At 42.2% G+C, this 115,343-nt stretch carries 125 protein-coding genes and 1 tRNA gene (1 of these 126 running past the window's edge); 52 read left to right on the top strand and 74 right to left on the bottom strand.

The window, feature by feature from the left end; translation table 11 throughout:
- Window positions 1–2,686, bottom strand: partial view of an isoleucine--tRNA ligase gene (gene ileS, locus VMUT_RS10920; RefSeq protein WP_013605471.1) — the 5' portion only. The gene continues 329 nt to the left of window position 1, outside the view; only the first 2,686 of its 3,015 coding nucleotides appear in the window; it begins with the start codon at window positions 2,684–2,686; its stop codon lies off the left edge, out of view.
- A gap of 88 nt (window positions 2,687–2,774) precedes the next feature.
- Window positions 2,775–3,599 (bottom strand): 5'/3'-nucleotidase SurE, encoded by an 825-nt coding sequence (surE, locus tag VMUT_RS10915; RefSeq protein WP_013605470.1) that lies wholly within the window; start codon window positions 3,597–3,599, stop codon window positions 2,775–2,777.
- A gap of 82 nt (window positions 3,600–3,681) precedes the next feature.
- Here surE and VMUT_RS10910 point away from each other — a divergent pair, with 82 nt between their 5' ends.
- The 3 genes from VMUT_RS10910 to VMUT_RS10900 all read left to right on the top strand — a co-directional run bounded on the left by VMUT_RS10910 (window position 3,682) and on the right by VMUT_RS10900 (window position 5,821).
- On the top strand, window positions 3,682–4,251 hold the full coding sequence (locus VMUT_RS10910; protein ID WP_013605469.1) for an exosome complex RNA-binding protein Csl4: 570 nt from the start codon (window positions 3,682–3,684) through the stop codon (window positions 4,249–4,251).
- Window positions 4,252–4,456: 205 nt separating this feature from the next.
- Window positions 4,457–5,155 (top strand): B3/B4 domain-containing protein, encoded by a 699-nt coding sequence (locus tag VMUT_RS10905; RefSeq protein ID WP_013605468.1) that lies wholly within the window; start codon window positions 4,457–4,459, stop codon window positions 5,153–5,155.
- Between the two features lie 33 nt (window positions 5,156–5,188).
- On the top strand, window positions 5,189–5,821 hold the full coding sequence (locus VMUT_RS10900) for a pyridoxamine 5'-phosphate oxidase family protein (protein ID WP_013605467.1): 633 nt from the start codon (window positions 5,189–5,191) through the stop codon (window positions 5,819–5,821).
- Here VMUT_RS10900 and VMUT_RS10895 read toward each other — a convergent pair.
- The 7 genes from VMUT_RS10895 to VMUT_RS10865 form a co-directional block, all read right to left on the bottom strand.
- On the bottom strand, window positions 5,814–7,139 hold the full coding sequence (locus tag VMUT_RS10895; protein ID WP_048057047.1) for a cyclic 2,3-diphosphoglycerate synthase: 1,326 nt from the start codon (window positions 7,137–7,139) through the stop codon (window positions 5,814–5,816). The genes VMUT_RS10900 and VMUT_RS10895 overlap by 8 nt on opposite strands.
- Before the next feature lie 45 nt (window positions 7,140–7,184).
- Window positions 7,185–7,586 (bottom strand): hypothetical protein, encoded by a 402-nt coding sequence (locus VMUT_RS10890; RefSeq protein WP_148224760.1) that lies wholly within the window; start codon window positions 7,584–7,586, stop codon window positions 7,185–7,187.
- Window positions 7,587–7,645: 59 nt separating this feature from the next.
- Window positions 7,646–8,842: a DNA double-strand break repair nuclease NurA gene (locus tag VMUT_RS10885; protein ID WP_013605464.1), complete on the bottom strand. Its 1,197-nt coding sequence runs from the start codon at window positions 8,840–8,842 to the stop codon at window positions 7,646–7,648.
- A gap of 169 nt (window positions 8,843–9,011) precedes the next feature.
- Window positions 9,012–10,289, bottom strand: a complete 1,278-nt coding sequence (locus VMUT_RS10880; RefSeq protein WP_013605463.1) for an NADH-quinone oxidoreductase subunit D — start codon at window positions 10,287–10,289, stop codon at window positions 9,012–9,014.
- Window positions 10,289–11,548: an NADH-quinone oxidoreductase subunit NuoB gene (nuoB, locus tag VMUT_RS10875; RefSeq protein WP_013605462.1), complete on the bottom strand. Its 1,260-nt coding sequence runs from the start codon at window positions 11,546–11,548 to the stop codon at window positions 10,289–10,291. The genes VMUT_RS10880 and nuoB overlap by 1 nt, the downstream gene beginning before the upstream one ends.
- A 5-nt stretch (window positions 11,549–11,553) precedes the next feature.
- Window positions 11,554–11,997: an NADH dehydrogenase subunit 3 gene (locus VMUT_RS10870; RefSeq protein WP_013605461.1), complete on the bottom strand. Its 444-nt coding sequence runs from the start codon at window positions 11,995–11,997 to the stop codon at window positions 11,554–11,556.
- A complete protein-coding gene (locus tag VMUT_RS10865; protein ID WP_048057305.1) occupies window positions 11,994–12,443 on the bottom strand; it encodes a RecB-family nuclease in 450 nt (149 codons plus the stop codon). Before VMUT_RS10865 ends, VMUT_RS10870 begins: the two co-directional genes overlap by 4 nt.
- 78 nt (window positions 12,444–12,521) lie before the next feature.
- On the opposite strand from VMUT_RS10865, the gene VMUT_RS10860 reads away from it, so the two are divergent.
- Window positions 12,522–13,679 (top strand): CBS domain-containing protein, encoded by a 1,158-nt coding sequence (locus VMUT_RS10860; RefSeq protein WP_013605459.1) that lies wholly within the window; start codon window positions 12,522–12,524, stop codon window positions 13,677–13,679.
- Between the two features lie 114 nt (window positions 13,680–13,793).
- Here the strand turns inward: VMUT_RS10860 and VMUT_RS10855 are convergent, their stop codons facing one another.
- The gene (locus VMUT_RS10855; protein WP_048057046.1) at window positions 13,794–14,717 is read right to left on the bottom strand and encodes a hypothetical protein; all 924 of its coding nucleotides are present in this window, start codon (window positions 14,715–14,717) and stop codon (window positions 13,794–13,796) included.
- A gap of 322 nt (window positions 14,718–15,039) precedes the next feature.
- Here VMUT_RS10855 and VMUT_RS10850 point away from each other — a divergent pair, with 322 nt between their 5' ends.
- The gene (locus VMUT_RS10850) at window positions 15,040–15,315 is read left to right on the top strand and encodes an RpoL/Rpb11 RNA polymerase subunit family protein (protein WP_013605457.1); all 276 of its coding nucleotides are present in this window, start codon (window positions 15,040–15,042) and stop codon (window positions 15,313–15,315) included.
- 43 nt (window positions 15,316–15,358) lie between these two features.
- On the top strand, window positions 15,359–15,940 hold the full coding sequence (locus tag VMUT_RS10845) for a hypothetical protein (protein WP_013605456.1): 582 nt from the start codon (window positions 15,359–15,361) through the stop codon (window positions 15,938–15,940).
- Here VMUT_RS10845 and VMUT_RS10840 read toward each other — a convergent pair.
- A complete protein-coding gene (locus VMUT_RS10840; protein WP_052298545.1) occupies window positions 15,890–16,141 on the bottom strand; it encodes a hypothetical protein in 252 nt (83 codons plus the stop codon). The genes VMUT_RS10845 and VMUT_RS10840 overlap by 51 nt on opposite strands.
- A gap of 94 nt (window positions 16,142–16,235) precedes the next feature.
- Between VMUT_RS10840 and VMUT_RS10835 the strand changes: the two genes are divergently transcribed.
- The gene (locus VMUT_RS10835; RefSeq protein WP_013605455.1) at window positions 16,236–17,222 is read left to right on the top strand and encodes a winged helix-turn-helix transcriptional regulator; all 987 of its coding nucleotides are present in this window, start codon (window positions 16,236–16,238) and stop codon (window positions 17,220–17,222) included.
- Here the strand turns inward: VMUT_RS10835 and VMUT_RS10830 are convergent.
- Window positions 17,209–17,394 (bottom strand): hypothetical protein, encoded by a 186-nt coding sequence (locus VMUT_RS10830; protein ID WP_148224756.1) that lies wholly within the window; start codon window positions 17,392–17,394, stop codon window positions 17,209–17,211. The two genes, VMUT_RS10835 and VMUT_RS10830, sit on opposite strands and share 14 nt — an antisense overlap.
- Window positions 17,395–17,523: 129 nt before the next feature.
- On the opposite strand from VMUT_RS10830, the gene VMUT_RS10825 reads away from it, so the two are divergent.
- From VMUT_RS10825 to acnA, 3 genes are read left to right on the top strand one after another with little or no spacing between them, the layout of a single operon-like run.
- The gene (locus tag VMUT_RS10825; RefSeq protein WP_148224754.1) at window positions 17,524–18,177 is read left to right on the top strand and encodes a hypothetical protein; all 654 of its coding nucleotides are present in this window, start codon (window positions 17,524–17,526) and stop codon (window positions 18,175–18,177) included.
- A gap of 40 nt (window positions 18,178–18,217) precedes the next feature.
- Window positions 18,218–19,660, top strand: coding sequence for a hypothetical protein (locus VMUT_RS10820; protein ID WP_148224753.1), 1,443 nt, complete (start codon window positions 18,218–18,220; stop codon window positions 19,658–19,660).
- Between the two features lie 53 nt (window positions 19,661–19,713).
- Complete coding sequence (gene acnA, locus VMUT_RS10815) at window positions 19,714–22,428, top strand: aconitate hydratase AcnA (RefSeq protein WP_013605451.1); 2,715 nt, start codon at window positions 19,714–19,716, stop codon at window positions 22,426–22,428.
- A 139-nt stretch (window positions 22,429–22,567) separates the two neighbouring features.
- On the opposite strand, the gene tpiA is transcribed toward acnA, so the two are convergent.
- The 4 genes from tpiA to VMUT_RS10795 form a co-directional block, all read right to left on the bottom strand.
- Complete coding sequence (gene tpiA, locus VMUT_RS10810) at window positions 22,568–23,239, bottom strand: triose-phosphate isomerase (RefSeq protein WP_013605450.1); 672 nt, start codon at window positions 23,237–23,239, stop codon at window positions 22,568–22,570.
- A gap of 130 nt (window positions 23,240–23,369) precedes the next feature.
- Window positions 23,370–25,046, bottom strand: coding sequence for a hypothetical protein (locus VMUT_RS10805; RefSeq protein ID WP_048057045.1), 1,677 nt, complete (start codon window positions 25,044–25,046; stop codon window positions 23,370–23,372).
- Window positions 25,047–25,188: 142 nt separating this feature from the next.
- Entirely contained in the window at window positions 25,189–26,043 is an 855-nt protein-coding gene (locus tag VMUT_RS10800; protein ID WP_013605448.1) for a metallophosphoesterase, read from the bottom strand.
- A 51-nt stretch (window positions 26,044–26,094) separates the two neighbouring features.
- Window positions 26,095–26,817, bottom strand: coding sequence for a ParA family protein (locus VMUT_RS10795; RefSeq protein WP_013605447.1), 723 nt, complete (start codon window positions 26,815–26,817; stop codon window positions 26,095–26,097).
- Between the two features lie 83 nt (window positions 26,818–26,900).
- On the opposite strand from VMUT_RS10795, the gene VMUT_RS10790 reads away from it, so the two are divergent.
- The 3 genes from VMUT_RS10790 to VMUT_RS10780 are packed head-to-tail and all read left to right on the top strand — an operon-like array spanning window position 26,901 to window position 29,311.
- A complete protein-coding gene (locus VMUT_RS10790) occupies window positions 26,901–27,380 on the top strand; it encodes a PaREP1 family protein (RefSeq protein WP_013605446.1) in 480 nt (159 codons plus the stop codon).
- Window positions 27,381–27,420: 40 nt separating this feature from the next.
- A complete protein-coding gene (locus tag VMUT_RS10785) occupies window positions 27,421–27,810 on the top strand; it encodes a hypothetical protein (protein WP_013605445.1) in 390 nt (129 codons plus the stop codon).
- 46 nt (window positions 27,811–27,856) lie between these two features.
- Complete coding sequence (locus VMUT_RS10780; protein WP_013605444.1) at window positions 27,857–29,311, top strand: ribonuclease FAU-1 family protein; 1,455 nt, start codon at window positions 27,857–27,859, stop codon at window positions 29,309–29,311.
- Window positions 29,312–29,319: 8 nt separating this feature from the next.
- Here VMUT_RS10780 and VMUT_RS10775 read toward each other — a convergent pair whose 3' ends face one another.
- The 12 genes from VMUT_RS10775 to VMUT_RS10720 all read right to left on the bottom strand — a co-directional run bounded on the left by VMUT_RS10775 (window position 29,320) and on the right by VMUT_RS10720 (window position 40,630).
- Window positions 29,320–30,000, bottom strand: a complete 681-nt coding sequence (locus tag VMUT_RS10775) for a translation initiation factor IF-6 (RefSeq protein WP_013605443.1) — start codon at window positions 29,998–30,000, stop codon at window positions 29,320–29,322.
- Window positions 30,001–30,034: 34 nt separating this feature from the next.
- The gene (locus VMUT_RS10770) at window positions 30,035–31,078 is read right to left on the bottom strand and encodes an energy-coupling factor transporter transmembrane component T family protein (protein ID WP_013605442.1); all 1,044 of its coding nucleotides are present in this window, start codon (window positions 31,076–31,078) and stop codon (window positions 30,035–30,037) included.
- Complete coding sequence (locus VMUT_RS10765) at window positions 31,068–32,729, bottom strand: ABC transporter ATP-binding protein (RefSeq protein ID WP_013605441.1); 1,662 nt, start codon at window positions 32,727–32,729, stop codon at window positions 31,068–31,070. The genes VMUT_RS10770 and VMUT_RS10765 overlap by 11 nt, the downstream gene beginning before the upstream one ends.
- A gap of 8 nt (window positions 32,730–32,737) precedes the next feature.
- Window positions 32,738–33,511, bottom strand: coding sequence for a hypothetical protein (locus VMUT_RS10760; RefSeq protein ID WP_013605440.1), 774 nt, complete (start codon window positions 33,509–33,511; stop codon window positions 32,738–32,740).
- A gap of 157 nt (window positions 33,512–33,668) precedes the next feature.
- On the bottom strand, window positions 33,669–35,219 hold the full coding sequence (locus VMUT_RS10755; RefSeq protein WP_148224752.1) for a radical SAM protein: 1,551 nt from the start codon (window positions 35,217–35,219) through the stop codon (window positions 33,669–33,671).
- 5 nt (window positions 35,220–35,224) lie between these two features.
- Window positions 35,225–35,905 (bottom strand): hypothetical protein, encoded by a 681-nt coding sequence (locus tag VMUT_RS10750; RefSeq protein WP_083805501.1) that lies wholly within the window; start codon window positions 35,903–35,905, stop codon window positions 35,225–35,227.
- Window positions 35,906–35,962: 57 nt separating this feature from the next.
- Window positions 35,963–36,781 (bottom strand): tRNA pseudouridine synthase A, encoded by an 819-nt coding sequence (locus tag VMUT_RS10745; RefSeq protein ID WP_013605437.1) that lies wholly within the window; start codon window positions 36,779–36,781, stop codon window positions 35,963–35,965.
- Between the two features lie 46 nt (window positions 36,782–36,827).
- Entirely contained in the window at window positions 36,828–37,067 is a 240-nt protein-coding gene (locus tag VMUT_RS10740) for a sulfurtransferase TusA family protein (RefSeq protein ID WP_048057044.1), read from the bottom strand.
- A gap of 113 nt (window positions 37,068–37,180) precedes the next feature.
- The gene (locus VMUT_RS10735) at window positions 37,181–38,917 is read right to left on the bottom strand and encodes a SelD-related putative sulfur metabolism protein (RefSeq protein ID WP_048057302.1); all 1,737 of its coding nucleotides are present in this window, start codon (window positions 38,915–38,917) and stop codon (window positions 37,181–37,183) included.
- A gap of 5 nt (window positions 38,918–38,922) precedes the next feature.
- Window positions 38,923–39,159 (bottom strand): sulfurtransferase TusA family protein, encoded by a 237-nt coding sequence (locus VMUT_RS10730; RefSeq protein ID WP_048057301.1) that lies wholly within the window; start codon window positions 39,157–39,159, stop codon window positions 38,923–38,925.
- 104 nt (window positions 39,160–39,263) lie between these two features.
- Entirely contained in the window at window positions 39,264–39,698 is a 435-nt protein-coding gene (locus VMUT_RS10725) for a DsrE family protein (RefSeq protein WP_013605433.1), read from the bottom strand.
- Between the two features lie 92 nt (window positions 39,699–39,790).
- A complete protein-coding gene (locus tag VMUT_RS10720; protein ID WP_013605432.1) occupies window positions 39,791–40,630 on the bottom strand; it encodes an aldo/keto reductase in 840 nt (279 codons plus the stop codon).
- 190 nt (window positions 40,631–40,820) lie between these two features.
- Here VMUT_RS10720 and VMUT_RS10715 point away from each other — a divergent pair, with 190 nt between their 5' ends.
- Window positions 40,821–41,222 carry an Sjogren's syndrome/scleroderma autoantigen 1 family protein gene (locus VMUT_RS10715; RefSeq protein WP_013605431.1) on the top strand — a complete coding sequence of 134 codons (402 nt, stop codon included), beginning with the start codon at window positions 40,821–40,823 and terminating at the stop codon, window positions 41,220–41,222.
- Here the strand turns inward: VMUT_RS10715 and VMUT_RS10710 are convergent.
- Window positions 41,203–42,255, bottom strand: coding sequence for a pelota family protein (locus VMUT_RS10710; protein WP_013605430.1), 1,053 nt, complete (start codon window positions 42,253–42,255; stop codon window positions 41,203–41,205). The genes VMUT_RS10715 and VMUT_RS10710 overlap by 20 nt on opposite strands.
- Window positions 42,256–42,558: 303 nt before the next feature.
- Between VMUT_RS10710 and VMUT_RS10705 the strand changes: the two genes are divergently transcribed.
- The 3 genes from VMUT_RS10705 to VMUT_RS10695 all read left to right on the top strand — a co-directional run bounded on the left by VMUT_RS10705 (window position 42,559) and on the right by VMUT_RS10695 (window position 45,053).
- Entirely contained in the window at window positions 42,559–43,806 is a 1,248-nt protein-coding gene (locus VMUT_RS10705) for an MFS transporter (protein WP_237699653.1), read from the top strand.
- Window positions 43,754–44,698 (top strand): carbohydrate kinase family protein, encoded by a 945-nt coding sequence (locus VMUT_RS10700; RefSeq protein ID WP_237699652.1) that lies wholly within the window; start codon window positions 43,754–43,756, stop codon window positions 44,696–44,698. The genes VMUT_RS10705 and VMUT_RS10700 overlap by 53 nt, the downstream gene beginning before the upstream one ends.
- 127 nt (window positions 44,699–44,825) lie before the next feature.
- Entirely contained in the window at window positions 44,826–45,053 is a 228-nt protein-coding gene (locus VMUT_RS10695; RefSeq protein WP_048057042.1) for a CDGSH iron-sulfur domain-containing protein, read from the top strand.
- 32 nt (window positions 45,054–45,085) lie between these two features.
- Here the strand turns inward: VMUT_RS10695 and VMUT_RS10690 are convergent, their stop codons facing one another.
- Window positions 45,086–45,418, bottom strand: a complete 333-nt coding sequence (locus VMUT_RS10690) for a hypothetical protein (protein ID WP_013605426.1) — start codon at window positions 45,416–45,418, stop codon at window positions 45,086–45,088.
- A 125-nt stretch (window positions 45,419–45,543) separates the two neighbouring features.
- Between VMUT_RS10690 and VMUT_RS10685 the strand changes: the two genes are divergently transcribed.
- A complete protein-coding gene (locus tag VMUT_RS10685) occupies window positions 45,544–46,797 on the top strand; it encodes an MFS transporter (protein WP_013605425.1) in 1,254 nt (417 codons plus the stop codon).
- 7 nt (window positions 46,798–46,804) lie between these two features.
- Here the strand turns inward: VMUT_RS10685 and VMUT_RS10680 are convergent, their stop codons facing one another.
- Complete coding sequence (locus VMUT_RS10680) at window positions 46,805–47,884, bottom strand: AAA family ATPase (RefSeq protein WP_013605424.1); 1,080 nt, start codon at window positions 47,882–47,884, stop codon at window positions 46,805–46,807.
- 92 nt (window positions 47,885–47,976) lie between these two features.
- On the opposite strand from VMUT_RS10680, the gene VMUT_RS10675 reads away from it, so the two are divergent.
- Window positions 47,977–48,534 (top strand): ADP-ribose-binding protein, encoded by a 558-nt coding sequence (locus tag VMUT_RS10675; RefSeq protein ID WP_013605423.1) that lies wholly within the window; start codon window positions 47,977–47,979, stop codon window positions 48,532–48,534.
- A gap of 138 nt (window positions 48,535–48,672) precedes the next feature.
- Complete coding sequence (locus VMUT_RS10670) at window positions 48,673–49,203, top strand: hypothetical protein (protein ID WP_013605422.1); 531 nt, start codon at window positions 48,673–48,675, stop codon at window positions 49,201–49,203.
- 28 nt (window positions 49,204–49,231) lie between these two features.
- Here VMUT_RS10670 and VMUT_RS10665 read toward each other — a convergent pair whose 3' ends face one another.
- From VMUT_RS10665 to VMUT_RS10635, 7 genes are all read right to left on the bottom strand, one after another.
- Window positions 49,232–49,675 carry a 30S ribosomal protein S12 gene (locus VMUT_RS10665; protein WP_048057299.1) on the bottom strand — a complete coding sequence of 148 codons (444 nt, stop codon included), beginning with the start codon at window positions 49,673–49,675 and terminating at the stop codon, window positions 49,232–49,234.
- 44 nt (window positions 49,676–49,719) lie between these two features.
- Window positions 49,720–50,172, bottom strand: a complete 453-nt coding sequence (locus VMUT_RS10660; protein WP_013605420.1) for a NusA-like transcription termination signal-binding factor — start codon at window positions 50,170–50,172, stop codon at window positions 49,720–49,722.
- A gap of 5 nt (window positions 50,173–50,177) precedes the next feature.
- Window positions 50,178–50,489: a 50S ribosomal protein L30e gene (locus tag VMUT_RS10655; RefSeq protein WP_013605419.1), complete on the bottom strand. Its 312-nt coding sequence runs from the start codon at window positions 50,487–50,489 to the stop codon at window positions 50,178–50,180.
- A 62-nt stretch (window positions 50,490–50,551) separates the two neighbouring features.
- Entirely contained in the window at window positions 50,552–51,709 is a 1,158-nt protein-coding gene (gene rpoA2, locus VMUT_RS10650; protein WP_048057298.1) for a DNA-directed RNA polymerase subunit A'', read from the bottom strand.
- A gap of 24 nt (window positions 51,710–51,733) precedes the next feature.
- Window positions 51,734–54,409 carry a DNA-directed RNA polymerase subunit A' gene (rpoA1, locus tag VMUT_RS10645; protein WP_013605417.1) on the bottom strand — a complete coding sequence of 892 codons (2,676 nt, stop codon included), beginning with the start codon at window positions 54,407–54,409 and terminating at the stop codon, window positions 51,734–51,736.
- Between the two features lie 39 nt (window positions 54,410–54,448).
- Window positions 54,449–57,838, bottom strand: coding sequence for a DNA-directed RNA polymerase subunit B (locus tag VMUT_RS10640; RefSeq protein WP_048057297.1), 3,390 nt, complete (start codon window positions 57,836–57,838; stop codon window positions 54,449–54,451).
- A gap of 155 nt (window positions 57,839–57,993) precedes the next feature.
- Window positions 57,994–58,266 carry a DNA-directed RNA polymerase subunit H gene (locus VMUT_RS10635; protein WP_013605415.1) on the bottom strand — a complete coding sequence of 91 codons (273 nt, stop codon included), beginning with the start codon at window positions 58,264–58,266 and terminating at the stop codon, window positions 57,994–57,996.
- 137 nt (window positions 58,267–58,403) lie between these two features.
- On the opposite strand from VMUT_RS10635, the gene VMUT_RS10630 reads away from it, so the two are divergent.
- Complete coding sequence (locus VMUT_RS10630; RefSeq protein WP_013605414.1) at window positions 58,404–60,335, top strand: arginine--tRNA ligase; 1,932 nt, start codon at window positions 58,404–58,406, stop codon at window positions 60,333–60,335.
- 8 nt (window positions 60,336–60,343) lie between these two features.
- Here VMUT_RS10630 and VMUT_RS10625 read toward each other — a convergent pair whose 3' ends face one another.
- From VMUT_RS10625 to VMUT_RS10610, 4 genes are all read right to left on the bottom strand, one after another.
- Window positions 60,344–61,561 carry a redox-regulated ATPase YchF gene (locus VMUT_RS10625; protein WP_013605413.1) on the bottom strand — a complete coding sequence of 406 codons (1,218 nt, stop codon included), beginning with the start codon at window positions 61,559–61,561 and terminating at the stop codon, window positions 60,344–60,346.
- Window positions 61,562–61,623: 62 nt separating this feature from the next.
- A complete protein-coding gene (locus VMUT_RS10620) occupies window positions 61,624–62,253 on the bottom strand; it encodes a mechanosensitive ion channel domain-containing protein (protein WP_013605412.1) in 630 nt (209 codons plus the stop codon).
- A gap of 120 nt (window positions 62,254–62,373) precedes the next feature.
- Complete coding sequence (gene thiE / locus VMUT_RS10615; RefSeq protein WP_013605411.1) at window positions 62,374–62,991, bottom strand: thiamine phosphate synthase; 618 nt, start codon at window positions 62,989–62,991, stop codon at window positions 62,374–62,376.
- 56 nt (window positions 62,992–63,047) lie between these two features.
- Window positions 63,048–63,995: an aldo/keto reductase gene (locus tag VMUT_RS10610; RefSeq protein WP_013605410.1), complete on the bottom strand. Its 948-nt coding sequence runs from the start codon at window positions 63,993–63,995 to the stop codon at window positions 63,048–63,050.
- A gap of 120 nt (window positions 63,996–64,115) precedes the next feature.
- Between VMUT_RS10610 and cutA the strand changes: the two genes are divergently transcribed.
- Window positions 64,116–64,445, top strand: coding sequence for a divalent-cation tolerance protein CutA (gene cutA, locus VMUT_RS10605; protein WP_013605409.1), 330 nt, complete (start codon window positions 64,116–64,118; stop codon window positions 64,443–64,445).
- Window positions 64,446–64,494: 49 nt separating this feature from the next.
- Window positions 64,495–65,739 carry a 2,3-bisphosphoglycerate-independent phosphoglycerate mutase gene (locus VMUT_RS10600; protein WP_013605408.1) on the top strand — a complete coding sequence of 415 codons (1,245 nt, stop codon included), beginning with the start codon at window positions 64,495–64,497 and terminating at the stop codon, window positions 65,737–65,739.
- 23 nt (window positions 65,740–65,762) lie between these two features.
- Here the strand turns inward: VMUT_RS10600 and VMUT_RS10595 are convergent, their stop codons facing one another.
- Both VMUT_RS10595 and VMUT_RS10590 read right to left on the bottom strand, forming a co-directional pair.
- Complete coding sequence (locus VMUT_RS10595; RefSeq protein WP_013605407.1) at window positions 65,763–66,314, bottom strand: GNAT family N-acetyltransferase; 552 nt, start codon at window positions 66,312–66,314, stop codon at window positions 65,763–65,765.
- Between the two features lie 50 nt (window positions 66,315–66,364).
- Window positions 66,365–66,799 (bottom strand): signal peptidase I, encoded by a 435-nt coding sequence (locus VMUT_RS10590; protein WP_013605406.1) that lies wholly within the window; start codon window positions 66,797–66,799, stop codon window positions 66,365–66,367.
- Between the two features lie 87 nt (window positions 66,800–66,886).
- On the opposite strand from VMUT_RS10590, the gene thsA reads away from it, so the two are divergent.
- A complete protein-coding gene (gene thsA / locus VMUT_RS10585) occupies window positions 66,887–68,548 on the top strand; it encodes a thermosome subunit alpha (protein ID WP_013605405.1) in 1,662 nt (553 codons plus the stop codon).
- A gap of 57 nt (window positions 68,549–68,605) precedes the next feature.
- Window positions 68,606–68,959: a DNA-directed RNA polymerase subunit K gene (locus tag VMUT_RS10580; protein WP_013605404.1), complete on the top strand. Its 354-nt coding sequence runs from the start codon at window positions 68,606–68,608 to the stop codon at window positions 68,957–68,959.
- A 5-nt stretch (window positions 68,960–68,964) separates the two neighbouring features.
- Here the strand turns inward: VMUT_RS10580 and VMUT_RS10575 are convergent, their stop codons facing one another.
- Window positions 68,965–69,309, bottom strand: coding sequence for an arcadin 1 (locus VMUT_RS10575; protein WP_013605403.1), 345 nt, complete (start codon window positions 69,307–69,309; stop codon window positions 68,965–68,967).
- A 138-nt stretch (window positions 69,310–69,447) separates the two neighbouring features.
- On the opposite strand from VMUT_RS10575, the gene VMUT_RS10570 reads away from it, so the two are divergent.
- Together VMUT_RS10570 and VMUT_RS10565 are read left to right on the top strand one after the other, a co-directional pair.
- Window positions 69,448–69,945 carry a roadblock/LC7 domain-containing protein gene (locus VMUT_RS10570; protein ID WP_013605402.1) on the top strand — a complete coding sequence of 166 codons (498 nt, stop codon included), beginning with the start codon at window positions 69,448–69,450 and terminating at the stop codon, window positions 69,943–69,945.
- A gap of 10 nt (window positions 69,946–69,955) precedes the next feature.
- A complete protein-coding gene (locus VMUT_RS10565; RefSeq protein ID WP_052298569.1) occupies window positions 69,956–70,510 on the top strand; it encodes a GTP-binding protein in 555 nt (184 codons plus the stop codon).
- Between the two features lie 54 nt (window positions 70,511–70,564).
- Here VMUT_RS10565 and albA read toward each other — a convergent pair whose 3' ends face one another.
- Entirely contained in the window at window positions 70,565–70,846 is a 282-nt protein-coding gene (gene albA / locus VMUT_RS10560; RefSeq protein WP_013605400.1) for a DNA-binding protein Alba, read from the bottom strand.
- A gap of 53 nt (window positions 70,847–70,899) precedes the next feature.
- Window positions 70,900–71,259 (bottom strand): hypothetical protein, encoded by a 360-nt coding sequence (locus VMUT_RS10555; protein WP_013605399.1) that lies wholly within the window; start codon window positions 71,257–71,259, stop codon window positions 70,900–70,902.
- A gap of 72 nt (window positions 71,260–71,331) precedes the next feature.
- On the opposite strand from VMUT_RS10555, the gene VMUT_RS10550 reads away from it, so the two are divergent.
- The 9 genes from VMUT_RS10550 to VMUT_RS10515 all read left to right on the top strand — a co-directional run bounded on the left by VMUT_RS10550 (window position 71,332) and on the right by VMUT_RS10515 (window position 81,604).
- A complete protein-coding gene (locus VMUT_RS10550; RefSeq protein WP_013605398.1) occupies window positions 71,332–71,664 on the top strand; it encodes a hypothetical protein in 333 nt (110 codons plus the stop codon).
- 6 nt (window positions 71,665–71,670) lie between these two features.
- On the top strand, window positions 71,671–72,981 hold the full coding sequence (locus VMUT_RS10545) for a crenactin (protein WP_013605397.1): 1,311 nt from the start codon (window positions 71,671–71,673) through the stop codon (window positions 72,979–72,981).
- A 72-nt stretch (window positions 72,982–73,053) separates the two neighbouring features.
- On the top strand, window positions 73,054–73,740 hold the full coding sequence (locus VMUT_RS10540; protein ID WP_048057294.1) for a hypothetical protein: 687 nt from the start codon (window positions 73,054–73,056) through the stop codon (window positions 73,738–73,740).
- Complete coding sequence (locus tag VMUT_RS12715; protein ID WP_148224751.1) at window positions 73,727–73,909, top strand: hypothetical protein; 183 nt, start codon at window positions 73,727–73,729, stop codon at window positions 73,907–73,909. The genes VMUT_RS10540 and VMUT_RS12715 overlap by 14 nt, the downstream gene beginning before the upstream one ends.
- Window positions 73,899–76,382, top strand: a complete 2,484-nt coding sequence (gene rkd4 / locus VMUT_RS10535; RefSeq protein ID WP_013605394.1) for an arcadin-4 — start codon at window positions 73,899–73,901, stop codon at window positions 76,380–76,382. The genes VMUT_RS12715 and rkd4 overlap by 11 nt, the downstream gene beginning before the upstream one ends.
- Window positions 76,383–76,423: 41 nt before the next feature.
- Window positions 76,424–77,293 carry a dihydrodipicolinate synthase family protein gene (locus VMUT_RS10530; protein ID WP_013605393.1) on the top strand — a complete coding sequence of 290 codons (870 nt, stop codon included), beginning with the start codon at window positions 76,424–76,426 and terminating at the stop codon, window positions 77,291–77,293.
- A 139-nt stretch (window positions 77,294–77,432) separates the two neighbouring features.
- Entirely contained in the window at window positions 77,433–79,175 is a 1,743-nt protein-coding gene (locus VMUT_RS10525) for a hypothetical protein (protein ID WP_083805500.1), read from the top strand.
- Window positions 79,176–79,273: 98 nt separating this feature from the next.
- Window positions 79,274–80,929, top strand: coding sequence for a hypothetical protein (locus VMUT_RS10520; RefSeq protein ID WP_013605391.1), 1,656 nt, complete (start codon window positions 79,274–79,276; stop codon window positions 80,927–80,929).
- 87 nt (window positions 80,930–81,016) lie between these two features.
- Window positions 81,017–81,604, top strand: coding sequence for an endonuclease dU (locus VMUT_RS10515; protein ID WP_048057293.1), 588 nt, complete (start codon window positions 81,017–81,019; stop codon window positions 81,602–81,604).
- Here VMUT_RS10515 and VMUT_RS10510 read toward each other — a convergent pair.
- From VMUT_RS10510 to VMUT_RS10475, 9 genes are all read right to left on the bottom strand, one after another.
- Complete coding sequence (locus VMUT_RS10510) at window positions 81,591–82,649, bottom strand: hypothetical protein (RefSeq protein WP_013605389.1); 1,059 nt, start codon at window positions 82,647–82,649, stop codon at window positions 81,591–81,593. The genes VMUT_RS10515 and VMUT_RS10510 overlap by 14 nt on opposite strands.
- 2 nt (window positions 82,650–82,651) lie before the next feature.
- Complete coding sequence (locus VMUT_RS10505) at window positions 82,652–83,017, bottom strand: hypothetical protein (protein WP_013605388.1); 366 nt, start codon at window positions 83,015–83,017, stop codon at window positions 82,652–82,654.
- Between the two features lie 221 nt (window positions 83,018–83,238).
- The gene (locus VMUT_RS10500) at window positions 83,239–84,162 is read right to left on the bottom strand and encodes a DNA double-strand break repair nuclease NurA (protein WP_013605387.1); all 924 of its coding nucleotides are present in this window, start codon (window positions 84,160–84,162) and stop codon (window positions 83,239–83,241) included.
- Between the two features lies 1 nt (window position 84,163).
- The gene (locus VMUT_RS10495; protein ID WP_013605386.1) at window positions 84,164–84,820 is read right to left on the bottom strand and encodes a hypothetical protein; all 657 of its coding nucleotides are present in this window, start codon (window positions 84,818–84,820) and stop codon (window positions 84,164–84,166) included.
- Window positions 84,821–84,831: 11 nt separating this feature from the next.
- On the bottom strand, window positions 84,832–88,257 hold the full coding sequence (locus VMUT_RS10490) for a hypothetical protein (RefSeq protein ID WP_013605385.1): 3,426 nt from the start codon (window positions 88,255–88,257) through the stop codon (window positions 84,832–84,834).
- Between the two features lie 166 nt (window positions 88,258–88,423).
- The gene (locus VMUT_RS10485; RefSeq protein WP_237699650.1) at window positions 88,424–88,729 is read right to left on the bottom strand and encodes a nucleotidyltransferase domain-containing protein; all 306 of its coding nucleotides are present in this window, start codon (window positions 88,727–88,729) and stop codon (window positions 88,424–88,426) included.
- A gap of 105 nt (window positions 88,730–88,834) precedes the next feature.
- Window positions 88,835–88,945 carry a hypothetical protein gene (locus VMUT_RS13155; protein ID WP_237699649.1) on the bottom strand — a complete coding sequence of 37 codons (111 nt, stop codon included), beginning with the start codon at window positions 88,943–88,945 and terminating at the stop codon, window positions 88,835–88,837.
- Window positions 88,942–89,076 carry a hypothetical protein gene (locus tag VMUT_RS13280; RefSeq protein WP_258167460.1) on the bottom strand — a complete coding sequence of 45 codons (135 nt, stop codon included), beginning with the start codon at window positions 89,074–89,076 and terminating at the stop codon, window positions 88,942–88,944. Before VMUT_RS13280 ends, VMUT_RS13155 begins: the two co-directional genes overlap by 4 nt.
- Window positions 89,077–89,113: 37 nt before the next feature.
- Window positions 89,114–90,673, bottom strand: coding sequence for a hydantoinase B/oxoprolinase family protein (locus tag VMUT_RS10475; protein ID WP_013605383.1), 1,560 nt, complete (start codon window positions 90,671–90,673; stop codon window positions 89,114–89,116).
- Window positions 90,674–90,753: 80 nt separating this feature from the next.
- On the opposite strand from VMUT_RS10475, the gene VMUT_RS13150 reads away from it, so the two are divergent.
- Window positions 90,754–91,083: a hypothetical protein gene (locus VMUT_RS13150; RefSeq protein ID WP_237699648.1), complete on the top strand. Its 330-nt coding sequence runs from the start codon at window positions 90,754–90,756 to the stop codon at window positions 91,081–91,083.
- 6 nt (window positions 91,084–91,089) lie between these two features.
- Window positions 91,090–91,488 (top strand): DUF3782 domain-containing protein, encoded by a 399-nt coding sequence (locus VMUT_RS13145; RefSeq protein WP_258167493.1) that lies wholly within the window; start codon window positions 91,090–91,092, stop codon window positions 91,486–91,488.
- 4 nt (window positions 91,489–91,492) lie between these two features.
- On the opposite strand, the gene VMUT_RS10465 is transcribed toward VMUT_RS13145, so the two are convergent.
- The 7 genes from VMUT_RS10465 to VMUT_RS10440 form a co-directional block, all read right to left on the bottom strand.
- Window positions 91,493–92,713: an MFS transporter gene (locus VMUT_RS10465; protein WP_237699646.1), complete on the bottom strand. Its 1,221-nt coding sequence runs from the start codon at window positions 92,711–92,713 to the stop codon at window positions 91,493–91,495.
- 150 nt (window positions 92,714–92,863) lie between these two features.
- On the bottom strand, window positions 92,864–93,511 hold the full coding sequence (locus VMUT_RS10460) for a hypothetical protein (RefSeq protein WP_013605381.1): 648 nt from the start codon (window positions 93,509–93,511) through the stop codon (window positions 92,864–92,866).
- A 150-nt stretch (window positions 93,512–93,661) separates the two neighbouring features.
- On the bottom strand, window positions 93,662–94,306 hold the full coding sequence (locus VMUT_RS10455; RefSeq protein WP_013605380.1) for a hypothetical protein: 645 nt from the start codon (window positions 94,304–94,306) through the stop codon (window positions 93,662–93,664).
- 4 nt (window positions 94,307–94,310) lie between these two features.
- Window positions 94,311–94,961, bottom strand: a complete 651-nt coding sequence (locus tag VMUT_RS10450; RefSeq protein ID WP_048057039.1) for a hypothetical protein — start codon at window positions 94,959–94,961, stop codon at window positions 94,311–94,313.
- Between the two features lie 264 nt (window positions 94,962–95,225).
- Window positions 95,226–95,378, bottom strand: coding sequence for a PaREP1 family protein (locus VMUT_RS13355; RefSeq protein ID WP_308507373.1), 153 nt, complete (start codon window positions 95,376–95,378; stop codon window positions 95,226–95,228).
- Window position 95,379: 1 nt separating this feature from the next.
- Window positions 95,380–95,628 (bottom strand): PaREP1 family protein, encoded by a 249-nt coding sequence (locus VMUT_RS13350; RefSeq protein WP_308507374.1) that lies wholly within the window; start codon window positions 95,626–95,628, stop codon window positions 95,380–95,382.
- A 51-nt stretch (window positions 95,629–95,679) separates the two neighbouring features.
- A complete protein-coding gene (locus tag VMUT_RS10440; protein WP_148224745.1) occupies window positions 95,680–96,021 on the bottom strand; it encodes a hypothetical protein in 342 nt (113 codons plus the stop codon).
- Between the two features lie 239 nt (window positions 96,022–96,260).
- Between VMUT_RS10440 and VMUT_RS10435 the strand changes: the two genes are divergently transcribed.
- Complete coding sequence (locus VMUT_RS10435) at window positions 96,261–96,986, top strand: 5-formyltetrahydrofolate cyclo-ligase (RefSeq protein WP_013605378.1); 726 nt, start codon at window positions 96,261–96,263, stop codon at window positions 96,984–96,986.
- On the opposite strand, the gene VMUT_RS10430 is transcribed toward VMUT_RS10435, so the two are convergent.
- Window positions 96,978–97,322, bottom strand: coding sequence for a type II toxin-antitoxin system VapC family toxin (locus VMUT_RS10430; RefSeq protein ID WP_308507381.1), 345 nt, complete (start codon window positions 97,320–97,322; stop codon window positions 96,978–96,980). The genes VMUT_RS10435 and VMUT_RS10430 overlap by 9 nt on opposite strands.
- A gap of 480 nt (window positions 97,323–97,802) precedes the next feature.
- Here VMUT_RS10430 and VMUT_RS10425 point away from each other — a divergent pair, with 480 nt between their 5' ends.
- On the top strand, window positions 97,803–98,117 hold the full coding sequence (locus VMUT_RS10425; protein ID WP_013605376.1) for a hypothetical protein: 315 nt from the start codon (window positions 97,803–97,805) through the stop codon (window positions 98,115–98,117).
- Between the two features lie 41 nt (window positions 98,118–98,158).
- Window positions 98,159–98,614: a hypothetical protein gene (locus tag VMUT_RS10420; RefSeq protein ID WP_013605375.1), complete on the top strand. Its 456-nt coding sequence runs from the start codon at window positions 98,159–98,161 to the stop codon at window positions 98,612–98,614.
- Window positions 98,615–98,620: 6 nt separating this feature from the next.
- Here the strand turns inward: VMUT_RS10420 and VMUT_RS10415 are convergent, their stop codons facing one another.
- Window positions 98,621–99,445, bottom strand: a complete 825-nt coding sequence (locus VMUT_RS10415) for a DMT family transporter (RefSeq protein WP_013605374.1) — start codon at window positions 99,443–99,445, stop codon at window positions 98,621–98,623.
- Window positions 99,446–99,543: 98 nt separating this feature from the next.
- Between VMUT_RS10415 and VMUT_RS10410 the strand changes: the two genes are divergently transcribed.
- Entirely contained in the window at window positions 99,544–100,119 is a 576-nt protein-coding gene (locus VMUT_RS10410) for a hypothetical protein (RefSeq protein WP_013605373.1), read from the top strand.
- Window positions 100,120–100,149: 30 nt separating this feature from the next.
- On the opposite strand, the gene VMUT_RS12955 is transcribed toward VMUT_RS10410, so the two are convergent.
- Window positions 100,150–100,335: a hypothetical protein gene (locus VMUT_RS12955; protein WP_193387194.1), complete on the bottom strand. Its 186-nt coding sequence runs from the start codon at window positions 100,333–100,335 to the stop codon at window positions 100,150–100,152.
- Between the two features lie 463 nt (window positions 100,336–100,798).
- Here VMUT_RS12955 and VMUT_RS10405 point away from each other — a divergent pair, with 463 nt between their 5' ends.
- The 4 genes from VMUT_RS10405 (at window position 100,799) to VMUT_RS10390 (ending at window position 104,323) form a co-directional block, all read left to right on the top strand.
- A complete protein-coding gene (locus VMUT_RS10405; protein ID WP_148224748.1) occupies window positions 100,799–102,538 on the top strand; it encodes a hypothetical protein in 1,740 nt (579 codons plus the stop codon).
- A 193-nt stretch (window positions 102,539–102,731) separates the two neighbouring features.
- Complete coding sequence (locus VMUT_RS10400; RefSeq protein WP_013605371.1) at window positions 102,732–103,145, top strand: nucleotidyltransferase family protein; 414 nt, start codon at window positions 102,732–102,734, stop codon at window positions 103,143–103,145.
- Window positions 103,133–103,549 carry a DUF86 domain-containing protein gene (locus VMUT_RS10395; RefSeq protein ID WP_013605370.1) on the top strand — a complete coding sequence of 139 codons (417 nt, stop codon included), beginning with the start codon at window positions 103,133–103,135 and terminating at the stop codon, window positions 103,547–103,549. Before VMUT_RS10400 ends, VMUT_RS10395 begins: the two co-directional genes overlap by 13 nt.
- 36 nt (window positions 103,550–103,585) lie before the next feature.
- On the top strand, window positions 103,586–104,323 hold the full coding sequence (locus VMUT_RS10390) for a creatininase family protein (protein ID WP_013605369.1): 738 nt from the start codon (window positions 103,586–103,588) through the stop codon (window positions 104,321–104,323).
- Between the two features lie 131 nt (window positions 104,324–104,454).
- Here the strand turns inward: VMUT_RS10390 and VMUT_RS10385 are convergent, their stop codons facing one another.
- The 3 genes from VMUT_RS10385 to VMUT_RS10375 form a co-directional block, all read right to left on the bottom strand.
- Window positions 104,455–104,937 (bottom strand): peroxiredoxin, encoded by a 483-nt coding sequence (locus VMUT_RS10385; RefSeq protein WP_013605368.1) that lies wholly within the window; start codon window positions 104,935–104,937, stop codon window positions 104,455–104,457.
- Between the two features lie 78 nt (window positions 104,938–105,015).
- A complete protein-coding gene (locus VMUT_RS10380) occupies window positions 105,016–105,321 on the bottom strand; it encodes a 4Fe-4S dicluster domain-containing protein (protein ID WP_013605367.1) in 306 nt (101 codons plus the stop codon).
- A gap of 256 nt (window positions 105,322–105,577) precedes the next feature.
- A tRNA-Phe gene (locus VMUT_RS10375) sits at window positions 105,578–105,654 on the bottom strand.
- Between the two features lie 253 nt (window positions 105,655–105,907).
- Between VMUT_RS10375 and VMUT_RS10370 the strand changes: the two genes are divergently transcribed.
- Window positions 105,908–107,437: a hypothetical protein gene (locus tag VMUT_RS10370; RefSeq protein ID WP_013605366.1), complete on the top strand. Its 1,530-nt coding sequence runs from the start codon at window positions 105,908–105,910 to the stop codon at window positions 107,435–107,437.
- A 22-nt stretch (window positions 107,438–107,459) separates the two neighbouring features.
- Here the strand turns inward: VMUT_RS10370 and VMUT_RS10365 are convergent, their stop codons facing one another.
- The 3 genes from VMUT_RS10365 to VMUT_RS10355 form a co-directional block, all read right to left on the bottom strand.
- Entirely contained in the window at window positions 107,460–107,969 is a 510-nt protein-coding gene (locus VMUT_RS10365) for a PaREP1 family protein (protein WP_013605365.1), read from the bottom strand.
- A gap of 67 nt (window positions 107,970–108,036) precedes the next feature.
- Window positions 108,037–109,725, bottom strand: coding sequence for a hypothetical protein (locus tag VMUT_RS10360; protein ID WP_148224747.1), 1,689 nt, complete (start codon window positions 109,723–109,725; stop codon window positions 108,037–108,039).
- A gap of 125 nt (window positions 109,726–109,850) precedes the next feature.
- Window positions 109,851–111,239 carry a hypothetical protein gene (locus VMUT_RS10355; protein WP_148224746.1) on the bottom strand — a complete coding sequence of 463 codons (1,389 nt, stop codon included), beginning with the start codon at window positions 111,237–111,239 and terminating at the stop codon, window positions 109,851–109,853.
- A 156-nt stretch (window positions 111,240–111,395) separates the two neighbouring features.
- Between VMUT_RS10355 and VMUT_RS10350 the strand changes: the two genes are divergently transcribed.
- Window positions 111,396–111,908, top strand: coding sequence for a hypothetical protein (locus VMUT_RS10350; protein ID WP_013605362.1), 513 nt, complete (start codon window positions 111,396–111,398; stop codon window positions 111,906–111,908).
- Between the two features lie 178 nt (window positions 111,909–112,086).
- Here the strand turns inward: VMUT_RS10350 and VMUT_RS10345 are convergent, their stop codons facing one another.
- Window positions 112,087–112,806 (bottom strand): queuosine precursor transporter, encoded by a 720-nt coding sequence (locus VMUT_RS10345; protein WP_013605361.1) that lies wholly within the window; start codon window positions 112,804–112,806, stop codon window positions 112,087–112,089.
- Between the two features lie 177 nt (window positions 112,807–112,983).
- Between VMUT_RS10345 and VMUT_RS10340 the strand changes: the two genes are divergently transcribed.
- Window positions 112,984–113,511 carry a hypothetical protein gene (locus VMUT_RS10340; RefSeq protein WP_013605360.1) on the top strand — a complete coding sequence of 176 codons (528 nt, stop codon included), beginning with the start codon at window positions 112,984–112,986 and terminating at the stop codon, window positions 113,509–113,511.
- 30 nt (window positions 113,512–113,541) lie between these two features.
- Here VMUT_RS10340 and VMUT_RS10335 read toward each other — a convergent pair whose 3' ends face one another.
- Window positions 113,542–114,279, bottom strand: coding sequence for a 5-formyltetrahydrofolate cyclo-ligase (locus tag VMUT_RS10335; protein ID WP_013605359.1), 738 nt, complete (start codon window positions 114,277–114,279; stop codon window positions 113,542–113,544).
- A gap of 239 nt (window positions 114,280–114,518) precedes the next feature.
- On the opposite strand from VMUT_RS10335, the gene VMUT_RS10330 reads away from it, so the two are divergent.
- Genes VMUT_RS10330 through VMUT_RS13340 form a run of 3 tightly spaced genes read left to right on the top strand, consistent with a single transcriptional unit; the run spans window position 114,519 to window position 115,314 of the window.
- Window positions 114,519–114,860: a hypothetical protein gene (locus VMUT_RS10330; RefSeq protein WP_148224745.1), complete on the top strand. Its 342-nt coding sequence runs from the start codon at window positions 114,519–114,521 to the stop codon at window positions 114,858–114,860.
- Window positions 114,861–114,911: 51 nt separating this feature from the next.
- Entirely contained in the window at window positions 114,912–115,160 is a 249-nt protein-coding gene (locus tag VMUT_RS13345) for a PaREP1 family protein (protein ID WP_308507374.1), read from the top strand.
- 49 nt (window positions 115,161–115,209) lie between these two features.
- Window positions 115,210–115,314, top strand: a complete 105-nt coding sequence (locus VMUT_RS13340; protein ID WP_373419223.1) for a hypothetical protein — start codon at window positions 115,210–115,212, stop codon at window positions 115,312–115,314.
- Window positions 115,315–115,343 lie beyond the last annotated feature (29 nt).

The raw sequence follows: 115,343 nt of genomic DNA, 5'->3' as shown, positions 1-115,343 counted from the left end.
CATACTCGCTCTCATTACACTGACCTAACTCACTTACAAATTCTACCTCTTTAACATTAGCCAGATACTCAAGTAAATGCTTTATCTGCCTAAGCATGTCTAGATTACTGCCATCAACTTTAATTACTGCTCTAGCGAGGGGCCACCTTAACTTCACCTTTATTCTATTTCTCATTTCTGCAATATCTGAGAATATCATAAATAATGAATCAAAGGCACTCTCTAGTTTCTCATTTATGTATTTCTCATTTACCTGAGGCATTAATGTCAGGTGTACACTATCTACTTCATTTTTCTCAAACCTCCTTATGAATGAATTCCATAGGTATTCTGTTATGTGCGGTACCAATGCCGATCCCATTATTAATGCTCCCTTAATTACGTAATAAAGAATTGAATATGCAGCGTACTTATCCTCCCTACTCTCCTCAATCCAGACCCTACGCCTAATTAACCTAATATAGCCATGGCTTAAATCATCAACCACTAGACCAATCCATTCTCTAGCAGCCATGTGAAGCTCCATATTATCCATGTAATTGATGAATCTACGTAACCTACTATAGAACCTACTAAGTATCCATTTATCCTCGATCAATCCCTTATCAATCAACTCCTCAAGTCTATGCATGGCTGGGTCAAACTTATCAAGGGTCATGTAAGTATCTGCGAATTTAACAATATTCCATAGTATTGACAATGCACTCCTAGTTTCCATAATTTCATCTGGATCTACTGACATGGTATCCCAAGGAGAAGACTTAATTAGTAGGTATAGCCTTGTTGGGTCGGCACCCCACTTATTGAATAAATCCTCAGCCCAAACCACGTTGCCCTTGGACTTACTCATCTTCTGACCGTACTTATCGACCACATGACCGCTAATTAATATTGATTTATATGGAGCCTTATTCATCCAAAGAACCGAAGTTACTAATAATGAATAGAACCAACCCCTGGTCTGGTCTATCGCCTCTGTTACCCAGTCATAGGGGTATAACCTATTGAATAATTCCTTATTTCTAAGACCATCAACGCTGGCTATCCAGGCAACACCACTATCCATCCAAACATCAACAACAAAGGATTCCCTAACCCACTCCTTACAGTCCTCAGTCTCTATCCTTACCATGTCAATCCAAGGCCTGTGAACAAGCATCTCACTGGGCACATTAGGTATGAACTTGGCGTACTTCCTTAATTCATCCAGTGATCCTATGACCAAGACCTTACTTGGGTCATCCTTACAACGCCAGACAGGTAATGGCGTACCCCAGACCCTACTTCTCGATATTGTCCAATCCCTGGCGTTCGCAACCCAATTATCGAACCTATCCCTCAGGAAGTCTGGGTATATCTTCACCTTCCTAAGCTCCTCAACAAGCCTATCCCTATAAGCGGATACCCTAATGAACCATTGCCTATCGGACCTGTAAATCAGTGGTGTGCCACACCTCCAACAATGTGGGTATGCGTGAGTTATCGTACCATAATGAAGAAGTAAACCTCTCTCCTTCAAATCTCTAATCACTTCCTGGGAAACATCAAGCCAATATTTACCGCGGAATTCACCACCAGTCTCATTAAATATCCCATTAATTTCCACAGAATTTGTGATTGGCAAACCATACTTCTTAGCAACCTCAAAATCCTCAGGTCCATGAGCAGGAGCTATGTGTACAAGTCCAGTACCGTCCTCGAGAGTTACGAAATCAGCTAAAACAACATAGTGCGCCTTCTCAATGTGACCTGCATGTATTGGTACCTTATCCATATAAATGTGCCTATACCTAATCCCTGCTAATTCTGAACCCTTAACAACCCTGACAATTTCGTAATCCTTAATGCCGAACTTCTCCATCAACCTAGGTACAAGGGGCTCCGCAAGCCATAGGTACTCCGTATTATTATTGATAATAACCCTAACCAGCGCATAGTTGAAGTTTGGGTTAACTGCGACAGCCTCATTATCAACTAAGGTCCAGGGCGTCGTAGTCCAAATAACTAGGTAGGTATTGTTAGTGCCCTCCACTGGGAATTTAACAAATATCGATGGATCCTCTCTATCCTCATAACCCTGGTCAACCTCAGCATCACTGAGCGCAGTCTCACACCTTGGACAGAAGGGCAATACCCTATAATCCTCAAACAAAAGCCCCTTCTCCCAGGCATTCTTTAGGAAGGACCAAACATGCTCTATGTAGTAAGGCCTCCTAGTTTCATAGGCCCTATCAAGGTCGAGCCATAGACCAAGCCTCCTCGTACCAACCTCCCTCCACTTCTCAAGGTAGTAATCAACCAGTGAGTTACACTCAAGACTGAACTTCTCGTAACCAACCTTCTCAATATCCTTCTTAGTACTGAGCCCTAACTTCTTCTCAACCTCAATCTCCACGGGCAAGCCCTGCTCATCCCAGCCACCCTGAGCCCAAACCCTATAGCCAAGCAATCTGTGATATCTGAGAACAACGTCCTTATACGTCCTACCCCTAATATGACCAACGTGTGGAAAGCCATTAGTTGTTGGTGGGCCTTCAAGGAACGTGAACCATTTATCAGTATTTCCAGGACCTTCACGCCATCTTCCCTCGATATTTATATCATGCCAATACTGCCTAACTACTTCCTCAATCCTTTTTACATCGAACTGAACCTCCAGTGTGAATCGTGAATCAATAATGGACACCCACCACAAACTATGTTGAGTATTTAAAAATTTCACGCAATATTATTAATGTTAATGCGCCATTGATATTGCGGTCCATAGCACCACGTTATTTTCCATTTAAACTATTTTTAATGGCATTATTGAGATCATCAATAAGACCATTAAGCACCTTAAGGTCGGTATATGTATGCGGCCCCAGAGCATTCATATCAAGTGTTAATGGAGTCAATGCTATGTTGTTCTCCTTATGAACAACATACGTATCACTGTCAGGTTCAGGCTCTATTAGTGAACCAAAAAGCCAATAATACTTGTTTCCCCTGGGATCAATCCTTACATCAACCTTCTCAGAGAATTTTAACTTTGAAGCCCTAACAAGTTTAACCTTAACGTCCTTACTTACGGCCCTTGGAAAGTTTATGCTTATTACATCAACACCCCTGGGCATGCCATTTCTCAATATGAACATTGTTGATTCTCTAACTACAGCCCTCAAAATCGGTACTAACTCCTCATTGTTTTCAAGCTCATCACTACTTTCAACATCAACAGAATACGCTATTGCTGGAATACCAAGCAATGCTGCTTGGAATGCAGCGCCCAATGTACCTGAAGATAGTATGACTTGCATTGATGTATTATCACCAACATTTATACCGGAGAGAACAAGGTCAACATTACCTGTTATCTCAAGCGCCGCTAAATATATTGTATCTGATGGAGTACCCGATGTTGCATAAACCTCAAAACCACATAAATCCACTCTAGAAACCCTGAGAGGCTTATGCAGCGTTATGCCAAGTCCTGAGGCGGACTTTGGCGTTTCAGGGGCAACAACATAGACATCACCCAAATCCTTAACGTATTCATAAAGCATCCTAAGTCCTGGGCTGTATATACCATCATCGTTTGTTACGAGTATCCTAACCACAAGGTCCTTGATTTTAAAGGTTTATAAAGGGTTTCGTGCTCAGTAATCAAGGACTATAATAGGACTAAGTGGTGAATAAACCATGGATAAAGAAATAGTTGCACCGGGAGATGTTATAGGTGTCGCTGAGGAATATTTGCCTGGGGAGAATGTTGAAGTTGATACGGATGGTAAGTTGAGGGCTCAGGTTATGGGTATTGTAGTTAGGAATGAGCGGGACCATGTAGTTAGCGTTAAACCCTTAAGAAGCAGTAATTCATTATTAAGGGTAAATGATGTCGTTTATGGCAGAGTCATAGCAATACCAAATGATAGGGTTGTTATTGTGAAGATAATTGGTGTTGAGAATAATGGCGGCAAGATGGCGTTGAAGGATGATGTGACGGGCATAATACCGCCATCCCAATTACTAAATGGTAAGTCAAGTAACGCCAGTGAAATACTTGGAATTGGTGATATAATTAGAGCTAGAGTAATATCTAGGGATCCGCCATATACGTTAACCCTAAGGGATGCGCAACTTGGTGTTGTTTATGCAAGATGCCCTAGATGCGGTCATGAATTGAAATTAAAGGGCAATGATTTGTTGCAATGCCCCAATTGTGGTGCTGTGGTTAGGCGTAAGGTTAGCCTTATTGAATACTGGATATGAGATCAGCCGTAATACCACTCCTCATAATGTCAGGGGTCGAGGTGCTCATCATTAACACGCGAACATAATTAAGGTAGGTATTAAAAATTTCTTTAAACAACGATGAAGCAGAGTGATGAAGACTGGTATTTCTGAATAATGAGGAGTGGCACCAGAGCTGATTTATTGGTAAAAATTTAATATCAAAATATTGTTATGTAATCGCGTGAAACTCTCAATAGATACTAAGCTCAGGGGTAAGGTCTTTGTTGGTGTAGGCATAGTCAGTAATGTAATTAATAATGATTACCCAAGCGAATTACTGGCTACCATTAACAATACTATTGAGGATGTTAGGGCTAAGTACAGTCTTGATAAGCTTAAGGATGACCCTATAATCAGGTTTTATAGGGATTTTTATTGGCATGAACTTGGTATAGACCCAACGAAGCAACGACCAGCCCAGGAGGCACTGCTTAGAAGGATTCTCAGGGGTGAGGACTTGCCAAGGATTAATCCAGTGGTTGATATTGGGAATGCAGCAAGCATAAAGTACTTAGTACCAATTGGGCTTTATGATATTGATAGTTTTAGTGGTAAGGATCTCATCATACGATATGCACGGGATGGAGAGACCTTTAATCCAATTGGTTCACCTAAAAGGACCCTAAGCAATAATCAAATTATACTATCGACAATAGATGGCTTAATACTACATGTTTATCCATATAGGGATTCTGAAATTACGAAGATAAGGACTGAAACAAAAAATGTATTAATAATTACCGCAGGTGTACCTGGCATTGATGATGAGAGACTCCTTGACTCCGTGCAATTCATAATCGACCTGACGACCAGGTATTTAGGAGGAGTTATCCATGCTAGACCTGTCGTAGTTAGGGATGAGGGGAATTTATCATTATGATAATCCTTAATTAGTAAATAGTTTTAACATTGTGTGGACATCCGTAAGGTTAAAGTCGTTAGATACAGCGAGAGGGCTTCTTATGATAGGGATGAACTCATGAAAATACTGAGTAGAAACTTCATATGTCATGTTGGATTTATAGATGAGGGTGAGCCATATGTAATACCAATGCTTTATGTTAATGATGACCAGTACATTTACATGCATGGATCACCTGATAGTAGATTGATTAAGATAATAGGTGGTGGATCACCAATAGTTATTGCTGTGACGGAAATCCATGGGATAGTCCTCTCAAGTGATCTATGTAATAACTCAATTAATTACGCATCAGTTATTGTATATGGTAGGGGGTCATTCGTTAATGAACCAGGTGAAAAACTTCGTGTATTTCAATTAATAATTAATAGGTTAGTACCTGGAAGAATAGGCGATACTGACTTACCGACAATTGATGAGTTGAATTCAGTGGCTGTTGTCAAGGTTAAGATTGAGGATTTCGCAATCAAGAAGAGGGAGGGAGGACCCAAAATTAGTAGCGATAAGCATTGGGAAGGCGTAATACCAATAGTAATTAATTATGGAAAACTAATAAGCATGAACAATAAACCAATACCAAGGTATTTAATGGACTTAGTCATGAACCATCAACAAATTACTTAAGTCTCACTCGCTCAAGGAATTCATCAATTAACTGACCTACTGTTGGCCCTTCAAGAACCTTAAGTCTCCATTTAGCCCTAACTATTGGCTTATCAATCTTAACAACATCCTCAATGTGAGCTGGAGTACCCATAATGACTACGTCAGCTGGTATCCTCCTTATGGTCTCCTCTAAATCCCTTATTTGCTCTGGAGTATAGCCTAGGCTTGGTAGTACTGACCCCATGTGCGTATACTTGGCGTAGGTCTCCTTTATTATGCCCACAGCGTACGGCTTTGGATCTACTATCTCAGCATTATACTTCTTGGCTGCTATGTACCCTGCCGCGTATGGTAAACCTCCATGAGTGACCGTTGGCGCATCCTCAATAACAATCACCCTCTTACCTGATACTTCATTCGGATTATCCAGGTAAACCTCAAGATCAGCCTGCGTAATTGATGCCCCTTGATTAACGGCTTTAATATTATTGATTATTGTCCTAACATTATCAGGAGTTGAATCAGACACCTTCGTTATTATTATTGAATTGGCCAACCTAGTATTTACCTCACCAGGGAAGCTGCCGACCTCATGCCCTGGTCTCCTGGCATCAGTAACCGTTATTAAGTAATCAGTGTAGTAGAATGGGAAATCGTTATTACCACCATCCCATAGTATTACGTCTGCCATGGTCTCTGCCTCATTGAGTATCATCTCATAATCAACACCAGCAAGTACGGGTACACCGATCTCAATATAATGTTCATACTCCTCCCTTTCCTCAAACGTTATTTTCATCAAGTCCTGCTTTGTCTTAAATATCTGAACAAGCATATCATCGGGATTCATATAAATCATGGGATGCCTTATTGACGCGACCCTTAGTCCTCTCCTAAGGAGTTCTACTGTTACCTCATGGGAAACCGTTGATTTACCAGCACCTGTTCTAGTAGCAACAACACCTATCATTGGCTTGGAGGACTTTATCATGGTATCCCTCGGACCAAGAATCCTAAAGCTTGCACCACTTGCTAAAATAATACTTATTATTTTACCGACATCATTATAAAGTAAATCACTATATGCTAAGATAACCTCATCAGCACCCAAGTCTCTAATTAACCGGTTTAAATCCTCGAGATCCTTAAGTCCAACTAGGGGTATACCGCCTGGTTGATAGAGATCTCCTGAACCCTTTATGTAACGCTTACCACCAATACCTGGTATCTGAACCTGGGCGACAGCAACAACCTTATACTCTGGGTTATGCCTGAAGTACATGTTGAATACATGTAGGTCTCGACCGCCCGCACCCAGTATTATTACCCTCCGCAACGAGTAATCACCATTCCTTTAGGCAATACCACTGCTATTTAACATTTACCTAATGTTCATTAAGCAAGGACAATTTCCTAGACCCTCAATAATACTTCTTAATAATGAAATTTCAGTACCATCATTGAACACGAACGTTACGAATGACTGCTCATTACGCACAGTAATTAATTCACTCCATGGGTAGAAAATATCAACGGGCTTTACATAGATCCCTTCTTCATAAATGACATAGTTATCCATACTTAATAACTGCGATCCCCATATGCTTAATAATTTCCTATTTATTATTCTATTGATGATTATGACTAGGATAAGAAGTGTAAGTATTATGATTGGTGCAAAAATCGGTTGAATGAATCTAATACCCACTACTGCAGCTATTGCCAAAGGTATGAATATAGCCACCTTAATTATCAAGCCTCTCATTCTAATTCCAATCCTCATTAACATAGAACAATTAAATTAGTGGTATTAAAATATAGCCTGCCATTAGGTTAGGGCAATTAAGCCTCAAGCCTCCTCACTAGGTAAGCCTTTTGTGGATTAGTTAATTGAAGCATTGTCAACAGGGCTGGGTTTAAATCCTTTGAACCCTTAATTATTAGGCTCCTTACGTAATCCAGTATTTTGGGGTCAAGCCTTACATACTCATCAACCCTATCAAGTAGGAAGGGGTAGCCTGTATCTGTTGTTTGGGACTCAAGATAAGTAACTATGTCGTCAATACTTATCTTATTACCTGGATTAAAGACCTCAAGCTTAACTGCAGGTGCGCCATTACGTGGCTTGTAAAACACCACGTATATCTCCTTAAGCATTCTTAACCCTGAATGACTAGACCCACTGAAAACCTGCTCAAGGTTCATTAAACCCTCATTAAGCCTTCTATTCATTAATTCCTTAATATTATCACAACCTGTGCCTTTGCACCTCTTTCTTAGCTCGCAATCACTATAGTTTATTTGAACCCATGATGGAAGAATATCACCATAACTACCCAACACCATGTACTCACCATTATTTAGGACTAGGCTTGCAATGAGCTTGTCATTCATTGGTAAGCACTCATTAGTCAGTATTGATAGGAACCTTGACCTAACCCTCTTAACAACACCAATTAATGGTACACCAGTCTTTAATGCTAAGTCCAGTAAATCGCCAATTATACTTGTTACGCGGGCAAGTACACCACCCTCAACAGGTAGATTATATGGCAACGGATGCATCGGTATTTCACCATCAAGAATAACCAGGTCAACCTCCTTCCTGCCCCGGGCCTTATTACGAAGAAGCCTAATCGCCAACTCCCTTTCCCTGACCTGAGCTCTCCTCGTAATTACTCTCTCAAACTCACCGACATCCTCAAAAACAACCTCACCAGTCATGTACCTATCATAAGAACCATTAAGATAACCAACATAGCCGTAAGAGAGGACTGTCATGACGCCGCCAACGAGCTCGAGAGGCGGCGTTGGGTAACTCGAGTCAATTGCGTAGGCATTGAAAGCCCTTGTTAATGAACCAATGCTCTTAATTAATCCTCTATCCTCAATAACCTTCCTCAAATCACGGACCAGGGCAAGTACCTGTGAATCAACGCCTTCATCAAGCATTTTCTTAACATCAGATTGTATGGAAAGTAGTAATGGAGGTTCAATCCAAAACTCAATGTCTCCAGGTCCATAATCACTGGGTAACATCTAGGAAATAAACACAGAGAGGTATATAAAGCACTAATGAGCAAGAGTGAGTGGGAGTTGTAACTATTTCCTGGGCATTATTATTCTCTCCCTACTTTATTAGTATTGTGAAAGTCCTGCCTTGAGGACTACTCATAGTCTTTAGTGTAAATGGCTGATTTAATTCCGTTTATCTATCGGCCTCTGGTGGGAAGTAACCGAAGCTTCCGTATATGGCCGGTACATCTGCTAACCTATAGCCCTTTAGCGACTCCATGAATCCCCTGAGCAGTAGCCATGATGGTGTGACCATCCTTAACCTATACGGCACGTTGCTGTGCCCGTCAGATATTAATGTGAATAGTAGTAGTCCTCTCGAGGCTTCCGTCAATGTCGTTGCCTCGCCAGCGCTTGGTGTTAGTCCCACATGCGTCTTTGTTAGGAATGTCCTAATGTCCTTGGCTGCCTGCGGCCTATCCTTCGGCGGTATTCTCGATAGTAGTTTCTCACTAATTATTGGTGTGTCTGGTATGTTCTTAACCGCCTGCCTAATTATCTTAATACTCTGCCTAATCTCCTCAACCCTAACCAGGAACCTTGAGTATGAATCACCCTCATCAGCCACCGGTATATCCCACTCAAACTCATTATATACCTCATAGGGCTCTACCTTCCTAACATCATACTCAACACCAGATGCCCTAAGGAACGGACCAACTAAGCCGTACTTAATTGCCTCCTCCTTTGTTAGTACGCCAACCTCCTTAAGTCTATGTATCGTCACTGGATTCTTAACGAATATTGATCCCATATCATTCATCTTCCTCTCCAGGTAATTCGTCAATTCATAAACAAAGTTAAGGACCTCGGGCTTAACATCCCACCTAACACCACCAGGCACGGTATAACTAAGTGTTGTTCTCGCGCCCGTAATTCTTATGAAAGCCTCATTGATCACATCCCTGAGCCCAAAGGCCCACATATAGCCTGTACTATGACCAATGAACACGGCGAGTATTCCAGTATCGTATAGGTGTGTGGCTATCCTACTCAACTCAGCCAGTATTACCCTAATGTACTGGGCCCTCTTTGGCACGTCAAGGTCAGCCAATTTCTCCACTGCACGTGAATAACCAAGATCGAAATTAGCCGAGTCCTGAATAGTAGGCCTCTCGATAAGAGGTATGACGTGTATGTACAACCTAGTTTCAGCCAATTTCTCTACACCCCTATGAACATAACCTGGATCTGGTATTGCATCAATTACATAGTCACCCTTGAGCCTCAGTATTATCCTCATGTGACCACTACCTGGATGCTGAGGACCGATGAAGACTAGATACTCATCGCTCCTGTAGGCCTCCTCAACATATTCCTTTGGTATTGGTACGAAGTTCCTAGTGAACTCCTCAGGTACCTCCATTTGAACGGGTAGTTCTACATATCTCTCATCGTTACCCATGTCCATCACCCAGTGCTATCATCCATCTCCCGCTTATCTTCACCCGATTTTTCCTGGGCAGGTTTTACCTGTGGTGGTGTGATCTCTGCGGGCTTTGGTTGCGAAGCCTGCTGTGTGGGTTTTGGTTGGGCCGGTGCCTGGACTGGCTTTTGTGGCGCTGCTGGTTTTGGCTGTGGTGGCGCCATGGGTAGTCCTGGAAATTCCCTATCGATAATATAGAACTCCCTAACTATTGGTACATCCTTCCTAAGTGGAAACTTAACTGGCGTATCTGGGTCCAGTAAGAAGTTCTTACCCATCCATGGATTACCCTCAAACCAGACACCAAAGAAATCATACATTTCACGCTCCATGTAATCCGCACTTGGCCAAACATCAATTAGGCTCAGTACCCTGGGATTATCCCTTGGGATTTCCGTTGTTAATGATACTAGTACCGGCATTAATTCCTTCTTGCTATAGCTTGAGATCCAATACTCGACATAGAACTTATTCTCGTGTGGCGCATCAATTACATTAACTGACTTTACATGATCAAAGCCTAGTTTTGATAATGATAATGCAGCATCCCTTAACTTATTGGGTTCCGTGTTAACACATATTCTATTAACGTCTGTTACAACGATCTTCTTGGCCGATTCCCTGAGTGCAGGCATTAATTGATTAGTTATTAATTCATAGCCGAAGGGCCACTCAACTTTCTTTTCCTGGCAAACCGGTATGTGCGGATTAGGGGTTATCCTATGTGGTGGGTTTGGTGCGGGTTGTTTTGTTGGTGTTGGTGTGAAGATCTTCGTTAAATCAATGGTCTTTGGCTTAACATTGGCCTTAGCCTCGCCTGTCTCTATTTTCCTTTGGACAATCCTAATCATTTGAATAACGGCTTCAGGTGTTGGTGGGCAACCGATGGCGTATGCATCAACTGGCACGATTTTATTAACCGGAACTGCATGATAACTATTCCAGAATACACCGCCCTCAGCGGCGCAGGAGCCCATGGCAATCACATACTTGGGATCACTCATTTGCTCCCAAATGTATCTAAGGACCCTTGCCATTTTGAAGGATATCGTACCCTCAACAAGGATTAGGTTAGTCTGCCTTGGTGAATGCCATGGTAATGAACCAAGCCTTTCCGCGTCATATGTTGGGTTCCAGGTATGTGCCATCTCAACACCGCAACACGCCGTTACGAGGTGGACAGGCCATAGGGAATACTTCGTACCCCACTTCTTGTAGGGTTCTAAATATTTGTCAAGTGACATTCGCGTCACCTACCACTTGACCTTCTTATAAATTCTTTGGGATACGCAATTTTTAATGCGTATTTATAACCAACATAGATACTGGGTAGAGTTATTACTAGTATCGCTAGTATTATGTAGGTTATTGGTAGTGCCATGACAGTAGCTGATGACAAAATTAGTAGTATTACTATGATCGGCTCCATGCCTAGAAACATGATTAGAAAACCTACGTATTGTATTGGGAACACGTACCTGGCCTCACCAACCGGTGGGTTACCAGCCTCATATCTCTGAAGCTTCGATACATTTGGATTCCTAGTAGCAATCCTCTTTGCTATGTATATTACTGCAGCATCGGTTATTAGGGCTATCACCACGAGTACTATCAGTATTGCTAATGCATCAATGAATGCTGACATCGTGACCGAAAGAATTAGCAATGAGGCATTTTTAAGTAATAACCTCATTCAATGCATTTATCAAGTACCTTATTAAGTGCTAATGTTAATAATGCCGTACTACCCACATCCCTACTAATAACCTTAACTTGCTGCCCCAAATTCAATTCGCTCTGCATAAATGACTGATCGGAAGCCTGGACTATCATTAAAGTCCTACCCTTAATATTATCCATAGGATTACCCCTCGTACTCAGGAAGTAAATTGAGTCGGGTCGCAATAACTCAATGGCATCCTTAATATCTGGTAGCACTATTAATGTAGCCCCTGATTTAAGAACAAGCCTAAAGGCCTCAGGTATTCCCTGCTGTGCTGCTGTACCCACAGCCTTAGTTATGACTATCGTCTTTACACCAAAGCCAAGTGATACCTTTATTGCATCAAGAAGTTTCTGAACACTGGCTGGATTATGAATCACAGGGATTGTATCGCTGAGGATTTGTTGGCAATCCATCGTGGCCGTATCTTCCATCCCTATTTATAAAAATTATACCCAATTAAATTATTAAAGGCCTAATCAAGTATTTCCTCAATGAGTACACCACTAGTTAGTGAGCTCATGGACCATGCAATAGTTATCGCAAAACCTAAGGACATTGTTTCCAAGATAATTTCAGACATGAAGGATTATAAGGTTTGGGTTGTCCCCGTCATTAATGAGAACGGTAAATTAGTCGGTACCCTGAGCTATAGGGATTTACTCGAACGTAGGATTAGTCTCAAATCTAAGGTCTCAAGTGCAATGTCGCCACCATATTCAATAAACCAGGATTCAGACCTGATAAAAGCCATGGCAAAGATCCTTACATTGAAGGTTAGGGCCTTACCCGTTGTGGATTCTGGCATGAACCTTGTTGGTATTCTAACTAGGGAAAAAATACTAAGGTACTTAGTTAATGGTAAGTTGTTACCTCGAATTACCGTATCATCAATAATGTCTAAACCTGCGATTACTATTGACGCCAATGAAGCCGTGGCAAGGGCTAAATGGCTTATGATTAGGCATGGAATAACACGCCTACCAGTACTTGAGTCAAGTAAGCTCTACGGTATAGTTTCAATGCGCGACATAGTTGAGCGTTTATACTACGCATCAATACCACGGCGCAGTAGGAGGGGTGACGTTGTTGGCACCGAGGATGACATACTCGCAGCTCCCGCGAAGGCAATAGCAACTACGCCAGTAATAACCGTTAGCGAGAGTGATGATGTCTACACCGCGGTTAATTTAATGCTTGATAAGGGTATTTCTGGAATGCCCGTGATTTCTGGGGAATCCGTGGTGGGGGTCATCTCAAGTTATGACGTTATAAGGGCTGTTATTAGACCATATGAGGAGATACCTGTAGAGGCTAAGCTCGCTGAAATTGATGAAGATGTTAAGCCATTGGTTGAGAAGGTAATTTCAAATTACATTGCCAAGATAAATAGGATGACGAATGTGATAGACATGAAGATAAACATCAAGAAGTACGAGAAGGGAGGTGAAGAGAAGAGGAGTAAGTACTCCGTTCACATAATGCTTAAGGACAACGCTGACACGTACACCGTTAACGAAGTTGATTGGGACCCAGTCAACGCGGTTAGGTATGCCTTTGAGACATTGATTAAGAGAATTGAGAGGGAAATAAATAGAACAAGGGATATAAAAAGGAGAGGAAGACTACGCGGAGGACCTCCGGGTGAGTAAAAAACTAATGATGCAAGTGATGAACGCACCCTTTAATGACTGATGATTACTTCGCCAACGACTGATATAAAGGTAAATCACTGAAGTATTGAGAACATACAAAGACCTGATCCATTAATGAGAAGCATTAGATGTTATGTTATGGAAGATAGGCGGAAATGGTATTAACGGTATTGTTATGTTCCCGATATTTGTGTTCAGCATAACATATCCATAGGGTAATTCTGCATCGTTTGTTGGAAGCGTGTAGTTCACTGTACATATCGTTGATGCTGAAAATGAAGTTTCTAACCGACTAGATGGCATATTTACGATAAACAATGTAGAGAATGTACCTGATCTAGTCGGTAGAGAGAAACCAGTAAAGCTCATTGGATTTATAACTAAGGATTTACTTAAAATGCATGAGGTTAACAAAGAGCCATTATAGGCGTACATCTCATAACTAATAATCGTCATTGAACTTGATAATGGATCCATAACACGTAGAGAGAACAATGATCCCTGAGTTAGCCCGTAAAATGCAATACCCATTGGTTGTTTCATCGGAATGACCTCGATTATCGATACGTTGTATGTAACCCCAGGTAATCTTAAATTGGCTAGTTCATTGGTGAGTATTGTGATTGTTATGTTTATATTCGTTATGTTATTCATGGACGAATTAAATAAGTTAAGTATTACTGGTAGTGAGACTGTGGTTTTTGGTGGTATTATGAATGCCATCGGATATGCTAGGAATACCTGATATGGTATTGGTGGTTGTATGGTAATTATGTTAATTGTAATATTCATTAATTCATTTGTTGGGTTCGTTATGTTTAGATACAAAGCCACGAAACTATAATTCCCATATGTGGAAATATAAAGCATGGGTTTCGTCAATGACTCGTAATACTCTGATACGCTCCTTAACATGCCCGTTCTTAACGCATTAACTTCATTCTTTAATGAGATGACAATCATGCTCAGATAAGCACCAATAATCACAAGAATCACTGTCAAGACGACAATAACATAAATGCATAAATTGGACATAGTGGTTAGGTAAAAATACGACCTAGTTTTAAACATTGCTAAATTAAGAGTTGTTCCTTATGGTATAATAATTATTATTAACTAGTAAGTACTATAAGTGCTATTGGACTTATTGATATTATCTATTTTTGAAAACGGTATTTGAAGTGAAGCCTTGTGAAGCTAAAATTAGAAGCATCAAAAGTGAATAAAGTCAGCCGGTACGTGAATTCTTCACTCGATGTCAGTTCCGGGGGTTGTCATCACTTAGATATATGCTCAATGTATTATTTTTAAGCTAGAGCTAAAGCTTTTATTTTACTACCTATTCCACAGTGAATTCGTGATTAAAATAAGTATTGTTAAGGCTGAGGACAACTACCTAGAGGCTGTTGTCCAGGGTGAAACATACACGTTATTCGCGCCGTTGATTGAGTACTTACTCAAGAGACCTGATGTTGAGTATGCGATGTATGATGTAGACCATCCATTGACACAGAATGTTCGGTTTAGGATAAAGACCAAGGGAAAACCACCACTTGATGTTATTAAGGAGGCAGTAAATGAAATATTAAAGGACGTTGAGGAGCTAGAGAAGGGATTTTTAGGATCACCGTAAATGCCTCAGGGCGATTAAAATAATTAAGGGTGGTGGTCCATCATTGATCTATGTATTTGGCGAACCGCCTCAGTGGTTGATTGATGTAGTTAAAGAGTTAGATGAGGATATCGTTAGGGTTAATGATTGTAATGTGCCTCCACATAGTGTTATAATTTCTGTAAGTAATCCATGCATGGCTAAAGGCTCCGTCGTCATATCCCTACTACCCTATGGAGAAACAATACCTATTCAAAGGGGCACTGCAAGGGGCATATTATCAACCATAATAAATCTCGTTAAAAGAATTGGTAATACGAGGAGTATTGATGAGGCATTATCATTACTAGGCCTTGCTAAAACCGAGGTGGTTAGCACTATTGGTATGACCGAGGTAATTGTTAAGGACCGGGTAATCCCTGGTTCAATATATACAATCACAGTGCTAAATACTGGTGAAGGTAAATGCACAGTAGCGTTAGGTAGGGGTACTGCCAGAGGGACGCTGATTCTTGATTCATTAATAACTTTGTTATTAAGTAATGGTGGTGATATATACATTGCAAAGGGTGATTTAGTGCTTGAGCTTATGGCATTATCCATGATCTTCAACATTAACCTTACTTATTCTAATCCTCCTTATTAGATTAATGGCTGAGAGGATTGTTGCGGCACCATTTAATACTAGGAATATGAGGTTCCAATTAAGTGCTGAGTATGCCGTCAGTAGGGCGCTGCCTATTAAGTATGGTATTGTTAACCTAAGTGGTGGCACATCACCTAGTGCGAGCACCCAACCTACCGCAATGAATAGTAGTCCAAGTACCCCCACAATCATTGTTAGCATCCTACATAGTTAATTACTCGCATTTTTAAGGCATACATTATCGAGGTAATCATAGTAAAAAATAAATTCCTGTAGCATTCTATAATTAACAAAGATGAGAGGTCTGTTGATAACAATGCCTAGCGTTGTTGATGAGGTTAAGAAGTTAATTAATGATTACTCATCATTTAATGTAGTCACTGAGCTGAGCGATGATGTTAGTAATTACGATGTTATAGGTATTATTGGGACAGATAGGTTCATAATCATGAACCTTCATAAATTAAATTCATGGGAGGGCCCGGTCCTCACCGTGGGTTTTGGACTGAGCTTCCTGAATTCCGTGGACATCGCAAACCTGGATAAGGCCTTATCGACGATAGTGAGTGGTAGTTACGATGTTGAGGAGATACTCAGGCTTTCCGTGAACGTGAAAGGGAAGAAACTACCAAATGCAATAAATGAGGTCGCCATTTTCCCAGCTAAAAGCGCAATAACCCTTGAGTATAGCCTGTACGTGAATAATGAGTATCTATGGCATGATGTCGCCGATGGCCTAATAATATCAACGCCCACGGGCTCCACAGCATACGCAATGTCGGCAGGAGGCCCATTAATACACTCGAGAGCCCAGGTCTTTGAGATAGTGCCCGTTAATAGTACGAACCTAGCCCGCGTACCAGTAATTGTACCCAGCGATTCTGTAATTAGCATAAAGGACCTAATTTCCAGGTCCAGGATTGAGGTGATAATAGACGGCAGTATTAGGACCTACGTGAGTAATGAGACTAAGATAATGCCTGGAAAGCCACTTAAGCTTATTAGGGTTGGTAATGTCTCGAGTGCCATTGGCCGTTATGAGAAGAAGGTAAGCCTTCTAGCCAATATGGACCTACCACCAAGTGCCAAGTTCATACTTAAGATTCTTGAGTACGAGGGTCAGTTAACGCAGAGGGAGATTGTTGAGAAGACAATGTTACCCAGTAGGACTGTTAGGAACGCATTGAGTATTTTGATTAGGAAGGGATTAATTCAGAGGCAGGTAATTATTAGGGGTAATAAGGAGGTTATTGTTTATTCATTAAAATCTACTGAGCAATGAGTTCTTGTCTTAAGATCCTGACCATCGTACACCTAATACTCCTTACATCACCCTTACTTATGGCATTACTAAATAACACCAACTTAACGTGATTTCTCGCACTTATAACAATCCTGGGCCACATTATTAATTGCCCATAGGTGATGTATCTCCTTAATTCATGCCTCATCATACAATTAATACTTCATAGATTATATTAAAAAGCAGTTTGTAAGATGCAGAATCTGCATATTTTCCATAGAACAATATTATCATTATGAACCATAAATTTAATAAATTCTATAATAGTGATAGAATATTGATGGCTATTAATGATGAATCCAAGAAGGTGAACAATGAGGAACTCATTGAGGAAGGTCAGGATTTCATAAGGAGGATAATAGAACCATCGCCAGCCATTGTTAGGGTTCATTGTTATAATTGTAATTTCGATAGCGTGAAGATACCTAATGGTGTGGAGTTTAGGTTTAGGTTATTAATGCCTTTCATGGCAGCCGTGATTAGGTACAGACAATTCATTAAGGACCTACTACTGCTTGATTCAAAACCTGTAATAACCGCAATTTACCAATCAAAGGTTAAGGAAAAGAGAACCGAAAGACCCGTGGTCATTATTTACGGGGAAATAAACCCAACAAAGAGAATATGGAGGGTATTAAGCATTTATAACCTAATCCTTGATGATTATAAGGACTCCATCGTTAAACAATTCAATATAATAACGAAGAAGGAAATCTGGCATTACCACCAAAGCGTCTCATTAAACGGTAAGACACAACACATAGGTATAGTACTGGCCAACAAGGTATTGATTAGGTACCTAACAAGGTTCGGTGAGGATGGAGCCTCAGTGAAAATGGTATTACTAACACCCGACGGTATACAAACGAGGAGACTGCACGTTGACTCAGAGGAGGAGGTCACCGCTGAGGAGAGGTCCATTATTGGTGAATGACTAATAAAATTTAAATACTAATTAGCAATAACTTAATTTTATGACAAAGGGTAACTGGAAAACCATAAAAATTATGATAATGATGGCGATAATACTAACAATAACACTGACAGCAAATACCTTCTTATCACAACATGATTACACCCATGTACATAAACCCTTACCAAGACTGGCACCTGCCGCATCACTTGTTGGCGCCTTTACCTATGTATCTAACTTTGAGAACGTGAATGAACCACCCAGTTATTATGGGTGGATAAGCATTAATGGGCAAGCGCCAGTAATAGTTACGCAACCCAACTACTGGGGCGAACCTGCACTGGAGTCTACGGCCTTAAATGGCGAACCTCAGATTGATATTGTTAATCCATCATTAATAGTTAGGGGTGATCAATTCCTATCCTTCCAGGTGGCGATTTATTACGGTGATGGTGGTAGTGGATTCTTTGGTTTAGTGAATAGTAATTATGAACCAGTCGCCATAGTTGGTATTGCTAATGGTTATGTGTGGGCTGGCCCAAACCTAACGGACTTAAAGCCTGTGGTTCCCTTATTAAGCCTATCAAATGCGCTTTACCCACCTGGTTGGGTCTTCATAATGGTTAACGTATTCAATGCCAGCACACCGTATAATAAAACCGCTGGTTGGGTTATGCAGGTATTTGTTGATCAGACTGATGAACCCCCATTTGAGGTTTCTGTTCCTGATGCAGGTAATTACTACACGGCGGTCATAAACACCACCAGCGGGACTGTTTATTACACGGACATTATAGTCACAAGCCTCGAGATACCAATATACCTGCAGAAGTATAATAATATGGAGGGTTATGGGCAGGGATCAGGCCTACTCACTACCTTACTACCACCATTTTATAACTTAACTGCACTCGTACTACTTAGGTACTGGAACACGCCACAGGTTGGTATATTGAGCTTTCAAATAAATGCCATGAATTACTACGGAGCCACCAGGTCATCTTGTGTCGGCTTCTTCCAAATAGGGGTTGACCTTGACCCGAATGGTACGATTGCGCCTTGGTACGTACCCGGTAAAAATTGCTTTGCTCATTATTACTTTAACGAGACAACGATGAATCCCGCAGTATTGCCTGGCATACAAACACCCAATAACACATTACTAAGGTTAATGATTTATTACAATATGAGCACCAAGGAGATAATTTTTGAGGTTTATGACTATAACACAGATCAACTCTGGGTACATGAGATACCATATAGTGGAACACCGTTCTACGCCACATATACACAACTCGAGTTCCAGTACGCATACACTAAGTACCCAATATATGATTATATATTTAATGGTACAATGTTCGACATACAGGTAACATTCCTAAACGAAACAACTAAGACGTTACCGGCAAACTACATGACACCATTCGAATTAAGCGCACCACCAACCTGGGATCTAACGTACTATAACGTCAATGCCTCTGGCTATAATCAATTCGCAAGGTAATCCCGTTAATTAAAGGGCAAATATTAAAAATCACATGAATTAATTATACCCTCGTGGCCAAGAACCTACCCAATTTATGGAATACTTTGAGCGTAATGGATGTTGGTGGCATCAAGGTTCGCTATTACTCATTGAAGGCACTTGAGAGAGAGGGCTTTGACATTGCCAGGTTCCCATACACGATTAAGGTCTTCATAGAGAACCTGCTCAGGAATTACGATGGGCAGGCAATTACTGAGGAAGATATTGAGAATTTACTGCATTGGAACCCGAAGAATCCAGGTACTAAGGAGGTCCCAATAAAGGTTGCCAGGGTCTTAATGCAGGACTACACGGGAGTACCTGCCCTAGTTGACTTAGCCGTGATGAGGGAGATAGTGGCTAAGTACGGTATTGACCCAAAGGTCATTAATCCGCAGGTACCGACGGACTTAATCATAGACCATAGCGTACAGGCCGACTACTGGGGTAGGCCTGACTCCGTTAGGCTAAACATTAAGCTTGAGGTTGAGAGGAATGCGGAGAGGTATGAGTTCCTTAAGTGGGCTCAAAACGCCTTCAGGAACTTCAGGGTCTTCCCACCGGGCACTGGCATCATACATCAAGTGCACCTTGAACATATCGCCAGGGTTGTGATGACGGAGGACCTTGAACATAACGAGAGACTTGCGTACTTCGATACCGTGGTCGGTATGGACTCCCACACAACAATGATTAATGGACTTGGCGTTGTTGGCTGGGGCGTTGGTGGCGTTGAGGCTGAGGCTGCACTCCTTGGTCAACCAATAGCTGTACTTCCACCACAGGTTGTTGGTGTTAATTTATATGGTAAACCAAGACCTGGTGTTACGGCGACGGACATAGTACTACACATAACTGAGACTCTTAGGAAGTACAATGTTGTTGATAGGTTCGTTGAATTCTTTGGTGAAGGTGTTAAGGAGTTACCAGTTCCTGATAGGGCCACCATAGCCAACATGGCCCCTGAGTATGGCGCAACTACCGGCTTGTTCCCAGTTGATGATCAAACATTGGCATATCTAAGGCTCACCGGAAGAGATGAATGGTTAATATCCCTAGTGGAGAAGTACTTCATGGAGCAAGGTGTATTTGGCGTATTAAAGGAAGGCGACATTGAGTATAGCCAGATAATTAGTATTGACTTGTCCACAATTGAACCTAATCTGGCTGGTCCATCACTACCATGGCAAAGAAGGTCGTTGAGCGATGTCCCTAAGAGCCTTGAATCTATTATTGAGGATAGGAACAAGAAGAAGAACACTAGTGGTAGGAGGAAAGTTGTTATAGAGATTGATGGAAAGAAGGTGGAGCTTGAAGATGGGTTTGTGGCCATAGCAGCAATAACAAGCTGCACAAACACAAGTAATCCATACCTATTAATAGCGGCTGGCTTAATCGCTAAGAGGGCTGTGGAACTAGGCATTTCGCCCCCACCCTACGTGAAGACCGTGCTCGCTCCAGGCTCTAGAGTCGTTGATGAATACCTAAGGAGAGCTGGTTTACTTCAATACCTAGAGAAGATTGGGTTCTATGTAACTGGCTTTGGATGCATGGTATGCATAGGCAACACAGGTCCATTACCCGAACCAGTACTAAGCGCGATTAGGAATAATGACTTGATAGCTGCCGCTATACTTTCAGGCAATAGAAACTTCGAAAATAGGGTACACCCAGATGTTAGGGCTAATTACCTAGCGTCACCACCAATGGTGGTGATCTACGCTCTTGCCGGCACAGTTAATAAGGACCTAACAAAGGATCCAGTAACATATACAAATGATGGCAAGCCAATATACCTAAGGGATCTGTGGCCTGGTGATGATGAGGTCAGGAGCTATGTGGAGAGGTACGTGACTCCAGATGAGTTTGTGGAGAAGTATACAAAGATCGGTGACTTAGTACCTGATGAGTGGAATACACTAAAGGCACCGAGCGGTGACCTATACCAATGGAATCCAAAGAACACCTACATAAGGAGACCACCATTCTTTGATGACTTTGAACCAAACAAGCTTGTTGAGGTTAAGGATATAATTGGCGCAAGGGCATTATTAATACTCGGCGATAGCATAACCACGGATCACATATCGCCAGCAGGCTCAATACCGGTGGACTCACCGGCTGGTAAATATCTATTGTCACTCGGGGTAAAGCCCAGTGATTTTAACACATTCGGCACCAGAAGGGGTAATTGGGAGGTAATGGTAAGGGGCGCATTCTGGAACAAAGGTGTTAGAAACAAGATAGGTGGTAAAGTAATTGAGGGTGGATATACAATTCACTGGCCTGATGGCCAATTAATGACAGTGTTTGATGCTGCCATGAAGTATAAGGAGGAACATGTACCATTAATAATACTGGCTGGGCAGACTTACGGTGCCGGTAGCTCAAGGGACTGGGCGGCTAAGGGCCCGAAGCTTCTGGGCATAAAGGCAGTTATTGCAAAGAGTTTCGAGAGGATACACAGGAGTAACCTCGTAGAGATGGGCATACTACCGCTCCAGTTCATGGAAGGTGAGGATGCGGACAAGCTTGGTATAACGGGCGACGAGACATTCGACATAATAGGACTATCCCAGGGATTAAAGCCTAGGCAAACCGTTGAATTAGTCGTGCATAAGCCCGATGGCAAGGTCATAAAGACAAAGTTGCTTGTGAGACTTGATACGCCAATGGAGGTTCAGTACTTCCTGAACGGAGGTATACTACAGTACGTACTTAGGCAAATAATAAGGAAATACCGTTAAAAGGACGCACATTCATGGTTATAAAAATCATAATCATCATAAAATTAACGGCAATTACTCATTTTTCTCTAACAGCAGGAAAAAGTTCCGCGCCCTAAGTTTCGTTGCGGAACCGAAATGAACATAGCTAATTACTACTCTAGTGTAAAGCCTTCGCAAGCTCCATAATCTTCTGTCTCCAATCCCTAGCCCTAACAATTGCGCTCGCAACCAATACACCCTGCGTGCCAAGCTCTAGGGCCTTCTTAACATCTTCGTAGTTTTCAATACCGGCTCCCGTAATCACGGGAATGCCTGGGTTAACCCTCTTGATGAGCCCCACGGTCTTCACAATGACGTCAGGCTTCTCCCTACTCACAGCCTTACCTGTACCAATGAGCTCAGGCGGCTCAACAGCCACAGCCGTTGGCTCCAGGGCCGCGGCAGCAGCGCTTGTGTATGGGTCAGGCGCGCACACGAGGGTCTCCAGACCAAGGCTCTTTGCCCTACTAACGAGCCAACCAAGGTCGTTAAGTAACAACCTATTCTCACTATGGTTAAGTATTACCCCCGAAGCCCCAGTCTCCTTAACGAACTCAAGTGGTACATGGCCAGTCCTAGCCCCAGGCTCGACTGAGTCGGCACCCTGTGCATAAACGGGTATCCCCACGCTCTCAGCCACAAGCCTAAGCTCAGTGACTGGTGGGGCGACTGCAATTGATACGCCTAATTCCCTAGACACGGCCTCTGCGACTTTGGCTAGCTCGAGAGCCCTTTTACCAAGTACCTCAGGGTATACCTTCATGTTTATGATAAGTACTGGCAACCTCATACGCGCAATAAGCAGACTAATGCTTATTAAATTACTGGGGTTTAATGGGAATAATAATTACAATACCCACTTAAGCAACCCTTCAAAGCCTAAAGGCAAAGCTCGATTAATGCCTCAACGGACTGATTAATCACCCATTGCATAGTGTTTGTCCCGTGTATGGGCTTGAGTAATTGAGTATAATGCCCATTGGCCAGTAATATTCATTACCATTGTTTTGCGCCGCGTTCGTACCTATGAACGTTATGTATAGCCGATATATCCCTAATTGTGTATTTGAGGCGCCAATCATTACTTGTGTTTGAGTGTAATAGGTGCTTGCCGTAACTGGTGGTATGAATAACCTAGTAAGTGACGCAAATAAGTTAGGCATTGCATCCCAAGGATCAAGTAATAGCGATAGTGCAAAGGCAATGCCGACCGGGTTTGGATTGTACGTGGTTATTAATGAACTTAGTGTGAACGTAACGCCTCCAGTACCTGTAGTAATGCTTGGTTCATTCGAGCATAGTGGTATTGCGCCTGCCCCAATTACTTCATAGCCGTCATAGATCGATGGTTCATAGCCGAAGTAATTCATGTTCACGAACATGCTCGTTATTGGTCCGTTACCCATGTCAATCCCGGGCATTAGGTATAGCGTATTAGTGTCACCGCTGGGCATTGTGTTGCTCCCGAAGCCCAGTATGTACGTGCCGTTAGTCCAAAAGATGTAGTTACCGGTCTTGTAGTAGAACGAGACAAAGGCAATGTAACTATCAAAGTATGTGTAAACGAATCCAGGGCCATTGACCTGGTAGGTTATTACATCACCTGATAAAAAGCCGTTAGCCGTACCCGGGGATAAAGACGCGTCTGGTTCAGCTTCAATTGAGGTATAACCATTCCATAACTCAATATTCATGTTATTGCTAAACTCGAATAACGGGCCAACGAGTTCTAGGTATGATGAGCCCCACGTGCCCGTTGGGATGCAGTAGGCTGTCCTGTTCAGGACTCCGTAAGGGCCACTGCCTGATTCTATGTAATCGTTTACCGTAAAGGATATACCGCTAATGCCTGATTTAGTTAAGACGTTTTCGCTCCATCCAATGAAGAATTGAGGCCATGATCCCTCATACTCAAGGCAATTAGCCAGGATCCACGCACCAGGTCCCGGTGGGTTATTCCTAACTACGCCATTGCCATTGCAGTTACCTATGTAGGTGAATCCCTTAGGTGGTGGTGAGCCGCCACCCGCAGATGGGTCTTTAATGCTATTGATCAGCTCAGGTATCATAAGGTCATTTTTTGTTATGTTCGTATTAACCACTATTGTTAATGGCTTATTCAACGAAAGATAACTGGGTGGGTATGGAATAGTGACCACCTTCATGTATACTTCAGGTGTGTCATTGGTGTATGTTATGAAGGCTATTAGTGATGGCCATATTGCATCGCTGTAATTACCATACCAATCACTCGCTATTCTCATGATCAATGGGTTATCCAGACTTATGGATACCGTACCTAAGCCTTTGTAGTAGCCTATTGTGTATATGTGCCTTGGTGTGAAGGCGAATAGGCTTACCGTGACCTCAATGGGTTGTCCATTCATGTACACGTGAATCACCAAAGCCGGGTGCCCAGTGACGCTACCGCCGTAATATTCGATTAACGCCGACTTTGTCGTAATGGTCTTAAACGGCATTACGTAGCTTTGGCCGAGGCTTGCATTAACCGTTATCATCACAATGAGAGCTCCAGTGATGATGGCAATTATTAAGATAATCATTATTAAATGCCTCGGTCTCAATTCCATAGGCATTAGGTATTATTTCCTAAAGAACTTTTAAGTCCAGCTATTCCCCTAAAAGGGTGGACTAAGAATGCTGAGTCGCTTTAACGTTCTTATTAATGCATGATGCCGATAATCCTCATTGAGGCACTACGTTCCTTATTTGTAACTCTTATAGCCAATCAATGTCGTAACCTCCCTCGCCCATGTCCTCCCTTATCCTGGCTAGTACATCCATTGTGCCGAGGTACGTCATATCCGTTAGGTAAACCTCAATGTTACCTAGTATCTCCCAGGTGCGTGCGTAGTGGAGTATTGTTTCGACTTCGACGAGGTCCTTTGGGAATATTTCGAACACGTCCATGCCCACGGTCAATGGGTTAAATGTGGGTAGTACTATTATGTTCATGAGGCCCGTGGCGCCTATTTCGGTGTTATACATGTTTTTACCGAACACGGACTTATTAACGCGTATCTTTACAATGACGGGTGACCTCATTACATAACCTGTCACGTCCTGTATGAGTATGGCTGGGTGAGTGTGTCCCATTATTATTGCGTCGGCATTCATGAAATCCTCAATCCTAGGCTTTGAGTTACCGTGAAGCAGGAGGAGTTTTTTCCCGTCCTTACTCCTCATTACGAAACCCCTCGAGTCGATTAGGTAAACGTTAGGCTTCACGTCACTACTCAATATTAGGTCTAGGTTACCATCATGGTTGCCCTTAACAAGGACCACCTTATTGAACTTACCGCTGACCCTGTTTAGGAATTCCCTAATCTCCTTGGCACTCTCGACTATACTGGCTATTTCATGCTTAACATCACCGAGTATCACCAGCGATGTTGCTCCGGTCCTCTCGGCGAAGTCCAGGACTAACTGAGCAATCCTAGCTGACTGGCTCGGTATCCTGACCCCCTTCTTACCAAGCTCAACCTCTAGGCCGACGTGAGTATCGGCAATAAGTAGCCACCTCTCGCCATCCTCAGAATCCACTGTAATGCCTCGAAACTCCTCAATGGACACCGCATTAATGACTAATAATTAATGCCTTAAAACCATTTTGCGTAACAACTACTAACTTAGAATCTCCCTAATTACGTATGACAAAGCCTCTTTAACGCCAACACCATACTGACCAGCACCATCATGAACCCACCGGATGACCCAGGGATCATAATGAATAATACTGGGCTCCAAACCACTGAGCTTACCAACAACAGCAACCCACTGCCTACCCAGGGACTCCCTAAACATATTAATCACAGGGCGACCAACATTAATCGAAAACCTCCTAACAAAATGCAACAGGTTCCTCAGGGCAACCACCGAGCCAAGGTCCTGAATACCCACTGGATAAACAATATCGCACTCATCCAATGCCTCATTCAGCACGCTATCTAGGCTTGGCTCAAACGATGGGAAATCAATAACCACATGATCAATCCCAACCCTATCAATCAAATACTTAATCAAAGAGCCTAACCTCTCCTTAAAATCTCCGTACTCATTAATAAGCGCTAAATCACCATAACCAGAGGGTATTAGGTAGACGGGACCATGCTCTGTTGGAATTACGTGAATGACCTCATTAACCTTAGATACATTAATTACGTAGGTAGCCAGGGTATGCCTCGGTATATTACCAAGTAGGTTGAGGGACGTACTTGGGTTGCCCATGGCTAGGTCGATAATGGCTAGCCTAATGCCGAGTGCAGGTGCAGCCTTAGCCGTCAGTATTGTTAGCGTGCTCTTACCAACACCACCCTTCTGGCCTGAGGCAATGCACTTAATACTCACGTCAATATAGTAACACCCCAATTAATAAGGCACTAACGTTATTACGAACAAACATTTTTAACTCCGCATCAACAATGTAAATCGTGGAAATACCAAAGTTGATAATCGACGAGGCTGAGAGAAAGGGAATAGACATAGTGGACTTAATAGCCAAGGCACTATCACTTGACCCATCAACAACAAGTAAAGCTCACCTTGAACTTGCCGAGAAATTCCTAAATGAGGGTAGGGAACTCATTAGCAAGGATCCTGTGCAGGCCAGCGAGAAGCTTTACAAGGCCGCTGAGGAGGCCATTAAGGCAATAGCCATAACCCTAGGCCTAGATGAGGCAAAGAAAGCCTCTGAGATTGGTAGGTGGACGGCACAGCTATTATTTGATGCAGTGGATAATACTGCCGATAGGCTTAGCAGAAGGGAGGTTAGGTGGTGGTGGGGACGAGCATGGTTTTTGCACGTTGAGGGATTTCATGAGGCAAGGTTAAGGTCTGACCAGGTCAGGAGGGACTTACCCGACATCGAGGCTCTTGTAAACCTTGCAAAGAGTATTTCGGGAACCAGTTAATGGGAAACATTTAATTAAGTATTGTTCATTACTTTAGTATATGAGTAGTCAAGGGTTTAATTGCGGTAATGCCGTAATGAGTAGGAGGTTTATGATTGTTTACCTAGTCGTTGCTGTGTTCTTTTTAATTACGTGGATAATTAACACGACTAATTTCATAGGGTTGGTGGCCTTTTTAGTATTCCTAGTGTTTTCCTTTGTTGCCGTTAAGCCACCGAGGATACAAAGTGCTGAGGAGCGTAAATGGAGTAACATATTTAGTGTACTTATGGTTCTATTTTTCATAGTTTGCTTACCACTATCTGTTTACATGGCCGTTAGGCAGCCAGTCATTGGTTCAACGCTTATACTTGCATTCCCATTAGCAATCTCAGTGTTGTTTCTTGGCTTAATAATTGCCTCGTACATTAAGTATGGTATTTGCCGTTAAATTACATGGTCGTAAATTATTTTAGCCCTTGATAAGTCAATTTTCTGTGAGTAAATATAGCTATAGGGTTAGGATTAGGGGTAAATACGCGACTGCAATTAGTAAGTTAGCGCTTGATCTCGGTTATACCATTGCGCAAGCTTCTGACGTGATAATCAGTAGGTTTAGTATCAATGTTGATAATTCTGCGCCTGACGTTACGATTAAGGACTCCGAGAGGATCCCTGGAGCGTTAACGGTAATGGGTAAGTGCGGTGTGGTTAATGATGTCGTTAATAACCTGCTCAGGGTTGTTGAGAATGAAGCCTTAACTTGGAAGTCCGTTGTTCCGCTTCATAGAGTTATAATAGGTATTGTTAATGTTAGTAATGGTAATTACCTTGTCGATATTGGCAATGGCATTAAGGCCGTGCTTAGAGCGCCAGGTAATGCATATAATGATGGTGATGTGATTCCAATAATCATAAGTAAAACGAGGGTTTACCCAAGCGATGAACTTGTTGCAATGCCTGGTATTAGGGTCGATACGGAGTATGTCTCGATAGTCCCGGGTAGTGGTACAGTATTATTTAGTAGGCATATCAGGGAGTATGAGGCTAGGCAAGTGCTTCTTAAGGTTGGTCTTAAGTATGTCAGTAAATTAAGTGGATATAGCATTAAGTGGAGAAGTAGTGCCCAATTCCTAACTGAGAATGAGGCTGCTAGAGAGGCTGAAAGAGCATTGAGTATATTCAATGAGGTAAATGCTGCAAGTAGGTCATCCTCACCATACACTGTGCTTCAGGATGGCGAGTGTATTACTGAGATCATGCTTAATGGCAGGGCTAAACTCCTGCTTGATAATGTTAGGAACAACGTCATGCCAACAATAATGGGACATCACACATATAAGACACTGAGAAGACGCACTACATTACTCGATTTCGTTGAGTCATTCCTTAGTCATTGTAATGATAGGGCTGGGTTTAGTGCGGAGTTCATGAGGCAGTTGATGAGTAGAAGGCATAGGGTTGGTATTATGCATATTAAGCCTAGTGGTGAGGTTATTAGGCTTGGTATTGCTGATGCACTTAAGCTTGAGCCTGGTGATATTGTTTTATTGCGTAGGTTGAGGGGTGGTGGCTATCTTGATGGCCTTGGGCTCCCTAAGGAGGAGGGTGATATTGCAATAACCTGTTCATCAGTGGGTAGTGAGTACCTAGTTCATGTTTATGCAGATCGTTCCTTGAGACCTAAGGGCATTTATGTGAATATTAATACGCCTATTGAGTACACAGGAGGTAATGTACTTTATATTGACCTTGTGGTTGATATTGTTAAGAGATGGGATTCTAATGAGGCCAGGGTTATTGACTATGATGAGTACATATCATATGTAAGTATGGGTGTAATACCAAGTAAGTTGCAGGTTAGGGTTGAGAAATTGATAAGTGAGTTATTGAGAAATATACATGGGTTTGGTGAGGAATGCATTAATAAGGCCAGGGAGTTAATTAGGTAATGCCATGGTCATGCACCGCCTAGTGCCTGCATAATCCTAACTATTTCAAAGCCCGTGGTATCACTACCCACTAGACCACCATTGTTATTAACGACAAGCCCACCCCTGAGGAAACTCCTACCCCTATTTACAGTACCTACATTAACTGGCAATCCGAAGTAATCCCTAATCTTCCTCTCATCCTCATCCCTAGCCTCAGGGCTTAGTAAAACACCTCTATCGTTTGCCACTGCTATTGAACCAACTAGGTAGGTTCCGCAGATCTCATCGATAATAACCTCCGTACCCAATGTATCCCTTATTAAATCAATATATTCCTTTTCAATGATTGGTGATACCACGGTCTTCCTACTATTCGTTAATACCAGGTTTGCAACTGCGGTATATCTCGTGCGTATTACTGAGACGTTAAGACCATTCTTTCTTAACTCATTTACCTCATCCTCAGTTACTATACTTGGTACTAATACACCATTGTCATTTCCAATCATGAATATACCTATCAATGGTGATTTTGCAAGTGATGATTTAATTACTGTTGTACCTAGCGTATCTCTTATTGAGTTAATTACCTTATCAGGAACATCCATGGGAACAATAGTTAAGGTATTATTTGTAAATATATATACACCTATTGTCGATGTCCCGTAAATACTTAATGGCGCCACCTCAAACCTACGCCTACTCATTCATCATAAATACTTAGCTCCATATTAATAACTATTATGGGTTGTATGGCACGGCACCCATGCCAGGAAGCCCAGAGATATAAATACCGGTAATTAGCAACACGATTAGTAATGCAAGTACTATATAATCAATCCTATTCATCCTAATGTCCTTGTAATACGTCCTCCTCCTATAAGCCCTAAATGCCCTTATGTCAGCTGCAATGGCTATCTGCCTGGCATCCCTGAGCGTTAGTATTACTATACCCACGAGCGCCATTATCACAATCTTAATTATGAATAATGATTCGCCAATAAATGCCACTGGATTCCTACTCCTAGGCCTGAAGTCAATCCCCCTAGCCCTCAGTGAGTTAAGAACTACCATGGAGTTCTCAAGCACCTTAGGTACAGAACTCACAGCGAGTAATAATGTGAATCCAAGTTCGATAGGCAAACCGCTTTTTTCGAGAGATCTGAGTATATCCGAAGGTGGAGTACTGAAGATGAGCAGTAGCCCAGAGGCTATTGCCGCCACGGCCCTAAACGTTATTTGTAAGCCATATATAATGCCCTCCCATGTTAAACCAACTGGATTATTAACGTAGCCAAGGTACGGTACATAGAATGTTCCAGTTCCCTGGGTTATGCCAAGCACCGAAAGTGATTGTGGAAATACGTATAGGAACGTTACATGGTGAAATATAATATGTAGGTATGAGTATGGGGCAAATATGGATTCAGTCCATGCAGTTCCTATAAATGAGGCCAGTATGAGGGGTAGCGCTACCCTGAGCTTCTCCCTAATATTGCTTAGTAATGCGTATAATGCCATGACGGCTATAAACATTATTGCTGATATCCACCAAATCGTTATTGCGGCAACAGTCGTAATTATTATCGAGAGCAGTATCTTAGTTCTGGGATCCATCCTATAAATTATTGATTTACCCTCAATAAACCTAAACAATGACATGTAGCCTTGAAAACCAATGAGCCTGAATATTAGGTAAACAACCAGTATCGGACCGTAAAGAAGTATTACTAATGTTATTATCCAATTAACAGCTGGGTTATACAGTAATTGGCTAAGCAACATTCGCTCTCACCCTCCTCATGCTGGCTGTTGGTTTACCGATACTTCGCGTAACCTCAAAAACCTGAGGCGGAGATATACCCCACTCAGGATGCTTATGTGACTCCTCAAAAACCTCCTCTGGCGTTCCGCTAAATGCCACAGTTCCATCATACATAACAAACGCCTTATCACTGTATTCCCCAACCTGTCTCATATTATGGGTAACCATGATTAGTGTCATACCTCTCTCCTCCTTTATTGTTAATATTAAGTCCATTAATGCAATACTCATTGCATTATCAAGGCCCCTTGTTGGTTCATCAAGAATCAAAATCCTAGGCTCGGCCACAAGGACAGAGGCAACACTAACAAGTCTTCTCTGTCCTACAGATAACTTATGTGGACTTTGATCAAGCAAATCACTAATATTCAGGTAATTAGTTATCCTCTTGATTCTATCCTCGGCCTCCTTACCACGAATATCTGCTAATTTAAGCGTAAACTCCAACTCACCCTTAACAGTACTTGAAAGAAGCATTTGATCAGGATCCTGAAATACATAGCCAATTAATCTAACCCTATCCTTACCGATTAACTTCGTGGAATCCCGTCCAAAGACTTGAATGTAACCAGTACTCGGTCTATAAATGCCCGCAAGTAAGTACATTAGTGTTGATTTACCACTACCATTAGGTCCTATAACACTTACGACTTCGCCATCACGTATTTCTAAATTAACACCCTTAAGAACCTCCTGTGTGCTGCCTGGGTATGTGAATCTCACGCTATTTACTGAAACAGCGATAGTAGTGTTATTATCGTCTTCACGCCTACTAATAATTTCCAACTTATTTGCCACTCCAATTTCAAGAAATTCCTCAACAGATATTGGATAGTAATCCGAGTTCTTATTGATCATCCTATATAGCGTGGTTACCTGCGGCTCCTCAATACCAAGCTTAGTTAGGTCCTTAGCCACAGCCTTATGTGGTTCATCATCAATGTATATGACTCCATCCTTAAGACCAATAATCCTATCAACCATGCCGATAACCCTTTCAACCCTATGCTCACTCATGATAATTGTAAGTCCCTCATCATTCAGTTTCTTAACAAGACCAAAGATCTGCTCGGCGCCAACGGAATCAAGCATTGATGTTGGTTCATCAAGAATCAAAATCCTAGGTTTAACAGCGAGAACGCCAGCAATAACGAGCCTCTGCTTCTCACCACCACTTAGAAGGAATGTTGGGTGCTTCATCTTATGTGTAAGATTGACCAATTTAAGGGATTCAATAACTCTTCTTCTCATTTCCTCAGGCTCAATAGCTCTATTCTCGAGTCCAAAAGCCACGTCATCATCAACAATCAATGAGAAAATTTGACTTTCGGGTATTTGATATACAGTGCCAACTATTGTAGCCATCTCATGGACGGGGGTTTTTCTTGGATCATGATTAGCCACATTAACTGAACCCCTAACGGTCGCACTTATTATGTTTGGTATAACACCATTTATTACGTTAAGCAACGTGGATTTCCCAGAGCCTGTTCTACCAACAAGGAGCACGAATTCACCTTCCTCAATTTCAAGTGATAAGCCCCTAAGAACGGGTTTATCGGAACCAAAATAACGAACAAAGAGGTTATTGATTTTAATGATTTTTGCCATACATCCCCCTAGGTCAGTACCTTCTTAATGTAGTAAATGAATGGGGCAACCACGAGACCAAGTACAATACCGGCACCTATGCTGGCTACGGTTGTTATGAACCAAAAACTTGGTGTATACGAGATTCCAAGTACGAATGGTCCCCAGAAACCTCTCCACCAGAACGGGTATGCTATTGATATAGTGATACCACCCAATACGGCATCAATAATGAACAACGCCTTAGCAGGTTTCAACTCTTCCTCTAACTCCTCACTAGCTACAGATTCACTATCACCCGTCTTAGAACCAATTGCACCCTTAAAAACGCCTCTAAACGGCATCATGTAATACCTACCCCTATATATTAACCATAGATCAATTATTGCGGCATACGACGTAACCTCATAAAGGAACCAGAATGGTTCACCGCCGAAGCCATAATGAATAATATCAGAAAGAAGAGTGTAAATGAACATTGTTAATCCTGCAGAACCAGGTTTACCAACTAGGGCTGCCGCCAACATTACCAGGAACATCTCGCCAATGATTGGGTAATAGAAGTATGTTGTTACTGTACCAACCTTAGGTATTAATGGTGATATAAAGAAGTTATAGACGATAAGTAATGCAGCTATTAATGCTACGTAAACGAAGTCAATGGTCTTGAAATTACCGAAGGGTCTACCCTCCTTTGGTCTCCAGGCCCATGCGAGTAATGCGAAATAGAGCAGTATCCATATGAGTATGACGTACCAGGGTATTATTGTGTTCAGATTAAAGTGCACACCATTCCAGGTCATATGTTCACCACAGTGGCGCTAATGATTTAATTTAAAAGATTTACGTAAATAAAGTAACTATATTATTTAAAATTAAATATACTATTTAAACCTAGTTATATATTATAATTATTATTTGATTTATCTTGAAGCTATTTCAATTTTAAATAATATTATTTTAATTAATTGAAATACTGATATTAACTTCCTTAAGGTACCTAAGTAATAATACCTTGAGACTCTGTTCTTCAATACCTGGAATCCTTATGTGACTCCAGGGCAACTCACTATTAAGTGGCTTCCATGAATATACATACTTATTAAGTAAATTCTCATATTTCCTAAGTAGTCTCCTCCAGGAACCCCTATCGAGCCCTGTTAATGAAGCCTCAAATACCAGGTCACCAACATCCCTATCCCCAAGCGATAATAAAGCCTGAACCTTAGCATCAAGTATATTATATGTTGAGAATTCAATGTATGTTCGTAAATCCTCCAAAACCTTAACCCTACTATTAATCACATCATCACTAGCCATTGGCAGCCACTGTAATGGGGTATGTGGCTTAGGTATCCATGGATTAACCGAGAGAGAATATTTAATACCAAGTCTCTTAAGTCTTAGTAGTAAGTTTATTATTGATTCCACATCATCATTAGTTTCACCAGGTAATCCAACCATGAAGTAAAGCTTCATGTGATCAATACCCGCATTCATCGCACTTATAACGATGCTAGCAATATCATCATCAGAGAAACCTTTACCTAATGCCCTCCTTAATCTCTCACTTGACTCAGGAGCTATAGTAAGGACTTTTTGGCCGCCCCTTACAATTAACTTAATCGTATCTTCATCTAGAGAATCAACACGTAGGGAAGGAACTGACACGCTCAACCCTAGGTTATTCACAAGAAAATCCATTAAGTCCTTAAAGCCTGGATGATCAGTTACGGAAAGCCCCATTAGTGATACTCCGTTAATTATTTTCTTATCTTTATTAGCATCTCTAAGCACTATATTCTTAATTGAATTGATGTTAGCATACCTAACAGGTCTTCCAATGAAACCCTCCATACAGAATAGGCAACCTCTCGGGCAACCTCTCATAACCTCAAGTATTGCTGAATGACTGAATACTGATTTAACATTACTGAGGCCTAGTTCAATTGCAGTATCATGAATTAATTTTATGGAATATGATAAGTCCTTAGCAAACGCCTTACTTACAATATGCTTACCAAGTGATGGAATGTAAAAACCAGTTAGATTTACATATTCTTCAATATCCTTACCGTATTCCATGTAATGCTCCATGAACTTGGGAATTAAGACCTCAGCATCACCAATAAGTATTATATCAGCGAAGGGCGCCATGGGTTCAGGGTTAGCTATTAGCGTTGGACCACCCATTACTATTAATGGATCATTAATACCTCTTTGAGAGCTATATGGGTTTATGCCACTAATCTCCATCATCTTTAGTATGCGTGGGTAATCAAGCTCATAATGCACAGAGAAGATAACCACATCAAAATCCTTAAGTGATTTTGTTATGGATTGTCCATTATTGCCTATGAATACGAAGTCTGCATATACATTAGGATACTCACTCAGTAATTTCCGGATTATATGCACTGATAATGATTGGAGCGCAACCCTTATGCTAGATGGATATGCAATGGCTACTTTAATCATTCCTTTCCTGTATGATTTATAGTAAGTGGTCATTATTGTTATTGTGCTCCCTGGTATGGTTGTGATGAGTTAATCTTAACCCTAAGAATTACGAGCGGTTGATTAGAATCCTTTACTTCCATTATTCTTCTTAATAATCTTAGGCGTATGCTCGTTATATCAGTAATTATTAGTTTTATAATTCCATCCTTTCCATACTCATTAACAAGATCATTAAGCGTCGTCCTTAATATAAAATCAGAAACTACATCAAGGCTGCAAACCTCGTTCTGCCTTATTAGTTCGATCACAATCTCTCTACGTAACTTCTCGATTAGTTTCTTCGGAATATTCTTAAGAATACTATCAACATTAGCCATTAAGCTCGTATTATCATCAGAATTCACCTGCTCACTCTCACTGAATACTAACTTAACCCTCTGTCTCCACTTAACCACCCACCAACTAAACCATTCATCAACAATCTTCGTAATGGAATCCTCATCCCTTAAAATCCTCTTACATAATTCAAAGGATGCATTTTCACTATCTAGGTTAAGCAATCCGAACTTATATAATAGATAATATCTTAGATCTTGATAAGCATAGCTCGTAAGGAAATCCTGCTCGTTAGTATCTAGGTCCCAGGATAGGGAATTAATCCGTTGTTGAATCATGGAGACTAGCTTACGTTCACCAAAACCCTCCTTACAGGCCATTTCAATGTCGAAATATGCCACAAAACTCCCGTTTACTATTATTTTATTTATTATTTAAACATTTGGTCCATGTTATGTTTAAATATGAATAAATAATTTATTTATATCCATAAATTCATGAAGAATTTTTAAAATAACAAATGAATTCGATAATGAATTATGCCACCTATTAACTAGATAATTAATTGCGTATGAGACACCATCATCATGTAAGATCCACTTTGGTTCTTTAGCACCATAACTAACACTTAGTAATAATAGTCCATAAGGTGATGCAGGAGGTATTGGTCTCCTAACCCTTAACTCTATTAAATCCCTTAGCTCATCCAGTGTTAAGTTGCTTATGCCAACCATCCTAATTGCATTAACAATCTTCCTAATCATTTTATTCCTAAATCCCTTACCAACAATAGTAAAAACCAGGTAATCACCAAGTCTCTCAACATTAACGCTACTTATCATTACCGTGGTCGGCACACCCCTCTCCTTAACCTGGAAATTAGACAGATCATGAACACCCACAAATAATTCCGTCGCCCTTCTCATTAGATCAACATCCTCGTAGAGCCAGGGCATTACATAAACGTACGTCCTAGACACAGCAGCCCTTGCGTGAAAATCATCACTAACCTCAGCCCAAGCCCACACCCTAATCCCATTCGGCAACCTGGAATTTAACATACCAGGCATCAACCTAATGCCGTCATCATATTTTATCGAAATTACATTACCAACGGCACTAACCCCTGGATCAGTCCTTGAGGCCTTACTTAACCCAAAGTCCTTAATGAAGTACCTAATGGCCCTCCTCAGATAATACTCAATGGAGTTAGTACCACCCGTAAATCCGCTAAATAATGATCCATCATAAAGCACCTTAAAGGCCATTGTTGGCATTGAATATACGTATTTACTGGGAATTAAAATCAGTGCTAATCATAGATTATTGAGTGCCTTTATGGAGCTTAATAACGACTATCCTATAATTACCATCATCCAACTGCACGGCCTCCCTAATCTCCACATTGAGAATCTTCAATATCCTCTGTATCATCATGAAGCATATGAAGTCGTCCGTTATTACCGTAAGTGTTGATCCTGCCTCAGCCTTATCCACCGCATTGGCGACGATTGTAACCGGCGTTGGACATTGAAAACCCCTAACATCAATAACACTGGTCATATTATTCACACATAATTAATGGCATGCATAAAAATGCTTACGCGTGTGCTGATTACTAACTGAGCCAATAAGTTTATAAGGCATGGTTCATGCATGACTGATCATCAGGTTAATTACCTTATTTCGAACTCGTTGAACTCCCCATAATATTGCTTAATCATGTAATTTATAGTCTGAACTGAACCAACAGGACTCGACCTAATCCACTCGATAAACGCCATCACATCCTCCTTACAACCCTCAGCAACTACTTCAACCGAGCCGTCTAGAAGGTTCCTCACATACCCGGTTAATCCAAGGGATAGAGCTTGCCTACGTAGTGTTGGTCTAAATCCAACACCCTGCACATTGCCAAGGACCCTCGCCTCAACCCTTACCTTCTCGCACCTGACTTGTTGCCTCCTTAGGCTTCTTAATACGTCGATGTTCATAGTGAGCTTCATTAATAATGATTTACTCGTTATATACCTTGTTATGTAATCTGGCACGAATAGCTTGCCAGACCCCCTGCCCATGACCTCGCCAATTACCATGGGTTGCACATCCTCAATGCCCCTCAAATTCCTAATCAACGAATCAATAACGTCCTTACTAGCCACGATTGCTATAGCTCCATTAGTACCCGCCGTGGCATCGGTGATTATGTAGTGTTCAGCAGCGAATTTCGCAATTTCAGGTGATATTAATGGTATGTTGTACAGAGCAACATCTACATTAGCCTGCTCAGCTAATTCCTTAAATACGAATATGCCGGGTCCCGATACGTCTACCGTGGCCGCTATATGCTCGTCCTCTCTAAACGCCTCGCCTATTTCAGGTAAGTACTTACTTATCACTCTGGCTATTTCGATGTTAGGTCTTGAGAGAGAGTCCATTATTTTAGTCTTCAATTTCTCAAGATCCTCAATACTCATAACATTACGTTCAAGCTCATCTATTATTGATTCATCAACGTGAGTCGTTAAATACGTAGATATTATGGAAAGCTCGCCAAATGACCTAGTGACGAGTATCTTAAAACCGGCCTTAATATTATCATAAAACATTGGTGGTTCCTTATCTAATGTACCAACCACGGTTGCGCCCATCAATAGATAGTTAACCCTTGGTTGTATAACATTAGCATTTAATTGAAAGTCCCACTTACTACTAAATTCCTTAAAGCTCCTCGTTAACTTCTCCCTTAAATCCTCAATTGGTGCATCGTAGACTGGGTATATCGTTATATCCCTATATACACCCTTTATGAATAAATCATTTAATGCATTGCTCACTGCGGTAGCCACCTGTCTATAACTACCTGGGTCTTCTGTCGGGTCAATTATCTGTATTGTATCATTATTAGCCAATAAGTACTCATTACCGCTCTTCGTACCTATGAAGTCGATAAGGGCAAACTCAGCCTTCTCCTTAGTCGAGACTATTGAGTGGCCCTTACCAATCCTAACCCGAACCGGCGAACTCCCTAACCTCCTATATAGGCTTATTATTGAACTTGCAAATTCCTTCGGTGATGACGCACGTGATTGGTGAACCTGCAATAGCAATAATGCCACTGATGGATTAATACTAATTAATTCATCCTTATTCACACCATTACCACTTATATCGTATATCCTCCTGACCAATGAGTAATCACCATTACTCCTTAGCACGGCTACATCCTCCCTTGGTTGTATCTCTATGTTCAACTTAGCTATCTCATTGTTAACAAGTGAGAGGGCTGGGTACAACGTATCGTATAGGTCAACCTTAACTGAACAACCAATGGCAAGGGATAGCAAGTTAATTCCAAGATTCAGGTATTTATCCAACCTTTCCCTAAACACACTTATTCTATCCTCCCTCATCTTAATCACCGTTTCCTAACCACAATCCTCCAGTAATTACCCTCCTGGTTAACCTCAAGAACCTCGTGACCAAGCTTCCTAACAGCCGCCGGAACGTTATCACAACTCGCTGGGTTATCAACGAGAACCTCTATTATCGAGTTCTCTTTCAACTCCTTAATAACCTTCAACGTAAAGACCTGTGGGTATGGACAGGCATAACCCCTGGCATCTAACATGTACCTATCATTACTTACTTTCATGAATTTCACGGCATTATACCAACGTAACGCTTTATATAGCCTTAAATCAGTGCTGTTTTTGCACAGTTTAACATTCATTTAAATTTAAATAAATTTATTTAAATTCAAAGCGAGACCGACTTATCACACCACTCAAGCAATTCAATGTATTTACCAATCATAACCAGTTCATCAACAATGTCAAGAAAACCACCTAAATTAACCTTAATACCTGCCAACTCAAAGGGCTGGGTACAGACATAGACCTTCACATTACCGATCTCTCTGGCCTGCCTAATCATCTCATGCCACTTGAAAAATTTACCGTTAATTACGGCATTGTTATAACCATTAATGACACCATTAATTAACATACCCAGCGAGGAATTACCCGCGTAGTTACCAATCTTATCTGCGTAATCCTTAAGGAAGACAAAGGATGCTGATTGGGTGGCATAAATGGCAACCTCATGCCCCATGCTCACTGCGCCAAGGGTTATTGTGCCTAATGTTAATAATCGATCCAACGTTGAGCCAGTGATTAGAATAAGCAACTTCATTATTAAAACCTGCCGCTAATAATAGCTTTATGAACTTTCTCCTATCTATGAGACTCACGTGGATTACGTGGTCCTTATCTCCTCAAAATTTATTATAAATTAATGTTCTCCAGTTTCTCAATCTCCTCCTGACTCAATCTCCAGCCCACGGCACCAAGGTTCTCCCTTACGTGATCAGGATTTGAGGCCCTGGGTATTGGGAATACATGTTCGTGCTTAGTGATTATCCAGTTAAGGGCTATCTGGGCAGGTGTCTTTGGTCCATGATTCTTACTAACCAGATCAATGATATCCCTTGGAATGCTCCTAATGAGTTTGCCATGGTCAAGTGGGTAGTAGGCTATTACGGCCATTCCGTTTTTCCTGGCGTAGGGTATTATATCCTTCTCGATAGCCCTATCCATTAGGCTATAGGGCATTTGTATGGAGGCTATTTCATACTTCTTAAGGGCGCCCTGCGCCTCGATTATTTGGTTGAGATTGAAGTTGCTTAGTCCAATGAACCTTATTAATCCGGTATCGACTAGGTACTCCATGGCCCTCATGGTCTCCGTGATTGGAATCCTCCTATTCGGGAAGTGTATTTGGTATAGGTCTACGTACTTAACACCGAGCCTTTCAAGGCTCCTCTTCGCAGCCTTTATAACGACGTCGTACTTCAAGTGCGTTGGCCAGACCTTAGTGGCTATGAACAAATCCTCCCTGTTGAAGTCCTTGATAGTCTCGCCAACCAATGGTTCCGAGCCGTAAATCTCCGCCGTATCTATAAAGTTAATTCCACCATCCAGACCAACCCTAAGGGCCTTGAGCTTCCTCTCGTAGCCAGGCCTTATCCCGAGCCTTGATAGTATTATCCAGCCTGGGTCGTAGTAAGTACCCATGCCCATTATGGATACCTTAATGCCGGTCTTACCAAATACTCTATACTCCACGGATGCCGCATGTAATTAGACTCTATTAACCTTATTCCTTAGTGCAGGTATGGTCAGGTACCCCAGGATCGATCACCAGTCACATGGCATGTCACTCATCACTTAACGAAGAACCTATTCAAGGTTTAAAATACTTAACTTGGGCATTGCTTCGTTGGGTTTATAAGCAGGTTGTGTTAGTTTAGGCATCGTGAATGTTAGTAGTAGGGATTTGGTTGCTAAGAAGATGGCTCAGTTGATTAGGGCTGGGGCGACGCTGACGAGTTATACATGCCCAGTCTGCGGAACACCATTGCTTAAGTTGAAGACTGGTGAGTATTACTGTGCTAATTGTGATAGACCCGTGGTAATTGTCAGGTCTGATGCTGAGGAAAAGGAGGTCATGATTAGGTACGGCCTTATGGACATTAGGAATACGCTATATGAAAGACTTGTTATGATAAATAATGAGCTTAAGGAGACCAAGGACATTGATAGAATAAATGAGCTTGTTAGATCAATGGTGCTAATCCTAGAGGCTTATGATAAGATAACGCAAATAATTAACCAGGAACCAACAAAGACTGAGGGAACTAAGTCTGAGAAGAAATAGGGAACCTCAATAGCGCAGTTATACCACCAATACTCCTCAATCTCTCACCGCTCTCAGTACTTGATGGTATTATCACTAGGTTAGCCCTAGTCCTTAATACCATGCTAATTAAATTCCTCATTTCATAACCTTTTTCCTTATACGTCTCATCAAGAACAATCAGGGTTTCCACAGCACCAAACTCAAGCGCCTTCCTAACCTCATCGACGCCCACAGCGACCAGTCCATTACCCATACCTAACCTACTAAATACTTCATCCACATACTCCTGTCCAAGACTTATATTCAGCTTCCTAAGAACATCAACACCAACCCTCTCAAACTCATAAATACCGGCTAAACCACCCTCACCCTGCTCATGATAAATAACCTGTATCCCCAACTTACCCAATTCCTCATTAATCACGTCCTTAGCCATTGAAAGTGTCATATGATTACCAACAACCACGATATGCGTAGGTCTCCTAACCTGTACCCACTGCTTAACCTGAGTAAGTGCGTTCCTAAGGGATCTCCTAAACCTATCAAGGGAGTCCTCACCCTCCTTACCACCACCTTGTATTGGTATTGTCCCAAGTAACTCCCTACCGAATCTACGAATGTGGGCAACCGCAACCTCCTCCATAGAGACCGAAACCAGCAATACACTTATTGATGCACCACTGAACATCTCCAGGACCTTATTAATGAATCCCCTATCAATATCGCTGGGCTTAACTAATCTATACTCAATTCCATAGGATAACTCCATTGTGTGGTGACTACCCTTGGCACCCTCAAACCACTCGGGAATTTCAATAAGCACACCTCTAACCCTAAGCGTACCTCTGAAAGCGTGGTACTCCAGGTTCTCAACCTTAAGACCAACGTAAATCCTAATCCTTTCACCCCTGGAACCTTCCCTACCTCTAAATTCCCTAACGGTCCAGCCATAAATAATATCACCAGGATCAATCAATAGGTAAATGACGTACAAATCATCCTCACTCTCAATAGTAAAATCAATCCAATTCCTATCAAGGTTTAACTTCACGATGAGTAGGTGAACCTATGCAATAAAACTCTTTATCTGCCCTGTCCCATGCATTTCCCTAGTCTTACTTTCCACAATTATCCTCAATGTAATACCCACATATTTACTATGCCATGGTAATTTTCACATATCAGACCTCCATCACCATGCTTTCTAAAAAACTTCCTGTACACAAAAAATCTTACTAAACCGCCAATCATCTGCGGAATCTGATCGTTGAGTAATAAAATATTGTGCCTATGTTTTCGATAGAGCCAATAATGGTGTTTTGGTATAGCTTATAAATAGGATAGTTATCCTATTATGATGATTGAGTCTGAGAAATGGAGTAGAATTCATACGTTAGTGTTTACTGTGTTTTCAATAAGTACTATGATTGAGGCTTACATATATTCCATAGCCTATATTGCCTCAAACTGGGTCTCAGTACCAAGGCCTTTAATAGCCTTACTATCAATATGGCCACCACTTTGGTTGTTACTGGGTGGCGCCTTGATGGGCCCTCTCTCAGATACCATTGGTAGGAAGAGGAGCCTTTACATATCATTAATAATGTACATAATTGGCTCCATGGGGTTGATATTCAGTATTAACTATGTGATTTTACTGATTTCCCTCGCAATATTAATGCTTGCAGTTGGTGGTGAGTATAATACCGTGATGATCTCAGCCCATGAGTACTTCCCAAGCGGAATCAGGAGTAGGATTGTTTACCTAATACTTAACTTCACTAACCTTGGTGGCGCCCTAGCAACTGCCTTGGTCTTAATCAACATATCATCCATGATTCTTCAAAAGCTCGCACTTGGATTAACAATACTCATAGTAATACCAATACTCTATCTACTTAGGTCATTAATCCCTGAATCACCATACTGGCTTAGGGCAAGGAGATTACCCTATGATAATTCCAGGTTTGATCTAATAAAGAATAGAAATAGTAATATCACAATAAGGTTACCATCATTAACAACTAGGATAGCCATAGGCGGTTTAATTGGCTGGTCATACACAACGGGCTTCACACTATTAGTACTGACCTTTGGACCGTATTACTTCCCAAACCTCACTAATTGGCTTATTTTTGCATTCTCAATATCATCACTCATTTCAGGAATCGCCATAGGTATGCTTGCTGATACCATTAGCAGAAAGTCATTGTTACTTCTCTCATCAATAGGATCCCTAATTACCTCAATGCTTATTTTACTACTAATAAGGAGTCTCATAAACGCCCAATACATCTTCTGGATACTATTCATACTATTCTCAATTCTCATAAATACATACTTCCTAACTGAAGATACACTGAAATCTGAGTATTGGGTAACTAGGCGTAGGGGTTCCTATACTGCGATTGTTAGGGTTATATCACTGGGCGGTTCCATACCCGTGATATTCCTATCATCCTACCTACCAGTAAGTTCATACTTAATATTGGCGGCCGTAATATTTAGTGTTGGATTCGCAGCATCCCTCACCTGGTACTTAATCGGTGTTGAGACTGGCAGGGGAATTAGCATTGGTGCGTGGGAGCATGGGAAACAATGAGTTTGATTTAGTCATTCTCTCTGACTGCGTATTGGACATTTATTATAGGGTTGGGGAATTACCTATTAAGGTAGGTGATGTTGCAGTATCAGATATAATCGCGTTATCGCCTGGCGGTGCATGCACAACGGCCTTAGTGACCCGTAAATTGGGCCTCAATGTCGCTGTTATTGATAAGGTTGGTGATGACCCATTCTCAGATATTCTCATTAAATACCTTAACGACAATGGTATACATACAGGCTTTATAAAGAGGGTGCATGGTTTTGTAACAATATCCAATAATATCATTACTAATAATGGACATGCATTCATGGGATACCTAGGTGTTGGCAGGGAATTAACCGTTGATGATATTGATGAGAACATCATTAAGAATTCAAGGGCTATATACATCAATGGTTTTTATGCCTCATTCACAGTAGGCATCGTTAATACATTTATTGAGACGATTAGAACTGCTCATAAACACTCAGTCCAGGTGTTTCTCGATGTAGGACCTGCCATTAATAATAGGGACTTAATAATCAGCCTAATTGGATTATCAAATACCGTCTTCATGAATGAGGATGAAATGAAGAGATTGTTCGGCGACCTGGAAAATCTGACTAATTTTACAGGTAGTACTGGTATTATTGCTATAGTGAAGTTGGGTAGTAGAGGCGCCGCCCTAGTACGTAATGGTAAAATTAAGTGGTGTAAGCCATACGACACAGGTAATATAGTGACTACGATTGGCGCCGGTGACACATTTAATGCAGCATACATTACTGGAATTATACGAGACCTGGACCCAGTTGAATCATGCAACCTAGGTAATAGGATAGCCTTCCTAAGAACTCAACACTTGACACCAATGGAACTCCCTGAAATTAGGGAAATCATTAAATGACGCACTATTTTCGTTAATAATTAGTAAAGAATTAGTATTAACTATGCTATTATTCAATGGTGACAATACATACTTTTTTCTGAACTTAGTAATAACCTTTTTAATAACGTAATCCGCACGTAGTACCGTGAGGATTATACTTCACACGGCAAAGGGACCCTACCAATATAAAACACCCAACGGTGAATCAGTTTGGATATGCATGTGCGGTTTAAGTGATACATACCCAATATGCAGTGGTAAGCATAAGCTCGTACGTGATGAAGAAGATAATAGGATCTATAGCTATGATCAAAATGGAAATAGATTAGGCATGGTAAATCTGGAGAATGTTGAGAGATTGAGGAGGGTTTGATAAAATCTCGGTAATTAGTATTCAATTTAAAATTAAAATACCAACACTTGATACCCATTGTTTATGTAATATGCCACCCTATCACCAGCAGGATGCAGCTTAATACCTATCTTCGTTAATTCCTGGTCTATCCTCTTGTTCTTTGCGTAATTAATGCATGCACTATCGATTACGCCAGCCCTTAGTAACTTCTCGAAGTTGTCTCTGGCAGGTCCTTCAAGTCTTATTAGTCTCTCTTGGGCGGGTCCCCAGAATACAACCTTGAAGTCCTCGTACCTATTTGTTCCCACTGTGTTCGCTGCCATTGTTAGTGCGAGGTCCATTTTTATGTCATCGCTCATTATTAGGAAGACTACCTTTGCCATTAGCTGCGGCTTAATGCTAGCATGTTTATGAGTATTTCGCGATTATTAATGATTAGTTGGCTTAATTTCATTACTTATTACTTAACGCGATTGGTTTAAAAGACATTAGGGTAACCCAAACGTTAATGATGCAGGAAGGAAAGGGCAGAGATAGGGCAACAATTCTTGGGCTAACATCGATCGGACACTTCATTAATGATGGAAATATGTGGTTAATACCCGGTATAATACTCCCAATACTTAGTCAGGTTGGTGTTAATTATGCAGTAATTGGATTATTATCGGCATTATACGCGGCAATATCTGCATTAGCAAGTCCATTGGTGCCCCTGAGTATTAAGTGGCTTGGTGGGCATATGAGGGCTATGGCACTCGGAATGTTCCTGTGGGCATTCGCCATTGGATTATCCTCAATAGGCTTCCTAATACACGATCTATTCCTAGTCTATATAGGTGTTGTATTGGCGGGAGTTGGTGCGGCTTACTACCATCCAATTGGAAGCGCGTTGCTATCCGCGACATATGGAGGAACGGCAGGCTCAGCACTAGGCATAAATGGTGCATTCGGTAGCTTAGGCAGAGCCCTTTATCCATTGATAGGTTCAGTGCTTATATTCACAGGTTCTGTAAGCGCTGCATATAATTTGTGGGTATTGGCATTCATAACATTAATTGTGGGTCTCTCAGTATTACTATACGGTATTTACAAGTTCGATGTCAAGGCATATAGGAGAGGCAATAATAAGGATGATCCACCTAATAATAAATCAACAATGCTTAGGGTATCAATAATGCTAATAATACTACTATTTGTAATAACGTTGCTAAGAAATACGGCTGGTCAGGGCATACAGACATTCCTAGGTATATACATAAATAAGGTACTCGGCGTAAAGCTCAGCGTAAGCTATGGAGAAATCCTATCAATACTACTCGCCTCAGCCATAATAGGCCAACCAATACTCGGCTGGTTAAGTGATAAGATTGGTAGGAGATTCATGGCATCGTTCTCCACATTTGCCTTTGCAATACTATTCATAGCCTTCATATACACGGGAAACCTTGTATTCGCCTTCTTCGCCATACTCTTCGTATTAAGCAACTTCCCACTGATAATGGCCGTCCTTGGCGACTTATTCCCAAGGGAGCAGGTTAGTTGGGCGACATCAATTGTTTGGAATGGCGCTGTTACCGGCGGTAATGTGCTTGGATCATTAATAACGGGTTTGCTGGCTCAATATTACGTGCCGATTTATGGTGAAGTCGGCGCTCTTGAACATGCATTGCTAATAGTGCTTATATTGGCGTTCATATCGGGAGCCCTATGGTCTGCCGTACCTAAACCGCCAAAACGCAGTAAAGTTCCTCTATTTGGATAAGTGATATTTAAAATGCCTTAGTTATCAAGGGATCACTTGGCCTGTAGATATCTCCCTCCTTAATCAGGAATGATGCATCCACTAGGTTCTGCAGTAACTCCGTTATTTTCTTATCATCGACGCGATAACCCTCCCTAGCCTCCAGTATTCTCTTGACATCGCTCCATCTACATCCACTCTTGCATAGGCCCATTATGGCGTAATAACGTTCCCTAGCCTCTTCCCTACCCCTCAGGAAATTTTCAAATTCCTGCCTAACAAGTTGCACAGCATACTCCAGTGTTCTTTTTATTGCCTCCTCATGATTATTGAATTGCAGATAATTAAAGCCGTAGTACGTTAACCAACCAGGTATGCCGCCTAACTCATCATATACGCTTTCAAGTACGCCATCATTTACGGAAATACCAACCTCTCTAAACCCGGTCTTAAGGAACTCAATTGATTGTTCCCTCGTAAATGGATTTACACGAACCTCAAACATAGCCCTCCCAAACAATGGCGAGTTCGGATCCTTAAGTCTTAAAAATCTATAAACCATGCCAATTTGAGACCCAGTAAATATGAAGCTTAATCTAAGATTATCATATGCATAAGCAAGCGGGTACAATATATTAAACCCCTTAAGCTTCCTAAGTTCCTGAGACTCATCAAACACTATCACAACTCTACGGCCTTCACGCTCGCCAATACTAGATAACCTATCAAATAAATCAGCAAGCTCAACTCTATCCCTACCCCAACTTAATCTAACCTCAAACCCAGATCCCGAGATAACTACTCCACGAATTCCACGTAATAATTCCCTTAGGAATTTCGGCCAAGTATTTAATGCCCTCTCAAATTCACTCAATAGATACTTATAGGTTATGTATGTATAACCCTCATACTTCCTCAGGTCAAGGTATATCCATATCACGTCTTTCATCTCATTCATAAGCACCTTAACTAATGACGACTTACCACTCCTTCTTATACCGAGCAATAAAATAACCGGGTAGTTAAGCCCAGCCTTGAGCCTATTTAATTCATCATCTCGATCGAATAGATCCTCCCTTCTTTCCTTAGGCTTTGGATCAAAGAGCACTGGCTACCTACCCAGTAACTGGGTAGGTAGCCAGTTATAAAGTTTACACCATTAATGCATATAAGGACGCTTTATCAGGCTAAATACTGCATATGTCCAGCTTTAGATTTCCCAATGGAGTTACTGTGGAACTAATTAAAGGTGATATAACAGAGATTGAGGCTGATGCTATCGTTAATGCTGCTAATTCGTACCTTGAGCACGGTGGTGGCGTTGCTGGAACCATCGTTAGGAAGGGTGGTTGGGTAATACAGGAGGAGTCCAGGGAATGGGTTAGGAAGTATGGTCCAGTTCCTGTGGGTGGAGTTGCTGTGACCAGTGCGGGTAGGTTGAAGGCTAAGTACGTGATACACGCCGTTGGTCCTAGATGTGATATTGAACCCATTGAGAAGCTCGATGACGCAGTCACAAACTCCCTTAGGAAGGCTGAGGAACTTAACCTAACGAGCATCGCCTTCCCAGCAATTAGCACAGGCATATTTGGATGTCCATATGAGGATGCGGCGAGGGTAATGGTACGAACAATTAGGAGGGAGTCGCCAGGCCTTAAGAACGTGAGGAGAATAATTATTTGCTTGTATGATGATGAGGCATTCAACGTATTCGATAGAGTATTTAGTGATGAATTAAGGGAGTATAAGGCGGGTTGAGTTGTCGTCAGTAAGGGGTGATGTCATCAATTTATCAGGCCGGAAACCTTTACATCACTTGACCATACCTAGACACTGCTCTTTAAATACTTATGTCGCGCAACTTTTATTAATTAGCGATCAATTCCTCTTTTTAATATGAAGACCTGGATACTAATAGCGCTGGCGTTTCTCACAGGTCTAAGTGGAATGGCTGTTGCAGCTAATATGAATGGCGTACTCGCCTACTTAAGCTATCACCTAATCCTACCACCACCTCCTATGTATAGCACCGTTGCTGCCTACATAAACCTCGGTAACCTGACGCCAGGAATGAGTGGTATGGCTAAATCCACGGCATATTTATACGTTAATTCCTCGGGCTACTTCAAGGTTGAGCTTCATCATGAGGACCTAGATGATGTATTTAGTAATTTCACTGCTGTTATAACCATTGGCAATCAAACGGTAGCACTAAATCTGCATAGGGATAAGTATACCATTTACTTAACGCCAGGTAATTACACAGTATCAATAACTGTTTATTACACGGTTAAGCCTAACCCTGAAGGACCCCCAAATGCTATTAATAAGCCATTAATAACAATAAAGCCTGTTGGTGAACATGAGGAGGAACATGAAGGTAATAACAATCAAGGTAATGATGATAACCAGGGATCTGAGGATTAAATTAATTAGTCCTAGATCTTAAGTCAAATTACCTAACGGGTTTCTGCTTCTTACCCTGCAATACAGCCTTTAAGCTAACGCCATTAACCATTATAACCCTAAACCTAACACCTGGCAGGTCTCCATAAGCCCTACCCTCAGGGCCGCCTATTCTTTCGATTATTACCTCATCATGCTCATTTATTATGTTCAACCCACCATCCCAAGGCACGAACGCCGTGACCACCTTACCATTCTTAGTTATTTGGACCCTGACGCATTTCCTCACGGCAGCATTTGGTTTCCTTGCTTCCACACCAACCTTCTCGAGAACTATTCCCCTGGCCATTGGTGCTCCCTCTAACGGGTCGAACTTCTTGGCTATGCCAAGCATCCTCCTTTTATAGTACGTGTCACTCCACCTAAATCTCTTCCTCTTCTCCTTCAATCCCCTAGCAGCGAACATGCCAAGCGGTGATTTTTTACCGGGCATTGCTATCACCGTTGATTTAAGTGCTTATTTACTTTTTCCTCACGTCACTGGCTTTGTTCCGGCGATACTATCTTTATTTTATCAATATCGAAGTACCGCTTAGCCAGTAGTTTAGCCCTATTAATGTTCCTTCCCTGCTTACCTATTGCTATTGCCTTGTCCTCATTATGTACTGTGGCTATGGCAATACTGCCATTGTTAGGAAGCTTTGTTATTTTTATTGAAAGTACCCTTGCTGGATATAGACTGTTCTTAATTAACTCCTCAGGCGTTTCTCCATACTCAACAACCTCGACATCCTTACCAGTCAATTCCTTTAGCTTTCTAATATTAATACCATTTTTACCAACCGCCAGTGGTGCGAAGTTCTTATCAACTATGAATATTATCCTATTATACTGGCTATCAATTACAGTATCCCTTGGTGTTATTCCAGTTATCTTTTCAAACAATGCCACGTATCTAATTTCCTCTTCTGTTAATCTAATGCTCGGCATGAATATCACCCAGTACGTTGCGCTACTAAAGCCAATATATTGCTTTCTCCTGGATCGATTATAGCTATTGTTGAGACCTTGAAGGGCTTTCTAACGGCTGCACCAAGGTCCCAGCTTGATCCCTGAAACACGTACACCGGCACATTTGACATTTTTGCATAGTACTGTACCGTATTCATCACCTCAGCAGGCGCATTTGAAGCAAGTATTACTAGCTTTGCTGATCCATCAATTACTGCCTTAAGTGATTCCCTATAACCAAGCATCACCTTACCCGTATTCAACGCGACTTGTAGTTCTCGTGAAATATCAATCATTCAAGACAGCCCTGAAAAAACCCTATTTAAACCTAATGCCAACGATAGGCTTAAGTATTATTTTACTCAAATTCCATTAGCAACTGAACAATACCAGTACCAATAGGTATATACTTACCAGCAAGAACACTCTCAACAACACCTCTGAAATTCTCCAACTCACCCTTAATCGAAGCCTCAACCAGATTCTTAACCGTAACCTCAAAGGCAGCCCTAGCTAACGGGCTCTCCTTCTCACCAACTACACCATGCCTACCAACCTGCCTAACCTTACCTGTCCAGGTCATTACGTCTGAAACAAGCATTAAATGCCTTAGATCCGTATCCAGACCTTGCTGATCAAGAACCTTCTTTAACTCTCTCATTATCACTGTCCTCGCTGCCTCAACACCCAACACCTCAGCAACCTCATGTATGTCATTGGATATTGTCCTCCTATAGTCAACACCATCTATCGTGAGAACGGCCTCAAGGTTAGTGCCCTCAGTCTCTATTATCCATTCACCATCTCTCTCACTGTATCTAACCAGTGACTTCTTCACATTCTTAATCCCAGCAAGTCTGGTCTGCATTACCTTATCCCTAATCCTCCTAAGCTTTATTATGTCGGCCTCCTCAAGCGTGATCCTTATTACGCTACCCTCAATCTCCACTTTAGCACCCTTACCCTTAATTCTCTCAACGACCTTCCTAACATCCTCCATACTCAAACCTCTCTGGCTAAGTTCGTTCTCATCAATCTCAATGGTTATTTGCGAATTGATGTAATCAACCTCAACACTCTTGGTGACATTTTCTATCGTTGTTAGCTGAATCTTATAGGCAACCTCCTGGGCCTTATTTGGATTATTCCTATGCTCTTCATCTAGGTATATCGTCATCATGGGTACTGACGGCTTTCTCCTGGCATCAACAAGCTCAATCATTCTTGGCAAACCAAGTGCCATTGAGAACTCCCTAAGCCCTGCGAAGTGGAATGACCTAAGAATCATCTGTGTACTTGGCTCACCAACTGACTGTGCAGTGACTATGCCGATCGCCTCGCCTGGATCGATTAACATTTTATAATACTCATTAATTAGGATCCTAATGAGATTAGCCAATTGCTCTCTAGTTATTTCCATGCTTGATAATTTATTTTTCAATTCATCAATGATCTTCGGAGGCAATACATTGGCTAATTGGGCTAATACATTGCTCACTTCCTCCTGGGAGACCAGATTCTTTGCCTCAGCCATGCCTCATCACCTACTTAAACCAGCCCTTCTAAATATTTCATCAAGGTTAAGCCTACCATGATCACTCTTACTAACATCAATACTATCCTCAGCATACTTAGTCTGTATTATGGAGCCTGAGGCGTTCCTAACGGTGCCATCATATGTAACGTAGATATCCTGCAACGCATTAATGAGCCTCCTTTGCATATAACCACTCTGTGCTGTCCTAACGGCAGTATCCACTAGGCCATCCCTACCACCAGCTGCATGGAAGAAGAACTCAAGTGGTGTTAACCCGGTCTTAAAGTTATTTCTAACGAAGCCCTTGGCTATGGGACCAAGATCACCAGGTTCAAAGTGAGCAGTCGTCCTGCCAGCGAACCCTCTCTTGAAACGTTCGCCCCTTATTGTTTGTTGCCCAAGCATTGCAACCATTTGGGTTATATTAACAATGCTACCCCTAGCGCCCGTCTTTGCCATTATGTAAGCCTCACCATCCTTATTGATGTACCTCTCGGCAACACGAGCAGCTGCCTCCCTTACACGACTTAACTCTATAGTAATATCATTCTCCAGAGTCTCATCAATTGTTAGACCCGGTTCGGCCTCAAGCCTACCCTCCTTATACTTCTGTATATAATCAAGAACCTTCCTTTCGCTTTCCTCATACAATTTCTCAAGCTCCATATAACTCTCTCTCGGCATTTCTAGTGAATCAATACCCATTGAGAACCCTCTTAGATCTAGGAATCTGAGTAATGCCCTTAGTATTGAATCAACCCACCTCCTCGCATAGTCATTACCATACCTCTTAACTACAACGTGCCAGAGCGAATCAACTTGCTCAGCGCCAATTGACTTCTTATCAAGGACTCCAGTGGCCATATAACCATTAACAATGATTATATACTCATCAGTATAGCAATTGTATGGCTCCTTACAACTCTCCTTGATCGCCGTCGGCTGAACCCAATTCAAATCCTTAGGTAGGAGCATTGAGATTACTTGCTTACCTGTCCAAAGCTCCTTCGGATGCATTATCGCTGGTTCATCAATTTCACCATCATAATTAGCCGCAGCTAATAAGTATGTAAGTAATTCCTTATTTATGAGATTATCCTTTCTAGTCAGTAGGTAACCGCCCGTTATATAGTCCTGCCTTGCACCTATTATTGGCCCACCGTACCTAGGCGTTATTATGTGGTTCTGAACAATCATTAGTGTTCTAGCCTCGGCCCTAGCCTCCTCATTCTGAGGTACGTGCAGATTCATCTCATCTCCATCAAAGTCCGCGTTATATGGCGGACAAACAGCTAAGTGAAGCCTAAAGGTCCTGCCTGGTAATACTCTAACAATGTGACCCATCATTGACATCCTATGGAGACTCGGCTGCCTATTGAATAGCACTATATCACCATTCATTAAATGTCTCTCAACGACGAATCCAGGGGCTAACTTATTGGCTAATTCACGCCTGTCTCTGAAGTATCTAAGGTCAACCCTTCTACCGTCTGGATAAATCACGTAATTAGCACCCGGCCAAACCTCAGGGCCATTAAGTACCAGTTGCCTGACCAGCTCAAGATTCCATTCAGTCACCATCATGGGCACGGTTAATGTCTTAGCAATATCGATTGGCACACCAACCTCATTAATGCTTAGGTTTGGGTCTGGGCTAATCACGGTTCTTGATGAGAAGTCAACCCTCTTACCAGATAGGCTTCCCCTGAACCTACCCTCCTTACCCTTAAGTCTCTGGGCCAGGGTCTTAAGCGGTCTTCCACTTCTATGCTTAACTGGTGGTAGGTTTGGTAATTCGTTATTGAAATAAGTAGCCACATGATATTGCAGTAGGTCCCATAATTGATCAACGACACTACTTGGCGCACCAGATTCAATTGCTGTCCTCAGCTTCTCATTAACCCTAACAATATCAACAAGCTTATGCGTGAGATCATCCTCACTCCTCTGACCAGTCTCTAATTGTATTGACGGCCTAACCTGTGGTGGAGGCACTGGTAATACGGTTAAAATGGCCCATTCAGGCCTTGCAAACTTCGGATCCCAACCCAGCAACACTAGGTCACTATCTGGAATCTTCTCAAGTCTCTCCCTAATCTTCATGGGATCAAGTTTCTCCAAGACACCATTCTCCTTCTCCTCATAGAACGTATACGGCCTCTCAAACCTAACCTTGTATTGCTTAGCGCCGCAGTGTGGGCATACGGTCCTCTCCATGGCCTTCTTCCTAATTCTCTCAATAAGTCTATCAGAAAGTAACTTCCACCTGGCCCTCAACCTCTCTAGTCTCTTGCTATACTTCTCAATCTCTTCATCCGTCAATAATATCCTACCACATTCCCTACATGTTGTCCGGAGTAGATCATGAACGTATTTTGCATATTCAACATGAATTACTGGTCTCGCTAATTCAATCCTACCAAAATGACCAGGGCATTTATCGGGCGGATTACCACAAGTTTCACATCTAGCGCCTGGCTCTACTACACCGAGCCTTCTATCCATTAATCCGCCAACCATTGGCCGACCTGCTTCATCATAGGTTTCCGATGTGGTTATCTCCATAACTGATAAAGACCTTATAATATCTGGTGAAAGTATTGAGAACTTAATGGCCTTTATCGTCTTGAGCGGTATTTCCTCTTCCCTTACAGAAACCTTCTCGGTCTGTGTCGCCATTATCCATCACCCACCTGACCAGCCATTAAATAAACCTTATCAAGCCCTTCTCTCCTCAATTAGATCACCTGCTTCAATCCTTGGGTAAATACCGAGACTCATTAACTCATGAAGCAATAACTTAAATGCATAAGGCACAACAATCCTCACAATCCTGCCCTTATCACCATGTATTGGACATACAGGCTTGCCTTTATTAGCATCGTACCAAGCAATCATGCCGCAGTCCTCACAAACATACATAACATACTTGTCACTAGACTCAACAAGTCTCTCCTTAAGTAATGCAGCGGCACCATGTGCTATTAATACATCTCTCTCCATCTCACCAAGCCTAAGGCCACCCTCCCTAGACCTACCCTCAGTTGGCTGCCTAGTCAGTATTTGCACAGGACCCCTAGCCCTGGCATGTATCTTATCAGCAACCATGTGATGAAGCTTCTGGTAATAAACAACGCCAATGAATATGTCTGCCTCAAGCTTCCTACCTGTTAACCCACTGTACATGACCTCCTTACCATCCCACCTAAAGCCAGACCTGATTAGTAAGTCCCTAAGCTCCTCCTCAGTAACGCCCTCAAAGGGAGTTGCGTCAATAGTTAATCCCCTAAGTGCAGCCACCTTACCTGCCATTGACTCCAGTAATTGACCAACTGTCATTCTACTCGGCAATGCATGCGGATTAACTATTATATCGGGTGTTATTCCATCCTCCGTGAATGGCATATCCTGCATCGGTATCATCATGCCCATCACACCCTTCTGCCCATGCCTACTGGCGAATTTATCACCAAGCTCTGGAATCCTTAACTCCCTAACCTTAACCTTAACAAGCTTATAACCTTCATTGGTCTCCGTAATCACAACACTATCAACAATACCCTTCTCACCACGCCTAACGGTTATTGATGAATCCCTCCTGGCGCTGGATACAACGGCTTCCGTATAGACACCATAGAACCTGGGTGGTGATGTCTTACCTATCAATACTTCACCGCCCGATACGAACACTTCAGGCGATACTATACCATCCTCATCCAAGTGTGCGTAAGCCTCAGGTCCCTTGTAACCCCTGACCTCAGCTGATGGTATTTCTATCCTATCCTCCTCACCACCTGGATATCTCATTTGTTCTGTCTCGTATGTCCTAAAGAATACGCTTCTGTACATTCCTCGCTCTATCGACGATCTGTTAAGAATCACAGCGTCTTCCATGTTATACCCGGTATACGTTAATAGTGCAACCACAGCGTTTTGCCCAGCGGGTCTTCCCAGGTATCCATTGAGTTCCATTCCCCTAGTTATTACTAACGGTCTCTCAGGATATATGAGCAAATGCCCTCTACTATCCATCCTGAATCTATAATTGGCAGCCGGAAATCCTAGACTTTGCTTTGCCATTGCTGCTTCATATATATTCCTTGGTGATTGATTATGCTCCGCATATGGTATTACTGATGCCACAGCGCCTATCATAACTGATGGAATGATCTCCATATGCGTGTACTTGCTCATGTCCTCCTCAGGATTAATGGCAACAAGGGCATTCTCCTCCTCATCGCCATCCAAGTACTCTATTATTCCATTGCTAATTAAATCACTCCAAGACCACTCACCCTTCCTTAGTCTCTCAATATGTTCAGGCTTTAATCTTGGCTTACCATCTTCAATAATTAGCAATGGCCTCCTAAGTCTACCGCCATCACAATTAACCCTCAACTCATCTAAGTATTCATTTTGTATTCTCGCAATATTGATTTCATGGCTTATCTGGCCTCTTCTTCTCATTTCCCTTACCGTACCTACTAATTTTTCTGGTTCTGTGTGAATACCTATTAACCTACCATTTAGGTAAACCTCTGTACCCTTAACACCCTCCTTCCTGGCCTTTAGTATTGGCACAACGCCTAAGTCATAAAGCATTTTCTCGACCTCGTTCTCATTAACACCAACAGTTATTGTAGAGAGTAATGCTAGGTTCTTTACTAAACCACAGTTTTGACCCTCTGGAGTCTCAATTGCACAAAGCCTACCCCACTGGGTTGGGTGCAGATCCCTTGCTTCAAAATGGGGTTGTGTCCTGCTTAGGTTGGATACGATCCTCCTTAAATGACTTAAGGTTGAAAGAACATTAGTCCTGTCAAGCATCTGCGAGACCCCGGTCCTACCCCCTATCCAGTTACCCGTGGCCAATGCATGCCTTATCCTCTCCGTTATTATATCAGCCCTAACCAACGTGACTAGGCTCGGTATTTTGCCCCTTGAATAATGCCTCTCCAATTGTTGCCTAATGTCCTGGAGCACTTGCTTAAACACCGCCCTAAACAATTGAGCTAGTAAATCACCAACTAACCTAACCCTCTTGTTGGCAATGTGATCCTTATCATCCGGCTGCCTACGCCCAAGATACATCTCAATGACTCCCTTAACCATCTGACCAACCAACAAGGCCTTCTTTACCCTAGCCTCCTCGGTAGCACCAAGGTGAGGCAGGAAATATCTATCAAGCACTTGCTTTGCTCTCTCAATCCTAACCTCCCTGGGTTGCCCAATGGCTACCTTACTACCTATGAAGTCAAGGGCATCATCGATAGTACTGGCTATTTGCACTGAGAATTGAAGTGATGGTAATAACTCATTCTGAATGTCAGGGTCATCACTAACGGCTAATACAATATCCTCATCGGTTTCCAAACCTAATGCTCTCATTATTATTGGGAATGGAATTCTCGTGGCTATTGCTGGGAATGTGACGTATATAATGCCATCCCTATGTCTTTCCACAGTCACGGTAGTCTTATAGCCAGCGCCAATCGATATTACCTTGGCCACATTGGTAATGCTGGCCTTATCACCCTTGTCGAAAAACGGCTTATTAGGCGCCAGATCCTCCTGAGAAACAATAACCCTCTCACTACCATTGATAATGAAGTAGCCACCTGGGTCGTCCGGGTCCTCAAGCTTACTGATTAATTCCTGCCGCTTAAGTCCATATAGGTTACAGAACTTTGATTTGATCATTATTGGTAAATCACCTATATACACCTTCTGTCTATCAACCTCCTCATCATTAACATAAAGTACCATTGTTAAGTAAAGTGGCGCCGCGTAGGTTAGGTTCCTGAGTCTAGCCTCCATCGGGTAGAGAATGTGCTCACTGGCGTCAGCCTCCCTAACCCTTGGCTTACCAACCTCAATCCTCTCAAGCTTTATGTAAAGGCCCTTAACCTCTGTCTCAATTAAACTATTTTCATTAACTACCTCTTGCAGTTTCTTCTCAACAAAATCATTAAATGAGTCAATCTGATGCCTAACTAGTCCTCCCTCACTAATGAATGCATCAACTAATGCCCACCTATCATCAGATGATGGAAAAACTGCATAAGCCCTTTTAGATCTCAGTATTGGTATTGGTACGGAATCCAGCATGTTATCATGCCCAATATTAGGATTATCTATGGACATTATTAATCACCCCATGCTTAAATCAATATTTAAACTCTTTCCGCTATATTTTCCCATAGGTTGAAGAACCATGGTTTCTTAATCTCTCTTGCAAAAGGGCCTTTAAATTGCTTTGTATATTAACCTGGAACTACGAATCTATACGTGACAAATTCACCAGCCGTATCTGACTTCCTAATTATCCTAATGACATTACCAGGCTTAGCACCTATAGCCCTGGCCAGTGGATCGCTTGCCCTAATCCATGGTAACTGAAAAACCTTAGCATTCAATTGCTTGAGTATCTCCTTAACCTCCTCCTTAGGCACGATTTCAGCCTTGGGCATGTACTCATGCTCAAGAATTCTTTTAAAACGCTCCTCTGTCTTCCTCCTCCTGCCTCCAGCACTCACGGTATTACGTAAATCATAAGCCTATATAAGCCTTACATCAATCAACTGACAAGTCGAGAGGCAAGTCTCGCCCCTTCCGGGGATGGGAGGAGGTCAGAACACTAAAATATTTAACTATAGATCTAACATGCACTACAATGAGTAATCCATATAATGAGGTAATTAAGGATGTTCAGAGACTACTTGAATTTTTAGGTACAGAGATTAACATTGACTTGGCTAAGTACGTAAATGAGGTTATGAGGGCACCGTCTCAATATGGTTACTTAACAATTCCAATGCATAATGTAGTAAGGGAATATGGTAATCTCGAAGAGATAATAAATAGTAAGATAATTCCTAAGCTTAGGCTAATTAATAAGGCTGTATTGATTAATGGTTATTTAAATATTGATATTAATATAAGGGATTATGCGAATATAGTATTATCAACAATCAATAGTCTCAGTGATAAATATGGCATAAGTGAGAAATGCCCAAGCAGTAGCTACATTATAGAGCATACTAGCGCTAATCCCGCTAAACCCATGCATATTGGTCATGGTAGGAATGCCGTACTTGGTGATTCACTGGCAAGGCTTCTTCGCTTTTGCGGCGCCTCTGTTAGGGTTCATTTCTATGTTAATGATTGTGGAGATCAAATGCCGTATGTTGGCATTGGTTATTACGTGGCTAAAGACCTTGTGCTTAATAGAGTTAATAATGGTTGGAAGCCTGATGATGTCATGGGCATTATCTACTCAGTAACCTACGCAGTAAGCGAGATTAAGAGATTGAGTAAGCAGATTGAGCAATTTAAGAGTGAGGGTAAGTATGAGGATGCGAATAAGCTGATTAGTGAAAGGGATGAGTGGATTTCCGTAATTAATAACTTCATGGAGAGGGATAAGGAGCTTACCGAGACCTTACTCAAGGGGTTGGGTAAGTTCGAGGACCTTCCATTAATGGTTAAGCAATGGTCTAGGGCTTATGAGGAGGGTGATGAGTTTGTTAGAAAGGTCATTAGGGAAGCCGTGGATATAGTACTCAAGGGATTCAGAATTACACTGGACAGATTAGGCATTAGCTTTGATTCATGGGATTTTGAAAGCGAGGTTGCTGTGGATAATGGCGGTACATCTAGGGTAATCAATGAATTGCTTAGAAAGGTCCCTCAATATGTTGAGAGAGATGATGGCGCCGTGGTATTCAGAGCCGATAAGTATGCCCAGGATCTAGGGCTATGGAATGAACTTAAACTTCCCAAGTACATACCAAAGGCTACATTACTTAGGAGCGATGGAACAAGTCTATACCTAACGAGAGACATAGCATACGCTCTATGGTTCTGGGATAATTTTAAGTTCGATAGGTTAATAAGGGTTATTGGTTCTGAGCAGGCTCATCCGCAAGCTCAACTTAAGTTGGCGCTACATGCTATGGGATATCACGATTTAGCTAGGAAACTAATTCACTACTCCTATGAAATGGTTAATTTAGCAGGAATGAAGATGAGTGGTAGAAAGGGAGTCTATATTTCACTTGATGAGCTACTTAATGAGGCTAAGGATAGGATAATGGAAATTGTGAAGAACAGGTTCTCACCTGATGAGGCCAATAGGGTAGCTGAGGCCGTAGCTACTGGTGCAATTAGGTACTCATTCCTTTCCGTAAGTCCAAATAAACCATTAACATTCTCATGGGATAAGGTACTAAACCTAAAGCAGAATAGTGGACCATTCGTTCAGTATACCTATGTTAGGACAAATGGGATCCTTGAGAAGGCTGGCGAAATTCCTAAACTTACGCAAATACCCAATAATATCGCTGGTGAGGAGAGGGAATTGATACTATTGCTTGGTGAATATCCTGAGGTCATTGCCAGGGCTGCCCAGGAACTGAGGCTTGAGAACATAATTGAGTATGTGAATAAATTATCCTTAGTATTTAATAGCTATTATGAGAAGTACCCCGTGCTAAATGCAGAGGCAGGCATTAGGGAGTTTAGGATAAACCTTGTGAATGCCATGAGAACAGTACTTGGTAATGCCATGGGCATACTTGGAATACCCAGGTTAAGGAGGATGTAAAGACTACGTTACTTCGATATGTAAACTCTCACGACAGCCCTATGCCAAAGTTTCGAATTAACGCCAAGTCTCTTACCAGTAATTGCATCAACACCCGTGACGGCCTTCTCAGCAATCTCACTATGGATCGCCTTAGCTAAATCCAGTACAGTAGCATCCCTGGGTAGTAATAATACGTCAGGTAGCACATTGCCCTCAGTATCTGTGAACTTTCTCTCATCAGCCACTGGATAAACCGCGATCATGCCGAGTACGTCGAACACGGCGGTATTTAACGCCTTTATAACACCAGTACCACCCCACCTATGCATGAAATCCCTAATCCTCTCTAGGGCATCCCTTTGAGCCTTTGTTAAGTTGCTCACCATAACTTCAAAATCGTCATCACCAGGTATGTACTTAATTAAATTCGCCTTTGCAGCCCTCCTCAGAGCCAGCTCATAATCAGCACTTACTGGAATTACCCTATATTTATTACCTACATCCTTAACAACCCTCTTATAATTATCCTCAGCCTCAGGAATATCCATCTTATTCGCCGCTATGACCATGGGTTTACTCAACTCCCTAAGCATTGTCACGAAGCCCTTAATATCATCATCACTCCACTTACTGAGAGGCTTCGTATCGAGACCCAACTTAGTAAGCGCATCACCTATTTGAGGCTGTGTTATACCTAGTCCACTAAATCTATCGTATAAGACCTCCAACAATGGCTTCTTTGCGTAATCCACAAGCCTAACCAACTTATCCCAATCCTTACTGAGCATCTGGACCATCCACATGGTAACCTCATTACTAAGGAACTCGATATCATCCAGTGGATCGTGAGTACCTGGCTTAACTAACCTACCCTCTTCATCCGTTGCGCCTGCCATGTCAACCACATGAATAAGCACAGGAGCTCTCCTCAAATGGTCAAGGAATTGATTACCTAAGCCCCTACCCTGCCAAGCTCCAGGGACTAGGCCAGCAACGTCTATTAATTCCACTGGTATGAACCTATTACCATCAATGCATATTGAATTCCTGGGATTATCCTTAACACCCAAGTCCCTGCACACGCAGGGTATCCTAACATACCCAATACCCACATTAGGCTCGATGGTAGTGAATGGGTATGGCGCAATCTTAACGTCGATCATCGTTGCCGCAGCAAAGAAAGTGGACTTACCAACATTAGGTTTACCAACAATACCAATCTGAACATGGCTCTGTAAAGGCACGAGGAATAAGGAAATATACCAATTAATAAATTTAATATTGTATTATATTTTAACCCAACGAATCATTTCTGCTGTTGTTGCTGTTGAGGCTGCTGCTTAGGCAGTAGGTATATCTTGTTACCGATTATTGAGTTATTCGGTATCAGGACTTTAGTACCGTCACTCTTAATAACCTCAGTGAATAAAATCGCAACGTCATTAACAATACCATCTTCACCAAGTAAATTTACATGATCATGTATTCTAAACGGCCTAGCCAATAACAGGAATAGGCCAGCCACGGCCTGCCCAAGGACTTGTTGAACAGCAAAGCCTATCACAATACCGAGGAAGCCACCAACAGCCACACCAGCAACTCCTCCACCAATGGCTCCAGCAATCGCCGCAACCAACGCACCAATACCTATTAGCAGGAATACATTCCTCATGGCCCTAGCAGTTGGGTGATCATACCTAAACCTCATAGACCAGTAAATAACATCGGCGAAGGCAGACACGATTAAGTAGCCAAAGGCCAAAGCGAGTAGTACATTCACATAACCTTCATATGGCTTAATATTTACGTGGAACATTGGTAGTAAGGATACTATTATCCAGTGAACTATTGCAGCCACAACAACGTATACGATTATGTATATCACGAGCTTAACTATGGCATTAGCATAGTATCTAGCGATCTCCTTCCTACTCATTTCAGGTGTAGTAGTTGCCACGTTTTATTTGCTAAATATCAAGTATTAATAAACATTACCTCCATGCATTATGAATATAGACCTCTGTATACAATGCATAAATTACAATAATAGAAAGAACTAGGCATTCTCCCAGGCCTCAACGAATGCTCTAGCCATTTTAACAGGGTCCTTAGCAGCAAGTATTCCCGAAATAACTGCTGCTCCCCAGGCACCCGTTGCCTTAATAGCAGGTATACTCTCGAGTGTTATACCGCCTATTGCATATACGGGAATACTGACTGATTGCACGATATTCCTTAAGCCAACAAGCCCAGTAACCCTGTAATCCGGCCTAGTTGGGCTTGGAAATACCGAACCTGCGCCTATGTAGTTAGCACCAGCATTCTCGCCCTGTATGGCCTCATCAACAGTACTGGCACTAGCACCGATTACTAGGCCACTAAACCTTCTCCTAATCTCATCCACAGGCGCATCATCAAGCCCCACATGAACTCCATCAGCATCACTGAGTATTGCTATGTCAATCCTATCATCAACTATGAACACTGCGCCGTACTCATTACAAAGTCTCCTAATAGCCCTAGCCTCCTCAAGCAGTATCCTAATACTCCCCTCCTTACGCCTATATTGAATAATTCTGACTCCGCCTTCGAGGAATGCCCTAGCAGCATCTACATGACTCTTTACAGTATAACTAGTATCCGTTATACCATAAATTCCACGAGGAAGTCGCATACGTGATATTACCCATGTAGGCCTTAATAAAGCTAGTAACTGTAATGCGTAGATAATTACCAGGTGACATACGTTATTGTTAAGGAACTACTTGCCTCATTAAGCCTCCTGAAGTCCTCCTCACTCAACCTCCAATCAACAGCACCAGCATTCTCAACAACCTGTGCGGCATTCTTAGCCCCTGGTATTGGCACTACGTTACCATGCATTACAAGCCAATTAAGCGCTATTTGGGCGGGTGTTTTACCGTACTTTATCGATAACTCCCTAACCACTGGTATTAATTTCGTGCTTATTTCCCTAAGATTATCCAGGTAAAACACAGGTTCATTCTCCCTCAGGTCACCTCTAGGCCTATTCTCCGGGCTGTACTTACCCGTGACTGCACCCTTTGCCAGTGGACTCCATGCAATGAATGTAATACCTTCACGTTGTAGGTAGGGCAGAAGTTCCTTCTCGGCATCTCTCTCGATTAGGTTATACCTGTTCTGGGAGCTAACTATATCGTTCTTTTTAAGACATGAGCGGGCAGCCTCAAGTAACTGAAGCGGATAGTTACTAACGCCAATATACCTAATTACACCATCCTCGACCAACCTCTCCATCGCCTTCATAGTCTCGCAAATCGGGACATTATGCCAGCAGGCAGGCCAATGGAGCTGAAGGAGGTCAATAACGTTAACACTAAGTCTCTCCCTACTTCGTCTTGCTGCCTTGAGCACATCGTCATACCTATGCCAATCACCCGGTATCTTGGTGGCAATAACAACGTGATCCCTAATCCCCAATTCCCTAATTGCCCTGCCCACGAATTCCTCACTACGTCCACGCCCATAGACGGCCGCAGTATCTATGAAGTTTATACCAAGCTCAACTGCCTTGGCAATTACCTCCTTGGCAATGCCGTATTCGTAGGGCCCCCATGCATCGCCACCAAATTGCCACGCACCGAGACCTATCCTCGATATTTTTATTCCAGATTTTCCAAGGTTTATGTACTCCATCAAGGATTACGTTAATTACTTCGCATTTAAGTATTATTATGAAGCTCATTAATTATTGAACTAGTCCATAGCAGGGATAATGCTTTAGTAAAACTGCCCTTATAAATCACAGGAGAGGTCATGGATGAGGATAGTTATATTGTCGTCCTTGTTACGGTACCTAACAGGGATGTTGGCGTTGAAATTGCTAGGTCGCTCATCAATAATAAGTTAGCTGCATGCGTAAATGTCATTGATGGACTAAGGAGTATTTATTATTGGGAGGGGAGGGTTGAGGAGAATAATGAGACATTGCTCATTATTAAGTCGAGGAGAGACAGGCTTAATGACTTAGTGAGATACATTAGGGAGAGGCATCCGTATAAGGTTCCCGAGATTATTGCATTGCCAATAATTGGTGGTCTTGATGATTACCTGAGGTGGATTGGTGAGACGTTAAATCGAGACTGAATTTTCACTTAAGGTAAATGCTTTTAATGCTCTTAATGCAGTATTACGTATGCCAAGGGCATTACTGGTAATTTTGGATGGTTGTGCCGATCGCCCGGTTAAGGAACTTGGTGGAAAGACCCCATTGGAATTTGCTGTTAAACCTACGATTGATAGATTAACCGCTGAGGGCTCCTGCGGTCTCATGGACGTTATATCGCCAGGGATTAGACCCGGCAGTGATACGGCTCATCTGGCTATTTTTGGCTATGATCCGTATAAGTACTATCCCGGCAGGGGTCCATTTGAAGCATTAGGCGCTGGGTTAATGCTTAGTCCAAGTGATGTTGCGTTTAGGGCGAACGTGGCTACGGTTAATAACGACTTAATCGTTGTTGATAGGAGGGGTGGTAGGTATATAGATCCCAGTGAGGTTAAGGAGATAGAGAACGTAATTAATAATGAAGTATTACCAGCGTTAAAGAGTAAATATGGCATTGACGCGGTCTATAAACAAACCGTGGAGCATAGGGGTGTTCTAGTTCTAAAAGGTGGCGTTTCACCGCATGTTAGTGACACTGATCCGCACGTTATTGGCGCCAAGGTCTCTGAGGCTAAGGCATTAAGTAGTGATGCTAAGATCACTGCTGACTATATCAATGAATTCACCAGGCTTGTTTATGAAAAGTTAAGTAGTGCTGAGTTTAATGAGAAGAGGAGGAGGGATGGTAAGGGCCCAATAAACATGGTCCTCCTCAGGGGTGCGGGTTCCCTGAAGAACTTTGAGCCATTAAGCTCGAGGTATAGGATTAAGCCTGCCATTATTGCTGGTGTTGCGTTGATTAGGGGTATTGGTGTAGCACTGGGTATGGAACCGATACATGTCGATAATTACATAGGCTCTAAGGATGATGATTTCACAACCGCATTCCAAGCTGCTGCAAGAGCCTTAAAGGATCATGACTTTGTATTTCTACATGTTAAGCCAACCGACTCCATGTCACATGATGGTGACGCTGAGGGTAAAGCCATGATTATAGAGAGGGTTGATACTGGATTAAGGAGGTTTCTCGAGGAGGCACCCAGCGATACTTACATATTCATAACCTGTGACCATGCAACACCAATAGTGGTTAAGGAACATACGGGTGATCCTGTCCCATTTATGGCGTGGGGCCCGGATGTTATGAGAGACGATGTGACCAGATTTAGTGAGAGAGACTGCATCAAAGGCTTTTGGACCAGGATTAGGGGTATCGACGTTATGAATATTATAGCGAATTATCTAGGCACTCTCGAGAAGTTCGGAGAATAGGCCTAATTTTTACCCTCATTACCCTATATATTATCAAGCGGCCTTGCCATTATGTACGCATCCTCACCATCGTGATAATAACCCTTTATTAGGTCGACTATTTTATAGTTCAATTTCTTATAAAGGTTAATGGCTGGCGTATTGGAGACTCTAACTTCAAGATAGACCTCCTCAGCGCCGTAGAAATGCTTCATAGCTCTCATGCCCCTAATCATCATGTTATATGCAATACCCACCCTTCTGGCTTCGGGTAATACGCCAATAGATATTACATGACCCTTCCTTGTTGGCTTACCCCTCCATATATAGCTCCAGCCAAACTCAACCCTATTCATCATATAACCCACTACCTCGCCATCAAGCTCAGCAACGATGAAAGCCTTGGGAAAGCTCCTGTAATGCTCAACAAAGAAGAATTCAGGGTAATTCTCAGGTAGTACCCTCCTATTTATCGTAACTACCGTATTTAAGTCAGTTATTTCAAATTCCCTAAGCACAAATACCCTACCATCCCTACCCCTTATCTGCTCACGACCACTCAACTTAGTGGTAATATCTTGAACGCCCTCGCCCATTAAAAAACCCGATTCATGAGACTTAATACATTTTTCCTCATAAGGCAAAATCATTTATCAAGTAGGTACGCTGGGATTATTACTAGGATTATGATGCCCAGCATGTATAAAGCCGCGGTAAATGTTCTATATGAAAGGCTTAACAGGCCTAATTGGGGTATTACGAATACGACAACACCAACAATATTATTATAGGGCACTGAATAAGGATCAGGCCCTAAATTCGCATCACCCTTAAAGGTATACGTACATCCCTGGGCATTGTTGATGGCTATCACCCTATGTACAATATAGTCATTAAATACTGGCGAATAATATATGGCAACATGACCTAGAAGGAGATTACATGATAGACTCGGTGGTGTTATTATGACTAGGTCACCAACTTCAAGTGTTGGTTCCATCGAGTATGAACTAACGACTGCCCACGGTATTACAAATAATGATGCAATCATTAATAGGGTTAATACATACTCAATGCCCATTGAGCCCAATGGTATTGCTGTAATACTTATTTTTTACTCGCCTTAATTGAAGAAAGGTTTTTATAGAAGTGCTTTACGGACTCGCCGATGAGTAGCGGTACACAGCAAAAGGGAGGAGTACCAGTGATGGTTCTTAAGGAGGGTTCACAAAGAACAACAGGCGCAGACGCCAGGAGGAGCAACATAATGGCTGCTAAGGTAATTTCCGAAATACTATCAACAAGCCTAGGACCTAGGGGAATGGATAAAATGCTCATTGACGCCTTTGGCGACGTAACAATAACTGGTGATGGAGCTGCCATTTTAAAGGAGATGGAGGTTCAACACCCAGCTGCGAAGTTATTAATAGAGGTTGCTAAGGCTCAGGATGCAGAGGTTGGTGATGGAACAACAACTGCCGTAGTACTAGCCGGTAGATTACTAGAACTCGCGGAAGAATTACTTGATGAGAATATTCACCCAACAATAATCATTGATGGTTATAAAAAGGCCATGGACTACGCAATACAGATTGCCAACGAAATCGCCCAGCCAATAAATATTGAAGACAAGAATCAATTGGCCCTAGTCGCAATGAATTCACTAAGTAGCAAGATTGTTTCTGAGGCTAAGGACTACCTTGCGAAGATTGCCGTTGAGGCATCAGCCATAGCTGTTGAGAAGGTTAGTGATAAGTACAACCTTGACCTGGACTGGATTAAGCTTGAGAAGAAAAAAGGTCAGTCACTCTTTGAGACCCAGTTAATACAGGGTATTGTGCTTGATAAGGAGGTTGTTCATCCAGGAATGCCAAAGAGGGTTGTTAATGCCAAGATCGCTGTTCTAGATGCACCACTTGAGATCGAGAAGCCTGAGTGGACCACGAAGATCTCCGTCTCATCACCACAACAGATAAAGGGATTCCTCGAGGAGGAATCCAACATTCTGAAGTCTTATGTTGATAAGCTTGCCGAGATTGGTGCTAATGTCGTCATTACGCAAAAGGGTATTGACGAAATAGCTCAACACTATTTAGCAAAGAGAGGTATTATGGCCATTAGGAGGGTTAAGAGGAGTGACATTGAGAAGCTCGCCAAGGCCACTGGGGCTAAGATAGTCACAAGCATTAAGGACATAAGACCTGAGGACTTAGGTACGGCTGGACTTGTTGAAGAGAGGAAGGTTGGTGAGGAGAAGATGGTGTTTGTTGAGCAGTGTCCAAATCCAAGGGCAGTAACAATACTTCTGAGGGGTGCTGCTGATAGGATTCTTGATGAGGCCGAGAGATCAATGCAGGATGCATTACATGTAATTAGGGATCTTTACAGGGAGCCTAAGATTGTACCTGGTGGTGGAGCCTTTGAGATGGAGATCGCCAAGAGGCTTAGGGAGTGGGGTAGGAAGTTACCTGGTAAGGAGCAGTTGGCTGTGCTTAAGTTTGCTGAGGCCCTTGAGCATATACCAACAATACTAGCGTTAACAGCTGGTTTAGACCCTGTCGATGCTATTGCTGAGTTAAGGAGGAGGCATGATGCTGGTGAATTTGATGCAGGTGTTGATGTATTAAGTGGTAAGATCGAGAATATGGCCAAGATCAATGTTGTTGATCCATTACTAGTTAAGTCTCATGTAATAAGGAGCGCAGCTGAGGCTGCAATAATGATACTCAGGATAGATGATATAGTTGCCGCAGCTCAAACAAGGACAGGCGGTCCCAGCAAATCAAAGACTGAGGGCGGTGAGGAAGGCGAGTCGAAATCATCTGATTAGTAAAAATAATTATTCATAAAGTTAGATTTTTAAACGATTTTATTTCCGTATTCTCCAATGTCGTCATCAAATCAGACATCAGATTCAATCCTTAAGGAGGATGCATTGATCAGTGTTTTAAATATAATTAATGACTTAGCCAAGGGTAAGTTAACATACCCACCTAGAATAACTAAGTATGAACTTGCTAGGATAGTGGCGGCTAGGGCAAAGCAATTGGCAATGGGCGCTCAACCGCTCATTAATCCACAGGAAATAGGCACATACGACCCAGTAGACATTGCTCTTGAGGAAATCCGTAGAGGCTTAATCCCATTTATTGTTGTTAGAACATTGCCAAATGGTAGACATATAAGAATTAAACTAAAGGATTTGTTAGATTTAAGTAGAAAGTTTGATGTAAAATTATAAGAGAATTATATCTTAACTAACTCTAGTTTTCCATTATCTATCCTAATTTCCACGGCATCACCAACATCCAACTTAGGACCTAGTGCTTCTGCCTCGTCCTCATTAAGCCAAATAAGAAGTCTAGGTATTGGGACCTTACCACTCATTAATGGACCAACCATGGGCATAGACCTAAGTAGTTGCTGGACGAGGGGCATCACATCCCTCATCATTTGAGAACTCTCATCAGCACCAGTAATTACCGGACCTGGCGTTTCCCTCTCTTCAACTATTTGTATGGCTATCATTCTTCCGCCTGTTGGGTCATTAACCAACGTCTTACTAACAACATAACCCTTTATTGTTATCATCCGTAGTACTTCGCATCATACATTTAAAAAACTTATTATGCTTCGTAATTGATTGTATTAAATGAATTGAGGATGATGTGCTTTCGTTCATGCAAGAAAAATCGAAAGATTTAAAAATTATAATAAATAGAAAGAAATGTGGACGGTGATATTCAAAGAATCATAAATGAGATTCGTTCATCAGCTGAGGAGATCATTTCGGAAAGTCCTGATCAGATAAGGGCTGTTTATATAATGGATAAGGAGGGCACGGTAATAGCCTATGCCACCAATACAATATTTATTGGTGCAAGTAATACGTTTTTTGCAGCGCCAAGATTCATATCATCATTAAGAGGATTAGTGTCAACATTACCCATTAGTAGTATTAACTATGTATTAATGCAAGGTGCCGATGGCATTATTCAATTAATGGATATTAAGGAGATGGGTTATGTAATGGTAATTAGTGGCACTGATGCATCAATAGGACTAACCAGGATAATCCTTGAGAAGTATACTGATAAGCTATACGACCTACTAAGCAAGTTACTTAACATTAGTGAGAAGGAAATAATTGAAGTTATTAACGTTGAGATAACTCCCAAGGACATTGAAGACGTTATAAACTTCATAAGAAGTAAGGTGGCATTATAGGGTGATTGAAATGCCGATAAAGACCGTAAAGATCGTAATAGCCGGACCCTACGGCGCTGGTAAGACAACCTTCGTTAAAACACTAAGTGAGGTATTACCTATTGAAACCGATGTGCCTATAATGAAGAGCTCCATTGATGGTAAAAAGAGTACCACTGTTGCCTTTGATTATGGTAGGATGAAGGTTAGGGAGGACCTTGTTGTGCATTTATTCGGTGTTCCTGGACAGGAAAGATTCAGCTTTATGTGGAAGATAATTGCCAGGGGTATGCATGGCTATTTATTTATAGTTGATAGTTCGAGCGAGGAGAAGGTTAAGGAGTCGCTGGGTATGTATAGTTTCTTCAGGGAGAACTTTCCATCAACACCTCACGTGATTGCCGCAAACAAGCAAGATGCGCCAACAGCAGTTGATATATTTACTGTTAAGAGTATATTGAAGGTTCCCTATGAAGTTAAGGTAATGCCATTAATAGCCACTAATAGAAGGAGCGCCTTATTTGTTCTCGTTACACTTCTCGAGGAAATTAGAAGTTATCTCCTGGAGATATCTAAGTATAGATAAATTAATTGATTTTGTATTATTAATATTTTGAAGTCAGTTATTAATTGTATCTTATTATGCCCTCTCTAGAACTATCTCAATGGCAGCCACTGACCTCTCCTTGCCTCCCTGGCCAGTTACCCTATCAGTTAGTAGCTTTATGTCGCTTATCCTTACTTGGTTTGGTAGGAACTTGTCCCTTATCATTACTGCCGTTGAGACTGCCCTGGCTATTGCACCGCCTCTAGCCTTTAGTATTACCTTCTTGGCTCCTGCGTTGAAGCTCATTACTGTGGCTATTACGTAGCTTGTAGTTGGTTTTTTACCAACCAGTATTGTAGTTTCCTGAGTGCTCATGCCTCTTCGCCACTTCGGTTTCCTCCCCAACCCTTTAAAAACTTAATCCTAGATCACTTAATCAAAAGCCTTATGGAGTATCCACCATTTAATTTATTAAGTAATTCAGCACCATTAATCACATAACCAAGCACATTAACCTGCTCCCCTAAATCAATATTATTCAGTGCAATTACTAGACTTCTTTTCTTAACCCAATAACCAACTTCGTAAGGCTTTAAACTCGTTCTCTTACCCTCACTAACTAGACCAAGGTCCAGCGGAATTATTATGACCTGGCTATACTTTATGGCATTTGCCCTTGCTGGTAATGATTTCCCTAACCTTGCATATGTTAACGGCGAAATGGCTGGTTCTAGTTTTATGATTATGTTTCCAAGATCCCTAACCTCAAGAATTAATTCATTCTCCATAGAACTATACACCTTATAATCTCGTCACAAGAGGCGCAATCTCCTTATAAACCTTATTGCTAATAAACTTATGTGAGTTGCCAAAAGTGTGAGGTTGGCGAAGTAAAGGATGAAGATGATATTGTAAGGGAGAGCCGTAAATTTATATCATGCATATTAAACGGACTTAATCTTAAGCCCTTAGTAATAGACAATGGAATCAAGTATCAGGCAATGTATTACGTAGAGACAACAGGTGAGCATATCAAGGATGTTTTAAATCAAGTATTAAACTGCATAAATGAATCAGCTAGTTCATTACCTGACAAAATGAGGGATTACTTAAAGCCTAGGGTTAAGTCGTTTGATGATACGTACGTAATAATGTTTAATAATGAGTTCATTACGATTAAGGCGATCTGGTGATTCGGCATGATTGACGAGAGCAAGTATAAGCTTAACTACGTGTATGCGGAGGACTTTGGCACTGGGTACTTCAAGTACGGTCCAATAACCCTCAGGGACAAGCCATACATGATTCAAAGCCGTGGGTTATTCCTTAGGGATTTACCCGAGAGCATTAAATTGCTGGTTCCTAAGGAGGTTCTTGAGAGAGGTGTTGTTGTTGGTGATGATATACCCAAGTACCTAAGTTCGATTAGGGATGCCATTAGGAACTTGCGCTACCCGCTTAAGGATGGCATCATTAGGAAGGAGGATGAGGACTCCTGGAAGATAATTAAGGAACTCGCTAGATATGGATTCTCACAATTTTACTCAGACTTCGTTAGAAGAGCTGACTTCAAGGGATTCTTCTTAGTTGTTGCCTTATCAGCACTAGCCCCTGACTATATGAGAGATAGAATGATAGAGATCCATAGGGAAATTGATGAGGAATTCGGCGGCAAGCTACTTCAAGCTGTTACGATAATAGACCAACCATTTGCCGTCGCGATTGCCGAGAAGGCCGTGACATGCACAGTAATTGAGGCTGGTCACGGCAATATACAACTTGTACCTATTAGTTACGGTCCCATTAGAGAGGGCATCGTCGCACTCAATAGAGGTGGCGCTGAGGCCAATGCAGTCACTAGGGAGGTGCTTAAGGACTCAGGCTATGGTGATTTGGCAAAGGATGAGTATGTAGTTGAGATGGTGAAGAGAGCCGTGGGCTTAATACCTAAGAACCTTGATGATGCTGTTAAGAAGGCTAGGGATGACCCTGATAGATTTGCTATTAAGGTTAGGATAAATCCGTTAATTGAGATTGAGTTGAGGGATACTGCATGGATGAGATTTCTAATAGGTGAAGTTGTCTTTAATCCAAGACATGATATCTTTACGAGTTATATGCAGCAGGGTAGGCTTGTTATTGAGGATACCACGGTAGGAGATATGGTGTTTTATGGCGAGATGGATATTGCTGAGGCATTAATAACGAGCATCAGGAAGGTTCCTGTGGAGATACAGGATAAGATAATGAGTACGATAATACTCAGCGGTGGTGCGTTTAATTGGTCAGTACCACCTGGTTTGGAGGATGTCGCTGTTAATAGTGTGGATAAGACCAGGTTAATGGTTTCTGAGAAATTACCTGATCTAGCTAATAAGCTGAGCATTAGCATTGTTAAGGATCCACAGTTTAGTGTTTGGAAGGGGGCAATAATTTATGGCTATGCATTGCCTAATAATGTGAAGTGGAATGAGAGGACTAAGGAGGGTTGGTATTACCTTCATCAATAAGCACGTTTAAATGAGTTTATTGATTCAATTAGGTTAAAAAGTAAGTTGTTAAGTAATAATTATGTAGGTATAATGAGCATTGAACTTGCGAAGAAGCTACTTGAGGAATGGTTATTACAGAGAGGATTTAAGATACTGAACAAATTAAGTGATAGGGAATTAATCCTTACGGAGGGTAATAACACGGTTTACCTTAGGATCTCAATTGAGGAATTTCCCACGGACTCCTACATAGTTGATGAACTCAGTAATGTTATGAGGAATAGATTTAATTACAATAAGGCATACATAGCCTTCCCACAGAGCGCCAGGGATTTAATCAATGGTAAGTTATTTAGGAGCAATAGGGTTGGTGTTTACATATATGACCTATCATCGACAGATCCCGAAAAGGCCGTGGAGGAGTTAATACCAAGTATACCGATACAATTACAACAGGAGGTTAATGAGGACATTAAAGGTAGAATAGATGAATTAGAGAGGGTTATTAATGACGTGAAAAACGCATTGTCAAGCATCAATATTCAACCATTAACTAAGGATATCAATGAACTTAGGGATAGGGTAATGAGAATTGAACATACATTGAATGAATTAATCGAGAGAGTTAGTAGGCTTGAGAATTTGGGATTACAAAGCATGAGAAATTCAATAATTAATACACAGGGGAGTTCATCGGTTAGTAATGAATTACCTGACTTTCTCAGTAATAATCCCTGGGTTGATGTATTAAGGAAGAAGGGTGGTGGAAGTGGGTGAACTTGATGAATTAATCATTAAGTTCCTTAGGGATAGGCTTGGTCAAGATGCTGAATTAGCCATTAGGCTTTACATGGCTTATAAGGAGGGTGGTAGGAGGGGTGTCATTAAGGCAATTAATGAGGAGTTGAGTAAGGTTGGTATTGAGGTGAATGAGAATGAGGATTAGAATCAATGAATTAATTATTAGGGATTTTAGGGGATTTATGGGTGAGAATAGGATTTCCTTTAATGACGGTATTAATATTATTCATGGGCCCGTGGGTTCTGGAAAAACAAGTATTGTTCAATCTATTGAGTACGCACTCTACGGTACGCAGTTAGAGGTTAAGGAGAGGGTTTCGAAGCTGACTGATTTAATCAACGAGGAAGCCAACTCATTACTTGTTAAGTTAGTACTTACTAATGGTATTGAGGTAATAAGGGAACTTAAGAAATCAGGCGAAAATGTGAGAGAAAGTTCCAGCGCGATCATTAATGGAATTAGGTATAAGGATGATGAAGTTACTTCTAAAATTATCGAGACTCTTGGTGTGGATGATGATGATTTCGAGAGATTCGTATTGGTTACCCACAGGACACTTGAGGCATTGGTTTACGGTAGCGTTACAAAAAGAAGCTTATTCATTGATAAATTATTTGGCCTTGAGATACTGGACAATTTAAATAGGTCATTACCAATGTCGCAAATTGAGGACTTAATTAATAAACTTAGGCAGAGACTGGCTAGTGTTAAGGAACTTCCAGAAATAATTGTTAAGTATGGTTCGATTGAGAGAGCGCAAGGAAAGGTTAATGAGCTTAGGGAGGAGATCGAGAAGCTAAGGAAAGAGGAAGAGGAACTTAGTAATGCTTACAATAATCTATTGAGAAAGAGGGAGGAGCTACTAAAGGGTTTTAGGGGTATTGAGGACATCTACAGTAATTATATTGCCACTAGAATCAGAAGAGAGAACCTTGAGCAGGAGCTTGAGAAGGCCGGTATTAAGGAGGTTAATGAGACGAGCATTAGACTTAGGCTTGAGAGACTTAGGGATTTATTAATTGAGAAGCTTGAGGAATTTGCACTTGTTAAGGAGGCCGATGATGTTAGTAAGCTCGTAATAACTAATGATAACTTATCCGAGGTAACTGAGAAGGTATACAATGCCTTTGAAGGACTCGCGAGGCTTAAGGATAAGTTTATCGAGGATAAGGAATACCTTAGCAACATTCGTAACGACCTAGAGCTTCAGTCCGAATCCCTGAAAGCATCTCTCAAGGAATTAGAGAGCAGGATCTCGCAGGAGGAACCTAGGGTTAGGGAATACAAAGCACTAGTTAATAAATATGGAGAGCCGGTTAAGATTAGGAGGGATGTTGAGGAGTTTAGGAGAAGGCTTGAGAGACTTAGTGTTGAGGAAGGCTTTAGGTCGTCGTTGTTAAATGTCCTTCAATACATATTAAGTAATCACGAAGAGAGGTGTCCAGTCTGTAATAAGTCGTTAAGTGAGGAGGATTATGAGAACATTAAGAGGAGGATTGAGGAGTTATCCAGAAGTCGTAATGATGAAATTGAGGATATGAAGAATAAACTGAACGAACTAGAGAGAGTACTAACTAATATGGAGACTTTATTACCCATTGTTAATGATTATGAGGCTACGATTGAACGTTCACGTGATATTAGGTCAAGACTTGAAACCGTTCTTTCGAAACTAGAGACCATTGAGAAGTCTATTAGGGATATTGATAGGAGAATTCAGACACTTACGAGATTTGTTGATGAGTTTAGGGCCGAGGTGGATGAGATCGATAAGGAAATTTCATACTTAAGGAGATATAGGGAGCTTAACTCCCTGAGACGACAGGAAGAGGAGCTTAGACAACAGCTTAGTAATCTTGGGATTGATACGAGAGCAATAACAGGTATTGAGGATCAAATTAGGTATATTGATGAGAGATTAACCCAGGTTAGGGCTAAGTTGAGCGATGATTCGGCCGAATTAAGTAGATTGGAACTGGCTTTATCAAGTATAGGATTTGATAAGGAGGACCCATCAACACTAAGGAAAAGGCTTGACTTTCTAGAGGACTTCTACAATAAATTAACAAGAATTAGGGCAGGTATTAGGGATGTTCAAGCAAGGGTTAGGGATGAGATGATTAAGATTGTTAGGGATAATGTTGGCTCAATATTTGAAATGCTATATCCATATGATGATCTTGAGGGTGCGGGCATTGAGGTTACAGTGAAGGATAAGGGCATTATTGGCATTGTTAGTGAGTATACGCTCTATGCCTTCAGGCCTGGCGGTAGGAAGGTTACAATATCAAGGTTAAGTGATGGACAGAGGTTAACAATAGCACTTTCATTTCTACTAAGTGTCTATAGGGCCACTAATCATAATATCGATTTTCTACTAATGGATGAACCAATACCGTATGTTGATGAAAATATTAGAAGAGCCTTCGCATCATTATTAACGAGATTCATTAGCGAAGGCTTGATCAACCAAGTAATAATTACGACACAGTCAGAGGGCTTGGTTAATGACATTGTGAATGCGGCTAGGGAAGCCAATGTTAGGTATAGCATGATTAAGTTAATTAAGGAAGAAAACAAGAGAAGGATTGTTCAGATTACTGATTATGATATGTAAGTAAATAGTTTTATTAAGGGCCTAGAACCCGTATCTCCTTGATGGAGGGAATATTTGTAGCCCTGGCAATTCCGTTTAAAAACGGTAAATTAGACACGGAATCTCTTGCAAAACACGTTGATTCCTTAACGAAGGCTGGTGTTGACGGTTTCTATCCATTCGGAACAACGAGTCAGGGACCATACCTAACAATTGAGGAAAGGAGAACAGCCCTTGAGACAATAATGAAGCATACCAATAAGCAATTGATAGTTCACGTATTCTCCTTTGATTGGAATGAAGTCGTTGAAACCATCAGATTAGCCGAAAGGTTCGGCGCTATAGCCATATCGTCAATACCACCAATTTACTATAAACCAGACTACGAAGCATTAAGGAGGTATTACACAAAGCTCTCTGAGGCAACTAAATTACCAATATACATATATAACATACCGCAGAATACAGGATTCAATGTAACACCAGATCTCGTGGCAAAGCTCATCAATGACGGCGTTAAAATAGCCGGTGTTAAGGATAGTACTGGCGATATAACGCAAGTAATGGGCCACGTGAGGCTCGGCATAACAGTACTAAATGGGGCAGACTCAACAATACTACCAGCCCTAATGGTGGGTGCCAAGGGATGCATATCGGCCATGGCAAACGTACTCCCTGAGGTAATGAGAAGCATGTTTGATGATTTCAAAGCCGGCAGGTTACAATCAGCCATGGAAAAACAGGACTTAATAGCCAGGGTTAGGGAATTAACCAGGGATTATCCGGGCGTTGATGGCTATTACAAGCTGGTTCACCTGCTTCGTTACGACTTCGGAACCGTGAAGGAGCCATACCTAAGGCCGTTAAGCGAGTCCGAGGTGCAAAGGCTTAGGGACGGATTAATAAGGCTAGGCTTAAAGCCCAGGACGTGATATCGCCGTTGATTAAATAATCGTTCAATTACGCTCGGTTCACTTTTTAAGAACACCCTACTAAGAAAAAAGCTTGTTGCATTGAGGAATATTCTCGATGATTGTGAGTACTAATTATAGACGGGTCGTTACAGTAGTAATGTTGATTATATCCATTGTCACCATTGCTATCCTCATCACGGTGTTTGCTCAACCATCGAGCCCTAGTCCAATTTTAACAATTAATACCAACGAGTACCAGGTTTATTACTACAACATAACAAGCCTAAGAAAGCCAATACTCATAGTACGCGGATACCTAAATAACAACCCAGTACCATTCACCATAAGCCTATTCGCACTAGGCAATGGACATGTGTACACGGTTGGTTACTACTATGGGGTCGGCTTAGTAAACATAAGCTTAGCGTCAAAACCAATAGTAAGCATAGCGGAGGAAACGATAAAGATCATGATATCTAACGGGAACCCACCCAATGTAGTATGGCCCTCCATACTCGCACTAATTACCTATTTCGACAAGTCTACAAATGAGACAAGGACCGTAATAGTGACAATACCTTACGACCCAACCTGGGTAATAAACAATGTATCAATGATCATAAGCCTAAACATAGACTTTAATAAAGTAATGCCAGTAAAGGTGGAAGTAGCACGTAACTACAACGCCACATCAACGACAAACTTACCTACAGATCCCTATGGCTTTGTAGGGCCATACAACTGCCTTGGGAATAGCAATGTTCAGAATGCCGCTCCATCACCAATTCCCGCAGGTGCAGGAGTCTTTTATTGGCAGCCACGTGCATGTGCAGGGTTTAATGGTTCAGTACCCATTTTATGGGTTGCCTGGGGTAAGGATGCATGGAACAATAATATTGGTGGTGGGATTGTCTTAAGTATAGGTGGTTATGTTCAGCAGGGCTCCGGCCTTTATGGCGTGGCTAATGTACCCGGCTCTAGACTTGAAGTTATTGGACCAACACTGCAATTTTCAAGCAACTTACCCATTTATGGAGGTTATAATGGTTATAATTATGTCGATAATATTTACGTAAATTTCGTATTTTCATCTAGCTCCTCATTATCATACTCATACCCGAACTTATATTATTACGTTAATAAGGGTCCAGGTTTCCTCTATTTGGGTATTAATGGTACCCTAGCCTTAATTCAATTCCAGGAATACTATACGGACCAGTATGGCTTCACCTACCCAATTAATGAGCACGCAAATGCTACGGCAATAATCAACCTATTGCCGGGCACGATACATAATAGCATTCTTTACCTATGGCCAGGTATTGATCTTGGTAATGGGATTATGAGCTTCATAATGGGCCAGACGGCACCTAGATTTAATTTAATAAGTTCAAGCTATGTCTATGACTACGTATTCATATCAAGGGATAGTTACGGTAATTATCACTACAGCGGATTATGTACGTCAAATCCCAATATAATATGTACGTCGTCAGGATGCTACTTCCCAATTAGTGTAATTACATCTACATTCAATCCTAATCCCCTAGGAATCGCGGCACAGGTAGGCTTATTTGTGGCCGGTCTAATCCTTGCCTATCCAACCGTTGGTTCAAGCATAGCCGCGATATTTGGTGGAAATCAATTTCTGGCAGGCCTAGCTACTTCAGCAGCCCTTGGTATAGCTGGCTTGATGGTTCCACCGCCAGGCTCTTCATCATTCTTCTACTTCAATACCAACGTAAATCTAGTCGCTAATTATGGTTCAAGTTGTTACGTGGCATTCTACGGAACACCGGTTAAGTACGAGTACGGCTCAATAACCAGTGAAGCGTTTCCTGTGGGTATAATCATAAACTCAACCCAGCCCTACTTAGGAAGCATTTACTGCAATAAGTAGGATAAAGGACAGTATTATTGTAAGTTAATTCCATGTTCATACCGCTCTACCACGACTCGAAGCGCAATATATATCAGATAGAATAATTCATTAATCTGATGATAAGAAAGCTAGGGTTTATATCAATAGTGCTTGCCATAACCATAGTCTCAATAATACTCTCCCTGCTCAATGCCGTACAGGTTCAACCAAGTCCCGTGGAAGTAATTAAGGTTGGTTCCAGTACAATATCGTACTATAGCACACCACCATTAAGTAGTATGGTGCCAGGCTTGGTGATTAGGATCTACCTTGCTAATGGATCTTCAATAACGCCTGTAAACGCCTTCGTTAGTGTGTACGCAAGTGCACCAAGCGGTGTAGTGCCTATAATCCATACATACGGTAACGTCATTAACATACCGTTCAATAATAGTAATTGGGCTTACGTAGTAAACAGGTGGTTAGGGACCGGAATGTCCGTGAGTGGTTATAATACATCATTGCTCGTATTCATAACCTATCTCAAAAATAATGATTCGTGGACAATGCCAATGGTGATTCCATACAATGTTGGCTGGGCTCTCGCGGCACAAAGACCTGGCCTGGTACCTGGTGTGAAGCCTATGTATATATTGGCTACCGTGTACATAAACGTAAGCTCAATAAGGCCGTTCAAGATCATAATAACTAATCACATAGTTAATTTAACGGATCCAGAGATCTTCGGCACATACAATGGCTATACGGTATATAATTGTAGTTTAAGTGGACCGCAACCAAATGCGTATATGGAATTGCCATATGAGTTCTGGCCGGAGAGTACATGCGTAGGTATTAATGGGTCATTACCGTTGGCTTGGGTAACCTGGAGTAATGGCGTGTTGAATAATGATAAGGGGCTGGGAATTACGTTGGCAATTGACTTTTCAGGCACTATTAATTGGAACGCTATGGCGACGGGTTATGGTGATATAGGCGCATCTTACAGCACGCAGGAGAATTGGGTTGGGAATACCGCGGAGTATGTACTTGGATCTCAAATAAGTGAGTCAGGTTCTATTTATTATTATTATGAGGATGCTACCTGGGCTATTGTTCGGTATAGTGCCTGGTACGTTGACCCAACGACTGGTTATACGGAGTACTTGGGTACGACGACCGTTTCTGAGGTGCTCTATGTACCTAGGTATGATGCTTATAACGTCGCGCTTGATTATGGTAATGGAACAATCAGCCTGCTGTATTACGGTGCAGTACCGTTGTCTGAGGAGTACTTTGGATATTCGGCGCTGAATGCTTCCTCCGTTGTTGATTATACCGGTTTTGAATACACAAACACCGGCTCTGAATACCTCTATGAGTGTAATGGACCTGTTGGCGCATTTAATGGGTATTACCAGATACAGCTTAGTGGTGTCAATACTGCGTATGGTTTAAGTGCGCCGCAACTGGGTACTGGGCTTGCTGGAATAGTCCTTGGTCTTGCGGCATTGATACCCAATACTGCGTCTCTCGATATTTTGCTAAGCGTTGGTGGCGCATTATTCAGCGTTGCAAGCATGTTATTGCCTCTATCAACATCATCAACGGTGCAGCAGACCTGGGTTGAGTTCTTCAATGTTGGTGTTGGTACGAATCTATACATATCTGTGGTTGACGCATCGCAGGTATATGGTTTACCCACCTTCGGCTTCATACTCAATGCGACTAATTATTATGGAAATCCACAGTCATATACGTGTAAATACGGCGAAGTTTTCCAAATTGGTTAATGATGCGGAATTCTTCATTGCGATACGCTTTAACCTGGAACAATTATTAAACCTATTAAATTCGCTTAATTTGTAGTGATTAATGGAATGAGCGTTGATTCATTGATTAGTAAGCCTGGTATAAGGGCTCTTGGCATAGCTGAGAGTTTTAGGCTGGATCTTAAGTACTCGATATTGGTTGGTGTTGTCATGAGGAGCGATGGCATTATTGATGGAGTATCGCTAGGCAGGACCACTATCGGTGGTTTGGATGCAACAGATGCCGTAATAAGTCTATACAAGTCATTTAATAGGAATGACATTCAATTGGTAATGACTGATGGATGCATAATATCTTGGTACAATATAATTGACCTTGAGAAGCTAACGGATACACTGGGCTTACCAATAATATGCCTAACCTTCGAGGAGCCCGAAGGCGATGTCATAAACGCACTAAGGAAACTATTCCCAAATGACTCGGACACGAGGATAAGGCTTTATGAAAAGTTAGGTAAGCCCAGGGAGGTGCTGTTACCTGGTGGTTTAAGGATTTATGTGAGGTTTACGGGTATTGATTATAGGACAGCTAGGACGATAATTAGGAAGTTCACTAAAGAAGGCAAGAGACCTGAACCCATTAGGATTGCCAGGTTAATAGCAAATGCATTACTCAATTATTCTAGAGAACCTTAATCCTCTCACCACTTAGGTATGATACGGCAACCTCAATGTAGGCAATAAATACAAGGATTAAGGATATAATGATTAATTGGAAACTAACTAGGTAGTAAATTGCTCGTAATATTGCCGATATGAAGAGGAGTGTTGGTATTTCGAAGCCAGCAATTCCGTAGTGCCTCATTGAGAACCAGAGGATCCCTGGGTTGAGCATTGGTATGCATAGTGATGACATTATCACGGCTATAAACCCTATGAAGAACATATGAATGGCATCACCCAGCGGAACACCAATTAATGATAATATAGCAGTAATGATTAGCGATACCCTACCAAGCGAGGAACCGATTGAGTATGCCCTAGCGTATATCGTGTTAAATGCCTGACCAAATCTCCTTGGTACTCCAATAACCACCAACGTGAATAGTGAAAATACTGCCAGGACTATGGGATTATCGAGGAAGTACGTCATCACGGGGAGCAAGACCGTGTATGGAATATCAACGGCATAAATAGGCCTTTGCCTACTCTCAACACGCCTCATGAGACTTGCTATTGATGCCACGGGGAAAACCAATAACCTAAAATCGCTCATATAGAAAGCAATTGCAAGGCTAATTAGGCCACTTAAGAAAAACGTGTTAGGCCAGTAAAGTGGCTTTCTGCCTAAACCACCCCTAATGATTAATAATAATGCATAGTAGAGAACTAAAATCACACCCACTATCCAATTAAACCATAGGCCGAGTGTATACGTTATAATCCACGTAACTGCTAACAAGCCAATTAATATTGACGCGAATGGACTTGGCATAACCCTGGTAAAACCAGGATGTTGACTAAACATTATACCCACATAGAAAAGCACTAAGCCGCCGAGCATTAAATCTCCATGCAGACTTCCATACCTTAACATTAGCACTGTGGAACCGGCTATGAATGATACCATGGAAATAATAATTAACGCCTGAGAAACCCTCATTTGATAAACAAACCAACTCCTATAAACATCCTGTGGTAATTTATCGAAAATACCTCCGAAAAACACTTGCCTAAGCATTATTACTCACCTGAACACGCAACTTCAGAATTAACCTCCACAGCCTTATTAAGCATGTTTTTGAGGGTATCTTTTACACCCTGCTTAATACTGAGCCTATCAAGGCAATCAATAATATACTTAATTACTGACTCTGAGGGTTCCATACTGCACTGTGAACCAACACAAAATATACAATAAAGGAAACTACCCTCTACCTGTGTGCATGATCTTGACGCTTCACTAAGTATTGCATTAGCCTCATCATTACTAAGCCTAACCATCCAAGTACCATAGGTCTTATTAATGTATGCCGTGCACTCAAACTCATCATAAACAGCCAGGCACCTCCTAAGCTCATTTATTGCACGTACAATGTAAATCAACATCCATCAGAATAAAATCCGCAACGCTTTATTTACTTAATGGTCATTGCAAGAAATAAAACATTAAATATAGAATAATGCATTATTAATGGATGATTAGGTCAGGGACGCTACTGATAATGTGATGAATTGAACCCGGGATGAAACTTGAAATTGCACATCCATATACCTTGAAGCAATCTTCCTGACCTTATTTCCTAGTTTCGATTAAATTTGGATGAAGATCATTTATTCTTTACATACTCATTCAGTCCTATCTTCAGGTACATACCCCTTAATTCACTCAAAACCTCACCACCTAATTTTTCCATGATGAGTCTCACCATACTCCTGAAGTCCATGTTTACCTTAGCAAACCTATCAACTACATACAGTGGGGCTGGATACCCAAGCCTCGGCATTATTGATAGCGGCGCTATGCGTGATATTACATGTTGAATCATGCCAGGATCACCAATATACTCGGTGTATATTGGTAATGCGGCCGGTAGGTATTGAACATAGAAGCCATAGACCTCCTTATCACCAATCTTACCAACCACGTAGGGTTTCGTCATTAATGCATTAGTGTTTTTGGTCTTATCTCTGTAGGTCTCCATTATTATGTGCATTATTAATGGCTCCTCCATTATTTGCAACGCCTTGTTAATATAGTTCTTAAACTCAGTATCGATTATCCCCTGTGAATACCTATTGCTTCTAACATCCTTAATATGCGCAAGTACTGGCACATTAAATTTGCCCACGTAGTTCCTCCCTATTAATGCCCCATCGAGCAACACAACATCTATTGGGAAAATCCTTGACGCTTCCAATGCATACTTAACCTCCATGTCCAGGGCAATTCTCTCTAACTCCTCACTCGAAACCCCTAGTAATGCCTCAAACCTAGTTAGTATATGTCCCTTACCATTGGTATTCATTAACATGGCTATGTTAATAACAGCTATCCTAAAACCGAGATAAACTATCTCCGTAAACCCCGAGTCTACGGCTATGAATTTAATAAACCCCCTATTCGGCGTAACCTCAATTATATTCTCCATGAAATTATTAGCATCATTAAGCAGACCAAGTGCCTTATCCCGTATTTGCGTAATCCTCGTCTCAATAAGCTCCAGCATGTTTATTATTACGTCATTAAACATCTTAATTCCTCCTCGGATAAATCCTAGTCTTCACCTCACTGATTATTCTCTCAATCAACTCCCTATTGATATTATCACCCTCCACGGCACCAACACTCATTAATATATCAACTATGTAAGGTGGTAACTTACTTACATTACCATCCTGGAGAAATTCCTCAAGGTATGCTAATGTGCGTGAAACCTTCTTACTACGTCTCTCAGATATTATTAATGAGGCTAGTTCATCCACGGCATCACTAATACTAACACCTGACTTAGCATTACTTAACAATAGCTTTAGTTCATTAATTAAGGGTTCCTGATCATGAAGCAGGTAAATAAGCAATGGCCTTGCAAAGAGTATTACCTTACCGTTCAGTGAAACTCCAAGTGTCTCGCCCTTAGTACCCTTGATAACTGCATCACCATTAAGTTCTCCAAGACCTATTAATGTCCTTAATACTGTATTTCCAACTATTATTTCATCAATGAAATACCTCTTAACGGGTACTATGGATTCCGGTTTTGAAGATATTATTAACTGAGCCCTTGTATTTAGTGACTTAAGGCTACCGTTTAAGTCAATTATCACTGTTGCACCATCAACATTACCATTACAATTAAATTCATCATTACTCACACAACCTCTTCCAAGCCCAAGTACTGTAACCTTCATTGCTCATCACCTCATGTCACATACTTCCTATCAATTAAGCCAACCCTCCACATACTTTCTAAGTACTTATTAACCGTGGAGACATCCATACCGAATTCCTTAGCAATGGTCTCATCGTCAATACCCACATTAGGCCCTAACGAGACTATCCTAATGAGTAAATCCCTGGGTATATTAAGTTCCTTACTAATTCCATCAATTGCTCTATCCACAATTCTGACCGCCTCACCTATATACTTCGCATTATCAAATGTTGGTGATGGATTTGGTATTTCAGGAGCCCCACCGCTCAATAACTTACTCACTAGCTTATTTCTGGCTCTCTTCTTAAGCCATGCTGTTATCTTCACGTACTTATCAATCAATGTATTAACATTACTTAAGATGTCGCTGAGTTCCTTACGCCTAAGCTCCACGATGCGTATAAGCTCATTTAGGTAGTTATTCAAGGCATTTAACGAACCAAGTCTCACTAACGGTAGTAGGTCATTTACAAAATCATCGAGATTCATTGTGGTGATCTCAGTACCTATTATTGTTGATGCATTACCTAGGATGTTTGTTAATTCCATGTATTCCTTAATTCTATCCTCAATATCCCTTAATGTATTCACTAAATTAACAATATCATTAACCTCAGAATTTATTGTATCTAGTATTGTTGGAAGGCTCTCCTTAACATTCTCCAACTCAAGACCACTAAGCCTTGAGATATATGCCTTAATCCTCTCAACTAAATTATTAATTTTGGACTCTATTTCGGCGGATATGCCAGTTAGATAATCATCAATTCCTTTCCTGACACTACTGAGTTTGTTCATCACCTCCTTAATGGCATTATTTAAGGATGATGATAATATTGACAACTCATTATTTAACTCATCAAGCCTTTGATCAATCTCGCTCTCTACCCCATCAACACATAACATGAAGAGCGAGTATCTCTTAAGGAACTCACTTGATGTTTCTGGGACAGCCTTAAGTAGCGCTAATGCCTTTTCGCAGTCATTTCCTTGTATATTAATACCTGGCTTAATCTCGATATTTATTTTCAATTCATCAATACTTATCGTTAATGGCTTATAAAGCGACTCGTTAAGTCTATTTAGGTAATTACTAAGTACATTTAGCACCTGCGGTACAAGTTCAGGGGTATATGGTGCGTATTCCGTTAAGTCAGCACTAATGGGTAATAGTAAACCCCTAAGACTAAGTAGCTTTATTAAGTCGCTCTCCCTGAACTCCCTCCATAGGTGCGTTGGGTATAACCTCCTTACTAGGTACTCAAGCTCCTTACCTGTAAAACTCGACTTACCCAATGACTTAAGATAATTAATGAAACTCGACTCAACAATACTTATTTTAGCCCTACCGCCTTCATCCCTAAATATCTCGGGCTGATCATTGAGATTTTCACCCTTAATCCACGCCTCAACGATCCGCCTAATAACAACGTCCTTAGACTCCTTAGCACCGCGTTTAACTGCCATCGTGTACTGAAGAACCCTCTGCCTAACCTTATCTCTAAATGCCAGGATCTCATCCCTATAATCATTAAGTCTTTCTAGAAACACGGAGTACTCCCTTGGAACTTTATCCAGTCTTTCAAGCCTGGACCCAATCACTATGGATCTAAGTTCATCAACCTTATCAGAACCAAATACTGAGAAGTATGTAAAGTCCGTTACTGGACCAAGCACGAACTTCCAGGATAACCTACTAACTGGCTCAACAACATTTTTCATAATATCTCCTGTGAGTAACGTTCTTGACATTATAATCACCAATAACGAATCAATGAATCTTTCCTGCCCATTAATGACCATTGCACCCTCATTCACAACCTTACTCAGCAACTTAATGAGTTGGTTAGGATCACCATCAATACTCACTATAACGCCAATCCTAGCATCAAGCGGATTCTCAATAATACCAAACCAGGCACCCGATGATGGATAAAGCGTTACTTGAGAACCAAGTGCAGCTCTAACAACCTCCATGGCTAGATCCTCGCGGAAGGTATTAACAATACTAATAGCCTTACTAACCTCCTCCTTAGCCCTAATAATCTCCTCGGGCTCCTTACCAAACACGAGAATCCTATGCAACCTAGGGGACGCTTGATAGGCCTTGACAATGCTTATCGCTGATGAAATCTTAGCACTGCTTGGAAAAATAACGTAGATCACGGGTTCACCTTCATATGCCGTGTAGTACGAACCATAGCCTATCGATATATCCCTCAAATCGCCCTCAATAGGCGCCAACCCTAACTTAATTAATTCATTATTGACTCTGCTTAATCCATCACTGTCAAGCTTAAACCTAGCGACTTGCACCTCCTCAATAAGCCCCGCCTTAACCATTGCATTTATGTAGGAAGTCACATCATACCCAAGCTCCGAACTCAAGTCATTGATATCCCTAGGAACACCTGACAGTAATAATGCCTTAAAAACCCTGGACCCCCTCTCATCACTAGGACCCTCATTAATCACATCCAGATATGCCTTCAACTCGCCACTGGAGACCTCGCTCTTCAGGAACTCCTCAAATAACTCGTAATTAAGCTCCTTACCCCTCTCCACAATCATGTCCAGGAGCTTAGACGTGAACTTAACCAAGGCCCTCGGCGAAGCCTTACCGCCCTCAGTGTTAGCCACCAACTCATAAAGCGTGGCCAGGTACTCACGCCTCAGTGGATGAAGAGCATTAATTAAGCCCTTTCTCACCAGGTCAAGTCTATCATCGGTTGAGTAGGCATTGAATCGCTGTAGTAGCATTGCTTCATAGAGCCATAGGGGCATTCTCTCATCAAGCACTATCTCCATGTATACTCTACCCCTCGTTATGTCAAACACGTCAGGCACCATGTTCTTGAGAATGTTATAATAAAGCTGCGGTGTGAAAGCCAGCACTACCATAACCTTACTAAGTCTCTTTGGATCCACACCTAATACATCCCTGTAATTCCTAGGCTCAATCAACGCCCTAATCAAAGAACCGAGCTTAATGACCAAGTCCCTAACCTTAGCAGCATCGCCAGGGCTAAGGGCATTACTAAGCTCAACAGCCCTACTAACCTCATCAGCCTCATCAATAAGCACGAGTAGAGGCTCACTGGAGTTACCGCGGGCCTTAAGCAATGAGTTAATGACAACATTAATATCAAGACCAAAGGACAGCGGAAGCCTAAGAACCCTAAGCCCAAGGCCCTGCGCCACGGCCTCCACAGCATCAAGCAACTCACTCTTACCCCAACCATACTGCCCAACAATGACAACAGCAATATTATCACCACCTCTAAGAAAAGCATTAATCGCCGCCCTAACCCTCTCAAGCTCACCCTCAAAACCCACAGGCGAGTACCTACGCTCAATAGGCGGAACTCCACTTGGATTCAACGGCCTATCAATAAACCCAAACCTACTATACATTATCAATGATTGAATTATTATGAACCATTAATTAAGAAATCAAACAAAATAAACTAACCTACAAAACCAGGGCATCAACATTCATAACCACCCTCACCTGCTAAAGTCCACCGCATAGGACACGCTCTGTACGATGCTTAGAAAATGTGAGTTAATCATATCTTAATTAATTACTAAATCTCTCGTAATAAACCAGCTCATTGGGCATCCTGATATGCACCTCAAAGGGAGGCCCAATACCTGCCCTCCACAACTTCTCGAGAACAATTCCGGGGTCAGCATTGGTTATTACCAATACATCAATATCACTCGATAATGCGTACCTATTCTCAGCAACAGAACCGAATAGGTAAACCTCAGCATCAGGGTCTATGGACCTAACAACCTCCTTAATGATACGAAGGTACTTATCAAGTTTCTTGAATACGTCCTGACGCATCCTAGCATCCTTAATTAAATAATCATAATTCACCACTCATTATTTCATTAACAACCCTAATTAACCCTTCAGCCTACTCTCTCGTATATTCCCTTGATACATATCTAGCATCAATATAGTTATCCTTCAATAATTCACTCACAACGCGCTTCTTATCACTTGGTACGATATCACGTAAAAATTAAGTAAGTAACGTATACTACGCATACGTGGGTATTGAGCGCCGTACTCAGGGATTTTTGCCTTCAAGAATAATTGAAGGGCTTGTTCAAGGTTAAAATAACTAGATCATACATCCCACTCTCCACCTGAAAGCTAGCCGTCCTTAAGAAGTCCCTGGCCCTCCTAATTAATGTATTAATCTCTTCCCTAACATCCATTCACTTACCACAATATATTGCTGGACTTTTAATAAAATCACCTTCTCGAACCATACCCTCCACCACCTGGTGTTTCTATTATTACCTCATCGCCTGGCTCCAGGTCTATTGTTGCCTTACTCGGTAAATTAATGACCTCGCCATTACTCCTCCTAATAGTGACCTTACCTGGCGCTCCGTCACCACCACCCCACAGACCCCAGGGTCTTGTCCTGGACCTCTCAGCCATTATTGATAGTCTCGCCCTAGTCAGTACCTTGAATGACCTTATAATTCCATCACCACCCCTATAAAGGCCATCACCACCGCTACCCTCCCTAATCCTATAGCCCGTGAACAGTAGTGGGTATTGCCTCTCGGCTATCTCAATGGGTGTATTCAACGTGTTCGTCATATTAACATGAACGCCACTCACACCTGGCTTACCGGGCCTACCGCCAGTCCCACCACCGATTGTCTCGTAATAAGCCCAGTAACTGCCATTAGGCAGTGTTCCACCAATCATTACATTCATCATAGTACCAGAACCAGCCGCGGGAACCTTGCTGGGTAGCGCATTGGCTAATGCCTTGAATACTACATCGGCGATTCTCTGGGTTGTCTCGACATTGCCACCACTCACTGGCGCCGGCTTTCTTGGATTGACCAATGTGCCCTCGGGCGCTATAACATCGATCACTCCATAAAAACCCTCATTCGTCGGTACGTCGCTTTGAACCAAGGACCTAATTACGAATGACACCGCAGAGAAGGTAACACCATAGACAGCGTTTATTGGCGCCTCAACCTGCTCATGAGTGCCGCCGAAGTCCACCTTAATACCATTTTCACCGATCTCCACGGAAACCTTAATGGGTAGTAACTCATCACCGAGCTCCATGTAGTCCACCGCATCGTAGCTACCCCTAGGCCACTTACCAATCTCCATTAGGGTTAACTTCCTGCCGTACTCAATACCCTCCCTCCACGCATTTACAACCTCATCAACACCGTACTTCTCCACCAACTCCCTAACCCTAGCAACACCAACCCTATTCGCGGCTAGTTGGGCCGTTATATCGCCAATTGCGGTCTCCGGGGTCTTGAAGTTACTAAGTATTATATTGAGTATGTCACGCTGTAACTCACCCTTATTCATTATCCTGACTGGTGGTATGATTAAACCCTCCTCATAGATTGTCCTGGCGCTTGGGTTTATGCTACCTGGCACGGGTCCACCTACGTCTACGTGATGAGCCTTATTAACGACGTAACCAATGAGCCTATTATTAACGTAGATCGGCTCCATAACCATGACATCATTTAAGTGCGTACCCGATATGTATGGGTCATTGAGAAGCACGACATCGCCAGAACCAAGCTCAACACCCTCCCTACCAAGCCAGTTAAGTAGGTTTTTAACGCCTATCCTGAACGAGCCAAGGTGCACAGGTATATGCTCCGCCTGGGCCACGATATTACCCTCGGCGTCCGTTATAGCGCAGCTGTGGTCCATACGCTCCCTAATGTTAGGCGAGAAGGCTGACCTACGCAGGGCAACGCCCATCTCCTCGGCAATGAATACCGAAGCCCTAAACACGAGTTCCCACGAAACCATCCTAAGGATATGTTTCAAACCCCTAATAAAGCATTGCCATGGGTAGGTTTAAATAATTAAGCATGAGCCCATAATAGGGCATGGTTTTTGATCTTAGGAAAGAACTTCTAAGGCTGTTAAAGGAGGATGAGGAATTTAGGTATGCAGTAATGGGGCTATTGGGCATTAGTGATATTAAGTCCTCAGTTGACAACCTAGTTAAGGCCATAGCTGATTTGAAGGACATCGCTGCTAAGCAGGGCAAGGAAGTAAGTGAATTAAGGAAAACTGTGGAATTATTAAGTAAGTCCTTTGAGGAAATAAGGAAAGCCGTGGAGGCGCTCGTTAAATCCCATGATGGGCTTAGGAAGGTTGTGGAGACATTAAGTGAGGATATTAAGAGACATGGCGAGGTTATACTCATTATGTAGAGTAGTATTGAGAAGCTAACATCATCAGTAACGGCATTGGGCTACCGTTATGGATTGTTCATTGAGGAGGTTTTTAGGGAATCCATTAAGTACTTAGCCAGTGACCTACTCAAGGTTTACCAGGTTAGGCGCTGGACCTATTATGATGACGAGGATTTCGTGTTTAGCTATCCCTCGGTCATTGATGTTGATGTTCTTATTAGGGATAACGAGCACATACTCGTTGAGTACAAGGCGAGCATTGATCGTGGAGACGTAGCTGAATTATATAGGGAGGGAATCCTCTACGAGAGAGTTAATAAGGTAAAGCCGAGGCTACTCATCGTTGGCTTGGCGATTAGGAAGAGAGCACTTGAGTTGGCTAGGGAATTGGGTGTTGAGGTTAGGGCCTCCGAGGTTGTTTAGCCATTTACTCAATCACGGTTACCCCTCCACGCGTTGGCTTTGGGTTGGGAAAGAACTTCCTGTATAGGGCTATATTTGCGATATTTGCTGCAAATGCTATAGTGAATGGCACAGGTATTGGTAGGTAATCAAGCATTGGACCAGCCGCAGTCATTGCCGTCGCCGATGGTAACAATCGTGACGCTTGATTAACCCCAGAGACTGTTGACCTATTGCCTCTGCCCACGAGCTCCATCATTAGCGCCTGCTGTGGGGCTAGGGATGAGACCCTAAACATCACGTAAATCACATACGTGATTGCGGCCAGGTAAAGAGTTGTTGAGAAGGGGATTAGTATTAGGGCGATTGTTGATATTATCCTCGGAATTATTATGGCGTCCCTAAGCCCGAAAATCCTCGAGAAGACTGGCGCCGTGAGTGATGTGAAGGCTGCAGCGAGACCGCCAATGAAGAATATGTCACCAACGACTCCATTATTCACGTGGAGGACCATCTTAAATATTATCGGTAAGAATGGCGTTATTAATCCCTGGGCTGTGCCATTCAGCGCGCCGACTATCGCGAACCTCTTTATGTACGTTAAATCTCTCCTAACTTGCTGAGTTATGGTCTTGGAATTACCGTTTGGATCGTCATTGGCTCGATGTTTAGGTCCATGCTCCTCCTTAATTAGTAATATCACGAATAGGCTGATCGTTGATAATGCAAGAGCCGCGTAGAATACGTCTCGATAGCTAAGGTTAGCTAATAATGCTCCGATTGCTGATGCCGTTCCAGATACTAAGTTGAATATTGCATATACCATGGACCTATCCATGCCCTCGGTCTTATCGGCTAATATAGCCGTTTGGACGGGCGCAGCCACGGCACCAAAACTCCCACTAGCCAACGTGCCAGCGGTGCCGAAGCCACCGAGGGCAGCTGCAAGTAGTAATAATGGGTAGTACCTGGTCACGAGTAGTATCGCCGTCGCTATTGGTAGGAAGGATAACGTGAGAAGAAGAATGACCTTCCTACTGTACTTATCACCCAACCTGCCAAAGAGGAGTGAGAGGAGTGGTGCTGTGAATGCGCCAACACCGAAGAAAATGCCGACCTCGGTTAATGATAAATGCAGGTAGTAATACAGGTAAAGCCCAGTAACTACGCCGAGTGCGCCGCCAGCCACGCTTCTCAATCCCCTGGAAGCAAGAAGCAACCAAACATCCCTATCCCAATTGGGCACAATCGCTATCAAAAACAAGCCCTTAAAAACCAAATTCTCCGCATACTCCAGCGATAAAGATGATTCTCCGGACATAGAATGCCGTAGAATAATACCGGCCTATACTTCACTTAATGATTTAATAAATAATTCCTTCGCTGCCATAATCATTTAATGAGAAATTGTTCTCTCAATGCTTTTCTTAACCTCATTAAGTCCCACAAGAATCAATACAAAGGCGATAAGCCCAATGACGTCTCCCACAATGTTGATTACGGGTACTGCCAAGAGTACAGTTGCAAACAAAGAAACGATAACACCAGCCGTTAGGTAACTAACGCTGAAGTCATCGCCAAGTCTGTACAGGACTATATACATAAGTAACTCAAACACAAAGCCAGCAATTATCGTTATCACACTCATTATTAAGAATATGGAGTAGGAAACACGTGTAATGACAAGGTATACGCCCTCTGAAATAAGGACTAAACCTAGCGCTAACAAGCCAATAGCACCCAGTACGCCAATGCCATACCTACCTTTATCCGCCCGTGCCAGGTACGTAAAGCCCCCGTACATAAAGAAAAATGTAAAAGGTAAACCTAGGATACCGACGGTAATGAAGAAGATGCCGAAATTATGAATAAGTACGTTAACATTATCATCACTAGACAATATAATAGCCACAAGCACAATAGCTAGCAATATGCCCAACACTATACCCGCTATATACCCTTCAAAAATCCTCGAAACACCATGATAAAGAAGAATCATCCTCTCCCTATCGCTACTATTACCTAGACCTCCATTACCAGCCATTGATTATTAATAAAAATTTAGAAATTTAAATATTCAACATAATAGTATGCTGTGGTTTCTAAGTTCACTAATGCACATAAGTGCTACAAGGTAAGATTAAGATCGCATGTTAATGGCCTTACTGTAATTGTTTCAATTAACAATAAATACTTAGGGTCTTAACAATGATTCAGTAACCACGCCGTTTAGTAATTGGGCAATTGAATTATGAAAGCCAACATACTTAATTACTCTAAATGTTGAATCAACCGATGGAATAATTAATACCATACTCTCATTATTAAAGCCGAGAGGGGTCATGCCGAGGCAATTCCCATAATAAACATTGGCTATGAAGCCAAAAACACCATTACTGTAGTGGGTTATCACGAATGTACCATTAATTAGATAGCCAGTTAGGATAATCGTGCCATTAACGTACACCGCAAATTCATAATTATAATACAATAAGTGCCACTTACTAATCGTGTCATTCATAATCATTAAGAGTATCGTATAATTACCTGGACATGAAAACCAAACCTCACCCTCAGGAAGCGAATAGCAGAAAAGGCCACCAGCCCTTGGTGGAAGTACGGTAATGAGCTCGTACGTGGAGCCCGGCGATACATCATAAAGCTTCAATATAGGCAATATGCTATTATTCGGCGGAAATACAATATACGTCCTATTAAAAGTAATGATACCACTTGGCGGTAAACCACCGAGCGCGTATGTGAGATAGGGGTATGCAATATAAAGTAGTATTATTGAGGTAATGGCAAGCGGTAACATTATCTTAAATCTCGTTGGCATCACCTCATAAATTACGCCATCTATCCCTAATTATCTTCCTAACGTTATTAAGGCCATGAAGTATACCTGCCATACTAAGTATACCCATTATATCACCAATATATATCGTTACTAGGTTCGGTATTACTATCAGTAAGGTCGCGATAATTAACCCAATCACGCCAAGTTTCAATTCATCAATTATAAACTCATTACCAAGTCTGTATAGGGCTATCATCGTTAGTAAATTGAGTGTGAATCCTAGTACAAAACTAATCATGATCATTAACAATAATGTCAGCGACTTAAGACTTGTCGCAACCATTATATACAGATATTCACCAATTGCCATAGTATTAATCGCTAATAATCCGAGGGCCCCTATCTTACCAATACCGTAAGTCCTCTTATCGGCTACGGCTAAACTGGCGAATCCCTTATAGATATAGCGATACATTACTGGTAACATTATTAATAAGCCGAGGAATTGGAAAAACGCCACATTCTTAACTAGAACCATGATTGATGTACTACCCGGCGCAAAAACCATGATTGGTACTAGAATTAGTAATGCTATAGCAATAATTGCAAGGTATCCTCTATATATCTTAGAAACACCGACATAAATAAGGGATAACCTATCACTAGGTTCACGCATAGCTGAAGAAGAATTCATCGTCCCACCATATTTTTATTTTTAATATAAACTTATTGTCATGATATCCAACATTTACCTATCCATTTAGTAGTTCTTTCAACCTAACTTAAACTTAGGAAGTCAATACGATGTCAATGAGCCTTACAACAAATTTAAGATACTATTATGTATGTAATGACAATATCGTAATCAAAGGCATATGCTTAATGATTTAGCCCAATCAATTCCTTATAACCATGAAACACCATTAATTATGAGATATATGTCAAAAACAGCAATAAGTTAAAGCCCAAGCTCCTCCTTAACGACATTAATCAAACTCCGTATTACTGGTAATCTTGCCCTGACTTCATCAATTTCTATCCTTACCTCATGGAAACCATTCACATGTAAGAAATATGCATCTACCCAGGTCTGTTTGACGGAATCTCCCAACTTAATGGCTGCCTTGTCTAGTAAACTTATCTAGTAAACTTACGGTCCATCTTCCCTTGCCCAATGCTTCCCTGGCCTCATCAAGCCCCTTGGCAATAGCCAAGGCCTTTATCGCCTTCTCCACAGCCTTATATAATTTCTCACTCGCCTGAACAACGTCGCCCTTATTAACGAATTCGAGACCCTCACTAAACGCAATCAATGCAAGCTCGGCATGTTTCCTAGCCTCACCACTGGGTGTATAACTCATACAAAGGCTAATGTGGCGGGCGCTTATAAAATCTTGGGCCTTGAGACAGTGTTAGCTGCCGCATTTAACGGGTAATTGAAGGTTTGGTGCGTATAAGCCGAGGACTTCGTGGCCGTACCTAATCACGTAGATCCAACGTAAGCCCTCGGGTGCATAAAAGAATACGTTCATGTAGTTACCATTAATGACGAAGAGCTTCATGCCCAATGGGCCGTAGGCAAAGCCTTCAATCCTCACGGCCCTGGTCACGTTAACCGCGCATATGCTGGCTTCGGAGAGGTTCACGTAAAACTTACCAGTAAGTAGGTACATGACCAACGTGTCATTAACTACGGAGTAACCATACTTGCTAAGAATGACGTTATTTAACCCACCAAATCTCTTAAGAAACATAATTTTATCAGCATTGGGTAGACCGTAGATAATCCACACATTTTCAATATCCAGATCATTTAACTAGTTCTATTTCAGCTTCCTTATCCCTAAAATTAACGATTGCATTACCACCTAACACAAGGCGCTACCCCTAAACCCACTTAATCACCGTCTTAGAATCTATCCTAACCACTCCCATGAGTGAGTATAGGCAGTAATTTTATTTAATTTTTCACGATCAATAAGGTGACCCTATAATGGACATTAAGGGCACGAAGCAAGCAATTAGGGAGAAAGTCTGGAAATTACTTGAGGAGAGGAACGTAGTAACATTCCCAAGGCCTGTCTATGGCAGGATACCAAACTTCGTGGGTGCCGAGAGAGCTTGCGAACTAGCCGCTTCACTGCCTGAGTTTACTAGGGCTCGTGTGGTTAAGATTAATCCAGATTCGCCTCAACGCCGATGTAGGGAGTTGACGCTAGTTAATGGTAAGTTGTTGATAATGCCGACGCCGAGGATTAGGGAGGGCTTCCTAATGCTTGATCCTCGTAGAATACCGAGGCAGTACTATGGCGAGGCTTCGACCATTAGGGGTGCGTTCAGGTGGGGTGTGCCGATTAAGCCTTGGGATATGCCCAACATAGACCTCGTTATAGTAGGCTCCGTAGCCGTAAACCCGGGTAATGGCCGCAGGCTGGGTAAGTCACATGGTTATGCGGAGATTGAGTGGGGAATAGCCAGCGCCATGGATAAGGTCAATGAGAATACACCAGTCATAACCACCGTCCACGAACTACAGTTGGTGAGCGATGAGATTCCCAAAGAGCCATTTGACCTATCTGTCGACATTATCGTTACGCCAAGTAGGGTGATACGTGTGAATAGGGTTGATAGTAAGCCAGTCGGCATTTATTGGGAATACGTGACCGAGGAAATGCTTAGGGAAATACCATTACTGGCAGAGTTACGTAAATTACGTTGACGATGCGTAATCCCTTACGTGTCTTATGTACGGAGCGTTGCCTAGCGCGTTTATTAATGCTTCATCCGCTGTGTATAGGACGGTATTTAATTCCATAGCTAGCACCACATGCACAGCGTCGTATATCGTCACGTTGTGCTTTATTGAGAAGTCCGAGGCCTTCATAATTAAGTTCCACGTTATTTCGCGAATATCGAGAAGACCACCTCTTAATAGTTCCAATGATCTCCTTATAAAATCCTCGCTAACCAACCCACGTAGATAATACTTTCTAAGTGCGTTCATTACTTCCGTAATCGCTATTGATGGGATTACGACAGTTACTCTGCCACTAATGTGGTCAATCCTTATTCTACCAGCGTAATCACTATAATCCTCCCTAATGACCCATTAAACAATAACACTGGCATCACAGACTATCTATTTACCGCGCATTCCTATCCTCCCTAATGAATTCTACGGCCAGGTTACCCTTTATTATTGGTGAATCCCTTAAAAGCTCCTCATACCTAGCCTCAAGCCTCTTCGCTAATTCCTCACGAATAAGGTAATGACCAAATTAATGGAGAGTAGTATCGCACCTGCACGTACATAATACATAAAACATACATTAACCGCCGCAGAAGTTGGTCGCGTATTGATTCTCAAAGTCCGTCACCTGACCTGCCGGGAATTGGTAATACTTACTAGACCGATTATAACCGACCACGCCATTGAACTTCTGTTATAACGGCATACACGGTATACCTACCCCCATTGAGATTAATGGTCTCCAGCATGTTGAGGATGTATGGTCTGAACCCATAGTGATGGAATGTGTATAGTGGGTCCTGCACGGTTATATTAATTAACTCGCCATTAACAATGATTAGTGGGTTGAGGAGTTGCTACCTTGGTGTATTAATTACCGTACCAACCCACGAACCTGCTGGGAGTTGCGCACTTTATATGTTCAACAAGGCGATCAACGTTAGTACTAGGACCACGCCAACGACGATGGGTACTGCAGTCAAGGCACTAATGCTCATACCAATTTATAATTCATTGTATAGGCTATCTTTCTTATTTCTTAATGATTTTATCCTTACTAACGTTTTCCTCGTTGATTGTGGCTATACTCTTAATAATTAAGAATAATGTTTATTAAGGGGAATTGAAACTTAATATTCACAATGAGTGAGGGGTTGAGCGATACAGTAACGACAATAATACTCGTGGTAGTAGCAATAACATTAACCATAGCAATAGTAGTTTGGGTATTTGGGATAGCCAGTAATGCATCAAGGTCATTTGGCGTTAGGGTTATGATAGAGGGCCCAAGCATGTCACAGAATAACGCGACATTTATAATCATTAATTCAGGCACGGAATACGTGGAATTGGCATACATAGTAATCAATAACGCCGAGTTCACACCAAACAATAGATGCATCATACCACCTGGGGACTCGGCGTTATTAACCATAATTAGTAATGGGACGCATTACGTAGGTGCGGTGTTGAGGGTTGGAAATTGCACCGTGGATTATAACGGCGACTCAGGGATTTACGGCATAAACACGGCGGAGGTAGCATTTACAAATGGTCAGCAGGTTCTTTACGAAACCCTGAACCTACAGAGTCAATGAGGTTTACTAGATCCTTAACTGTGATATTAAGACGCCGGTTAATGTTATTGCCGAGCCTATTACTTCCATCTCCGTAGGTACCTTACCAAGTATTAATAGGGCGAATAAGTACGCGGATGCGGGTACGAGTATTGAGATTGAGCTTGCAGTCACGGGGCCGAGGTCCTTAACACCGAGAAACCAAAGTAGGAAGCCCATTACCTGGGCCACCAATGCTACGATTATGCCCCATGCGACCGCATTCAGTGTCAATTCCATATGCGGGTTAATGATGAGCGTTGGTGCCGCTATTAATGCTGATATGACCGCCATTGAGGCATTCAACCTAATGAGGTCCTCATGGACCAAGTTCCTCCTGTAATAATGGGTGCCCAGCGCCCAAATGAAACCACCAAGTATTGCAATGGCGTCACCAATGTCAAAGCTATAAACACCGACAGCAATTAATAAACCACTGAATGCCATTATGATACCAACTACCTGCAGTACAGTCGGCTTTTCACCATGTAAGGCTATTGATAGTATTAGTACGAAGATTGGCTGTGTATAAACGAGCACGGAGACCAGGGCTGGGTTTGAACTATACTTAATGGCGAGGTTTAGGAAGACCACGAATAAGGCCCCATTAAGTAATGCGTTTATTACGTACCTACGATTTATCACCAAACCCCTACCAATTAAGTAGAGCAATAAACCGCCAAAGCCGAACCTATACATCGTGAGTACGAAGGGAGACATGTAATACATAGCAACCTTAGAGATTGAGTAAGACGAACCCCAGGCGGCTAGGACACCAAGCATGGCTAAGTAACCACGGAGTTTATTATTCATAACCTAATCACGTGATTAATGTGGAGTGTTATAAGGATTTCTGACGCCCACTATTTAATGGAAAGGGATTTAAGAACGTCCTATGGCGTACTTATAGTATGGGCGTAAGTACGAAGATGCTTGGTAAGCTTGTTTGGTTCTACGTGGGTTTTGTGTTGGTTAACTTTGCATCCCTACTGTGGCTCTTCATAACTAGTTACCTAACGATATACACGGACATACCGCTACCCTACTTCATGCTTTACATACCAAGCAACATAGCAATGCTTGCGTTAATCACGCTCGCATTGATCCTGGGCCTGTACATATACCTGGGCGTTGTACTAATACGAAGCGGTCTTGATAGGGGTTATGTACCAATAGCGTTCGTTGTATTTATTGTCGTTGGCATAGCCCTGCTATTAATTAAGCAGTTCGTGGCATCAATAGCTTTTCTAATAATTGCCCTGGCACTGCTGGTTAGTAATTATGGAGTGCTCACAAGCATAGCTACGCATAGGGCATCTAGGTACATGTGGTTAGTGGGTGCATTACTTATCATCGCTGCTGTGATATTGGCGCTAATTAATAGGTCCGTGGTCAATTACGTGGGGGCCACCATACAGTCACTATCAATACTAGCCTGCGCAATCGAGGTCTGGTCAATAATGGGTAGGCTGGGTAAGGGGCCGTGATTTAAATGCTAAGTGTAGAGACCATGATTGTCAGCTCTCAAGACAAACTGCCACCTTGTATGCAGTGGCGATTCCTGCATAATTATCGACCCAGGAGGATGAACCAGACAGGATACTAAGGGCTATGGGCAGTAGGAAGGCATCGGTCATCGTGGCTACGCACCTACGCTTTGACCATGTTAATGCCGTTAAGGAACTAACGAATCGCTTGGGCATACCATTTATGGCGCACAGAGACTCGATTGGGAGTTGAGGGAAGTATTCTATAAATTAGCACCAGAATGGGGCTTCCCAAAGCCAGAACTTCCAAACCCAATATTCATTGGTGAAGGTTTAGAACTACCACTTAACTTAAGGTAATACGCACGTCAGGGCGTACACCAAGCTTAATATCAATAGTAAATGATAACTTCGTAATTACAGGAGACACACCATTCGTAAGTAATGTCGGTAGGAAGACCTGCCGGGAAGTAGTATGGAAAGGCTCAGGGAATCAATATGCTGGTTATACGGGAGTTACCTAACGACTTCATTGTCTACCCAGGCCATGGACCTACACTGCGATTAGTGAGGAAAAACTCAATAACTTAATAATACCCTGGAGGCATATCTCGGCAAGGCAGGGCGCATCTCTTATAAATAGTCGGGAGAAAAAATACCTAAGACAGTGATAACCATTATGCCCAGGCGAACCAACATTACGCGTATAATCGCCCTGGCAATACTCTCGGTAGCCGTACTATCAATAGCCCTAACAGCCCTAGCCCAAACACAGGCAGAGCCAAAGCCCTTCATGACACTCACAAGCAAGGCGGTTACCATAAATTACTACAACGCAAGTAATACCGCAGGGCCAACACTCATAATACACGCATATCTAAACAACACGCCAGCACCCATAACGATCAGCCTATTCGCATACACACCAACGAAGATCTACACCGTAGGCTACTACTACGGCACCGGCACAGTGAGCATAAACCTGACAGGTACACTAATTAGGGAGATAGCCGGGGAATGGCATGTAACGGGAGCATGGCCATCGCTCTTGGTATTTGTCACGTACGTATCCAACGAAGCCAACACTATCAGGTTCATGATACTGGCAATACCTTACGACCCAGGCTGGATAGTTAATAACAGGCACATAGCGATGGTGACCACGGTAAACCTAACAATGGCAAAACCACTACCAATACCAAGAAATATAACAAAGACTGTTGTAAGCACGACAATGAGTAATGCCGAGATAAATACAACAGACCCATATGGGTATAGCTATGAAGGATCATGCATGGGTAATAGTGTTGTCCTAAACAATCCACCTGGACTGCCTAGCTCATCATCGTGGCAATTGGAGAGTTGCTACGAATTTAATGGGCCAATACCATTCTTCTTCGTGAGTTGGGGATCTGATGTATGGAGTAGTGGTATTACGTACATAAATATAGGCTTAGGAGGCCAAAATTATGCACAGAGCGGGAGTGGCTTCTACGCAACATATGCTATATACAACTACTCAAATGATAATTATGTAACGACAGTTACATCAGGTAGTCCTACAATTACATTCTCAAGCGAGATAAATATATACATAAATTCATTCTGTGGTGAGACAGGCTCCGTGGCTGTTGGCTATGGAAGTTCCCTTAACTTGGAATGCTCAAAGGGTACACCGACTTATTATGTGCCGGGTTCAGGTTCATTGTTCCTCGCAGCAATAGGTAATGTTGCTGCCGTCACATTCCTCGATTGCTTATATCAAGGTGGCTCTTGCATACCAATTTATGTAGCTAATGGTACGATGGTATTGAGTTTAAGTTCTTCATCATATAGTCCAGGTACTCTTTATGTGTATCCATATATTGATATTAGTAACGGCTCAATAACTAATACCTTAACATTGCTAACAAAGCAAGGACTTGCTGGTAAAGCATTTGCCCTTCTTGACGGGCAGTCATATTATTATAACCCAGCCATTAATTTAATTTCAGAAACAACCGAGTGCAATAATGCACCCAGTCCGGCACAGGTAGCAGATAATTATGTGACGTATAATATACAAAACGTAATTAATACGTATACCCCAGTCATACCTGGATGGGCACCAGACGTTGGTGGTGCAATTGCCGAGATATTAGCTGACTACATACTTGATGACCCAATAATCGCACATTTAATAGGCTTTGGCGTTACCTACATGCTGAGCGGATTAGCCTCAGGAAGTGGCATATATCAAACTTATTATGTAAAAATTGGTACTAACCCAAGTAGTGTATGGGGCTTTTACGTGACGTTTGTAGGCACACCTGCCATTGAAACCAGCCAAGATGCATCGTCGTACTGGCCTATGGGTGTTGTAATTAACAGTAGCGGTTACTATCTGAGTAATGTAATTGGTTATCAATGCCAACGCTAACACCCCATATTTAATACCTAGATATTAAAATAGTTACAAAAACAATTGTTAAAAGCATCATAGATGGCTTTCTAGCATTCGTTTTTAATTTTATAATATATTACTTTATATTACTTTAATGATATTATAGCAATATGAACACAACGATGCTAAGACAAAATCGATTCTAGTAAACAAATAATTTAATGAACGCATGAATACGGATGAAAGTTTACGCGAATTAAAGGATTTTTCATGGAGTTATTATGGCATTTACTATGCGGTTTTCTTTGGTTCCATGGTTAGGAGGGGTTTTGGTGAGGATGTTGATATTGCGGTGGAGTTCGTGGTAGGGCTTGACCTAGGTAGGTACTCACGGTTACTCTTTGACCTGTTTGATTACCTGGGTACGGATAAGGTGGATTTAGTACCCATTGGTGATAGTACTGATTGTTATCTGATTCATGAGGTTTTTGGTGATAGTGTGATACTGTACATGGTTGGTGATGATGCGTGGTTGAGGATGCATAGAAGGGCTTCAATATATGAGGACTTCCTTATTGATGCTAGGAAGCTTGACCTCGTGGGTAATGCAGGTAGGGCGTTGGTGATGAGATGGCAATCCTAGATAAATTATTGGGTATTATTGAGGACATGACCAAGAAACTCGATGATTTTGTTGAACATGGTTACGACCTTAACAATTGGCGCGACCAGCTGGCGTTGATGCACGCTCTGCAGGTGCAGGTTCAGGCATTCATTGACTTGTGCCAGCGGTTGTTATCAAACATGGGCATTGCGGTAGAGGGTTATTCAGGCATTGCCAGGAGGTTGAGGGAGGCTGATCTGGTAACTAGTGATGAGGAATCCTTCGTTAAATCGCTGGTGGGCTTTAGAAACGTCGTTGTTAATGGCTATGCAAACCTGGACCTAAACGTGATCAATGAAATACTTAGGTCGAGAAGTTATAGGAGGGTTCTTGAGCTAACGCTGGCACTCAGGGATAGGGCTAGGCAGTACTGGGATCCTTAGGGTATTGCATTTAAGGCATCACCAATTCACTAATTAATGCGTTGGTGGGAACTTACCTGGCTTGACTTCGAGAAGGTGGATAAAACAGTGGCGATACTGCCGACAGGGATTGTTGAGGCTCACGGCCCGCATCTACCGCTCGGGACAGATGCGTTGATGGCTACGTACATAGCCGAGGAAGCGGCTAAGAGGACAAATGTATTATTATTACCGACTGTGTGGTATGGAAATACGTACGTACTCGATAAGTTTCCAGGCACAATATCCATAAGTAATGAGACACTATACATGCTGTATAGGGATATATTCAGGGAAGTCGCCAGAAACGGCGTTAGGTACCTAATCGTAATCAATGGACACGGAGGTAACGTAGACGCTTTGAGCATGGCAGCTAAGGACGTGGCTAAAGAAACGAACCTGGTCATAGTAATCATTAATTGGTGGATAGACTTGGCGAAGGAGGTTAGGAAGAAGGTCCTCGAGACGCCGGAGGGCCATGCGGCAGAGGATGAGACGAGTGAGGTTTGGGCAGCATATCCAGATTTAGTCAAGTGGGTACCAAGGGATGGCTCGGCTGATGAGTGGGTTGAGGCTAGGTTTAGGATATACGGTAAGGAGATTTATGCTCAAGAGTATACGAAGGCTGTGCAGGGATACCCATCAAAGGCAAGCCCAGAGAAGGGTAAGGCAATACTTGAGGCAGCGATAAGTGAGGTTGTTCAATTAATAAATGATTTGAGGAATGGTAAATTACCAATTAAAAAGATTAAATAATTTTAAGGTGTCTAGCAATAAACATTATGCATAATATAACTGTTTCTAATCCATTAATGTTGCTTAAACCCTGAGATATCTGTAAAAGATAATAAACAATATATGAAAATATAAAATTAAACTTATTAAGGTCAAGTTACGTAGTCCCTTTGTTCCTGAGATTTTTGTTCAATTACTTTGAGCGTCTCAATGGGGTGTTTATCGGGTCTAATGGAAAAGCCCTTGATGATTCCTGCTATCCTACCCTTCGGGTCTATTATATACGTAACCCTAACGGCAAGCCCAAGTAGTCCCAGTACTCCATAGCTCCTGGTTATCATGCCATCACTATCACTAACCAATACGAAGTTTACGCCATACTCTCTAGCGAAACGAGCCAATGTACCAACATCATCCCTACTTATACCGATGACAAGAGCCCCTATATCTCTAAATCTATTCCATAAGCTTGCGAAGGATTTAGTCTCGCTTGTGCATCCTGGTGTAAATGCCTTTGGGAAGAAATATAGAACCACCCATCTGCCTTTAAGGCTGGATAGGCTGATTGTCTCGCCGGTATGTGCCTTAGCATTAAAATCCGGAGCTTCATCACCGATCCTCGGTATGTTTGGCATACATATTTTCCTGGACTTAATTTTTTAAAATACTTGTGTTTTGTTCACTATTGATTATCTATACCTATGTTAAATTAATTATTTCATAATTAATCGTTTAATGGATATAGACTTAACATTCAATCTTTCACTTAACCAAATCCTCACATCATAGAAATATATGTTATTGTAAGGACATGTCTCAACGTAATCCCCAACGCCTATGCACGTTGATGATTTATAGTAACCCCTCCTTATGAAATTTATTGGTAAATCACTATTACCCACAGGGCATGCCCTAGCGCAATCCTTTGTAGGGCACCTGGCACATAAGCTTGGGTCCTTAACTTTAAGTCTAAATAGGCCAATCCTACTTACTACCTGGTTTAGGAGCCCCAATGGCACCAACCATAGGCTACGCAATTATAGGTGCCTAGAATTGGAGATAACGTGAAGAAAAGATACTAAATAACGCCGAAAAGTATTAAGTACAGGAACACCAATGGATCTAACCTATTCACAAAAGATGAACCGAACAAGATAGAACATACCCAATAAAAATAGAAAAGGCAAACCCCGTGATGGAGTCACTACAACACGCCTTAACATCATTGATAATTGGCAAGGATTAAACCATGAATAAAGAAGAAAAATCGAATTTTGGTGCCCCGGCCGGGACTTGAACCCGGGACCTACCGGTCTTCAGCCGGTCGCTCTCCCAGGCTGAGCTACCGGGGCGTGTTTTATGTTTTGTTGAGGGATTTAAGTTTTTTGCCTTGGGTTTGGTTTGTGGCTGTGTGTTGGTGTTTTGGTGGGTGTTTGGTTTTTGTTCACTGCCTCTTATCTTAATTATCTATTATCTTAATAGTGTGGGTGTTTAAGGCTACGATGAGAGAAGGCGGCATGGGAGGACCAAGGCGTTTTCAATTCTGCTCGAACCACCCTTTAAGAACAGGCGAAGTAAAAAAATCCTGTGAGAAGGTTAAACTTGATGGGTGTGGGTTTGCGTAGTGTGTTTGTTGCTTTGGTAGTGGTTCTTAGTGTACTATCCCTACTGTTTTTGATTAATGTTAGGGCGTTAGGTATGGTTAATTTCAACCCTTCTAATTCTACTTCTCCGCTTAATTATGCAATCTCTATAGGGTTCTTCAGAGGCTTGGGTGCTAAGTTCATTATTGTCGGCCCCACCAGTCTATATGTAAGTATTTACTCAAGGGCCTTACAACTTAATCTTAGCTCAAACATTGTATATTTGGGCAGTAACCTAGGTGGTGCCTTGAGGTTGCTGAGGGATTACCCTGGCTCGATTTTAATAATTGATCTAAGTTATGTCAAGCCCGACTGTAGCTTATTGGGTTATTACCTTGGTTATGGCGCCATAGCGCTCTATAACGCCTCCGTATATACGCTCCAATCATGCGTCATAGAAGCACTGCTTCAGTACTACCGCATAACCCATAGTAATTCCTATACTGAGTCCTTGATCTTGATTCCGTACTACAGAGTTGGTCCTAAGTTCATTGCCGAGGTCGTTACAGCGTATGGTGGAAAGAAAATACAGGTATCGGTTGCATACTCGAGACTGAGCTTGAGGGGTCTCACGTACCTAATATATACGCAGGTAGGTAATGATCCTGGGCTCCAGTTAACGGATCCCTGCTCTACAAACCTGCTTAGTCAAGGCTATTACGAAAGCCCCGCATTCAACGATCTCGCTGGTCCCTACAGCGATAATAACGTTAGTTATTACTACTATGATTACTGCATGTGGTATCCAACGCAGTGGCAGGGCACCGTAAATCCAGGGGGCCACATAATATTCTACCCTGGCGCCTGGATTTACGTGCAACCAGCCCTTAGTGATTCTGCAATTAATAGTCCGCAGACCACATTGATATCTAACCCAGGTATGGGTATCGCCGTAGATGCGGCATCGTCGTATGAATATTACTATGAACCTGGTCAAGACACCTTCTTCTATGGACCTATCGCATCAGCCCCAGGTTCAATAACGGTCACCAGCAGTTCCAATTATGAGTACCTACTCCAATTAGCTAATACAGCCGTTGAAATAGCTAACATAATAGTTGAACTTGCTGCTGCCTCAGACCCTGTCAACATCGTTAATTCTATTAATCCCGCGCCAAACTCCGCAGTTGCCCAAAATGATACATACGCCTTTAACCCACAGAACCTGGCCTTTGGCTATGCCTTCCAGTTCGGTATTGATGATCAAATGAACATGTACCTGCCTACCCTTGAGACGATCTCGGCATATCTACCAGTCGATGAGAATTTCACATTGGTAAGTTCTGGATACATTGTCAGCAATGGTGTCGGTTACTACGTATGCTATAACTACGCCTATTACGCAATGCAGATACTTTGGGATGTAACCTTTGTTTGGGGTAATCCGTCTAACCTTAATTTCCAGGTAGGACCAACAATTGGGCCCGGCTATACGTATAGTGGACCATTGGCCTCTGGTCAAGCATGTACATACTACTATACCGGCACTTAGGTTATTAGTAATTGATGAGCTTTCAACGCTTAAATAGAATGGAGATTCTACTTTTCATGTTGTTTTTGATTCTCTTGATTGTGGTTTTTATGGTGTCTATCAGTTTTTCAAGGTCGATCAATGCGTCTTTGTCGCTTCTGTATATCGATAGTACTCCCTCTGGGTCTGGCCCGTTGTATCGGTATCGATGTAATTCGAGTGCCAGTAATGTGTTTGAATACGTGCCTGGGTACCTGGTTTCTATTATCCTCGCGATCTCCCTCATCCTGGTGGTTGGTATTAGGGCTATTACGTAATCGACTTCCTTAATCACCCTATCCTCAAGCTCAATATCCCTATTAAATACCCTGGCTAGTTCGTCCCTCACGTCGACGGCTAGAGCCCCGAGCAAGGCCTTCCAGGCCTGGAAGACCTTGCCTGCTGCGTTTCTTACTAGGTTAAGTTCGAGGAATTTATTGGCTAACTCAACCTCGCTCAACGCCTCGCTCAACCTCACCTCCCTATACCTAGCCAGGTCTATCCAGGGCTTCACAGTACTAGATTATGATGGGACTTATTAAGATTATAAGGTTTGGGTTGTATTGTTGGGCTGACGAAGGTTACTTGGTGCTGTTGATAGGGCGTATCAAGTGGATTGGGTGCGATAGGCAGGAGGGCGCTGGGTTTGGTTCGACTATGATCATGGGGGCTGAGTAGTAATTATTCAGTGGCTGGACATAGACATAATAGCCTGGGTAGCAGAAGTAGGTGTTGGGTAAGGTGTCTGTGGTTGAGATTAACGAGTAGAACTGGTAGAACGGAGTCATTGACGACGAACTCTGCGCATACACGCCTATTATTAGATACTCAGTCTGTGGAGGGCACCCTATTCCTAGTAAGTAGCATATTGCAATTGCCGGCATCCCAAAGGCAAAACCATACGATGAACCAGCGCTAGAATAGACATTATTCGTGCTAATAGTATAAGTATCGCTGGGCCCGACCTGGCTCGATAACGCTACGTACTTAACCGCACCGCTATTGAATAGTGTGTACACGAGTTTTGATAACCATGTGCCTTGAGCCGCCGGGTTCGTATCTATGAAGCCTCCTGCCGCCCACTGCCCATTGGGTACTGAGTTCGGTGCGAACCAGGCCAAGTATGAATAATTGATTGCCTGGCAACCCAATGATATTATGCCCCATAAATAGCTACATTCATACTCTGTGTAGTTGAGTATGTACTCCGTACCGTAGATGCTGATTGCCATTAAACCGCCATTACTACCAAATGCGGGTAGTTGAGTGAGATATTTCCCACCACTATAGTAGCATGAGCTCGGGGTGTTTGGTATATTTATTGAGTCGTAAAACCCGCAGTCATAGGCAAGTTGTGTTTGTGAGTATGAGGAGTTTACGCTCCAACTGTAGCTTGGTCCCGGTACTTCAATGAAGGGTTTGCCGCTGCGTGTCGGTACCACTAGGCTCATGTCGAAGCCAAAGGAGCTTGATGACGAGGTGTACACAACTATGTTAACAATCATACCTATATCATCAATATAGTTTGCCGAGTACGGATACACGTTGCTTGGTCCTATGTATGTTATGAGTATTGGTAGTGGTGCGTTGCTGCTGTTGGCTATTGTGTTTGTTTCCTTCCAGGTGGTGCATATCTTAACTGGTCGGGGGTAGATCCATGTACATGAGCCCTGTATTGTGCTTGGTGGGCTTGGGTCCTGCTTGCTTGTTGTGTTTATGATATGTACTTGACTTATTATTTGTGGTGTGAAGTTCACGTTAACTGTGACGACACTTCCTTCAGCGAGTCCAAGTATTACCGGTATTATTATCGCATCTGTGACTGCGTAGAGTCTGCCGCTGTCGTTTACTATCGTTGTTATAAAGGCTAATACCGACGGCCCGGAGTTGGCTGGGTTATTGTGTAGTTGTTTTATTAACTCGATAGCTGGCTCCACGTAATTGCTTAAGTCGATTAATAGCGATACTGAGTGCTTGCTTAATGATTCGTTTATTGCGTATGTTCCTAGGTCTATGAAGCCATTTGTCGTTGGTGCGCTTAGGTATATGCTTACTGTACCAACCCTGTTATTGGGTAGGTTCCTCACGTTAACTGTGATCATTGGAAAGATAGTTGGTGGATCGAAGAATAAGGAGCCGAAGGGTTGAAGAAGCTCTGGATACCTAGTGTAGGTGATTGTGTAGTTGTTGCCCACATACCTAAACACAACATGCCCTACATGTACGTAGGCAAACACGGAGATGTATGCAATGGCAACGGTAATTACCACTAGTAACCATCCCTTATCAATACGTGGGCGGCCCATATTGACTATTTGCATTTTCTTAGGGGGTATTTTTCCGTGGGTATTTATAAAAAGTGGGCCGAGTAGAGTTGATTGTTAGTGTCTTCATGCTATGCTTGGAGTAGTACGAGTTTCGGTATTTGGCATTTCATGATCTGTGTTATTTCATTCTTCAGCGCCTGTGCTGTTTGGTCCCATAGTTTGTTTCCCGTGCTTTGCCACTTGGTTATTCTTAGTGCTGTGTTTATGTATGTGGCTAGGTCTGCAAGTGCTGGGCTCCTATATTCCGTAGTCATGGTGCTAGCTTCGCCCTTTAGGATTGTTATTAACTCCCTTAGGAACCTCTCGATGTCATCATTATCGCCCTGGCCCAATAATTTAACCGCTTCATCGTAGTCTCCAATGCCGATCAGTAGTACTGTTAGTAGTATCCTTACTTTCCTCAGGTTCTTCTGATCGTTTGTGGTTAGGTAATGGTTGAGCGAATCCCGTAGCGTCCATCCATGGATTGGCCTCAGTAGTTCTGGGTAGTTACTGCAGTCACTACTCATTAGTACCTTAGCCTTTACTAGGTTGTGCATTGCTGAGGCTGCGAAGGGTATTTCGTTAAGTTCTAAGGCCTCCCTAAGCACATCACTGAACACCGAATAAGCACCACTCAAATCACCACTTAGGTACTTAATTACGCCCAGCCTATCCCTGAGCTCCAGCACCAGTTGTCTTCTCGTCCTTTCATCAATTCTACAGTTAGTTAACTTTCCCAACGCCGTGTTTACCATCTCTATTGCCTCTGCATACTTCATTAATTCCATATATGCACTGGCTAGGTTTGTCGTAAGTCTCGTCCATAGGTAGCAGGTTAATTCACTGTTTGGTTCGCCGATAAGCTCTAGGCCGTGGTTTATGAACCTCAATGCCTCCTTTGGAAATCCACTGCCTATTAGTCCCTCACCCACACTGAGCATTAACCCCACGTAGTTTACCAGGTGTTTGTTTATGGTTTCCTTATCCAACTTTATGGCTTGGTCTATAAACGGCATTAACTCGAGTGGGTTTCTCGACTTCCTAACTGCATGTCCCAACCCCTCAAGGGCTGCGGCGTAGTCTCCAATCCTCATGCCTATCAGGAATGCCTTAACGCCGTATCTACGGGCCAGCTCAGGTAGGTTTGCTTCGGCGCCAAAGCGAGCTAGTCGTAAGCACGTGGTTAATACCTCGTTGGTTATCTCAATTGGGTAGTCACTGAGTTCTACGTACTTACTGCCATACTCAGCCAGGGCGACATCCCTCTCTAGGCTCCTCGGTCTCGACCTATAGTACTCATACAAGATCCTGAAGACAACTTCCTCACAATTAGCAATGCTTGAGACGACTTCCCTGCCCTTCTGGCTAAGTTTGGCCTCATTATTATTCACCTCGATTAAGTCACCGAGTAGCAGCCGTGGGTCCTCCGGTATGTTTAGCATGCTTGTTAATTCATTCACGTCTATGACACCCACAACCTCTAGCAACTTGAGCGCAATTTCACGCTGTGAGCAAGTCATTTCTAGCTATCAACTGAGTTAGAGGGACTTAATTTTAACTGTTCGTGAGGACCTGATTAATCGATGCTTTGGGTATTAAGACTTATTAGGGCATGTGGAGAGTAGGTTGTTGTGTCTAGTTCCAGTGATGCTGGTAGGCTTGGGCTTATTTATAATGGCGTTTCTGAGATCTTTAATGGTTATATTGCGGGTATTATCGTGGGCGTATTACTCGTGGTCTTCCTCCTAGCAATGCTATTCTCCGTAATATATTCAATACAATCATCGCCATTTGGCGTATCGAACGGGTCAGCCGTTGTGTCTGCTATTCACGATATTGGTTATTTCATAATATCAGCGGTAGTGATTGGAGGCATACTCCTCTATAGGTTCTTCTACAGGGGTTTTACTTACCTAGCAAGAGCTGATTCTGAGAGGTACGGTATTGGTAGGTTAGGTGTGTTTTTGTCGTTTGTAATGCTTGGGGTTGGTTTCGGTATAGGTCTTTGGTTTGTTTTGGCGAGTATTTCCGTGGGTATGTTGACCGTGCTTGACGTCCTAGTAGGCTTGGCTGGTCTTATGCCTTTAGTACTCACGTCAATTGCCCCCTATAGGCTTGGTGATGGGTTTGGGATTAATGACTGATCTGCTTTGATATCGGTTGTAACTAGTTACGGTATCTTTATATGAAAAATACTGTCCAGGACTTACCACAGAGTTTATTGCCTCATCAAACCTTAAATACTTGCCTTGAACTCATTAACTTAGTGATTTAGATCTCGAGTGCTGAGTGCCGTGATGAGGGCTCGCAAAGATGATCCCCTCATGTCCTGCTGGTTACGTAACCATATTGTAAGGCCTTCCTGTTTATCCACACGGTGAGCATGGTCAGCGGCACTAGGCTTATCTTTACGGAGAGCTGTGATGCCATTAGTAATAGCAGCACGTCGTTTGGCACAACGCCGTAGAAGGCGGTTGGTATGAAGACGAGGGTATCTATCGTCATTGCCACCGGGTCCGAATAACCAACCCTCCTTAAAACACCACCACCAAGCCTACTCACCAGGAACACGTCGTATGTCTCGGATATCATGAACGCCGTGATTGAGGCAATGGCTATCCTAGCCGACTGACCCATCATGCTCGTGAATGCACCTTGCAGGTTCCAGAATGGGGCTGGCGGGTACAGTATGACCAGCCAGTTTATGATGAATACCAGCGCTTGAAGATAGGCGGCAATCCTAACAACCCAATAACCAACCCTCCTACCATACCTGAGCGTTAAGAAGTCAAGCATTGCGACGCTGGCGCTGTAGGTGAAGACGCCCATGGGTATCACCAATGGGCCAATGAAAGAGCCAATCTTGGACGCGGTGTATTGGCTGATTGTGAGGAGGAGCATGTAGTTCATGGAGGCCACAGGGAGCAGCAGGTCATCCCTACCGAGCCTATGCAGTAGCCATAGCGCCCCAGCGACGGCTATGTACGTTATTAGGGCATAGCCGTAGAATTCAGGCAGGCCTGCCAGGTTATTCAATATCATACAGGTTATTCCTGAGTGGCAGGTATTAAAGGAATACCACAATGCACCGGGCTAGGTGCATTGTTGAATATGGTTTATTAGGAATTGATTGATTAAGTCCCTCATAACTGATCTTGTGCTAATCAACGTTAATATAAACGCTTTTTATATACGTGAGGATAATTCACTTGCTGAATAATGGAGTCTATTGTTGGCCCGGTCATTGATAGGGCTTTGGATGCCGTGATGAAGAAGGTGGAGGGTGGTAAGAAGTTAACGACTGAGGACTTAGTCGTATTAATGCTTGGCATGTTTAGGGAAACCGGCAGGAGGATTGATGACTTAAATAGGAGGGTTAACACATTATTCGAAGCGCTCAGTAAGAGGATTGATGCACTAGAGAATGAGATTAACGAGAGGTTTAATGCTTATGATGAGAAAACGACTATTCTCGATAAGAAGATAGATGAGAAGGTTATTGAATTAATGAGGGGGATTAATGAAGTGGATAGTAAGGCTGAGTCACGCAGTAACTCCCTGAGTGCCAAGATTGACCTGGTAAATACCAGAATTGACGCAGTGTACGGTGAGTTAAGTAGACGTATAAACGAGTTGAGCGATAAGATGGATGCTAGTAATAAGGCGTTGGGTGAGAGAATCGATAGGCTTTATGAGTTGTTGGGTAGGATATACGAGGCCCTAATTAGGCAGGTAGGCAATGCGTAATGTCGATACGACATCCCCCGTGACCCACAATTACTTCTCGCCGTTGAGTCGAGCCTTTAACTCGTTAAGTAGCAGTATTTTCCTGAGCATTTCGTCTGTGACGAATTCCCAGTAAATACCGCGTGGCTTTGGGTCAACCCTCTTAACCCTAATCACCCTGCTTGGAGTGACTATTATGTCTACAGGTAAGTCAAAGGGTTCCTTAGGTATCTCATCGCTCACCAACTGTAGTTCGTGGACGGTGGTTATGACTGGTGTATTCTCATTGACCTTATCCATGGCGCTGGCTATTCCCCACTCAATCTCCGCATAACCATGTGACTTACCCAGCCTGCGGCCATTACCCGGGTTTACGGCTACGGAGCCTACTATAACGAGGTCTATGTTGGGCATATCCCAAGGCTTAATCGGCACACCCCACCTGAACGCACCCCTAATGGTCGAAGCCTCGCCATAGTACTGCCTCGGTATTCTACGAGGATCAAGCATTAGGAAGCCCTCCCTAATCCTCGGCGTCGGCATTATCAACAACTTACCATTAACTAGCGTCAACTCCCTACATCGGCGTTGAGGCGAATCTGGATTAATCTTAACCACACGAGCCCTAGTAAACTCAGGCAGTGAAGCGGCTAGTTCGCAAGCTCTCTCGGCACCCACGAAGTTTGGTATCCTGCCATAGACAGGCCTTGGGAATGTTACTACGTTCCTCTCCTCAAGTAATTTCCAGACTTTCTCCCTAATTGCTTGCTTCGTGCCCTTAATGTCCATTATAGGGTCACCTTATTGATCGTGAAAAATTAAATAAAATTACTGCCTATACTCACTCATGGGAGTGGTTAGGATAGATTCTAAGACGGTGATTAAGTGGGTTTAGGGGTAGCGCCTTGTGTTAGGTGGTAATGCAATCGTTAATTTTAGGGATAAGGAAGCTGAAATAGAACTAGTTAAATGATCTGGATATTGAAAATGTGTGGATTATCTACGGTCTACCCAATGCTGATAAAATTATGTTTCTTAAGAGATTTGGTGGGTTAAATAACGTCATTCTTAGCAAGTATGGTTACTCCGTAGTTAATGACACGTTGGTCATGTACCTACTTACTGGTAAGTTTTACGTGAACCTCTCCGAAGCCAGCATATGCGCGGTTAACGTGACCAGGGCCGTGAGGATTGAAGGCTTTGCCTACGGCCCATTGGGCATGAAGCTCTTCGTCATTAATGGTAACTACATGAACGTATTCTTTTATGCACCCGAGGGCTTACGTTGGATCTACGTGATTAGGTACGGCCACGAAGTCCTCGGCTTATACGCACCAAACCTTCAATTACCCGTTAAATGCGGCAGCTAACACTGTCTCAAGGCCCAAGATTTTATAAGCGCCCGCCACATTAGCCTTTGTATGAGTTATACACCCAGTGGTGAGGCTAGGAAACATGCCGAGCTTGCATTGATTGCGTTTAGTGAGGGTCTCGAATTCGTTAATAAGGGCGACGTTGTTCAGGCGAGTGAGAAATTATATAAGGCTGTGGAGAAGGCGATAAAGGCCTTGGCTATTGCCAAGGGGCTTGATGAGGCCAGGGAAGCATTGGGCAAGGGAAGATGGACCGTAAGTTTACTAGATAAGTTTACTAGACAAGGCAGCCATTAAGTTGGGAGATTCCGTCAAACAGACCTGGGTAGATGCATATTTCTTACATGTGAATGGTTTCCATGAGGTAAGGATAGAAATTGATGAAGTCAGGGCAAGATTACCAGTAATACGGAGTTTGATTAATGTCGTTAAGGAGGAGCTTGGGCTTTAACTTATTACCATGGTTATGTTGGCTTTAAT

Source organism: Vulcanisaeta moutnovskia 768-28 (genome assembly GCF_000190315.1).
Classification (GTDB): Archaea; Thermoproteota; Thermoprotei; order Thermoproteales; family Thermocladiaceae; genus Vulcanisaeta; species Vulcanisaeta moutnovskia.
Note: the sequence above shows the minus strand (reverse complement) of the source record. Positions and strands in the feature narration are given on the sequence as shown.

Bases quoted from the DNA above. Each gene is read 5' to 3' on its own strand.
- VMUT_RS10885 (WP_013605464.1), bottom strand. From the start codon at position 8,842: ATGTTACCCAGTGATTATGGACCTGGAGACATTGAGTTTTGGATTGAA.
- VMUT_RS10730 (WP_048057301.1), bottom strand. From the start codon at position 39,159: ATGAAAGTAAGTAATGATAGGTACATGTTAGATGCCAGGGGTTATGCC.
- VMUT_RS10595 (WP_013605407.1), bottom strand. From the start codon at position 66,314: ATGGGCGAGGGCGTTCAAGATATTACCACTAAGTTGAGTGGTCGTGAG.
- VMUT_RS10345 (WP_013605361.1), bottom strand. From the start codon at position 112,806: ATGATATTGAATAACCTGGCAGGCCTGCCTGAATTCTACGGCTATGCC.
- VMUT_RS10600 (WP_013605408.1), top strand. From the start codon at position 64,495: ATGCCAAGGGCATTACTGGTAATTTTGGATGGTTGTGCCGATCGCCCG.
- VMUT_RS10665 (WP_048057299.1), bottom strand. From the start codon at position 49,675: ATGCCCGGTAAAAAATCACCGCTTGGCATGTTCGCTGCTAGGGGATTG.
- VMUT_RS10670 (WP_013605422.1), top strand. From the start codon at position 48,673: ATGAAGACCTGGATACTAATAGCGCTGGCGTTTCTCACAGGTCTAAGT.
- VMUT_RS10505 (WP_013605388.1), bottom strand. From the start codon at position 83,017: ATGTTGATTTACATTGTACGTGCAATAAATGAGCTTAGGAGGTGCCTG.
- VMUT_RS10620 (WP_013605412.1), bottom strand. From the start codon at position 62,253: ATGAGTAGGAAGGAGATCGCTAGATACTATGCTAATGCCATAGTTAAG.
- VMUT_RS10370 (WP_013605366.1), top strand. From the start codon at position 105,908: ATGGGTGTGGGTTTGCGTAGTGTGTTTGTTGCTTTGGTAGTGGTTCTT.
- VMUT_RS10685 (WP_013605425.1), top strand. From the start codon at position 45,544: ATGATGCAGGAAGGAAAGGGCAGAGATAGGGCAACAATTCTTGGGCTA.
- VMUT_RS10770 (WP_013605442.1), bottom strand. From the start codon at position 31,078: ATGTTGCTTAGCCAATTACTGTATAACCCAGCTGTTAATTGGATAATA.
- rpoA1 (WP_013605417.1), bottom strand. From the start codon at position 54,409: ATGGCGACACAGACCGAGAAGGTTTCTGTAAGGGAAGAGGAAATACCG.
- VMUT_RS10860 (WP_013605459.1), top strand. From the start codon at position 12,522: ATGAGTACACCACTAGTTAGTGAGCTCATGGACCATGCAATAGTTATC.
- VMUT_RS10630 (WP_013605414.1), top strand. From the start codon at position 58,404: ATGAGTAATCCATATAATGAGGTAATTAAGGATGTTCAGAGACTACTT.
- VMUT_RS10690 (WP_013605426.1), bottom strand. From the start codon at position 45,418: ATGGCAAAGGTAGTCTTCCTAATAATGAGCGATGACATAAAAATGGAC.
- VMUT_RS10805 (WP_048057045.1), bottom strand. From the start codon at position 25,046: ATGCCTATGGAATTGAGACCGAGGCATTTAATAATGATTATCTTAATA.
- VMUT_RS10340 (WP_013605360.1), top strand. From the start codon at position 112,984: ATGGAGTCTATTGTTGGCCCGGTCATTGATAGGGCTTTGGATGCCGTG.
- VMUT_RS10420 (WP_013605375.1), top strand. From the start codon at position 98,159: ATGAGTGAGGGGTTGAGCGATACAGTAACGACAATAATACTCGTGGTA.
- VMUT_RS10475 (WP_013605383.1), bottom strand. From the start codon at position 90,673: ATGGTTTCGTGGGAACTCGTGTTTAGGGCTTCGGTATTCATTGCCGAG.
- VMUT_RS10515 (WP_048057293.1), top strand. From the start codon at position 81,017: ATGAGCGTTGATTCATTGATTAGTAAGCCTGGTATAAGGGCTCTTGGC.
- tpiA (WP_013605450.1), bottom strand. From the start codon at position 23,239: ATGAGGTTGCCAGTACTTATCATAAACATGAAGGTATACCCTGAGGTA.
- VMUT_RS10880 (WP_013605463.1), bottom strand. From the start codon at position 10,289: ATGGACATGGGTAACGATGAGAGATATGTAGAACTACCCGTTCAAATG.
- albA (WP_013605400.1), bottom strand. From the start codon at position 70,846: ATGAGCACTCAGGAAACTACAATACTGGTTGGTAAAAAACCAACTACA.
- VMUT_RS10910 (WP_013605469.1), top strand. From the start codon at position 3,682: ATGGATAAAGAAATAGTTGCACCGGGAGATGTTATAGGTGTCGCTGAG.
- VMUT_RS10410 (WP_013605373.1), top strand. From the start codon at position 99,544: ATGGGCGTAAGTACGAAGATGCTTGGTAAGCTTGTTTGGTTCTACGTG.
- VMUT_RS10565 (WP_052298569.1), top strand. From the start codon at position 69,956: ATGCCGATAAAGACCGTAAAGATCGTAATAGCCGGACCCTACGGCGCT.
- VMUT_RS10580 (WP_013605404.1), top strand. From the start codon at position 68,606: ATGTCGTCATCAAATCAGACATCAGATTCAATCCTTAAGGAGGATGCA.
- VMUT_RS10745 (WP_013605437.1), bottom strand. From the start codon at position 36,781: ATGCCAACAATGGCCTTTAAGGTGCTTTATGATGGATCATTATTTAGC.
- VMUT_RS10760 (WP_013605440.1), bottom strand. From the start codon at position 33,511: ATGACCTGGAATGGTGTGCACTTTAATCTGAACACAATAATACCCTGG.
- VMUT_RS10385 (WP_013605368.1), bottom strand. From the start codon at position 104,937: ATGCCAAACATACCGAGGATCGGTGATGAAGCTCCGGATTTTAATGCT.
- thiE (WP_013605411.1), bottom strand. From the start codon at position 62,991: ATGCGACTTCCTCGTGGAATTTATGGTATAACGGATACTAGTTATACT.
- VMUT_RS10555 (WP_013605399.1), bottom strand. From the start codon at position 71,259: ATGGAGAATGAATTAATTCTTGAGGTTAGGGATCTTGGAAACATAATC.
- VMUT_RS13280 (WP_258167460.1), bottom strand. From the start codon at position 89,076: ATGGATGTTAGGGAAGAGATTAATACATTAATTAGGAGGGCCAGGGAC.
- rkd4 (WP_013605394.1), top strand. From the start codon at position 73,899: ATGAGGATTAGAATCAATGAATTAATTATTAGGGATTTTAGGGGATTT.
- VMUT_RS10500 (WP_013605387.1), bottom strand. From the start codon at position 84,162: ATGTTTAATGACGTAATAATAAACATGCTGGAGCTTATTGAGACGAGG.
- VMUT_RS10510 (WP_013605389.1), bottom strand. From the start codon at position 82,649: ATGCTTAGGCAAGTGTTTTTCGGAGGTATTTTCGATAAATTACCACAG.
- VMUT_RS10520 (WP_013605391.1), top strand. From the start codon at position 79,274: ATGATAAGAAAGCTAGGGTTTATATCAATAGTGCTTGCCATAACCATA.
- VMUT_RS10865 (WP_048057305.1), bottom strand. From the start codon at position 12,443: ATGGATTGCCAACAAATCCTCAGCGATACAATCCCTGTGATTCATAAT.
- VMUT_RS10755 (WP_148224752.1), bottom strand. From the start codon at position 35,219: ATGACCACTTACTATAAATCATACAGGAAAGGAATGATTAAAGTAGCC.
- VMUT_RS10590 (WP_013605406.1), bottom strand. From the start codon at position 66,799: ATGGGCATTGAGTATGTATTAACCCTATTAATGATTGCATCATTATTT.
- thsA (WP_013605405.1), top strand. From the start codon at position 66,887: ATGAGTAGCGGTACACAGCAAAAGGGAGGAGTACCAGTGATGGTTCTT.
- VMUT_RS10675 (WP_013605423.1), top strand. From the start codon at position 47,977: ATGTCCAGCTTTAGATTTCCCAATGGAGTTACTGTGGAACTAATTAAA.
- VMUT_RS10840 (WP_052298545.1), bottom strand. From the start codon at position 16,141: ATGCTAACAATGATTGTGGGGGTACTTGGACTACTATTCATTGCGGTA.
- VMUT_RS10435 (WP_013605378.1), top strand. From the start codon at position 96,261: ATGGACATTAAGGGCACGAAGCAAGCAATTAGGGAGAAAGTCTGGAAA.
- VMUT_RS10765 (WP_013605441.1), bottom strand. From the start codon at position 32,729: ATGGCAAAAATCATTAAAATCAATAACCTCTTTGTTCGTTATTTTGGT.
- VMUT_RS10660 (WP_013605420.1), bottom strand. From the start codon at position 50,172: ATGCCGAGCATTAGATTAACAGAAGAGGAAATTAGATACGTGGCATTG.
- VMUT_RS10490 (WP_013605385.1), bottom strand. From the start codon at position 88,257: ATGTATAGTAGGTTTGGGTTTATTGATAGGCCGTTGAATCCAAGTGGA.
- VMUT_RS10495 (WP_013605386.1), bottom strand. From the start codon at position 84,820: ATGAAGGTTACAGTACTTGGGCTTGGAAGAGGTTGTGTGAGTAATGAT.
- VMUT_RS10870 (WP_013605461.1), bottom strand. From the start codon at position 11,997: ATGAGGTTATTACTTAAAAATGCCTCATTGCTAATTCTTTCGGTCACG.
- VMUT_RS10610 (WP_013605410.1), bottom strand. From the start codon at position 63,995: ATGGAGTACATAAACCTTGGAAAATCTGGAATAAAAATATCGAGGATA.
- VMUT_RS10530 (WP_013605393.1), top strand. From the start codon at position 76,424: ATGGAGGGAATATTTGTAGCCCTGGCAATTCCGTTTAAAAACGGTAAA.
- VMUT_RS13350 (WP_308507374.1), bottom strand. From the start codon at position 95,628: ATGAGTTATACACCCAGTGGTGAGGCTAGGAAACATGCCGAGCTTGCA.
- VMUT_RS10640 (WP_048057297.1), bottom strand. From the start codon at position 57,838: ATGCTGGATTCCGTACCAATACCAATACTGAGATCTAAAAGGGCTTAT.
- VMUT_RS10725 (WP_013605433.1), bottom strand. From the start codon at position 39,698: ATGAAGTTGCTTATTCTAATCACTGGCTCAACGTTGGATCGATTATTA.
- VMUT_RS10395 (WP_013605370.1), top strand. From the start codon at position 103,133: ATGGCAATCCTAGATAAATTATTGGGTATTATTGAGGACATGACCAAG.
- VMUT_RS10545 (WP_013605397.1), top strand. From the start codon at position 71,671: ATGATTGACGAGAGCAAGTATAAGCTTAACTACGTGTATGCGGAGGAC.
- nuoB (WP_013605462.1), bottom strand. From the start codon at position 11,548: ATGTCACTTGACAAATATTTAGAACCCTACAAGAAGTGGGGTACGAAG.
- VMUT_RS13150 (WP_237699648.1), top strand. From the start codon at position 90,754: ATGGTTTTTGATCTTAGGAAAGAACTTCTAAGGCTGTTAAAGGAGGAT.
- VMUT_RS10455 (WP_013605380.1), bottom strand. From the start codon at position 94,306: ATGCCAACGAGATTTAAGATAATGTTACCGCTTGCCATTACCTCAATA.
- VMUT_RS10655 (WP_013605419.1), bottom strand. From the start codon at position 50,489: ATGATTGATATTTCACGAGAACTACAAGTCGCGTTGAATACGGGTAAG.
- VMUT_RS13345 (WP_308507374.1), top strand. From the start codon at position 114,912: ATGAGTTATACACCCAGTGGTGAGGCTAGGAAACATGCCGAGCTTGCA.
- VMUT_RS10890 (WP_148224760.1), bottom strand. From the start codon at position 7,586: ATGAGGATTGGAATTAGAATGAGAGGCTTGATAATTAAGGTGGCTATA.
- VMUT_RS10335 (WP_013605359.1), bottom strand. From the start codon at position 114,279: ATGGACATTAAGGGCACGAAGCAAGCAATTAGGGAGAAAGTCTGGAAA.
- VMUT_RS10525 (WP_083805500.1), top strand. From the start codon at position 77,433: ATGTTGATTATATCCATTGTCACCATTGCTATCCTCATCACGGTGTTT.
- VMUT_RS10775 (WP_013605443.1), bottom strand. From the start codon at position 30,000: ATGAGTAGGCGTAGGTTTGAGGTGGCGCCATTAAGTATTTACGGGACA.
- VMUT_RS10835 (WP_013605455.1), top strand. From the start codon at position 16,236: ATGAGAGGTCTGTTGATAACAATGCCTAGCGTTGTTGATGAGGTTAAG.
- VMUT_RS10825 (WP_148224754.1), top strand. From the start codon at position 17,524: ATGGCTATTAATGATGAATCCAAGAAGGTGAACAATGAGGAACTCATT.
- VMUT_RS10400 (WP_013605371.1), top strand. From the start codon at position 102,732: ATGAATACGGATGAAAGTTTACGCGAATTAAAGGATTTTTCATGGAGT.
- VMUT_RS10460 (WP_013605381.1), bottom strand. From the start codon at position 93,511: ATGGCTGGTAATGGAGGTCTAGGTAATAGTAGCGATAGGGAGAGGATG.
- VMUT_RS10575 (WP_013605403.1), bottom strand. From the start codon at position 69,309: ATGATAACAATAAAGGGTTATGTTGTTAGTAAGACGTTGGTTAATGAC.
- VMUT_RS10330 (WP_148224745.1), top strand. From the start codon at position 114,519: ATGTTTCTTAAGAGATTTGGTGGGTTAAATAACGTCATTCTTAGCAAG.
- VMUT_RS10450 (WP_048057039.1), bottom strand. From the start codon at position 94,961: ATGAATTCTTCTTCAGCTATGCGTGAACCTAGTGATAGGTTATCCCTT.
- VMUT_RS10830 (WP_148224756.1), bottom strand. From the start codon at position 17,394: ATGATGAGGCATGAATTAAGGAGATACATCACCTATGGGCAATTAATA.
- VMUT_RS10705 (WP_237699653.1), top strand. From the start codon at position 42,559: ATGATGATTGAGTCTGAGAAATGGAGTAGAATTCATACGTTAGTGTTT.
- VMUT_RS10405 (WP_148224748.1), top strand. From the start codon at position 100,799: ATGCCCAGGCGAACCAACATTACGCGTATAATCGCCCTGGCAATACTC.
- cutA (WP_013605409.1), top strand. From the start codon at position 64,116: ATGGATGAGGATAGTTATATTGTCGTCCTTGTTACGGTACCTAACAGG.
- VMUT_RS10415 (WP_013605374.1), bottom strand. From the start codon at position 99,445: ATGAATAATAAACTCCGTGGTTACTTAGCCATGCTTGGTGTCCTAGCC.
- VMUT_RS12955 (WP_193387194.1), bottom strand. From the start codon at position 100,335: ATGCCCAAGCGATTCGTTAGTTCCTTAACGGCATTAACATGGTCAAAG.
- VMUT_RS10735 (WP_048057302.1), bottom strand. From the start codon at position 38,917: ATGAGGGAGGATAGAATAAGTGTGTTTAGGGAAAGGTTGGATAAATAC.
- VMUT_RS10540 (WP_048057294.1), top strand. From the start codon at position 73,054: ATGAGCATTGAACTTGCGAAGAAGCTACTTGAGGAATGGTTATTACAG.
- VMUT_RS10785 (WP_013605445.1), top strand. From the start codon at position 27,421: ATGAGTAGTCAAGGGTTTAATTGCGGTAATGCCGTAATGAGTAGGAGG.
- VMUT_RS10820 (WP_148224753.1), top strand. From the start codon at position 18,218: ATGACAAAGGGTAACTGGAAAACCATAAAAATTATGATAATGATGGCG.
- VMUT_RS10740 (WP_048057044.1), bottom strand. From the start codon at position 37,067: ATGACCAGTGTTATTGATGTTAGGGGTTTTCAATGTCCAACGCCGGTT.
- VMUT_RS10855 (WP_048057046.1), bottom strand. From the start codon at position 14,717: ATGTCCAATTTATGCATTTATGTTATTGTCGTCTTGACAGTGATTCTT.
- VMUT_RS10390 (WP_013605369.1), top strand. From the start codon at position 103,586: ATGCGTTGGTGGGAACTTACCTGGCTTGACTTCGAGAAGGTGGATAAA.
- VMUT_RS10440 (WP_148224745.1), bottom strand. From the start codon at position 96,021: ATGTTTCTTAAGAGATTTGGTGGGTTAAATAACGTCATTCTTAGCAAG.